Consider the following 115,343-nt stretch of genomic DNA (forward strand, 5'->3'; position numbering starts at 1 on the left):
GATCATCGGTATCAAACTGCTACCGACCACCGTACTGCATCATAAATATACCGGTGAGCTTGTGGTCGGCCTACTATTGCTACAGGATGTTATCGCCATTTTAGTGCTGCTATTGCTTAATAGTGGTGATGGTGAAGCGAGCCAGCTATTTACCTTCTTGAAAACCGCCATCGCCCTGCCACTCATTATTGGCGCCGCGCTGCTCTTTGTTCGCTATGTATTACTCCCGCTGATTCAGAAATTTGACCGTTTTCACGAATACATCTTTCTGTTAGCAATCGGCTGGTGTCTCGGCCTAGCCGAACTCGCCCATGCGGTTGGCCTATCTGCAGAGATCGGCGCTTTTATTGCCGGCGTCAGTTTAGCAACCAGCCCTATCGCCCAATACATCGCCACCAGCCTAAAACCGTTGCGGGATTTTTTCCTCATTCTGTTTTTCTTTTCGATCGGTGCCAGTTTCAATCTGGGCTTACTCGGCCAGATTATTGTCCCATCAATCATCTTGGCGCTGCTGGTTCTGGTGATTAAGCCGATCGTATTTCGCTTTTTACTGCACAATATCAGCGACAGCAAACAACTGGCGTGGGAAGTCGGCTTCCGTCTGGGGCAGATCAGTGAGTTTTCTCTACTGATTGCCTATATGGCCACTAGCGCCTCTATGATCGGCCAAGAAGCGTCCCATGTTATTCAGGCAACCGCCATTCTGACCTTTCTGCTATCGACCTATATTGTCATCTTTAACTACCCCAACCCCATTGCGGTATCCGATAAACTCAGACGCGATTAGTAGGCTGCCTCTAATCGCGCAAAGTCACATAATTCATCGTATCAGCGTCATGGCGGGCAAAGTCAGAAGCGCTGTTTGTCTCTTGCCTGCCACATTGCTGCAGCGTGTTCAAAGCAATCAACCTCAGTGGCTTTATTCAGCAGCCTAAGCAACAGCGCCAGGGTTGAGATCACCGCCCCTTCACCATACTCATGTTCTATTTCTCCGCGCCACAACCTTACTAAGTCGGCACTATCAAGCGCCTGCTTAACCAACCGACGAGGATAATAACGCGGCCACTGACTGGCCGAATAGTCGCTCCCGCGAGTCCATTGTAGATCACACTCGGCATCTGGTTTAACTTCTGCTTCGCCGCCATCACCTTTAATCGTCAAGCCATTCTCAACTCCTAACAACTGAGCCGCCTTCTGATGCATCGGACCATATGCCGGGTGAAACACGCCATCCACGGTATGTCGTGCATGCAGCGGATTGATCAACCGACACAGTGTATGAACCGGCGACCTCAGCCCCAACACCGGCCGTAAGTTGATAATCCGGCTCATCGGCGGACTCAGCACATCGATGGACATAAAAGCGAATTGCGTCGCATCTAACGCGGAGGCAACTTCATCCCAGTTACTACAGCCGCGGATACCGAACAGCGCCAAACAATCCTCGGTGTAAATCCGCTCAGGGGTGTGGCCTCTAGCCCCATGCATAAACACCCGAATACCTTGTTCCGCCAATAACAGCGCCGTCAAAATAAACCAAGGCAGTTGACGCTTCTTACCCGCATAGGTAGACCAATCCAAATCGACCTGCAACTGTTCGGGCGCACCACAGCGGCCACGAACCGCCTCAATAAAACCAGCCAACTCTTCTGGTGACTCCTCTTTCACCCGCAGCAACATTAGAAAAGCACCCAGTTGCTCAGGCTCTACCTGGCCCGCTAAAATCATCTCCATTGCTTCACGGGCTTCAATTTGACTAAGAGAGCGCGAACCCTGCTTACCTTTACCTAGAATACGCACAAAGGGAGCGAAAGGATGCTCCGCTGACGGCTGTTTCTGTAACATAGACCTGCTCTGATTTATCATATGAATGTCGTTCGATTTTATACCCTCAAGCCTAACGGCATGAAGCATTTACGCAGATAAAATCTGATAACCACCGATTATGACTCAACCGACCCGACAAAAGATTAAAAAATCCAACCATATGGCCGATCTAAGCCTCATTAGCACCTCGGCGGATGCTTTAATTTGCCGTCACTGGTAGAATCCGCGCTTCGTCAGGAGAAGCCCATGAAACCGAACCGTTCCCGCCCTAAAAATCAGCGCCCGGCCCGCAAGCCAGCCCACCCGCTACCGACCGAAGCGGTCGAGTTGAATATCGAATCCCTGAGCCATGACGGCCGAGGCATCGGACGCTATCAGGGCAAAACAGCGTTTATCGCCAACGCCTTACCCGGAGAACAGGTTCAGGCACGTCTGACAGAGGAGAAAGCAAAATTTTACCTCGGCCATACAGATGCAATCTTGACGCCATCGAGTCACCGCATCGAACCGGTCTGCCCGCACTATCAACAATGCGGCGGATGCGACCTGCAACATCTAGACAACACCGAACAGCTGAGCTTAAAACAATCACTAGTGGTCGAACAACTCGAACGGATAGGCCATACTAAACCGGCAAAAGTTGCCGCCCCGCTGACCGCTGAATCATGGCACTATCGACGCAGCGCACGGATTGGCATTAACCAACTCTCCGATGGCGAGCCCATTGTCGGTTTTCGTCGTCGTGGCAGCCACCTACTCAGCCAAATTGACCGTTGCGTCGTACTGGATGAACGGGTTAGCGATATTTTTAGCCGCGTACGTGAGGCTTTGCGCGACACCGGCGATATAAAACATATCACCCAACTGGATATCGATCTGGGTGATCAGGGCGGATACCTCTCTTTACGCCTGAAAAAACAGCTCAATGAGCAACACCTAGAACGCTTTACCGCACTGGCCGACCACTATGCATTAAGCTTACAACTCAACATTATTGGTACCGAGCTCGATAACAGCCTAGCCGAGCCGGTGAGCTATACGCTTAATCAGTTAACGTTACAGTTTCGACCCGGGGATTTCATTCAGGTTAACGCTGAGATCAACCAAAAAATGGTCGCCACCGCCTGCCAATTACTCGACCTTAAACCAACAGATAAGGTCCTCGATCTGTTCTGCGGTTTAGGCAACTTCTCTCTGCCTGTCGCCCAGTCAGGCGCAGCGGTAACCGGCGTTGAGGGCAGCATGAATATGGTGACCCAGGCGGAACAAAATGCCCAATTGAATCAACTCGACAACTGTCGTTTCTTTTGTGGCAATTTGGCGGATGACTTAACAGGCCTGCAATGGTTTCGCGAGTCTTACAACAAGGTCATTTTAGACCCACCTCGCAGCGGTGCCGCCTCACTGATTCCACAAATTTGCAACCAGCGGCCCGAATTGATTCTGTATATATCCTGCAATCCTGGCGCACTGGCACGCGATAGCGAACTACTAGCAACAGAGGGCTACCAACTACAGCAGTTTCTAGTCATGGATATGTTCCCACAAACCCATCACATAGAATCGATGGCACTTTTTATTCGGGGCAAAAAGAAACAGCAGAAAAAGAAATTATTTGCGGGCAAAGGCATCAATCGCTGACATGATAACCGCGATTGACGAGCAGCACATCCTCTTCGCCGACGATGCGATTGTAGTGGTTAACAAAGCGGCCGACGTACTCTCAGTACCCGGCCGAGGCGAACATAAGCAAGATTGCATTTGGCGACGGGTACAACTGCGCTTCCCAACGGCCAGAATCGTTCACCGGCTTGATTACGCGACATCCGGCATCATGGTGCTGGGGCTCACGGCAGAAAGCCACCGCCACCTGAGTATTCAATTTCAGGACCGCCTAACAGAGAAAAACTACCAAGCAATTATCGCCGGACGACTTGAGCCGGAAAGCGGCACGGTGGATCAGCCTCTGCGTTGTGACTGGGATAACAGACCATTACAGATGATTGATCCCGAACAGGGAAAGTCAGCACAGACCCATTGGCAAGTAATGCAGCACTTAGATAATGCCACACGGGTCAAATTGACGCCTATCACCGGTCGCTCGCATCAACTTCGGGTACACATGCAATATCTTGGGCACCCCATACTCGGCGACCGTTTTTACGCCCAACCCGAGCAACTCGCCCGAGCCGAACGTTTATTACTGCACGCCCAAGCACTTAGCTTTACTCACCCTAGCAGCCAAGAACCGCTATCCTTTAGCACCCCGTGCCCCTTCTAGAAAACGGCAAAAGCACCGTTTAAGTGTCTTCAGCCCATTTAATTAATCACCCGAATAAACTCACCTCGCTTAAAGCCAGCAATGGTTTCGGTCAACTGATCAACAATGCGCTGTCGCGCCTGCACACTCCCCCAAGCACTATGTGGGGTAATAATAAGATTAGGCACATCATCCGCTAACAAAGGATTGCCATGTACCGGTGGCTCTTCACTCAAAACGTCGGTCGCCGCACCGGCTAATTTCCCGCTGCGCAAAGCCTCAGCTAAATCGGCTTCATTCACAATACCGCCACGGGCCGCATTGATAATAAACGCGCCGTTTTTCATCTGCGCGATAGTCTGGGCGTTGATTAAATCACGGGTTTGCGCCGTCAACGGACAATGCAAACTTAACACATCAACCTGCGGTAGCAATTCATCTAGCGCCACGCGACCAGCCACGCTATCGCCACCAATACGCTGCGCAATCAGTACCTGCATACCAAAAGCCTCGGCTAGCTGGGCCACACCTGCACCCAGATTACCATACCCCACAATGCCCAACGTTTTGCCGTTAAGCTCTTGAATAGGATAGTCCAACAGGCAAAACTGCTTCGCTTGAGCCCACTGACCATTACGTGCCGCTTGGTTATAGGCGACCAAGTTCGTATGTAGCGCCAACATCAGCGTCATCACATGCTGCGCCACCGATGCCGTACCATAAGCCTGACAGTTCGACACACTGATACCCTGTTCAGCCGCTGCGACAAGGTCAACATTATTCGTCCCCGTGGCTGCGATACACACATGCTTCAATTGTTTAGCAGTCGCCAAAGTTGGAGCATCCAGCACCACTTTATTGACAATAACGACATCCGCGGCAGCGATTCGCTCAGCGACCTGCTGAGCACTGGTCGCAGGATACGCCGTGAATTCGCTGAACTGAGCCTCCAACTCGGCGAGGTTAAGGTCATTACAATCAAGGCTATTGAGATCAAGAAATACCGCTTTCATCACTATTTTCCATCACGTTTACTATAAAAAAGGGGCCTTCGATTGCGAGGCCCCTTTAACGTTTATCTATTACCTAGCAGAACTAGGTAGCGGCGTTTAACCGATCAGATCTTCTCTTTAATCTGCCAGAGAATCTCATCGGCAACCACAGCCGGTGCTGAATAACCATCAGGTGTTTTGACTGTCAGGAAGACACCATTAGCAGTACGATTCATATGCAGCTTATACTGCCCCACATGCTCATACTTACCAGAGTCATCATTATAGACGCCATCCTGCTCACTCCCGAAGACGTAAAGCACTTCACCGCCAAACCAGATTTTGAAGCCCTTACGATTAGCAGCATCATCTTCATTACCATCGATACTGTAAATCTCTTCTGCCACATCGCCTACATCACCAGCTTGCTCTACACTCGCTTCTGTAGCGTCCTTAGCACTGTAAAAGGGCCCATCGCCTGGGTTTCTATCATCAAAACCAAACGCTCGACCAAAGCTACCGGTATCGAAGGTAATTTTTTTACGGTCGGAGTGCAGCCATTCAAAGAAGCCCATTTTTTCAACATCATCGAATGGCGTTGAAGTGGTGTACGTCATATAGATCACACCCGTTTGCTGGTCACGGGTACCCACATCTAGGTCAGTCTTATCGATGGCCTGATTGATCTGCGCCCAAGCCTGATCAACCGGAACCGTAATCTTCAGTGCCGGGAAGCCATTCGAGTCACGACCCATCTGCGGTAGATTATTCTGCTGGCGACGCAGCTCAAGCATACTCATGCTTTCAGCATTACTGGTCGACTTACTCAGATAGCGCAGCATTTCAAACATCATATCGGTTTTGTAACCAACATCTGCCGCATCTTCAGACCAGCTTACCGGCTGATCTTTTTCATCCTGAGATACCCGTACATGCTGCATAGCGATAGTGGTACGATTAAAGTCATCTGCAACAGGACGCACAGATACCCGCAGCTTATCGCTAACAGGACCTTCAATGTCTTGGAAGGTCAGCCGTTTGATCATGCTATCAACAAAGCTCAGCTCTTCGCCATCGACATCAATCCAATCGGTTTCGATAATCCCTTCCTGAGGCGCTGATTTAGCTAGGGCAACATTATTGAAACGCCAGAAATCCTGCAATTGAACCCAGACATCGCCAATAGGCTCATCAACCACAAGGATTTTATCGCCATCCTGTCGCTTCAGATTAACTGTACCGCTGCCTGCATCCGCATAGAAAAACTCAGGACGAGGCACCTCAAAGGCACTACTACGCTGCGAAGCTGTCTGTCCGGCACTCGGTATATCCAAACTGTCTTGCATCGCTTTAGAACGTGCTTGAATAGAAGGCGGTAACTCGAGCCGTTTAGTTGCCTGCGCCTCTTCGTAGTTTTGGCTGCGATCGTTAATAATTCCGTTCTCACCGTAAATCGGATTTGAGTAGGAACCACATCCAGCAATACTCAACACAGCTGCTGCCAGAGGCAACAAGGCAATTATTCTCATTATGCTCGTCCGTTAGTTTCAGATAATTTCGCAGGCTTTCAGCGCTTCACGCACCTGATTGTGGAATGGCTCAGACAAGACTGTCAGCGGTAAACGAATACCCAGCCCGATCAAGCCCATTTCAGCAACGGCCCACTTCACCGGAATAGGGTTCGACTCAACAAACATCGCTGTATGCAGCGGCATGAGCGCAGTTTGCATAGCACGCGCAGCTTCCGCTTCACCGGCAATCGCTAAGCGACACAGCTCACCCATCTGCGCAGGTGCCACGTTGGCGGTCACGGAGATATTACCATCACCACCAAGTAACATTAGCTCAACGGCGGTGCCGTCATCACCAGAATAGATAGCAAACTCTTTTGGCGCCGCATCAATCAAGGTTTTAGCGCGGTCTAAATCACCCGTCGCTTCTTTAATACCAATAATGTTAGGTATCTCTGCTAAACGTAATACCGTTTCAGGTAACATGTCACAGGCGGTGCGACCCGGCACGTTATAAAGGATTTGTGGAATATCGACGGCTTCGGCAACAGTTTTGAAATGCAAATACAGACCTTCTTGGGTCGGCTTATTGTAATAAGGGGTCACTAACAAACAGGCATCGACACCGACGCTCTTTGCAGCTTCTGTTAGCTCAATCGCTTCTCTGGTGGAGTTCGCACCGGTTCCGGCAATCACAGGAATGGCACCGCTAACACGATCGACCACCCGTTTAATAACCTGACAATGCTCATCACAGCTCAATGTTGCCGATTCGCCACTTGTACCTACAGCGACAATTGAGTCGGTGCCCTTTTCCAGATGAAAATCGACCAGCTTATCCAGTGCGTCCCAATCGACCTCACCGTTTGAATTCATCGGGGTAACAAGAGCAACAATGCTGCCAGTAATCATCATGGTCTCCATCAAGAGGTGTACAGTATGGTCCTATGGTACTTGCCCGCGTTTTGCGGCTCAACCCATTTCAGCTCAAGAAGTTAGCGTAATCTGAATATTCAAAAAACGGTGTCTACAGGGGCTGCCAAAACTGTGTAATCTGTTATCGTATAAAAAGCGTATCATTCTAACTGATCTCTATCCGATAAGCGTAGTATTTAAGCCCGATTTTTAAGGAAAATGCATGAGCCAGCCTACAATTGATCAACCAGTAACCGACTTCACCGCAGCAGCCACTAGCGATACCACTGTGACGCTATCAGAACTCAAAGGTTCCAACGTGGTCATTTATTTCTATCCGAAGGACAGCACCCCCGGCTGCACCACCGAAGGTCAAGATTTCCGTGATATGTTCAGCCAATTCGAAGCGGCCAACACATTGATATTTGGTGTTTCACGGGATGGCATGCGCGCCCATGAAAATTTCAAAGCAAAGCAATCATTCCCTTTTGAGCTGATTAGCGATCCGGACGAAGCATTGTGCAAACTATTCGATGTGATCAAGCTTAAGAAACTGTATGGCAAAGAACATATGGGTATCGAACGCAGCACCTTTTTGATTGATGCCGAAGGGGTATTACGAAAAGAGTGGCGCAAGGTAAAAGTTAAAGAGCATGTCGCCGAAGTACTTGAAGCCGCACAAGCACTTTAATCACTGATCAACTAAAACACCAGCGCAATAAAATTGCGCTGGGTTGATACCGATATTCTTGGTATAAGTTTGAGTATCAAAACAAAACGTTCACTTAAACGAACCTTATGCCTCAAGCCTTATTAAACTTGGCTTTATCTTGGTACATCGACTGATCGGCTCGCTGAAACAGAGCATCCATCGTTTCACCTGTTTGGTATTCAACCACCCCAAAACTGCAACTGAGATCGATATCATTGACGAAGCGTGTTGCGCCTATCACGGCTCTTAATTTCAGCGCCACATTTGAGGCTTGCTCAAGATCAGAGCACGGTAGAAGAATTAAAAATTCATCACCACCCCAACGCGCTAAACAATCAATGCTCTGCAAATTCGCTGCAATCGTTTTAGCAAGAACAACCAACACCTCATCACCGGCATTGTGTCCATGCGTATCATTGATACGCTTGAAATGATTAATATCGAAAAAGATCAATGATAACGGGTGGCTGTAACGCTGCGAACGCGCCACTTCTTTGGCTAACTCGATATTTACTTTTTCACGATTAGCGATTTGCGTTAACACATCGGTGTGGGAGAGTCTTTCAACATTAACCACCTGCGCTTGCAGCTGGTTATTTTTACCTTCTAATTCCTTAGCTTTATGGGCGAGCAGTTTTTCTAAGGTTTTATTACCCTCCTGAAGCAAGCGCATCTGTGTCTGCAATGCTTGTTCGGCGACTTTGCGGGCATGAATATCATGATGGGCGCCCATCAAACGGGTCACTATGCCCTCTTCATTCCGCGTTACGGCTTGCGCTCGATCTTCGATCCACAGATAACTACCATCACTTTTTTTACATCGATATTCAATATGATAGGTGTCACTTTGGCCCCGTATATACTGTTCGATATGCAGCATAACCTGAGGGTATTCATCAGGATGGATGATCTCTTCCCATGTAAACACATCGGCCAGCAATGTCCCGACAGGATAACCGAGCATACGGTACCAACCGGGGCTACGAACCACATAACCGGTCTCCGCGTTCCAATCCCAACTACCCTCGACGATCAGATCAATGATGGTATTCAGCGTCAAATCGGCATCATCTACCGTATCGTGTTCATACGTTTTATAGGGCATATTGGTATCACTTTTCATAACAACAGCATATCAATAATGGCCAGAAGACAACCGAACTACCCCAAGACTATTCACGCGTACCCGCTTAAATCTCATCGCTACCAGCCATAAAGCTACCAACCTCTGATCTTCAATTGACAACATTATGGCTAGACTATGACACATCAAAGCAAAGCTCAAATCACTTGGTCTCAGCACTTTGATCATCTTGGATAAATGCATGACTCTTAGGCCAAGCATTGAGAATCGCTTTAATCAAGGTTGCCAACGGAATCGCAAAAAACACACCCCAGAATCCCCAGATGCTACCAAAAACCAGCACGGCGATGATAATAGATACCGGATGTAAATTGACCGCTTCAGAGAACAATAGCGGCACCAGCACATTACCATCAAGTGCCTGAATAATGCCGTAGGCTAACATCAGATACCAAAATTCATTCGTCCAGCCCCATTGAAAAAATCCAATCAAGGCGACCGGCAAGGTAACCAAGGCCGCACCGATATAAGGAATTAGCACCGACAACCCCACCATAATCGCCAACAAAGCCGCATAATTAATACCCAGCAAAGCAAATGCCGCATAAGTCACCGAGCCGACGATCAAAATCTCAATCACTTTACCCCGAACATAGTTGGCAATTTGCTGATCCATCTCAGTCCAAACTTGAGTCAACATCGCTTTTTTCTGAGGCAGAAAGGAAACCCACCAGCGGACCAAATTGCTGCCATCTTTCAAAAAGAAAAACACCAGAATCGGCACTAAAACAACATAGATCAGCAGCGCGATCAGCCCAGTAATCGAGCTTAGAGAATACGTCACCACCATCTGCCCCAGCTTTCTCAATTCAGCGGTAGCTAGGTCGATTATCTGTGTGATCTGCGTTTCCGAGAACACATCTGGATATTGCTGCGGTAACAACAACAAAACCTCTTTCGCTTGGGTCACCATACCGGGCAGTTCATTAAACAGATTCACTGATTGCTTCCATGCCAACGGCATAATAAACAGTAACAACGACAGTAACGCGCCAATAAATAACGCAAAAACGAGTAACACCGAGGCGAGATGCGGCACCCGGTGCTCTTTTAACCAGACGATCATACCTTGCATCAGAAATGCCAAGATAATACTGGTGAAGACCGGTGTCAGTGCCTGCCCTAGATAGAGAATGACCCCAAGTGCGGAGGCGAGGAGCACCAACAAAAGCAACACCTCTTCATTCGAGAAGTAGTTGTCGATCCACTTATTAAAAATCTTTCTCACGCTGTGCTCCCTTTAGCTGCGCTGGATGATATAGGTATAGCGACCATCTTCGCTGAACGATTCCAACATTTGATGGTCTGACTGATCGATAAAGGCCTTAAAATCCCGCTGTGAACCAGCATCCGTGGCAACCACTTTGAGAATGCTACCCGACTCTAGCTTATGTAACGCTTGCTTGGCTTTCAATAAAGGCAACGGACAATTCAGTCCGCAGGTGTCGAGTTGTTCGTCCCAGTGGGTCTCAGTCATGAAAAAGTTCCAGATACAGATAAGAGGTCAGCAATATATACCAAAAAACGAGGTATTATAAACCACAATTACACTTAACTCTTTCTGTGGCCATAGAAACTCAGCTAAAGGATCATTAATTTGCGTACCGGACTTTCACGATATCTGCTAGCAGGCATCCTATCAATCAGCCCTGTCTCGCTCATTCAGGCTGACGACCTACCCCTAATCGCTAACAGCTCTTCGACCATCTCGCTTGATCAGGAGTATCAGCTCGGTCGAACTTGGGCTCGTATGCTACGTGGTAGTGCCCCTGAATACGGTGACCCTCTGCTGGTCAACTATATCGATGGATTACTGTGGAAAATCGCCGCCAACAGCCAGCTACAGGATCACCGCCTCGACCTAATCGTACTCGACACTCCCGTACTTAACGCGTTCGCGGTTCCCGGAGGCGTTGTCGGCATAAATGCGGGTCTATTTCTTGGCGCCCAAGATGAGCAAGAGTTTGCATCGGTTATTGCCCACGAGCTTGCCCACCTTTCGCAACGCCATTATGCACAGCAGTTAGAAGAGAGCCGTCGCAACACCCCTTTACTCTTAGCGGGTATCTTAGCCAGTATCTTGATTGCCAGCGCCGATTCTCAAGCTGGCATGGCCGGCATCACCTCATCCATGGCGGCAGGACAACAATCAAGCATCAACTTTACCCGTCGTAATGAGCAGGAAGCCGATCGTATTGGCATGTTAAACATGGTCAATTCCGGTTTTGACCCCTATGCGATGCCACGGATGTTCTCCCGGCTACAACGCGCGAGCCGGTTTTTGGGACAAAAGCCTCCCGAGTTTCTGCTGACCCACCCGGTCACCGAATCTCGTATTGCCGATGCGGAAAACCGTGCTGGCCAACTAACAAAACCCGCCTTCAAACAACAAAGTTATGAATATCAGCTGTTAAAGAAACGCGTCGAAGTACATTATTCTAGCGACCTGAACCAGTTGATTAAAGGCTATCAAGTCAGCGCATCAGACGACCAGTTAAGTGCTTACGGACTAGCATTAGCGTTAATTAAAAAAGGCGACTACGACCAAGCAGAGAAGGCTCTGGCTAAACTGCCCGATAACTTACAACGCCACCTTTACATCCGCCTGACCTATGCTGAACTCGCCCTCGCCGCTGGCAAACACCAACAAGCTCTGCAGCAGATGGAGCAATTAATTCAGCTTTATCCAGACAGTTATCCCGTTAGCCAGCGCTATGCAAAAGCACTTAGCGCAAATCGTCAGTACAAAAAAGCGGCTCGCATTCTCAGCGAACTCAGTCAGCGTTTCCCGTCCAATAGCTATATCTGGTATGAACTAGCAGAAGCCTATGGGCTAGCCGGCAATACCCTTGGGGTTCACGAAGCTCGCTCAGAGTACTTTCTACTTACCGGATCAACCGATAAAGCCCTTCGTCAGATAGACTTCGCCCTGCGGGAAAAAAATCTTTCCAGCAGCGATATCGCCAGACTTGAAGAACGTAAACGGGAAGCCGAACGGGTTAGAGAGCAGATAAAAAACTCACTCTAGGCGCTTCCAACAGAATCATCTGGGCACCACAGCGCCCAAATTCCGCTTAAGCGGCATCGGGCAAACCTCCCCAACAAAACTCAGCATGCATACCCATTTTAAGAGGTGCCTTGCTTGTGCTACCACCTAATTACTGCTTTGATTACCTTATTGATACTGTTTAAAGATTGGCGTTACAGCACCGGTTTATCACCGCTGACTGCCCGTCAGTCGGTGATATAGAGCGACAGAGGTGGCTAGCCAAAAACCGATGCCTAGTAATCGAACTCGCTAACCTATCGCTTAACAAGCGATAGAAAAAATAGTCATTATTCATAGCAGTACGGAAAAGACAGATGTACAACGAGGCTAAGCAATGAAATTAACACTTGATGATACGCTGGAATTTGAAGAAATTTCACCGGACTCAGACTCGATACTCGTTTCACGAAAGTCATACCGTATTCCGGTTAAAGACCGCCAAACCTCCTCACTGATCACCAATGGCTCGACCTATCCGCTACTCGATATCAGTGTTGAAGGTGTCTGTATTGGTATCGATGCCACGGCGCCTCTCACCTCTTCTGATATCTCGCCAGAATGCAAAATCGTGCTCGGACAAGAGCAATTTAACGGACTAGTTGGCGAGGTAGTACACTCCTCCCTCGATGAGAACGGTAATTGGATCTGTGGTATTCAGTGGCAGAATATGGATAACGAAACCGTTCAATCCTTAGAACATGCCCTGCTCGGCCTGCGCAAAGAGATCTTCGACGATGCCTGATTATAAGAATCTGGATATTATGGGTTTATTACTCAGCGAAGAGGTCGATGACAATATCGATGAACTTCAACAACTGAATAATTTTATTTTTTGCGATAGCGAAGAGACAGCGACAAAAGCTGCACCTAAAGATCAGGGCGAACTGATTTGGGAAACCGAAAATGATCAGTTTGCGATCCATGCTTGGAAGTTAAAGGGCAAAATCAGCCTTAAGTTTATCACTAAGTCGAAAACTAACGTCTCAGTAGAAAGGCTCGCTAAGGTGGCATTAAATGCCATTTTGGAAGACCTTAAGAAGGCTAACCCATGACCATTATTGTTTGCCCAAACTGTTCGCGTAAGCATCATGCCGATACCAGTCGTTTCGCCGAGAAAAAAAGGTTTGTTGTACGCTGCAAAGCCTGTGAACACAAGTTCATCATTAACCTTGATCATAGCGGTGTTGTCCTACCCGATGCCGAAACCGCCGCGACAGCTAAGCCGACAGCGCCGGTAATCCCCACGGTTAACGCTGCGCCTCAACCGGCGGAAGCGCCTAGCGCTACACCGAGTACGCATAAAACGCCGCGTAAAATCTGTGTCTCTTTGAGTAAAGGCGGCGTGGGCAAAACCACCACTGCGGTTAACCTCAGCGCCGGCTTAGCGATGGCTGGATATAAGGTTTTATTAATCGATACGGATACCCAGGGTCAATCTTCATTTATGTTGGGTAAAAAACCGCCTGCAGGATTAACTGAATTACTCACCGGTGAGCTGACGCCGAAAGAGACCATTGTTCAGGCGAGACCCAACCTCTGGCTACTCGGCGGTGGCCGCTCTTTAGCAGGCGTTAAACGAATTATCGATAAAAAAAGTTTTGGTTCTGAATGGACCCTATCCGAAGCGATGGAAGAGATTGATAATGCCTACGATTTTGTCATTATCGATACCTCACCTGGGTGGGATCAACTGACGGTGAATGTGCTATTTTACGCCACCGAAGTGCTCACACCGGTATCACTCGAAGTCATGTCGCTACATGGCTTGGCCGAATTTACTAAAAATCTCCATGCGATCAAAAAATACAAAGATATCGATCTTAATTATATTTTGCCAACCTTTCTCGACACCCGGGTGGAGCAACCTAAAAACATCTACCGTAAGCTCCAAAGCCTCTATGATGACAAGGTATGCACTCCCATACGCTACGACGAGCAACTGAGCCGCTCACCTTCACACGGTGAAACTATCTTTGAGTTCCTACCCGACGGCGATGGTGCCGCCGATTATGCTGCACTGGTACGTACCATCACTCAAGATAAAACTATTTTACTCGGTGGTATTAAAGGAAAAGGTAAAGATGACACTGTGATTCCATCACTCTAGCCCGCCTAGCAGCGAAGCTTGATTCCAAGCGCGTTCGCAGCGCACTGACCCAAAGAAAGCTCATCCGGTAACAGCAAACCTCAAGCCAAAGAGGTTTGTGTTTTTCCATATACACTCACCACAGACAAAAAAAGCGCTGACGTTAGTCGCCAGCGCTTTTCTATTTAGGCTGCACCTAAGGCAGCAACCCTATCAAACAGTCTCAATACTTAGCTTCATTCAGTGCTGTTACAGCAGCCCCAATGCCAGAACCGGGAATGCAATAATCAATCCCAAGCGCACGATATCGGATAACACAAAGGGGAACACGCCTTTGAAGATTTCCTTCAGCGGTATCTCAGGAGCAACCGATTTTATCACGAACACATTCATCCCAACGGGCGGAGTGATAAGCCCTAACTCCACGGTGATGACCGCAATAATACCAAACCAGATAGGGTCAAAGCCGGACGCTTGAATCAGTGGGTAGACCACCGGTACAGTTAATAGCAGCATAGCAATACTGTCCATTACGCAGCCAAGTACGACAAACAGCAGCAGCACACAGAACAGCACCATATAGGGAGATAGTTGTAAGCTTTCGACCAACTCTACCAGCGAAAACGAAATACGTGATACCGAGAGGAAATAACCAAAGATCTCTGCGCCGATAATCATAAAGAAGATCATTGCTGACATAAATAAGGTTTCTTCTACCGCTTCTTTAAACTGCTGGAACTTCATACCCCGGAAAATAGCGATAAAGAAAGTACCCGCCGCACCGACCGAAGCCGCTTCAGTGGGCGTAAAGAAGCCGGTATAGATGCCACCGATAATCAAGGCAAAAACACCGGTAAAGGGTGCTAGCCCTTTCAAGCCGACAACTTTCTCCATCAAGGTAGTTTTTTTACCCGGTTGAGCTAGGTGTGGAAAAAGAAACACCACAATCGCGATAGTAACACAGTAGAGCGCCAAGCCCAGTAAGCCCGGAATCACACCGGCAATAAACATCTCACCTACAGATTGCTCCGTAATCAGTGCGTAGAGCAGCAGTGCAATCGAGGGCGGAATCATAATACCCAGAGTACCACCGGCGGCCAGTGTGCCTGATGCCAGCGATTTAGCGTAACCATTCTTTTCCATTTCAGGCAGTGCAACGCGTGACATACTTGCCGCCGTGGCCAAAGAGGAACCAGATATCGCCGAGAAAATACCACAGGAGGTCACTGCCGCCAGCGCCATCCCACCACGCCAGCTACCAAACAGTGTGCGCGCACCTTCAAAAAGCTCCTGCGACATCTTTGCTTTTGAGGCAAAAACACCCATCAGGATAAACATAGGAATCGGACTAAAGCTATAGTTCGATAGTGTTTCAAACGGGCCACTATCCAAGATAGATAACGCCGGTTCAAAGGCAACAATCCAACCAAAGCCAATAAAACCGGTCATTGCCATCGCGAGTGCGATGGGCATACGAACGGCAATCATCACCAACATACCGATGATACAGATAAAGCCAATAAGTGATCCGCTCATGACTGATGCCCCTCGTGACGGAAGAAAAACAGACGAAGACTAATCAGCAATGCCGCTAGCGCTAAAAAAGCCGTGGCAAAGGAGGTAATCGCATACAAATAACTCAGAGGAATCAATAGATCCTGAGTTGTTTCACCCGACATCTCAGCCTGTCCTATCGCATGATAGAAACGATAACTCATGCCACCACCGAGCATCACAAAGCCCAGCATGTAAAACCCTTCAAGCCATGCCTTAGCCCGCTCGGAAAAATTTTCAGTAAACAGATCAACGATCACCTGTGAACGTCCCACTGAATACGGCAGAGCAAATACGACCATTAACAACAAGCCATATTTAATCAATTCGACACCACCAATAAAGGTCAGATCAACCGAGCCATCGGTCGCTTTAAACAGCGCCCGGGTCAGCACATCTGCCAAGGTGATAAACATCATAGAGACAAGAATGGCGCCGCTGATCACATGCATTGCATGGGTAATACGATCAAACAGCCGGCTGAATGCCATCATAAACTACTCCATTAACCGGAATAAAAGAGAGGAAGCCCAGTCTAAACACCGACTAGGCCCCTGTCCGACTACCCTATACGAATAGCCGGAACGGAGGTCAAACTTAGTTGCAGCTCGCAGACAACGCTTGAGCGCGGGCATACACCTGACGTGCAGGCAAACCTTTTGCTTCCAAGTCTGCTAGGTAATTTTCAGTCGCAGCATCCAGCACCGGTTTCCACGCAGGGTTTTCACTTCCACCTTCAACGGAGTAGATCTCATGGCCGAGTTCAACCGCCTGAATACGCCCTTTCAAGTCCAGATCATCAAACACTTTAGCGGCAATTTGCGACCATTCAGAACCAGAGTTGTTATCCAGCACCTTTTGCAGATCGGCAGGCATACTGTTATAAACACTTTTATTCATCGTCATGACAAAAGCGGTAGAGTACAAACCACCCACTTCGGTATGCTTCGGCGTCAACTCATTGATACGGAAGACTAGTTGACCTTCCCATGGCAGAGCAACACCGTCGATAACGCCCCGCTGAACCGATTGATACGACTGCGGCGCTGGCATACCCACAGGCTTAGCACCTAAGCCGTCTAACATATTGGCAACGACCGTAGATGGACGGCGAATACGTAAGCCACTCAGATCAGCCGGTTCCTTAACCATTTTCTCCGTGGTATGAATGTGCCCCTGACCATGGGTAAAAAGAAACAGCGGCTTAGTATCTTTAAACTCAGCAGCAATCAGCCCTTCATCATAGAGGCTTTCCAGCACACATGAACCATTGGCAGCGTTCTTAGCAATACCCGGCAGTTCAACCACCTGACTCAGCGGGAAGCGGTTAGCCGTGTATCCCAGTACGGTGAGTGTGACATCAGCAATACGGTTTTTAACCGCATCGTACTGTGCTGGCGGTTTAGCCAGCGTTGATGAAGGATAAACCTCTACGTCGATACGACCATCGGATTCAGCTTCAACTTTATCAGCCCATTTCTGTGCGATATTTTTATGCTGTCCTGAAACCGGTGGAAAAAAATGTGCCAAACGCAATGTGTATTCAGCAGCCTGCGCCGGTGCCTGAACCATCATGGCAGCAGTCAATGCCATTGCAGCCGTAAACATTGGCTTTTTCATGTGAGACTCCTCAGTCTAAATTTGGTAAAACATTCAATTTTTCAGGTCTAATTATTATGGGGTCAAACGAGCAGAGAGCTGTTGGTTAGCAAAACTCTTCAGTATCAATCTCAGCCTGAGTGGCCGGGTTATAACGATGACCAACAACCGTTTGCTGATTGATAAGTTGATCAAGCTGAGCAGATGCCTCAGCACTCAAGGAGCACTCAACGGCGCTGATATTTTCTTTTAAATGATCCAAGTTTGTGGTGCCTGGGATCGGAATAATGTTGTCACCCTGAGCTAACAACCAGGCAAGCGAAAGTTGCGTCAAGGTCATATTTTCGGCCTTAGCCACCTTTTCCACTTGATCAAGCAATTGCAGGTTTTGCGCATAGTTCTCAGGCGAAAAACGCGGCATCCCTCGGCGAATATCTTTCGCTTCTAGCACGCTGACATCCTTCAATTTACCTGTCAGAAAAGCCCGCGCTAATGGACTAAAGGCAACAAAGGATGCGCCCAACTCACGGCACGCCGCCAAGATGGCAATTTCAGGATTACGGGTCCAGAGGGAGTATTCTGTCTGAACAGCGGCAATTGGATGGACTTTATGGGCTTTACGCAGCGTATCCGCCGACACTTCAGATAAACCAATCTCGCGAATTTTTCCGGCCGCCACGAGGTCAGAGAGAGCCCCAACGCTGTCTTCGATCGGCACATTACGATCCCAGCGATGTAAGTAATACAGGTCAATAACATCGGTTTGCAGGCGACGCAGACTGTCTTCACAGGTTTTCGTAATTACCTCAGGACGACCATTTATTTCACGTACACCCGCATCATTCTTGAACATGCCGCATTTACTGGCCAAGACAAATTCATTGCGGCGCCCTTTGAGCACTTTACCAAGCAGAGTCTCATTATTACCGAAGCCATATAGCGCGGCGGTATCCAGCATGCTGTAACCAAGGTCGAGTGCCTGCAGCAAAATTTGCTCAGCCGCCTTTTCAGAAGGCGGCGTGCCATATGCATGTGACAGGCTCATGCAGCCTAAGCCTATCGGCGAACATTCAAACGAGCCTAGTTTGCGGGTATTCATACCACCGTATCTCCTGCTGTGTTGATATTTCGTTAAGCAGCTTACTCGGCTGCTTGCAAACACTTCTCGAGGCTGTCGAGGGTTTCCATCGCGGGGTAGCACTGGCTCAGGCTTGAATTAGGTTCACGCCCTTCACGAATAGCCGCAAAGAATTCGCGGTCCTGCAGCTCAATACCGTTAAACGACACAGCAACACCGGAAAGGTCAACCGGATTACCTTTACCGTCCTCTAAGTCATCATAACGAGCAACATAGGTGCCGTTATCACAGATATAGCGGAAGAATGTGCCGAATGGACCATCATTATTAAAGGACAGTGACAATGTACAGAGCGCACCACTCGGCACTTTCATGCCGATACTCATATCCAGGGCAATCCCTAAATCAGGGTGCACCGGCCCCTGCATGGCTTGCACTTGGTTAGCGGTTTCACCGGTCTGATATTGGAACAGATCAACCGTGTGGCAGGCGTGATGCCATAGTAGGTGATCGGTCCATGAACGAGCTTCACCCTTAGCATTGGTGTTAGTACGACGGAAGAAATAGGTTTGCACATCCATCTGCAAGACCTTCAGCTCACCCGCTTGGACTTTATTATGAATCCACTGATGGCTTGGGTTAAAGCGACGGGTATGCCCCGCCATCGCGACTAATCCAGTTTCTTTCTGCAGCGCAACAATCTCTTTGGCATCGTCAATGTTATCGGCCATAGGGATCTCAGTTTGCACATGCTTACCAGCTTGCAGGCACTGCTTAACCTGCGCTGCATGCATCTGCGTTGGCGTCGCAAGAATAACGCAGTCAACGTCATCACGGGCCAAGCTTTCTGCCAGATCAGTGGTGTAATGAGGGATGTTATGTTCCGCAGCAAAAGCTTTAATTTTCTCTAAATTAGAACTACCAACAACCGAAACAACCTCTGCACCTTCAATTGCACTGATCGCTTCTAAGTGTTTCATGCCAAAGGCGCCTGCAGCACCGGCGATACATACTCTCATTGAATTTTCTCCAATTTGTCTCAACTATCTCTCTGACATAATGTTGTAAGACTACTCATCCATACGAACAAAACGACACGATTAAGGCAGTCGCAATATCATAGGTAATGGCGCAAACATTAGGCACAGAGACATTAATTAACTTATTAACTAACTTTAACTCGTATTATGACAAAACTATCATTGGTCAACCCGACTGGATAATCAATTAACCGAAACAGCTATTCAATTTTTGCATAGAGCTAATATTTTAAAGATCTTCAAGATCAATGCCATGATCTACGGCACTGAGAAGTTTTATGAACGCAGACTGCGTCGCTGTTGGTTTCCAACTGCTTCGAACCGTTAAACCAATGGGCCGATACGCGTGAGAAACCTCATAAGGAACCGCTTTAAAAACCCCCATCGAGAGTTCATGCTGAATCTGATGTTCGGATACCATCGTCAAACGGTCACTGCCGATTAACAACGCACGAATCAGTATCTGAGAACCGGTTTCAACCAACCGAGTGGGTACATCGAGCCCCGCTTCGGTGAAGGTGGATTCAAAAATAGTCCGGGTCGGGGTTCCTTTTCCCGGCACAACCCAAGGATATTGCTGCAAGGTTTTCAAGGTTACCTGCGGATCCCGACATAACGGATGGTCGGGTCTTGCCACGATCTCTACCGGCGAGGAAAACAGCTCTTCTTGCACCACATCATCAGCCGGCACCGGAAACCGCAAGGCGCCTAATAGTAGATCGATATCACCATGACGTAGATGAAACAACAGATCATCATAGGGACCATCATTGACCCGAATGCGAAAATCAGGAAAGCGCCGCGAAAACTCAATAATAGCCTTAGGTAATAAGGAGGTTCGCGCTAGCGGCATACTGCCGATCACCAGTTGACCGATCTCGCGATTATGTAATGCATCGACCTCATCACGCCCCTGACTAATCTCAGAAAACGCCAACTTACTGGCACGCGCCAAAGCCCGGGCCGCTTTACTTGAGCTGATTCCCGTACTAGTTTTCTCAAACAGCACCACCTCCAGCAACGCTTCCAGCTCCCGCGCAGCACGATGCAGGGATGACTGAGAGATACCTAGGTTACGCCCAGCAATACTAAAGTTATGCGCTTCGGAAACAGCGATTAACGCCCTTAACTGGGTGGTGGTTAGCATCTGTAAAAGATGTCCGGGTTGCAGCTTACTTCCCCCTAGCCGCACCGCCCCTTTAAGCCCTTCAAGAATCATATCCAGCGCGCGATTCACCCGCAGCGCAAACACTTCACCAGATTCACTGACGAACATGCCATCACTACGCCGATTAAATAACGAGGTGCCCAAAGCCACCTCAAGTTTAGCGATCGCCTGGGTAATGGCCGGTTGCGAGAGGAACACTCGTTCAGAGGCTTTACTAATACTTTTGCAACTAACAACTTCAAGAAAAACTCTGAGATGCCTTATATTCGGTACTTCAAACACAATTCAGGCCCTTTAAAAATTCACCCTTAAAACATAGCCTATCGCAAAAACTAATACCATCACTTTAAAAACTGAATAGCCACAAAGCAACTCGGTGGCATATCTTTAGGCTAACTTTACGGCTTTAAGTCAACGGGCAGAGTGCTCATAGCACCTATCCAGAAAACCGTGGCCGTACCACAACAACAAGGTATGAGAGAATCGAAGATGATTATCGACTGTCATGGACACTACACAACGACACCTCCCGGCGTTGGTGAATATCGCGAACAGCAAAAAGCAGCGGTTGCCAAAGACCCCTCTTTTAAAGGTGAAAAAGGCAAGGTGATCGTCAGTGATGACGAAATCATCGAAAGCATCGAGAACAACCAGTTACGTCTGCAGCAGGAGCGTGGTACCGATCTGACGATTTTCTCCCCCGTGCGAGCTGGATGGGACACCATATCGGTAATGAATACACCAGCCAGTATTGGACCGAGCATCAGAACGACCTGATTAAACGGGTTTGCGATCTGTATCCTAAAAACTTCGCTCCTGTGGCGCAATTACCGCAATCACCGGGTGTTGATCCCGCTAAATCCGTAGCCGAACTGGTTCGCACCGTTGAACAGATGGGCTTTATCGGCTGCAACCTCAACCCCGACCCATCCGGTGGCCACTGGCAGGATGCTTCTTTATCAGACCGTTCGTTCTACCCGCTCTATGAAAAAATGTGCGAACTGGACGTTCCAGCCATGATTCACGTCAGCGCCTCGTGTAACGATTGTTTCCACACGACCGGCTCGCATTACTTGGGTGCGGATACCACCGGCTTCCAACAGTTAGTGATGTCTGACGTGTTTAAAGATTTTCCCGAGCTGAAGATTATTATTCCTCACGGTGGCGGCGCGGTACCGTATCACTGGGGTCGCTTCCGTGGCTTGATGCAAGATCAAGGCTATGAGCCACTGGAAATCTCCGCACTGAAAAACATCTACTTCGATACCTGCGTTTATCACCAAAAAGGGATCGATCTGTTGCTCGATATCGTACCAACTGAAAACATTCTATTCGCCTCCGAGATGATCGGTGCGGTGCGGGGTATTGACCCAGAAACCGGCCACTATTTCGATGATACCAAGCGCTATATCGACAATAACACGCAGTTGTCAGCCGAGCAGAAGTCGATGATTTTTGAAGGTAACGCACGACGGGTCTTTAGCCGTTTAAAGATTGTTGAATAATACCTGCTATTTGCGCTAGCTGCCCCCCGGCTAGCCGTTTCCCGCTAATGATTCAGGAAAGCCGCTATGCAAGAGAATGTTGTTGTACAAAAGATTGAACGCGCCGACCCGGCCGTCATTGCAGCGTTGGGTAAGTGCGGTGTGGCCACCGTGCACGAAGCACAGGGTCGTCGAGGCTTATTAGCCGATCACCTGCGACCGATTCAGATGGATGTTACCATCGCTGGTTCCGCCATTACGATCTCCGGTGCTGCGGGTGATAACTGGATGATGCACGTCGCTATCGAACAGTGCCAAGCAGGTGACATCATGGTGTTTGCACCGACTTCACCCTCTAACTTTGGCTTCTTTGGTGATCTACTGGCAACCTCAGCGCAGTCTCGTGGCGTTGCCGGTTTGATTATTGATGCGGGCGTGCGAGATACCCGTGACCTGCGCAAGATGAACTTCCCTGTTTGGGCAAAACATATCTTCTCACAGGGCACCATCAAAGAGACCTTAGGATCGGTCAACATCCCGATGGCATGTGCGGACCAGATCATCAATCCCGGCGATATTATCATTGCCGACGATGATGGCGTGGTGGTAGTTCGTCGTGAAGAAGCCGAAGAAGTCCTTAGCGAAGCGCTGGCCCGTGAAGCACGGGAAGAAGACAAACGTGTACGCATGGCTAACGGTGAACTGGGGCTAGATATCTACAACATGCGCCCTCGCCTAAAAGAGAAAGGTCTAAAGTATGTCTAACTCTGTACGCTGTATGTGGATGCGAGGGGGCACCTCAAAAGGGGCTTACTTCCTCGCTGAAGATCTGCCTGCAGATACCGCCACCCGCGACCGCTTTTTACTACGCATCATGGGCTCACCCGATCCCCGTCAAATTGACGGCATCGGTGGCGCAGATCCACTCACCTCAAAGGTTGCCGTGGTTAAACGTTCGACACGGCCAGGTGTTGATGTTGACTACCTTTTTCTGCAGGTATTTGTCGATCAAGCAACCGTTACGGATGCACAAAACTGCGGCAACATCCTCGCAGGTGTTGGCCCTTTTGCCATCGAGCGCGGTCTTGTTACTGCGACTGAAAGTGAAACAGCGGTCGCCATTTATATGGAAAACACCGGCCAAACTGCGATTGAGCGGGTCGCTACCCCGAATGGCAAGGTTTGCTATACCGGCGACGCCCGTATTGATGGAGTACCGGGCACCGCGAGTGCCATTCCGGTAACGTTTCAAGATACCGCCGGATCAAGCTGCGGCGCGCTACTGCCTACGGGCAATCAGGTTGATATCATCGATGGTGTTCCCCTCACCTGTATCGATAACGGTATGCCTGTTGTGGTGATGCGTGCTGAAGACCTCGGCATTACTGGCACTGAAACACGGGAGCAGTTAGAACAGAACGAGGCACTAAAATCGCGCCTCGAAGGGATACGCTTGCAAGCGGGACCGATGATGAATTTAGGTGATGTGACCCATAAATCGGTGCCTAAAATGAGCATGGTCAGCCGGGCAACCCAAGGCGGTTCAATTTCGACCCGCACCTTTATTCCCCATCGTTGCCACGCATCGATCGGTGTTTTAGGTGCCGTCAGCGTCGCCACAGCCTGTATTCTGCCAGACTCGCCAGCTCACACGCTGGCAAGTATTCCGCCTGGATCCAGTAAAACCATGCCGGTCGAGCACCCCATCGGTGAGATGACTGTCATTCTTGAAATGAATGACCAGGGTGACACAGAAAGTGCTGCAATTCTGCGTACCGCCCGTAAACTATTTGATGGCGAAGTGTTTGCCGATTAAAACGCCATTAACACGGCCTTTGCCAACTAAAACAACAGGAATAAACAATGGACGCTGATTACCTTCCATTTCATGCAAGCCCAAGCAAGCCAACATTCACCGCCCCAGCCGGTGCGGTAGATGCTCATTGTCACGTATTTGGTCCGGCGGATAAATTCCCCTACCATCCAAAACGTAAATACACCCCTTGCGACGCCTCTAAAGAACAGTTATTCGCGTTGCGTGATTTCCTTGGCTTTGAGCGCAACGTTATCGTTCAGGCTTCCTGTCACGGCACTGATAACGCAGCCCTGCTCGATGCACTCAATACCGCGGGTGAACGTGCCCGTGGTGTGGCTGTAGTCGACCCAGCCATCAGTATGGAAGAGCTCGAAGCGATGCATCAAGCGGGCGTGCGCGCAGTACGCTTTAACTTTGTTAAACGCTTAGTCGACAGTACACCTAAAGAAGTGTTCCTCAGCGTAGCTGAAAAAATCAAACAGCTAGACTGGCATATTGTTGTCTATTTTGAAGCACCGGATCTGGAAGAGCTCATTCCTTTCCTTAAACAACTGGACACCACCATCGTGGTTGACCATATGGGTCGTCCCGATGTCGCTAACGGTGTCGATCATGAAGATTTCCAACGCTTTGTTAGTCTGATGGCTGACAACCCCAATATCTGGACGAAGGTAAGCTGCCCTGAGCGGCTGACACAACAAGCACCCGATTATAGCGATGTGGTTCCTTTTGCCCGCACCTTGGTTGAAAAATTCCCCGACCGCGTTCTCTGGGGCACCGACTGGCCACACCCTAATATGAAGTCCCACGTACCGGATGACGGTAAGTTAGTCGATGTAATCCCACACATTGCACCTACAGCAGCACTGCAACAGGCATTGCTGATAGACAACCCAATGCGCCTTTATTGGCAAAAATAAACCTCACCGATAACCATTGGTGCCGGTTTATACTGACGGTGTCCCTCACTGATACAGGCATTTGTATCAGTGTCAAAGGTCTCGCTTTTGAGGCCTTTTTTTATCTTCTCAGCTACAGTGGTTCGCGCCATCAAACAGCTTCAAAAACGGCAAGATCACGTCCAAGACCAAGGCTGATAAAAGATAGCCAACAATACCCTAGCATTTAAGTCGGGTATTTAATTTATCGGTTAATAATGTTACCGTTTTAACCATTACTTTCGATAATTTCCGGAGTTCCAATGGCCAAACCAATGCCTCGTCCGTTCACCGTTACATCAACGCACCTAATCAGCCCTAATATGCGGCGCATACGCTTATCGGGTGAGGCTATTGCCAACTACCCGGACGATGCTGAAGGCTGCTACGTTAAGTTAGTATTTCCTCAGGACGGCGAATCAAAACCGCTGTTACGCACCTATACCATCCGCCAGATCGATTATGCCGCTCAGTGGATGGATCTTGATTTTGTTATCCATGCGGATGGAGGTCCTGCGTCCTGCTGGGCAGACAGTGCTAAAGCCGGTGATACACTCCATATCGGTGGCCCAGGCCCCGCTAAACGGATCAGTCTGCCGGCCGATTGGTTTCTGCTCGCAGGTGATATGACCGCGCTGCCAGCGATTGACAATAATCTTAAGCGCTTACCTGAAGATGCCCGCGGTTATCTGCTATTAGAAATCATTACTGAAGCCGATAAACAAGCCATAGACATCGAGACGATTCCAGCAGGACTTGAGGTCATCTGGATCCTCAACCCTCACCCAGGAGATCTGAAAAAATTTAGTGATGCGATATGCCAACTGCCTTGGCTTGAGGGGCAACCCTCTATCTGGGTTGCCGCCGAGTTAGATGAGGTCCTAAAGGCTCGCCGCCATATTAAAGCACAGCCGGCGATTGAAACAGGTAGCCTGTATATCAGCAGTTACTGGCAACATGGCATGACCGAAGATCGTCATAAAGTGGCCAAAAGAGAAAGCCTATAAGCCATACGACTCGTCACCCCGCCAGCGCTATTAATCCACCCCGGATGATTGAGTTGATTGGCGGGTTTCAGCTACCGCTTTCACCACAAAAGCCCCGCCAATCAGTCCTAGCAATCCAATACTGTAAGTCGCCATCATTAAACCCGACACCTTAACCATTAAACCAATAATCAAAGGCCCTGAGGTCGATCCCACATCCGATAGCAGCCGCCAGATGCCGATAAAGCCACCCCGATTTAACCGCGGGGCTAGATCAGAACCAACCGTCATAATCACGCCGGCGGACACCCCGTTCCCCAACCCCATCAATGCAGCGATCAACACTAAACTCCATAATCCTTGGGCCCAAGGCAATAAACTAATACTCAACCCAAGCAGGGTTAAACTCGCAATAAACATGGGTTTACGACCGACCCGGTCCATCAAGCTACCGGCAGGGTAAAACAGCAGTGTATCAACCACCGCACCAATAGAGATCGCCATACCGATGCTGGTTTCATCCAGCATCAACGCCGCCCCAGTCAATGGTAATAATAACGCTCGTGATGCCCGCACCAGCATCAGAGCCAGTGACGCTACGCCTGCTGTTAACAGCACCTGACGGTTATCCACCAATGCATCCCGCAAGGCCATGACACTATGATTATCTTGCCCATGGGGTTTGGTATAAACCACCCACATGGCCACAAAGAGCACCGCCAATAAGGAACTCAGTGCGAACACACCCAACGTCACCTGATAACCCTGAGCCGCAATTAACAATCCCGCCAACAACGGCCCAATCACATTGCCCAAACGGATAGTGCCGGCCGACAAAGACATCACCCGGCCACGCTCACCCGGTGCCGCCGCATCGGTAACATAGGAGATTCGCCCCACCAGCCAACCACCGTGAGCCAAGCCTAATAATAATGCCGCCGCTGTTAACACTGGCAGCGTTGGGAAAAGAGCCATTAACGCGAGAGATAAAGAAGAGATAACCGCGGCTGTCAGCATCAAACGCTTATCGCCAAAACGAGCCAACAATAGACCCGCCGGCAGGTCACCAAGCATCATACCGATGCCTTTAAAACCAATAATCATAGCTGATTCAGCCAATGTGCCACCAATGGATAAGACATACAGTGGTAACACCACCAATAACGCCTGCTGAATCGTTGACACAATGGCCGAGGGACAGATCACCGGCAGAAAAAATTTACGGAGTAGATTAGACACTCAATTTAGCCTGTAAGGAAAAGAAAACAGTTGATAACGAAGCGCTATTATAGAGTGGCACAAGCGGCTAAACGACATCGATATATACTTTTTGCTATCGATTTATGAGATGACCAACCTCATCCCGAGGCCCAGTTTACGCGAGATTAAAAGCAGGAAGTCTTAAACGCCAATGGTGAATTTTTCTAACCTTTTATACAAAAATTACTCGTTTGTTCCACTTGCGACTAAGGTCTAACATTACTCCTATCTTAAACACGCAAAGGAAAAAACCATGACCCCATATAACTACGACGCTGATACCATCAACCTTGATCTCAATGTGGTCGTTGCACAAGCTAATGAAGCACGCGCGGCTTATCTCAAAGAAATCCTGTCTAATGCGGCTAAAAAAGTAGTCAACCTGTTCTCTGCTGAACTGCCTGCATTCATCTCAGGTCCACTGGCTCACCGCTAAGCGAGCCAGTTGTTCTACCGATCAATCTTTATCAGCTTAATAACCTGCTCCACTTGTTGCGCGAGAGTCTCATCAGAGGCCAAGGTTATATAGTTCACCTTTAGATTTGCCAATGATGAAAGACAACGATCATCTGGCTGCCATCCCGCTCCCTCGAATTTAATCACCGCCACGACCCGATTTTTGTCAGCCAAGGCTAATAACTCACTCGGGTAATGAATGTTTGCACCATTCATCTGTGTCAAATGACTCCAAGGCTCTTCATCAATATACGCAACAATCTTATATTGACCGATCTCCAGCAACGCCTGTGAGAGTTGATGACTTGGGTAGCCGATATCTATTAAGATCAGCGGCTTATACGCTGCTGTTCGAAAACGCTTAAACCAACTCAACACACGCCCATCCGTTTTAAGCCAAATCGTTCAACGTCTGCAAGGCCGCTTCAGCACAAACGATATCTTCAACGACTTTACCACCGGAAACACCCACAGCACCGACTACAACCCCATCAACCACGGCCGGCAAGCCACCGCCAAACAACGCGACTTTTTCATGTTGTGCCAGACCGTTCGCCAGCACCGCTTGTCCCTCAAGCGCCTCGGCCCACTTATCAGTAGGCCGTTTAAAATGCACCGCGGTATAGGCCTTTTTCTCGGCATAATCCATCGACGGCATAGGCGCACCGGGCTCGCGTAGAGACACCAACCGATGGCCGGCAGTATCAACCACGGCAACATTAATCTTAATACCTAGCTGATGACCTTTATCAATCGCCGCTTTAGCCATCACTAACGCAGCATCGAGGGTAAGTGAAGCCTGCACATGGGTTTTATTCATCTATCTATCGTCCTTTTATCGACTATTGGTAGCTAGGCTCATTGTACTTAAGAACAGGCTAAGTGAAACTCAGAAAGCCCTCCCCTCCGATCTTATTTGCTCACAGACTATTCAGTTTTTCGATAACAATTGCTTCTACAAATCGCTTTACTCTATGATCTAAGCGTCCCAAGAAAACAGGAAACATTATGACTCAGGCCGCTTCAGAAATTTTAGCCTACCACGCCCATGTTTACTTCGATGCCAAGAGCCTTCTACAAGCCGAAGAACTGTGCGAACAAGCCCGTTATACATTAGGTGTAGCCATGGGTCGGATGCATCAGAAATGCGTTGGCCCACATCCAGAATGGAGCTGCCAACTGTCATTCAGTGCCGAACAACTGGGGGATGTACTCCCGTGGCTGATCCTCAACCGTAATGGCCTGACTATTTTTATCCACCCGGTCACCGGCAATGATCTTGATGATCACACTAAATATATTATGTGGCTTGGCGACAGTAAGTCGCTCAATACAGCACAGTTTCAATAACACCCGCTCCCGACCTTCGCGCTGTCGTGCAGTCATATTCACGATCGTGCGAAGCACCTCCGCTGCCCTTCATTGTCCACCCTAGGTTAGTGTCATTCCATTGACGAAAATCTAAAGATAACGACAACATCGTGGATTATTAATTTAGCTATTGCTAATATAAAGATCTTAAGTGACAACTCGAGCTAATCGAAAGGAGTCAACGATGGATTTTCTGGGTAGATGGCGGCTAGCGTTAGTCATACTCTCATGCCTAACGACAGATGTTTCAGCGGCGACCACTAACGGCAAGTTGAACCACATGGTCTCTACCGCCGACCACGCCGCATTCGCCGAATTGCAGCAGCCTTTTCAAAGCGGTCCAGAGGTCACTAAGACCTGCCTGAAATGTCACACCGAAGCCGCTAAACAGGTACAACAAAGCCTCCATTGGACGTGGGAGTATGTGCAACCAAAAACCTTCCAGACATTGGGCAAGCGTCATGTCATTAACAGTTTTTGTGGTTCGGTCACCTCCAACGAGCCGCGCTGTACGAGCTGTCACGCCGGCTACGGTTGGACCGATATGCAACAACCGCCACCCAGCGATGAAACCAGCGTTGATTGCTTAGTCTGCCACGATACCACCGGCGAATACATTAAACTGCCCGCGGCCGCTGGCCACCCTGCCTATAAGCCGATGGAGTCTCCTGCGGGTAGTGGCCATATGCAAGCACCACCTGACCTGACGGCTATTGCTCAGAATGTCGGCCATAGCCAACCCGCCAACTGCGGCTCCTGCCATTTTTATGGTGGTGGCGGTGATGGTGTTAAACATGGTGATCTCGACTCATCCTTGGTCAATCCACCTAAATCATTGGATGTTCACCTCTCACACGACGGCGCCAACTTAACCTGTTCGGATTGTCATACCACCACCGGCCATATCACCGCCGGTAGCCGCTACCAAGGGAACGCTCACGACACCTTGGGTATTGATGTCCCAGGCCATACCGATATGAGTCGCGCCTCTTGTGAGTCCTGTCATGGCAGTGCGCCACACGATAAAGCCAAACTCAACGAACATGTTGACCGTGTTGCCTGTCAAAGCTGCCATATTCCTACCTTTGCTCGGGGTGGCGTGGCCACAAAAACTTGGTGGGATTGGTCAACAGCAGGTCGATTGGATGAAAACAATAAACCGATGACCCTTTATGATGAAAACGGTCATCTCAGTTATCTGAGTACCAAAGGTGACTTTCATTATGCCGAAAATGTTACCCCCGACTATCGCTGGTTTAACGGCACCGTTCACTACACCTTGCAAACCGACACGATCGATAGTGATAATCCACCGGTGCAAGTTAACTGGATAGAAGGCAGCGCTGACGATCCTGATTCACGGATCTGGCCATTCAAAATCATGCACGGCAAACAGCCGTTCGATACGGTCAACAAAACATTGCTAATCAATCACGTTTACAGCCCGACCGATGATAGTGCCCTATGGACCAATTTTGACTGGGCCAAAGCGCTACAAGCCGGTACCACCATTGCTGGGCAGCCCTACAGCGGTCAGTTCGATTTCATCGAAACCGAGATGTACTGGCCTATCAGCCATATGGTCGGGTCTGCAGACAGTGCCGTTAGATGCAGTAGCTGTCATGCCGCTAATAGCCGATTAAACGGCGTAGCCGATATCTATATTCCGGCACGGGATCACAGTTCACTGCTCGATAAGGTCGGTTGGGGTACTGCCCTGCTGATGCTTATCGGTAGTGCCGCTCATGCGGGTGGGCGTGGTATTGCCGCCCTACGCAGAAGGAGGAAAAAATAATGAGCAGCGTCATGGTATTCAAACGTTTTGAACGATTTTGGCATTGGTCTCAAGCCGCGTTAATCTTTTTCCTGCTATTCACCGGCTTCGAAGTGCATGGCAGCTACAGCGTGCTGGGGTTTGGTAAAGCCGTTCAACTACACTCAACCGCCGCGTGGGCACTTATTACCCTATGGGTGTTTGCTATCTTTTGGCACTTCACCACCGGCGAATGGCGTCAATATATACCGGTTAAAGATAAACTCGGCGCGGTTATTTATTACTATGCCGTGGGTACCTTTACCGGCGCCTCACATCCATTCAAGAAAACTAGTTTGGCAAAACACAACCCATTACAACGGCTGGCCTACCTGTGGCTCAAACTGATGATCTCACCCCTTATCTGGGTTTCTGGTTTACTCTATCTATTTTATAACCAGTTGGATCAAGTCGGCCTTGGCAACCTACCACTCGAATGGATCGCTCTGACACATACCGCTGCAGCCTTTCTCATGCTTATCTTTATCATTGCGCATGTGTATATGGCGACGATGGGTAAAACCCCGCTCAGCCTGATTAAACCGATGATTACCGGTTACGAGTCTGAACAGGAAGACGCCGTTACACCTAAAGAACACAACGAGGAGAGACCCTCATGAAAATCGCCGTCACCAGTCAAAACCGTAAAACAGTGACGCCCCACGCGGGCGTCTGCCGGAATTTCTGGATTTACACTGTAGAGTATCAACAGATTACCGATAAACAGTTGCTTGAACTGAGTAAAGAGCAATCCTTTCATAACAGCAAAACAGCGGGGCCGCTTGTGGAGATGATTGATGTACTGCTGACAGCCGGTATGGGCAAAGGGTTGCCGCAACGGTTAGCACGCTACGGCGTTGAAGCCTTGGTTACCGATGAGACCGACCCCACTGCAGCGGTTAACCATTACCTTGAGTCCAGCAAGCAAACGCAAGAGCACGCTTAAGCGTCGCGAACCTCGCCGCAATATCAGCTTAAATAATCAGTCAACGACAGCGATAAAAAAGCCTGCGCGAAGGCAGGCTTTTTACAGCACAATAAGAATTTAGCTAAGTGGTGATGATCAACCTATGCAATAGCCCATCCTTGAGGATTAGCCAGTAACGTAGCCCATAAAGTTAGCCTATTATGTTAGCCCAGCTCGTTATCAAGATCTTCAGGCATCGGGTGAGCATCAATCTGCTCAGTAATCCGCTCAACCTGTTTTTCCGCCGCTAGGCTACTCTCTTCAAAACGCGCTAGGTGATACAGAGCGTCCCCCTCATTCACCACCGGAATATTATTTTGGCCAATAATAATGCCCGAATTAGGTGCCACCACCTCCTCTTCTTGGGTACCGAAAGGCGACGCGACTATACCCATCGACTGCCCTTTACTCACCCGCTGCCCCACCGACACCACGGATCGAAACACACCGTCAGAGTTAGTTCTAATCCAAGAAGAAGAGTTGGCAACAACCGAGGTTAACTCTTTTTTCGAGCGCTTCAGGGCCGGTAACATCTTCAGGTAGCGCACCACATTCATGACGCCACGAATACCCCCACGAATAGCACTATCATCAAACCGTAGCGCTTCGCCCGCTTCATACAAAATCAACGAGATACCGGCTTCATCGGCACACTGACGCAGCGATCCATCACGCAACTTTGAATCGATAATGACCGGTGCACCAAAAGCATTCGCCATCTCTCTGGCAATCGGGTTATCCAAATTGGCTCTAATTTGCGGCATATTGCTGCGGTGGATAGCCCCGGTATGTAGATCCAAAACATGGGTGCAATGACTCAGAATCTGAGTACGAAAGATATAAGCAATCCGACTCGCCAGAGAACCCTTTTCGCTACCCGGAAAACAACGGTTGAGATCACGTCTATCGGGTAGATAACGGCTTTGCTGAATAAAGCCAAAGATATTCACCACTGGCACAATAATCAACGTCCCGGTAATTCGGTGCAACGATTTATGCTTTAACAACTGACGACAAATCTCGACGCCGTTAAGTTCATCCCCATGAATCGCGGCACACACCATTAAGGTCGGTCCAGCACGTCGTCCATGAATCACCTCAATATCCAAATCCAGATGGGTATTGGTATACAGACGCGCTAGATCAACATGGATCGTTTTTCTTTCGCCGGGCTGTACGGTGCAGCCGGCAATCTCTATTGGCTGATTCAGTTTAGACATGATGGATTAACCTTTGCCACGGGTACGGGTTGAAACTTTTTTCGCTTCCATGCTTTTTTCGATAAAGCTGATAATGCTGGCTGCCACATCTTTGCCGGTTGCCCGCTCAACCCCTTCAAGACCTGGGCTGGAGTTTACTTCCATTACCAAAGGACCGCGCTCGGAACGTAACAAATCAACCCCAGCAACATTCAAGCCCATAGTTTTAGCGGCTAACACTGCGGTAGCGCGCTCTTTAGGGGTGATACGCACCAATGAAGCTGAACCACCACGGTGCAAGTTAGAACGGAACTCGCCCTCTTTACCTTGACGTTTCATGGCGGCAACCACCTTATCACCGATCACCAAGCAACGAATGTCGGCACCGCCGGCCTCTTTAATAAATTCCTGCACCATGATGTTGGTCTTCATGCCCATAAAGGCTTCCAACACACTTTCGGCTGCCTTACGGGTTTCGGCCAATACCACGCCAATACCCTGAGTACCTTCCAATAATTTCAAAACGACGGGGGCGCCACCAACCATATCCAGCAAATCGGGAATATCGCCTGGTTTACTGGCAAACCCAGTGATCGGCATACCCACCTTCTTACGGGATAACAGCTGCATCGAACGTAACTTATCACGCGAACGACTGATCGCCACCGACTCATTAAGGGGGTAAACCCCCATCATTTCCAACTGACGCAACACCGCCGTACCATAGAAGGTCACCGAGGCACCGATACGGGGAATCACCGCATCAAAGCTGCCTAAATCTTCCCCTTTAAAGTGGATACTCGGTTCTTCAGAGTTGATATTCATGTAACAACGTAAGACATCTAAGACCTTAACTTCATGGCCTGCCGCCTCAGCCGCTTCGATCAAGCGACGGGTGGAATATAACGATGGGTTTCGCGACAATATTGCAATTTTCATATAAATCCTTTTGACTCATGACTCAGGCTGATGAATGCCTTGTGAAATTAAATACGCACCTGCAGGGTCGATAACGAAGCGGCCATTCATCGCCGTTCTTCCCAGTAACATCCGAAAGCGCATGGTGTCTCGACTGGTTAATGTCAGTTCGATCGGGTATTGCTGATCACCAATCACCACATTGGTTTCTATCACATAGCGTTCACTCTGATGCCCACCAGAATCCGTTACTGTACGAATATCTTTAACCGGCATTTCACAGCGAACCACCTCTTCAACATCATGCTGACGAGGGTGAACATCAAAACTGACCCAGTTTTTTCCGTCTCGTTGAAACGGCTCAACCCTAAAGGCATGCAGCGCCGAGGTACGTGCGCCAGAATCAACTTTGACCTTCATCTGTTCAATGCCAAGTTCTGGAAGTGACACCCACTCCCGCCAACCGATTACTTTTTTTGTTCGTTGCTCAAGACAACTCCTCCGCTCACCCAACTGAGCTTTGTAAGAAGACAGGACAAACCCAGAACACGCACCAACCGTCGTGTTAGAGACTTTGCTAATGACGATATACATCATTATTGATCCAACGGATAGTAAAGAGATTCACTTGCGCAAAATAATTACACTGCCGGCTCCAATTAACCGACATTGGCGTTATGAGCATGATCCGAACAGGCTGATTAAAACATCCCCCATAACCACCAACTAAGCCGACATCAGGCCCGCTTTCTCGACTGATGCAACGGATGAATACCCGCTAATAAATCAGTCTAACGGGCTACAGAGTTAATCCACCAATGCGGCTCCACCACTCGCTAACCTAATGTGCTATAACACCTTCAAGCTAATTGATTATAGTATTAAAAACGCCATGAGCCGGTATAATTACGGTATCTGTTGACCCTATGCCATAGAAACCGAATGATGACTCTGACACGCCTAATATTCCTGCTACTGCTGAGCAGTACCTCATTGCATCTAATGGCTGGCACACTGTCGATAACCCTCGAGGGGGTCAACACAGAACAGTCTCTTAATATCCGCAGTTTTCTCAGTATAGAAGCCCTAGAAGGCAAGCCTATAACCAACCCGAGCCGCTTGCGCTATCTACACAACCTTACCGACGCAGAGATTAAAACCGCGCTCCAGCCACTCGGCTTCTATCGTCCCACCATTGACAGCTCATTGACTAAAAACGGTGAGGATTGGCAGGCCCGCTATCATATTAAACCCGGCACGCCCCTTCCCATCGCAACACTGGAGATCCAATTATCCGGTGCGGCACAAGACGATATTGCCTTTCAGCAACTGGTTGCCAAAACATCCCTGCGGGTGGGTCAAACCTTAATTCACAGCCAATACGAACAATTCAAAAAACAACTGAATTCGCTAGCCGTTGAACGAGGTTACTATCAGGCGGATCTGACGCAACATCGCGTGGAGGTGGATCTAACGAATTACAGTGCCGCCATCACCCTTCACATGGCAAGTGGGCCACGGTTTAGTGTCGGTGACATTACCTTTGCTCCCAACCCTATTGATGATGCCTTTCTAAAGTCTTATGCCTCCTTCAACAGCGGCGATCCGATCCAAAACAGCAGTTTAATCGATCTGCAGTCCGCGCTGATCGATAGCGATTATTTTCAGCGGGTCGAAGTCAGGCCTTTATGGAATCAAATGAGCGACACCGAGGTTCCCATCTTTGTTGACCTCGACGCCAATAAGAAAACCAAATACCACGCTGGACTAGGTTATGGCACCGATACCGGCGCACGCACCAAACTCGGTATGACTAAGCGCTGGGTGAATAGCCGTGGCCATCAGTTCAATACTCAGTTACTCGCCTCGGAAATCATCACCAACCTATCCGCCGAATATTCAATACCCGGCTTAAATCCCCGTGAAGACCGTTATGCTGTTCAGCTAAGTCTACTGGATGAGAATTCGGATAACATCGATACCCGTAACTACTCGATTGGGGTGTCAAAGCAGCAACAGCGCGGCCGTTGGCAACAGGTGTTGGCGCTAAATTACCAGCAAGAGGAATCAACCTTTAGCGGCGAAACCGAAACATCCTATTTCCTCATCCCACAGATTAACTACAATACCTTCTCCACCAAGGACCGCTTACGGGTTAAAAACGGCTATAGCCTGTCGTCACAACTGCGAGGCAGTAGTAAAGCGGTCATCTCCACCGAAGATTTCGTCCAAACCCGCATCAGCGGCAAAGGCATCTACAGCATAACCAATAAATTTAGGGTCCTCGGGCGTGCAGAATTAGGCACCACTTGGGTAAATGATTTCGATGCTTTGCCTGCTAGTCTGCGTTTCTTTGCCGGGGGGGATAACAGTGTTCGGGGTTATGACTATAAAAGCCTCGGGCCACGCGATGACAGTGATGATGTAGTCGGCGGTCGCAACCTCTTGGTCGGCAGTATTGAGGTCGATTACCGCTTGGTTGAAAACTGGGGCGTCGCTGCCTTTATCGATACAGGCAACGCCTTTGATGATATGGATCTCAGTCTACACACCGGTATTGGTGTCGGACTCCGCTGGTTCTCTCCGGTTGGTCCCGTCCGTTTTGATCTAGCCGTACCGCAAGATGACGGCGATGATAATAGTATCCACCTGCATTTCAATCTAGGAGCCGATCTGTGAGCAGCGCTGACACCCCAACGCCACGCACCTCTCGGATTAAACGGTTCGTTAAAGCCGCTCTGTCATTGGCGGCGCTAATGTGTCTCCTCTTAATCGCTGCCAGCTATTATCTACTCGGCACGAGCAGTGGCTTGCATCGACTCATCAATCTCAGTCAAGCGTGGCTCCCCGGTGAGTTACAGATTGAGCAGATCGACGGCTCACTGTTCGGTGTGCTGACACTCGGGCAAATTCGTTATACCCAGCCGGAATTAACGTTAGCCGTCGACAACCTGCAATTGGACTGGCAACCCGCCGCACTGTTATCCGGGCGGCTGCACATTACTCAGCTCTTGGTTGACCGGCCGATTATCACCCTTACGAATAACACCGCCAGCGAGCCTGAAACACCGACTGAACCATTGGAGTTGACCGATATTATCCTGCCATTACAACTGCAGCTCGATCAAATACAGGTCCGCCAGCTCACTTTGAATCAACCACCCCAAGCGGGCGAAGAGATAGCGACAGCAACCGAAATATCAGCTCTGCAACTATCACTACACACCGATGGACAAACACTGATATTAAGGCGGTTAAGTATCGCAGCTCCTCAAGCGACACTAGCGCTAAGTGGTCAACTAACACCCAGTGGCCAATTTCCACTTAAGCTCGACACACAATGGTCCGTCACCCTAGCCGAACAGCAACCTCTGTCTGGCGAAGGTTCCATTGAAGGAACCTTAAAGGGAGAGCAAAATAGCTTAACCGTACAACAGCGGCTCAGTGGCTTAATCAATACCGCACTCTCGGCATCAGTGCAAAACCTGCTCGAGAAACCATCTGGCCAGCTAAAGCTCAACGATGTCAAAACCGAACTCGAACAGTTCACCCCGTTACTCGCAGGGAGCAACCTACAGGGCTCAGCCAAGGCCAGCGGTGATGCGGACCAGCTACAACTCGACAGTCTGTGGCAAACAAGTCTACCGGATATCGGCTCTACCCAATTGACACTGAAGCTCCATTTAGCCGGTCGTCAGTTAAAAGTAGATCAGCTGAAACTGACACAACTGTCATCCTCGCCAGGGCAAAAGCCGATAAAACCATTAACACTGGCATTGCAGGGCACCCTTGATCTCGCCAGTACCCCCCTTAGCTTTGCCATCCAAGGCCAGTGGCATAATCTGCGCTACCCTTTTAACGGCACCGCCAGCTATCTCAGTCCAGCCGGTCAGTTACAGCTTAACGGCGATTTACAACACTACGATCTCAAGCTCAGCGCCGCGGTCGCCGGTGCCAATATACCGGCCGGCCAATGGACGCTAACCGGTAGCGGCAACCAACAGGCATTAGACACACTCTCCCTCACCGGTAAAACCCTCGAGGGCAGTATACAGCTCACCGGTGGGGTCAGTTGGCAGCCAAGCGTGAGCTGGACATTGAACCTCGCCGGACAGCAATTAAACCCCGCTAGTCACTGGCCCGAATGGCCGGGTAAATTAAATCTCAAGGCTGCAATTAACGGCAGTCTGCCGACAGACCAACCACTAAAGTTACAGGTAAAGTTAACCTCACTGAACGGGGTGCTGCGTGATGAACCTATTAACGGACACGCCACCCTCAACATTAACGGCCAGAGCGTCGCCGTGCCGCAGCTACGATTAAACGTTGCCAACACCGAAATCGAATCCCATGGTAAATTAGATGACACTCTGGATCTCAGCTGGGCCATCCGCTCTCCGGACCTCAGTCAATTGATGCCTGAGTTACAAGGCGTTCTCAACGGCTCGGGTTCATTAACCGGCAGCCAAAGCGCACCCCACCTCATCGCTAAGATCGATGGCCAAAACCTGCAATTTAATCAATACCGTAGTGATACGTTATCCGCCGATCTCGATGTTAACCTCAGTGCCAACAAACAATCCCATATTGAGCTAAACGCTTCACAGCTCTCGCTGGCGGGACAACGGTGGCAACAGCTAGCCCTAACCGGACAAGGTAGCGCCGCACAGCATCAATTAACACTGACAACCTCTCAGGGCCCTGTCGATATCGATGTAAACTTAAATGGCCGTTGGGAAAACAGTCAATGGCGCGGCCTCATTCGCCAACTCGATCTCACCCAAGCCGACCTCGGCACATGGCAGATACAACGCCCAGCCCCTCTGCAACTGAGCAGTGATGCAGCCGTCTTAACAGACCTCTGCCTACGTCCCCTTAACTACAACGGCTCCCTATGTTTAGGCGGCGACTGGTCCACAAAAGGTGGATTGGCGGGTAGCCTCAAGACACAACAACTATCCCTCAAGCACGTGCAGCGCTGGATTCCAAGCCAAGCGGTCTTAGCGGGTGAACTTGAGGCGGATATCCGTTTCTCACAAGCGCCCGAAAAAACACCATTAGTGACAGGCTTTGCCCGAATCAATGGGGCAGAGCTACAGCTAGAAGAGGAAGATTTACAGGTCATTGCCGGTGATATCACCTTGGATCTCAATGGCCAGAACAATCAACTCGATGCAGCCCTTTCGATTCCCTTACAACAACCTACTGGACAGCTAACAGCCCGCATTAAAGTGGCAGACATCAATGCGAGCCAAAGACTCAATGCCGAGCTTGATCTCGCCTTGAGTGACCTTAAGTTTATCTCGCTGTTTACCCCTCAACTCCAAGCCATCACCGGGCAGGTCAATGCCGATATGACTTTAACTGGCAGTGTTGATAACCCCCTTGTCGAGGGACACCTAACACTCAGTGATGCCTCTACCGACCTACCAGCTCTTGGTATCAAACTGGAAAAAATCAACCTCGCGGTGACCGGCGAACCCGGTAATAACAACTTGCAACTGAAAGGCTCGCTGGAGTCAGGCAAAGGCACGATCAAGATCGATGGCCAATACAATCCGGTCACCGACACCGGCGATATTGCCTTACTGGGCGATCATTTTAAAGCTATCGCGACTGAAGAGATTCAAGCCTGGATCTCACCGGCCATCACCCTCAACATCACCCCTAAACTGATCACCTTGCGAGGTGAATTAACCATTCCAGAAGCCAATATCCAACCACCTAGCATCGATGCCAGTTCGCCCCTATCAGACGATGTGGTTATTCTTGACCCTGCCGACAGCGAATCCAACCCACTCGCGCAAGGCAACCCAAAACGCTTACTCGATGCCCAATTACGTATTACTCTCGGAGATAAAGTCTATTTAGAAGCGCTCGGCTTCGAGGGTCGGTTATTAGGCAGTATTTTGGTGGAAGATAATGGCCGGCAAGTGACCCGCGCCACCGGCATTATGCAGGTAGCCAGTGGTCAATACCGCCTCTATGGGCAGGATCTTGATATCGATCGAGGCAGCTTAATCTACAGTGGCGGCCCGATCGACAACCCCGGTTTAGATCTGCGCGTTTCACGCACCATTGATGAGGTCACTGCCGGAGCCAAAGTATCCGGCACCCTCAGTGACCCTCGGCTATCGCTGTTTTCTGATCCCGTGATGCCTGAAAGCAGTCAACTCTCTTATCTGATGTTTGGTCATGCACCAGGTGCGGGGGGCAACTCGCTATCCGAACAGGAGCTACTGTTTAAAGCGGCCTCAGCCCTAACCTTGAAAGGTGGCAACACCATTGCAGAGCAGATATCAGAAACCTTTAACATTGATGATCTTGGTGTCGCGGGCGGCGATACATCCACCGATACCTCGCTCTATATCGGAAAATACCTCTCGCCCCGTCTCTATGTTAAATACGGCGTGGGGCTATTAGAGCCAACCCATACCTTTTTTATGCGGTATAAACTGAATGAATCTTGGAGTGTTGAGACGCAAACCGCCAGTGAACATAACGGCGGGGACATTTTCTATACCTTGGAACGCTAGGCTAACCGACCGACAGCCGCTACTATGGCCGCCAATGATTTGGCCCTAGCAACCGCATCTGATGTTGAATCCACTGAACACGTTGCCAAACATACTCGCTAGGCTGCGCCGCACTTAACCGATAAGGGTTTGGTAACACCGCGGCTAACCGCGCCGCTTCCGTTGCCGAAAGCCGTTTAGCGGATTTATGAAAGTAAGCCTGACTGGCTGCTTCCACGCCATAGATCCCCGGGCCAAACTCAACAATATTCAGATAAACTTCAAGAATGCGTGGCTTATTCCACAACCCCTCCATCAACAACGCCAACCCGGCTTCAAACCCTTTACGCAGGTAGCTTTTAGCAGGCCAGAGAAATACGTTTTTAGCCGTCTGCTGCGTTAATGTACTGGCTCCTCGGACTCTCCCGCCGTTTTGATTAGCGTTAAACGCATCAAGGATCGAGTTTAAATCCAGCCCCCAGTGCGACGGGAAAGTTTGATCTTCCGAGGCGATCACCGCCAACTGCATTGCCGGTGATATCTGCTCCAGCGGCACCCAGTCATGCTGGCTTTGGGCAGGGTAACCGGCAGGGGGATTGATATCCCGCTGTAGTTGCCACATCCAGACACTCGGGTCGACGAACCGTAATAATAGTACCAACAACACCGGCACCAGAATCAGGATCAATAAGGTGCGCACTAACCACTTTCGAAAAACCCGAAAAACACTCAATGTAGACAATCCTATACATGATGAGGCCGCATAATACCTAATACTGGTGTTTTTATGAACAATTGTTTCGAGTGAATCATCCGCTACACTGTGTTTAACTAGCCTAACCTAAACCGATAGAATACGTTTAATTTCCGTCATAGGATGGCTCAAAGATGACATTTGATCTTAATGAGGTGCTAGTCATCGGTGTTTCCAGCCGAGCACTGTTTGATCTTGAACACGAAAACAGCATTTATCAGCAACAAGACGTTGAGGCATATCGCCGTTATCAGTATGAACACGAAAATACCCTGCTCGGTAAAGGCACCGCTTTCCACCTCGTGAAAGCCCTCCTAAGTCTTAACAAACTATCGGATGAGCGGCTCGTCGAAGTAGTGGTCATGTCAAAAAACAGCCCCGACACCGGCTTGAGAATACTCAAATCCATTCAGCATTATGACCTCGACATCACCCGCTCTGCGTTTACCGGCGGCGATCCCCTGAGTCCATTTTTGCAGGCTTACAGTGTTGATTTACTGCTCACTCGGCACTCCGATGATGCACAGGTCGCCATCGATACACAGGATTGTGCCGCCGCACTGATCTATGATCCACCGGAAAGCTACCAGCCCGATCATGATAAAATTCGTATCGCGTTTGATGCCGATGCAGTGCTGTTCTCAGATGAATCTGAATATATCTATAAAACCGAAGGGCTCGAACGATTTCAACAAAATGAATCAGACAAAGAAGATATCGCCCTACCCGATGGCCCCTTTGCCAAACTGGTTCGGGTTTTATCACGACTCAACCGTAAACTCGGAGCCGACCGCTCCCCACTGAGACTGTCCATTGTCACCGCTCGCAATGGCCCCGCTCACCTTCGTGTCATTAAAACCTTACGAGCATGGGATGTGAATGTCGATCAAGCGTTTTTTCTCGGTGGCATGAGCAAAGAGCCAGTATTAAGCGCTCTGCGCCCACATATCTTTTTTGATGATCAACCGGCGCATCTAATTCAGGCATCAAAGCATGTGCCCAGCAGCCAAGTGCCCTATCGCAGCGACTCACAAATTCAATCGCTATCACCGATAACGATAGACTCAAAGTCTAGTTCAGAACAAGCAGCGCTAGCCGCCGCACCCGTTCGCGAATCTAGCTAACCCTTCAAATGCATGCTAGCTGACAGCAGGGTCGGTGACGACCTTCCGCTTGCCTAGCATCGCCACCATTCCGGCACAGCTAACCAGTAGGATCCCAAACAAAGTATGCCAACCCAAGATCTCACCCCAAACCCACCAGCCGAGTACCGCCGCCATCGCGACCGAGCCATAGGTAAAGGGTGCGAGCTGCCCCGCCGGCGCCATGCCATAAGCTTTGCTCAACAATAATTGTGCAATGGTTGAGGTCGCGGCCAACACAATCAGCCAGCAAAACTGAGCGAGCGTTAGGCCTGCACCGGTCAGCCATGCGGGAACAGCCGATAAAATAGCGCTAAAAAAAGCAAAGTAAAACACGATCAGCTGAGGTGATTCGGTCTCCCGCATCCGTCTCACCGTAACTTTAGCCAAGGCTCCCAGACAGGCACCCAACAGCGCAATAATGATACCGAAATTCACCGCAGCTTCCTGCGGGTTTAGAATCAGTGCCACACCCACAAAGCCCACCAGAATAGCTAACTTAACCCGCAGGGTAATACGCTCACCCAACCACCAAAAAGCAATTAAAGGCATAAAGAAAGGGGCGGTCTGTTTTAATAATGCCGCCTGGGCCAAGGGCAGATGCCCCCAGGTATAAAACAGACAGGTCATCGCCGTCACGCCCACCGCCGCCCGCATAAAATGAAAACGTAAGGTGCTAGTACGCAACACGCCGGTGCCTTTACGCATTAACCAAGGCATAAACAGCGCCAAACCGAGAAAGTTGCGAAAAAACACGATCATTTCTGTTGGCAGATCCCCAGAAAGTTGCTTAATCACCATGCCGGATAACACCAAAAACATCTCAGATAGCAGTATCAGGACAGCACCCACAAGAAGATGATTACTTTTCATAAATAACAAAAGCCCTTCTGCCAATGACAGAAGGGCTTAGAGAGCTCCCACGATAACTTAAATAGCGATAATATCGAACTGATCGTTCAACCCGGCGGCTGCAGTAGGGCTGGTCACCACGGCAACACTGGCAAGCTCAGGTTTAAAGTAATCTCCTGCTACCCGCTTAAGGTCCTCTAACGTGACCGTTAGTATCCGTTGCCGGAACCCTTCACGCTGCTCAGGGGTCCGGCCAAACAGTGCACTATGGTAGGCCTGTTTCGCTTCACCGGCGGGTGAGCCTGGTTTATCAATACTACTGACAATACCCAAGATCGCCTCTTCCAGTTGTTGCGGCTCCAGTTCACTATTCAGCACCCAAGCAATCGACGCATCAAAGTCATCCAGCGTCTCAGTTAAGCGAGGATCACGGTAGGAGAAGAAACGGAACACTGCATCAGCAGAATCCTGACCCGCGCCGCCGCCATAAGCACCGCCTTGCTCCCGCACCACCCGATGTAGAAAGCCATTACGTAGGAAGTCGCCCAAGACCGTCAGTGCCGCCGCATCTGGATGCTCCACGGGCACTGTTGGATACGCTTTAGCACAGAAGTTAACCTGTGTACTGGTCGTCCAAGCCTGCTGAACCGCCTCACGAGTCGATGGCAAAGATAAAGCCTCAAACTCACCCTTATTATCGACACTCGGCCAACGGGCCGCCATGGATTCAGCCAATTGCTGCTGATGTTCCGCTTCAGTGACGATGAGGAAGCGCCTTGGTGCGCTGAGCATTTTTTGATGTAACTGTTGTAGATCAGCGGCCAGTTGTTTCAGGTTAGCCTCATCACGCAATGCTTCATCCAATGTCTTAATCGCCCGAATACTTTGCAGCCCCCGCAGATTATGTGCCAACTGTCCCGCCGGGGATAATTGGCTGACCGCCGCCATGATCGCAAGGCTATGACCCTGACCGGTGACGCTCTGTTCTTTGCGGGTACGTTGCTGTGACACCAATTCACGAATGCGGCTTAACTCATCAAAGCGTACGGTTGCCAATGTTTTATACATGAGATCGGTCAACTGCGACTGCTTATCCAACAGGGCTTTACCTGACAGTGTCAGATAACCGCTGACCTGCTGTTCATTATTAATATCGGCCCGTACCGACGAGTAAGCGTGAATACCACCACACACTTGTGACTGAAGTGCTTGAGTATCCTGATAGCTCATACCATCACAGCCAAGCTCGGTTAGACAGTTACTATAGAGTGGTAACATCTGCCGCTCTGCCTCACTCAACGCGGGCAGATCCATAATCACCTGCTGATAGACTAAGCCGTTAGTTCCCTGCGGATAGAAGTGATAATGAAAACCCTTAAACAGGTTTTCAGACCCCTGAGGGATATGCATCTTCGCAGGAACATCAGTGATGGTTACTTTAGGCAGTACCGACTCATCATCAACCTGATTCTGACGCTGTTCAAGCGCCTTCGCCTGGTCGATGATCGCTTGTTTCTGTGTATCATCCAACTGTTGTCGAATCGCTTCTAGCTTAGCCGCTTCCGCCGCATCACGACGTTCTGCCAACTTAGCATCCGGCCTCAGTGTTAAGCGAACCCGGTGAGGATTATCTAATAGCTCTCGCACCATTGCCGGAATAAAGTCGGGATCTTTAATCGCTTCACGCAGCTTTGCCAAAACCGGATCAAGGTTTAACAAGGCGATAGGATCACCCCGGTGAATAGCGGATGACAGGGATGCCAAAATCAGGCTCATACCATAAGGGTAGCCATCGCCACTGATTTCACGCTGACTCAGCTCCAACTGATGTAACGCTGCTTCAAGATGTTCTTGCGGTACACCGTTTTCAGCCACATTCGCCAAGGTATCGAGTACCAACTGCTCAAACTCGACAGCGTTCTCCGGCTCACTGCCCTCGATACCACACATCAGGGCCATCTCACGATTAGAGTCTTCCAAGCCGCACAGCGGTGAAGGTGACGCCCCAAGGTCGGTTGATTCCAACGCATAGCGCAGTGGAGATGAACTGTTATCCAACAACACTCGGGATAACAGATGGGCTTTTAGCTGTTGTTCTAAATCAATGCTAGGGCCTAACAACCACGCCAGAACATGGTGGGTTTTAGCGCTGCAATCGTCCTCGTCCAGCGCATAAGCCTCTTCAACTTTGATCGGCGAGAAATAACGTTTTTCATCCTCTACCGTAATCTCATCACTGAGTTTGTCAAAATTAACCAACGCTTGGTCTTCAATGCGCTGCTGCAACTCCTCCACTGGAATATCACCAAAGGTCATAAACACTGCGTTAGAGGGATGGTAATGGGTCTTATAAAAATGAAGCAACTGTTCATAAGTAAGATCGGGAATCGCTTCTGGATCACCACCGGAGTTGTAATGGTAGGTTGTGGAGGGAAACAGATGACGAGTCAATGTCTGCCACAGTGTCGACACTGGCGAACTCATCGCCCCTTTCATCTCATTATAGACCACACCTTTATAGACCAACGGGCTATCGGTATTGTCCGGCTCGCTGAACTCGATACGATGACCTTCTTGCGCAAAATCGAGCGGATCCAGACGGGAGAAAAACGTCGCATCGAGATAAACATCAAGCAGGTTAAAATAATCTTTAGGATTCTGACTGGCAAACGGATAGGCGGTCCAATCACTACTGGTAAAGGCGTTCATAAAGGTATTCAGAGAGCGGCGGCTCATCATGAAGAACGGATCTCGCACCGGATATTTGGCGCTGCCACACAGAGCGGTGTGCTCTAAAATATGAGCGACGCCGCAGTTATCTTCCGGCACGGTACGAAATGCCACTAGAAATACATTTTCCTGATTATCGGCGGCGATATGATAATGCAAAGCGCCGGTACGGGAATGCACATATTCTTGTACATCGATGCCCAGTGACTCAATGGTTTCCGTGCGTTTAAGTTGAAAAGCCGGTTGGCGGGTCATGGCGTTATCCAATGTCTGTGATCTCAATCTCTAGATATTGAGATCATTGTAACTAAATCAACACCTTTTCGCCTGCCCACATCAAAGAAATGCCACATTCATCTTACAGCCGTAAATAACTGAGCTACAGTTACAAGCTGAAAGACCTTAAACAGTACCTATATCCAACAAATGTCATGTTTATTTCATTAATGACCTTTAGGGTAGTACTACCGGGAACTTCTGCTAAACAGTTGTGTTCTTTTATAAAATGCCGCTTTGCTGCACCGCAACAATTTAATTGACTTTATTGTGACTGCCTAATATAGTGAGTAAAATTGCTGCAACGCACAAAGATTGAAACTCTTGCGATCACAGGTGAACAAACATGTACGAAGAAATGATGAAAGACGTTCAGGAAAATATGAAGCCCGTTGTTGATATGGCTGAAATCAACAAAAAAGCGGTTGAGAAACTGATTGAACTGCAATCCGGTTATGTATCTGACTTTGTTAACGCCACCATGGCGCAAATGCAGGCTCTGTCTTCTATCAAAGACCCTAAAGAAGCGATTGAACTTCAGGTTGACTATGTTAAGCAACTTGAAACAAAACTCAGCAACGTAGCTGAAGAAGAAATGGCGGCCCTCAATTCAGCTAAAGATGAGTTAACCGCTATTATCGAAAAAAGCTTTGCGGGCCTCGGTCTGAAAGATATGAATTACTTTGAAGACCTGAGCAAGTTCATGACACCTGTTGCGCCTGAAGCCGCTGCTAAACCAGCCGCTAAGCCTGCTCCCGCGAAAAAAGCAGCTGCACCAAAAGCAGCGCCTAAGCCTGCAGCAGCCAAAAAAGCTGCCGCGCCTGCCGCTAAGAAACCTGCTGCTCCTGCTAAGAAAGCCGCTACATCGGCAAAAAAAGCAGCGCCAGCAACCCCAGCAGCAACGACACCTGCACCCGCCGCTAAAGCACCTGTCGCGCCTGTCGCTAAAGCCGCTGCTCCTGCCGCTAAAAAAGCAGACGCGCCTAAGTAAGTATTTCTAAGCAAAAAAACGGAGCCTCGCGCTCCGTTTTTTTGTCGATCACTTCTGTCAGGTTACGCCCATCAGCTTACACCGCCGAGTTGATAGACTCACGCATCATTAAAGCTCAACAGTCCAGTTGCTCGCCGCGGGCCAACGCCGGTAAACGACCTTCCAACCCCATCGCAAAGCGCATCACTCGGTTCTTAGCCGGGGTTAATCGTTCTGCGGCACCAAGCCCTAAGTTTCTTAACAACTTGAGCGGCAATAAGTCATTGGAAAACACCCGATAAAATCCATCCATCAACTGCATCATCATCAGGTTATGATTACGCCGCTGCTGCTCATAACGTTGTAACAACGACAGATCACTGATATCTAACCCTTCACGATGTCCATCGAGTATCACCTCAGCTAAGGTCGCCGCATCCAATAAGCCAATATTCACGCCCTGACCGGCCAATGGATTGATCATATGCGCCGCATCGCCTGCCAGCGCTACTCCCTCTTTAACATATTGGCTTGCATGTTGCCGGCGCAGTGGAAATGCACCTCGCTCAAGTAATCCTTCGATCGACCCAAGCCGATCTGGAAAGGTAGTTTCAACCGCTTGAATAAAGGCGTCGCTGTCTAACGCTAGCAACCGCCTTACCTCAGCCGGGCGGTTATACCACACCAGTGAACCGCGTTGCCCAGTCAATGGCAGGAAGGCCAGCGGTCCACTCGGGGTGAACTGTTGCCAAGTAATATCTTGCTGTGGCAGTGACGTAACAATCGAGGCTACCAGCGCATGTTGATCATAATCCCAACTATGCACGCCAATGCCCGACGCCATTCGTACCCGAGACCCGCCCCCATCAGCAGCAACCATTAATTTACCGATGAGTTCACGGCCATCAGACAACTGAACGACACTGCAACCGGGTGAGTAATCGATATCACTAATCTCTGCCGGACAGATGAGATCAACATTATCTAACTGCCCTAATCGTTCAAGCAGTGCCAATTGAATCACTCTATTTTCAACAATGAAGCCCAAATGATCGGCACCGATATCCTGACTGACAAACTCCGTAGCGGCACGCTGCTCGTCACTTTCCCACACTTTCATGCGCTGATAAGGGCAAGCACGGCGATTCATGATGCCATCCCAGACACCCAGCGTTCTAAAAATATTTTCTGAAGCGATACTCAACGCCGACACTCGAAGGTCATGCTCAGCCCCAGCCACGAAAGACTGCGGATATGCCTGATCGACAACGGCGATACTCAGATCGGTATTACCTAAAGCAGCCGCAATAGTGGCCCCGACCATACCGCCGCCAACGATTAACAGATCATACCTATTTTTCATTCTCTCTCCGTTATCGCTATTTTATCGGGCTATGTGAATACAAGGGTATCGTTAAGCACCTTGATTAAGCGTCTTCATTAAGTGCGGGAAATTGTACCGTTGCGTGACCGCAAGCTAAAGACATTTAGCCTGCGTAATAAGAATGTCCTAGCGCTAATCGTCTAGGGGATGATGTGCAGGGGATATAGTCTAGCGACAATGAAGCTCATCTAAACAGGCAACCAACTGATCATCAGTATCCCGCAGACGGCGGCTTAGATCCCGAGCCATGTTCATAAAAATGAGCACATACTGTTCAGGATCGGCCTGATAGACCGAGAACAGTTGATCCGCCTTGATTTCAACCACACGACAAGGCTCCAACGCTTGAACCACGCCACTGCGAGGATAAACCCCGAGCAGCGCCATTGCGCCAAAACACTCACCCGGTAAAAAAGAACGGATCTGATGCGGCTGCCCGGATGCCCCTACTTTGATCAGAGCAGCGCTGCCCGTCTCAATGATATAGGAGGAATCACCTCGTTCGCCCTCAAGAAAGAACGGTTCACCGGCTTCACGCACAACATAATGACTACCATCAAGAATCAACTTAATGATATCTTCACGCAACCCACCAAATACCGGCATATCTTTAAGCCGATGGATCGGAATATTTTCTGGCACAGTACTACCCGTTATCTCTTTAAGATTTTATTTTAAACCAAGAATGCCCTCGCGATAACCTTTGTCTATCTAAAACATTAAAAAAGGCAATTAGCCTCAGGCTTGGTAAACTGTTCCAATACATTCAAACAGATTTAAGGAGACCACACTATGCAACGAATTACTATATTTGGCCGTAAAGGCTGCGGCTTTTGTACCCGTGCAAAACAACTATGTGAAATGAAAGGTTTGGATCATCGTTATATCGATATCCATGAAGAAGGCATCACCAAAGAAGATCTAGAAAAAACCGTGGGCAAGCCTGTCGACACCGTTCCTCAGATCTTTCACGGTAAGGACCACATCGGTGGCTATACCGAGTTTGCAGCCTTCGTTGATGCCCAAGAAGCCGAAGCTAAAGCCTAATCTTCTTACCGCGCACTAGGAAGTTCCGCTCGAATGCCATAAGCGCCAGCTTAACCCGCTGGCTCTTTCTGTTCGGCGGTGACTTCCTGTTTTCAACGCCTGTACAGTGGCATGCAAGACAAAACGCTGTTTCGCCCGGGTGATACCTGTGTAGATCAGCTCCCGCGTCAGTAATGGGCTATCGTCCGCTGGCAAGATCATCACTACTTTATCAAACTCAGATCCCTGGCTTTTATGCACCGTCATGGCATAAACGGTCTCATGTTCCGGCAGCCGTCCGGGCAATACCCCTTTCATCTCGCCATCGGGCAGCTCAAACCAGACACGCAGCTTACCATCGGCATCCGCGACCGTGATACCAATATCACCGTTATACAGTCCCAATTGATAATCGTTGCGGGTGATCATTATCGGACGGCCACTATACCAAGCCCCCGTCAGCTTGATTAACCGCTGTCGTTGCAACTGTGTTTCAATCGCCAGATTTAGCCCCTCAACACCGTACACACCTTGACGCACCACGGCTAACAATTGAATCCGATTAAACGCTGCTAACAACTGCTTAGGCTCGCCACCGTCACGCATTAACTGAAGGTAACCGGCATAATCAGCCGCCACTTCGACAACCATCTGCTGATAGCCATGCTCGGATAGAGGTACAAAATGGATATCGCGCCAGTCCTGTTGCAGCAAAGCAATCGCCCGTTCGCCATCCCCGAGGTTAACCGCCCTGGCCAAATGACCGATACCGCTATCCGCATCGAAGCGAAAACTTTTGCGCAACAGAGCTAAGGCATCGGCAACCGGATTTTCTCCCGGTAACGAAGCCGGTGCAGGGAGGTCACATACCTGCTGCAGATAATCCAACTGGGCTGGACGATAGCAAAGCTCACCAGAATGCTCCTGTTGCTGCCAGGCGCAGATATCCCCTAGGACGCTGCCCGCTTCAACCGAAGCTAACTGATCTCGATCACCAATCATGACTAACTGGGCGTGGGCGGGCAGTGCATCCAGCAAACGAAAGATCATCGGCAAATCGATCATCGATGCTTCATCGACCACCAATAAATCCAGATGTAATGGATTATCCCGGTGATGACGGAAGTTTTTACTGTCCGGGCGAGGCCCCAACAAACGATGTAGAGTCACCGCCTGCTCGGGAATCATGCCCTGAACCGCGACTGACGTGGCTAATGTCTGTTGCGCCTTAGCTAAAGATTCACTCAGCCTTGCCGCTGCTTTACCGGTAGGGGCGGCTAATCGAATAACCGGCGGACGTTGCACCCGCTGGCTGAAGAGTTCGGCATAGAGACTCAACAATCGCGCCACTGTGGTGGTTTTACCCGTACCCGGGCCGCCACTAATAACCGAAAAACGTCGACTCAACGCAATCGCCACCGCCACTTGCTGCCAATCAGTCTCATCAGCAGCAGGAGCCGTAAAGAGTCGCTTTAAACCCGCTTTGATGACATTAGGGTCAAGCTCAATAGGCGTAGTAAGCCTTTCAATGGTATTAGCCACCTGGGTTTCATAGTACCAATAACGATAAAGGTATAGACGGCCGTTACTGCACACCAGCGGTGTTTCTTGCTGACCATCGCAGATCACTGTAAAGGCTAGCAACGCCTCCTCCGTTAACCCATTAAGCAACCGCCGAGCGGACTCTCTCAACCGGATCGGCCAATGCTCAATAATGGCGTCATAACGATCAAGTGGCAGACAAACTTCACCTTTACCCAGTTGCAGACTTACTAGGGCAGCGATTAATGCCAATGGCCCATCGTTTGCGGATTCATCACCATCGCGAACAGCCTCGTCGCGGACAAACCGAGCAAACTGAAGATCCAGTGGGCGAATAAGTTGTAACTGACGTAATGCTTGCAGTAACTCCATTACTGTCCCTCCCGGAACAACCGATCAAGTTGCTCGACTAACTGACGATCGGGACGGCAATGAAAAACACCACTGCCAGGTAAGTTCGGCCTCATCCCGCGTAAAAAAAGATAGAACACCCCTCCGACATGCCGTTCATAGTCATAATCGGGCAGGCGCATCTTCAGTAACCGGTGTAGAGCCAGAGTATACAGCTGATATTGCAGATCATAGCGGTGCTCAATCATTGCTTGCTCTAACGCCGCCCCCGCATACAGTTCGGGCTGATGCCCAAGATGATTGGATTTATAATCAAGAATGTAATAACGGCCCTGATATTCAAACACCAGATCGATAAAGCCTTTCAACATCCCTTTAAGCGTATCAAAGGCTAACACACCCGCCTGCTGGGATAATGGGTCATACTCGGCAATGATTTGATTCAATCGGCTGGCATTTAAACCCGCTGAGGGCAACATAAACTCCATCTCCACCAGCCGCTGCCGAGGACTGATATCGGCTAACCGGGGTGACGGTAAACGCTCGTCACTAGACCCGAGTGGCGTAAAGAGCACATCATTCAAGAGCTGTTGTAACACAGGTATCCAGCGTGGCTCATAGCCTGCGATCTGACATTTCTGCTCTAACATCGCCTCTAAGCCCGGCTCGTGGTCGGTAAAATCGATAACCTCAAACAATTCGTGCAAAAAAGTACCCGCCTGAGCACCTTTTGGAAAACTGAAGATATCATCCACGGCATCAACCTGTAGCTCATCCGGTGCATCTTTCTCATCCATCACCTCAAGATCTAAACCCGGTAAAGGAGCACTCGTATGATGACTAACTAACGCAGAATAACTGGAGATACGCCAATCACGGCGCAAGCGGCGATTGAATTGGCGCGCTTCACAACGGGGCAAAGGTGTCTCGGGCAGATCGAATAGTCCTCGCTGTTGATCGCCACTGGGAGGCTGACTGCAGGCAATCGATGAACCAGTACAGAGGGCCTCTAATCGTACTTGCAGATCAGCATCATCCCCGCCCCCTGCAATAATAGATAGCCGAGGGCGGTACGATGTAAACCACTCTTTTTTGCCCGGCCGTCAGCAATGCCCGCTAAGCCAATATAGCAGCCATACACCGAACGGGTCAGTGCCACATACAGCAACCGTAAATCTTCCGCCAAACGCTCCCGTTCGGCCAGTGCTAAGCTATCTTCATCTTTCGCGTCGAGGTGAAAGCAGAGCCCGTCCTGTTCGTCATGAAACAGCGGGGTACTGGCTTTTCTAAACGTGCAGGCAAACGGCAGAAACACCAGCGGATATTCTAACCCTTTACTTTTGTGCACCGTGATCACCGTTACCAAACCAGCATCACTTTCGAGCCGTAGACGCTGTTCATCGCTCTCGCCATTAGGGTTCATCAGCTGATCGTTATACCACCGCAAAAGCGCCGCGATGCCTTCCTGCTCCATACTGGCACGCTGTAATATTTCACCGAGGTGCAGTAGGTCCGTCAACCGCCGTTCCCCCTGAGGCAGCTGCTGTAAGGTTTCCGCTAACTGCCGTTGCCGCATCAGGCGGCGCAACATCGGCAATACCCCAAGCTGTAACCATTTCTCACGGTAATCGGTAAACTCAGCGACCAACTGCTCCCATAATTGCTCATCATGACTCAGCCGATCTAACCAGCTCGCAGGATAATTCAGTAACGAACTGGCCAGCGCCGCCCGCAGCCGACTTTCATCTTGTGGCTCGGCCACGGCTAACAACAATAGTTTCAAGTCGAATGCTTCGCGACTATTAAACACGCTGTCTCGACCACTTAGGTAGACACTCGGAATACCACGATCAGCGAGTGCTGCCATCACGGCGGCCGCTTCGCTCCGATTACGCACCAATATCGCGATATCTTTAGCTTGCAGAGACTGTTCACCGATTAACGCCTGCCCTTCGGCCGCGGCCCGTAACTTAATATCGATATCACAGGCGCAGGCCAGTGCCATCTGCTCCAGATAATCCTGTTTACTGACGAACGGCTCGCCGTCGAACCAAAATTGCAGCGCAGCCGGTGTGCGGCCATACAGGGTAAAGGGCGTTTTATCCGCCTTACCCGCCCCTTTCACCGGTAAAAACGGAATATCATCGTTATAAATAAAGGGCGATGGGCTGTTGGCAAATAATGCGTTAACCCCCTGTATCATCTGCTTAGATGAACGCCAGTTGGTTTCCAGGGTGTAATGATCGGCCACCTCACGGCGCGCCTTGATATAGGTAAAAATATCTGCACCGCGAAAACCATAGATCGCCTGTTTAGGATCACCGATCATAAACAACCCCCGCTCCGGATTATCGGGGTAGAGACGACTAAAAATTCGATATTGCAGTAGATCGGTATCCTGAAACTCATCGATCATCGCAACCGGATACTGTTTACCTATCGCTGATGCAAGCAAGCCGCTATGATCTTGCCGTAACGCCGCATCGAGCTGACTGAGCAGATCATCAAATGAGAGTAATCGATAATCCTGCTTGAGCTTGGCAAAACGCTGCTCTACCCGCTGACGCAGCATTGTTAGCAACAGTTCACGCAGCGGTAAACGGGAGACCAAATACTCATCACACAACTGAAACAAATAGTGTTCGGGCACGGTTTTACCGGCGGGTGTTTTTTCTGCTAACCGAGACTGACAGAGCTTTTCTAACGCCTCTTCAGGAAAAACGGAGCTCTCGCCCAAAACATAGGCATAAATCGCCGCCAACCACTTTGCTACTGAGGTTTTGCGATAGCTGTTTTTATTCACCCCCGACGCCTGAATAAGCTCGGCAAGATCTTCATCTGACTGCTCTAAGTGATCCCGCCATTGCTGACAAAAGACCTCTCGTTCTTGCTGACTGACTTGCCACTTCTGTTCCAGGCAGGTCGTGTCCAACGCCGGAATCAATGTTAGGTCCGGCTTACCTAACATAGGCTTAAGGTCAGCCTGCAGTTTATCGGGGCTCGACCAAATCTGCTGAATGGCTTCACTCAGATCACTGGCCGCTGGATAGATCAATTCACGCCAGCAATCCAATAATGCCTGCCGTTGTAGCGGCGCAATATCAGCGACTAGTTGGGTTTCAAATAAGCTGCCACTTTCAAAGGCGTGCTGGCGTAGCATTCGTTGACAAAAACTGTGAATGGTAAAGATTGCCGCTTCATCCATCTGCCGACCGGCATACTCAAGTATTCGCGCCGAACGCTGCAGGTCCTCCTGCTGATCACGCAGGTCCAATAAGAATGGATCGCTAGTTTCAGCTCCCCGGAACACCATAAAGGCATCCTGAATACGGCTACGGATTCGATCCCGCAACTCTTCAGTTGCCGCTTCGGTGAATGTCACCACCAAAATCTGATCGACTCGCAACGCCGATGACAGCCCTTGTGGGCCGAGCAGTAAACGCAGATAGAGGGCGGTAATGGTATAGGTTTTACCGGTGCCGGCGCTGGCCTCGATAAGACGTCTGCCTGACAGTGGGAAGTGCAGCGGGTCCAGAATCTGTACATTACTCATGACGGCTCCTCTTCACTGTCCGCATCACCGGTTTCAAGTGCTTCGGCGATGGGCCAATACAACAATTCGGCTAATTCGCTAAAGCGCGGGCCTAGAGCGGCATAGTCGGGGTAGACCCGACTGATGTATAGATCGCGGGATTCACCCAACTGCGTAAAAGGATCAACACTAAAGCACTTGATAGCCTCCATTTCGCCGCGATCTTGGCCTTTTTCTAAGGTCTTCGAAGCGAGCACCCAGGCGGTATCGGCGGGCAATGGCAATGGCTCGCACATCCCCTGTCGATAAGCATTAAGCCACTCTTGCAGATAGTTAAACGCCTTGCCCTGCGCCAACGGCTCAAACCAATGTCGCCCGTTAAGGCCAAAAAAGTAAGCTCGCAACGAATAGCCGCTGGCGCACAGTACCAGATGTTCCAGCCACAACTGGACCACATCTCGTCCTTTTGCATTGGCCGCTCGATAGCGCACTAGACCTTCCCTATGCAAACCCGTCAGCCAGCCACTGAGCTGTATCCCGGAGACATCCAACTGACATTCCACCCGGCTCGGTTGATCAAGATGGTGGCGAATCTTATCCGCCATGTTTTGACTGTCATCCCGTGCCTTACGCGTTTGTAACTGTGCAGCGATGCCCACCGGTAAGAGACCCGATGCGACCAGCCGCTCAAAGCATTCAGGCTGCTGCTCATGAATAGCGGCGTCTAATAACCGCTCTTTAAGCTGATACCCCGTCAGGCCATCGAGCTGAAAGGGTTCCTCATCCTGCAGTTCCAGTGCACTGTTATTGAAGTAAACTTTCAGACGACGTTGAAAAAAGTGTTTAATCGGATTGCGGGCGAAGCTGAGCAGATCTGACAGTTCTAATTCCTCAAGCACTTCTGGCACTAACGGCTTACTCATGAAACTCTGCTCAATAGACCCTTCTTTGCGCAGTAACGGCAACCACTCTTCGGCATAACTGAATAACGGCGAATCAGCTGAGAAATAACGCTCGCTAAAGGGCTGTAGCGGGTGCTCAATCAGCAAATACTGTAGCAGTGATGCTTCACCCTCAAAGCGATAGTTTTGCTGGCAGTATTCCATCAACTCAGTCACTAGCACGGAAGGCACTTTAGGACTGTTGTCCTGTACGCTACGGCCAATATAACTGATATACAGAGTCTCGCGGGCCGATAGCAGTGCTTCGAGAAAGAGGTAGCGGTCATCATCACGGCGGGATCGATCTCCCCGTTGCGGTGACTCAGCCATCAAATCGAAGCCCATTGGCGGAATCGAACGGGGGTAAACACCATCGTTCATACCGAGCAAACACACCACTTTGAAAGGGATCGAACGCATCGGCATCAAGGTACAGAAATTAACCGCACCGATCATGAAACGTTGGCTAGCGCGGCTATTACCCAGCTCATTGGTCAGATAATCGCGCATAATGGCCCAACTCAGTGGCGTCTGATAACCACTGTCACTCAGTTGTTGCTGCAACCGTTCAAGCACTTGACGAACCTGACTGAGAAGGATTTCATCTTGTTCATCCGGCTGATAAGCACGTTGCAGAATATCATTGATAACATCAAACCATTCGGCGACCGGTTTATCTTGCGCTAAACGCTCACAACAGAACTCCAATAACTCGACAAATTCTGCCAGCTGACCGAGGTCTTCCGCCTCTAAGCCCTCAATTTCAGCATAGGGGTCGATGCCATGCCACAAGGATTCACTAGGCCCCATCGCGAAACCAGCCAACATGCGGCGCAAGCCAAACCGCCAGCTATTTTGCTCAAAAGCCGGCACCCCTTGATGGCTACGCTGCTCAGCATCGATACCCCAGCGTATCTGACAGGCTTCGATCCAGCGACAGATCCGTTCAAACCGGTCACCGTCCAAATTAAACTGGCGTAACACCGCCGGAACCTCAAGAATATCTAACACTTCTGACACGGTCACACGACTTTCCGGTAACCCCAATAAGCGCAAAAAACTCAGCAGTAACGGACTCTCCTGCTGCAATGTTCTATCAGAGATAGAAAACGGGATATAGCGTTCAAAGGGCGCATTACCAAAAACCGCTTCGATATAGGGAGCATAAGATGCCACATCGGGCATCATGATGATGATATCGCGCGGCGACAGCTCGGGTTGTTGATCCAGCATCGCCAACAACTGATCATAAAGCACCTCGACTTCCCGCAATGGGCTGTGAGCACTGTGAAGCTGTAAAGAACGGTCGACCAACGCTAACCTGTGTTTCTGTTCGGCATCAAGCACAGCGTCCGCCGATGGATCTTCCAATTCTAAAATATCCTGCTGTACCGATTGCAGCAGGGATGCCCGGCCACAGGGCTCAAACAATTCCATCTCTGGCGCGGCTAAATCTTGTATTTGAAACAGGTAATCTCGTCCAAGCTTACCCATGGATGAAAGTATGGGATTACCATGACTGTAATAATTATCCGCCAGTGTCTCAGGACTCATACCCGGCTTGGATAACCAGCGCTGATTCAATCGTGCAAGGTATTTAGGGTCGACAATATCACCCCAATAATACTGACAGGGATTACACACCATTAGATGAACGTCAATACGCTGACCGAGCGCTTGCAACGCTTCGACAAAGTTTTGTGGCAATGCCGAGATACCAAAAACAAACAGCCGGGCCGGTAACCGTGATAGATCAAACTGGCCTTTGCTGAGCGCCTCAACGAAGCCATTAAACATATTGCCTCGATGCCAGTGTGATAATCCAAGCCCGAGAATATGTTGCTGCAGAATACGCCAAAGAATCGGCTGCCAAGGCTGGGAATGACTTATCTCTGGTAGGTCATCGCCGTTTTCCCAACTGGCGATCCAATCAGGCCGGTAAACCAAGTACTGATCAAAGATATCAGCCACCTTACCGCAGAGCTGATACAACTTGTACTGTCCCTCATCTTGCTCGAGATAGCGTTGTAATGGCGCAAACTCATCACGACTAAGCTGCAGAGGCAACAGTTCCATCAATGCCCAAGTTAGCGCCTCTTTATTAAACGCTGAACGCTCGGGCACATCCTTTAACACTAATGAGAAACTGCTCCAGAGAAAACTCGCGGGTAAAGGAAAATCAATATTCGCGGCGATCTCAAGCTTATCGGCCAACTCCAGCTTCAGCCACTGTGCCATGCCCGGGCTTTGCACTAAAATGGTTTCTGGCTGGAAGGGATCGGCAAGCGGCTGTCGGCTGATCAGCTTTACCAACAAGTCCTTTTGTAGATCAAGCTTATTAGAATGGTAAATCTGAAACATTCAGACCCCTCGTTCATCCTTTGATTATACGGACTGGAAATCATCGCACTGCTTTAGCATTTAATCCGCTCAGCCAAATAGATCTGCCGAGTCAGCATTGAGTGTATCCGTGGCCGCGACATTGCCTTTATCAGCCGCCACAACAGCGGAAGATTCTGAAGCGGTTGCTATTTGCGCCACGTCCTTTTGCGGAGCTTCGGGCCGTTGCCATACCTGCTCGGCCGACTCAATTTTCACAACCCCATCGAAACGCTTACACAGGTATGCAACAGCCGTGTCAAAGTCATTAATGTCACACAGCATCACGCCGCCGCGGTCCGTTTCAGTTGTAAACAGGTAACTTTTCATCAACTCATTCCACATCGGTTAACGTGCAGCATTGCACTATAATTTATTGGCTGGCACAAGCCCCACAGCCATCCGCCGTTGCAAATCCTGATAAATTTTCTTGACGGATTTCAGATCCCGACCAATACTAAAACTCCCTGCAGCTAAAGCACGTAGAAACAGAAAGGGTCGGTTAAGCCCATGTTGACTAGGTAAATGCCAATTAAACGGGCATTTGATGTCCCTCTAAGCAGCGCTGATAAACTGACGCCAAACAGCCTCTTTTAGTAGAGACTGAATTGCTTTAAACCAGGGTCTCCCCTTAAAGTAAGACCTAAAGCAAAACCTAAAGTAAGGATTAAAGTAAGGCTTAATGCCGTTTCATCAACCGCTTTAATCATCAAGGCCACGGACGTTTGTCTGTGGCCTTTTTTAGGCGTAACGACTAATGCCGAGTCACTGCCGATGGTAGTGCAAGGTGACGCTCAACGGCTTTGCGGAAGACCATAATCACCAGCACCGCCCAAGCCAACACCGGTATCATTAGGGTATTCAACATCTGCCACCCCAATACTGACTCAAGCCAACCAGAGCTAAAAGCGGAGATCGTCACCACGCCAAATACTAAAAACTCATTCGCCGCCTGACTTTTAGATTTTTCAGCAGGTTTATAGGTCGAGGTCACCAACTGCGTGGCGCTAATGAACATAAAATTCCAACCGACACCGAGTAGCAGCAAAGCCCCCCAAAAATGCCATTCACTGACACCATGAAGATTTAACAAAATGCACAGCAGCATTAACACTGCCCCAAGCAGCATCACCGATAACAAACCTAACCGGCTAATCAATCTTGGCGTGATAAAAGAGGGCAAAAACATACCCAATACATGCCATTCGATCACCCAAGCCGCAGTGCTAAATTCAAAACCGCAGCGCGCCATGGCCACCGGAGTCACCGTCATAATCAGATTCATCACGGCATAACCAACCATGCCAACCGTTACGGCAACAATAAACACCGGCTGAAGTACAATCTCGCTAATAGGACGGCTTGGCTTTACCTCATGAGTACTGCCGTCGCCGTTTGCTAGACGCACAAAACTCAGCAACACCAGCGCCACAACATACAACAGCAATAAACCGATAAAAGCGCCACTAAAGACGCTATCATCTAACCAACTACGACTGCTAATGGCTAAGTTAGGCCCTAACACCGCAGCAATCACCCCACCGGCCATGACCAATGAAATGGCTCGACTTTTATGCTCAGCCGCACAGGCTTCAACCGCCGCAAAACGATATAGTGTGCCAAAACCAATACCAATACCCAATAAAAAGGTACCACCGCAAAACAGAAAAAAACTGCCGAGCTGCAGGGCTAAAATACAACATAGAGCACCGGCGATACCGATACTGTTACCGAGGTAAAAGCCATTTTTTCGCCCCACTCTCGCCATGATTAATGACGCAGGTATTGTGGCGCACATTAAGCCGACAAATTGCATCGCAATTGGCAGGGTAATCAATTCAGGTGAGGGCGAAAGCTGCTGACCAATCAACGCATTAACTGAGATTAATAACACATTACCGGTAGTCAATAATGCCTGACACAGGGACAACAAAACCACGGTCATATTCATAACTACACAGCCCTCACTGGCCCATCAAGATCAATAATGTCAGTACTAGATAGTACCCTGAAGTACCGTCTTATCGATATAGATACCGCCATCAGCATCTAATACACCACTCTGAATCAATAGGTGACGAATACCCTCATGTTGCAATGCGGGGTCTAGTGGGTCAAAAAAACGCCCTACAAAAGGCAATGACGCCAGTCGACTGCGCTGCCACCGACCTTGATCCGACATCAGCCAAGCAATACCGCTCAGGCTCAAAATCAGATTATCGAGGTAGGCCTGTTCATCACCCGTCATCCAGAGAGCAGTGGCATCGAGATAAAGATATTCATCCGCATTGTATTCTAGATATTGGTGCCAGTAATCGAAGTACGTATCGCAACGATTTCCCAGTAAAGATTTAAAGCGTTCAGCCACTAACGAATAACGGGATAACCCTGCACTTTTGGCGCAGATCAAGGTGGTATATTCGCAAGTCTGCACGCCATCATTGCTATAGACCTGCTGCACCTGAAGATCAGTTTCTTGAAACAGCATCAGCCAACAAAGCGGCAACTGATAACCAGAGTTGGCTAACTGGCGATGATCATCATCGCTATTGATCTGTGATGGTAACGTTTTATGACTATGGAGACTGGTGCGTTGAAACATAAAAATCCCTGTAATACTCATCATGCAGCTGAATATAGTGTAAATGAAGTTCAGCGTTGAGGGGTGATTAACTCAGAATAAATGGGAAAAATAACACAATATACTTAAGCCCAGCTTAGCGCGCCGACATTATAGCGACTCAAGGCATAAAAACACCAACTAGATCAATCCGTTAACGGCTCAATCTGGAGACGGTCCTGCGCGCCTATGCGAATAATTTGGCCCGTAGTGGTGGTAAAACTACGTTCCTGCAACGCCGACTTATGCACCTGATAATACAGAGGCTCGCTGCTCTGAGGCGATACCAACGTAACATTAAGTAGTTGATGGCCATCATACCAACGATATGCAAAAAAACTTAGGCTTAGCACAAAGGACACCAACACAAACAAGGCTGCAATCAACTTAATAGGCTCATGCTTCTTTATTGAACCCACTAACCCGCTCTCAGGCTTAACCGGCCGTTCAGTAGACACCCGCCGGCGAGTGGATTTTGCTGCTAACGCCCGACGCTGTAAATACACATAGGCGATCAATAGTACCAACAGGGTCAGAAATATCTTAGTTACCATAACGTGCTACACCCCTGCACTCGATTGAGTAGCTCATTGTCCATAGCCCCACTAAAACTGCAACACAAAAGAGTCGCTGACCACCGCTATTCAACATTCTCTCATAAATCCAGCATAGCCTTAATGCGACGCCCTTATATCAACGATAACAGCGAGCACTGTCCCGCTAAAATGCTACAATAATACCGCATTGCAACAAAAAGTATTTTGACTAAACAAGATACCCACAGAGCGCATTGAAAGCGCTGTCCGACTAGGTTAGGTTTAACACTAAACAGATAGACCCAGTCGCAGTATTACTAAATAATTATCAGCCACAGCCAATCGCTGATAGAAGTTGCTCGTAAGAGCGCATAGTCATAAAGAGGAATTAACAATGGATGAGCTGCACGGTTATTACTTGGAAGATCTGGAAGTTGGCATGAGCGCCTCTTACGCAAAAACGATCGCCGAATCCGATGTCTATATGTTTGCAGGCATATCCGGTGATAACAACCCAATCCATGTAAACAGTGAATATGCGGCAACGACCCAGTTCAAGAAGCGCATCGTTCATGGAATGTTCTCAGCAGCGCTGATTTCTACCGTTGCCGGCACCCGCTTACCTGGACCCGGTGCGATTTACATCGACCAAACCATCAAATTCAAAGCCCCGGTATATATGGGTGACACCGCTAAAGCAACCGGCACCATTGAAGAGATCGATGAGAAGCGCCGCCGTGTTAAAATGCGCACCGATGTGCATGTGGGTGACAAACTGGTAGCCACAGGCTACGGCACGTTCATGGTTGACCGTCGCGAAGCCTAACCGCTAACCGCCCAAGATAAAAAACAAAAAAGCCTGCAGTTGCAGGCTTTTTAGTCAGTACGAATCACTCAGCCATTTTGAGCTGAAAAATCTAACATCCGCTGTAACGGACGACGAGCGTCATCAATTAACGCCTCATCGACAACAATTTCATCAGTACCATGCTCAAGGGCATGCAGCACATTCTCAAGCCCATTCATCGCCATCCAAGGACAGTGAGCACAGCTGCGACAGGTTGCACCTGAGCCACCGGTCGGCGCTTCGATAAACTGCTTATCCGGTGCCGCTTGGCGCATCTTGTAAAAAATGGCACGATCAGTCGCGACAATAAACTGCTGGTTAGGCAACTCACGGGCCGCGTTAATAATTTGAGTTGTTGATCCGACCACATCGGCGAGTTCGACCACCGCATCCGGAGATTCGGGATGCACCAACACGGCGGCCTCAGGATAAACCTGCTTTAAATCTAATAATCGTTGCGCTTTAAACTCTTCATGGACGATACAGGCGGCATCCCACATCAACATCTCGATGCCTGTTTGCTTCTGCACATATTCGCCCAAATGCTTATCGGGGGCCCAGATGATTTTTTTACCTTGGTCGGCCAGATGCTCTACCACTTTTAGCGCAATACCCGAGGTCACAACCCAGTCGGCACGCGCTTTAACGGCAGCAGAGGTGTTCGCATAAACGACTACTTCATGGTCAGGATGAGCATCACAAAATGCGGTGAATTCGTCCGCAGGACAACCCAAATCAAGAGAACAGGTTGCTTCCAGCGTTGGCATCAAAACCCGTTTTTCAGGGTTCAATATCTTGGCGGTTTCGCCCATAAACTTAACACCGGCAACAATCAACGTTTTAGCCGGGTGATTATTTCCGAAGCGAGCCATTTCAAGCGAATCAGATACGCAGCCACCGGTTTCATCAGCCAGTTGCTGAAGCACTTCATCGGTATAATAATGCGCCACGAGACAGGCATCCTTCTCAATAAGAAGTTGCTTAATACGGGCCTTGTACTCTTCCTGCTGCTGTAGATCTAGCTCGCCTGGAAGGTGCTCTTTAGCAAAATATTCCTGAACTAGGATACGATCTGAAAGCTCTTCTTTATTCAACATCGACAAATTTTCTTAATCGGGTAATGTAACGGTAACTGACTTTAAACAGAAGCGATATTATACCACCCCTGTCCATCAGAGCATGTTAATTCTATGTAAAGTGTCAACATAAATAGCAAAAAAGGAGCCTTTTATGGCTCCTCTTAAGATTTTTTAGCGATTATTGTCTAATCACCCTCATTAATATCATATACCAGCGATATAGCGTGTAGGGTCAGCCACTCCGGCATCCTCAAACCCTTTAGCCCTTAATCGACAACTATCGCAAACGCCACAGGCCCTACCATCATCATCGGCCTGATAGCAGGAAACCGTCAAACCATAATTAACCCCTAAACGGGTACCTTCCTGTATGATTTGTGCCTTCGTCAAATCAATCAACGGGGTTTCAATCGTCAGACGCTCACCTTCAACGCCGGTTTTCGTCGCCAGATTAGCCATATTCTCAAAGGCCGCGATATATTCAGGTCGGCAATCAGGGTAACCCGAGTAATCAACTGCATTAACACCGATGAAAATATGTTGCGCATGCAACACTTCAGCCCACGCCAATGCCAGTGACATAAAGACAGTATTGCGCGCAGGAACATAAGTGACCGGAATACCCTCTTCTTCGTGATCGGGCACATCAATGCTGTTATCGGTCAGGGCTGAACCGCCAAAATCTTCTAGATTTAAACGCACCACGCGATGCTCTTTTACATCCAGATTAGCCGTAATTTTTTTAGCTGCCGTCAGTTCTGTTTGTGAACGTTGCCCATAATCAAAACTCAACACATAACAGTTAAAACCGCATTCAACGGCCATTGCGAGTGCCGTAGCCGAATCAAGGCCACCCGATAACAATACAACAGCATTGTTGGAAGAAGTACTCATTGAAAAACCTTAAAGAATTGAGTGGTTATCGTTGCAGGTAGTCACGTGCCAAATTGGCGGCTGAACTATCAGGATAACGGGAGATGGTTTTGTTAAACATATCTTTCGCTTTTGCCTGATCACCCATCTGATGATAGATCACGCCGAGCTTATAAGAGGCATCAGCAGCTTTCCGATGTTCAGGAAAAGCATTTAATACCTGCTCAAAAGCTGCCTTAGCCGGCGCTAACTTCTGCTCAGCCAAGTTAACCTCACCTACCCAATAATAGGCATTGGGCAATCTCGCACTATCAGGATAGCGCTCAATAAACAGGTCAAAGGCATCAAGGGCAGCAGGAAAGTCTTTCGAGCGCACTAGCCCGAAAGCTTGCTGATAAGCTTGGGCATCCGTCGGGGTACTATCAGCAGCAGGCAAAGCGACTGATGAAGCGCTTGAAGGACTCAGCACAGCACTCGAAGCCGACGAACTCGATGGTTGCGGCGCAGCCTGCCCGGTCGATAAACGACGATCTAAATCACGGTAGCGATCCCGCTGCTGTTGCTCCATCTGCCGTAGCTGATATTGCTGCTGCTCGACCATGCCGCGCAATGTGCGTACTTCATCCTGCAGCTGTTGCAACACCATCGCAGTGTCATTACGGCCATTGAACTGTGCACCGCCACTATTCACCGTAGAACGGTTAGCAGAGCCTTCATCAATTTTTAATTCGATCACCTGAATGGGATCAGCAGCAATAGCACCGGTGCTGAATAGCACCAGTGCCGCCGCTAAGCTATATGCTTTTCGCATAGAGAGCAAAACCCGCGATTAATATTTCAGTTCAACGCGACGGTTTTGAGCCCATGAGCTTGGGTTGTGACCCATCACTACAGGCTTCTCTTCGCCAAAGCTAACCAATTCAATCTGACTGCTTGAAACGCCATTAACCGTTAATACACGGGCAATCGCTTGAGCACGACGCTCTCCCAGTGCCATGTTGTACTCACGGGTACCACGCTCATCAGCATGACCTTCCAGAACAACTGTCGCGGAAGGGTTTGCAACCAAGTATTTAGCGTGACCGCGCAATGCCTGAACCGCTTCAGCTTTAACTTGAGTTTGATCGAAGTCAAAATAGAAAACAGTTGCCAGATTCTTAACATCACTCATAGAGGTGCCAGACATAGAAGAGTCTGAAACAGCCTGAGTAGTCGTTACAGGTGCAGTATCACCGCCACCCATAGTATCGGTATCTGTCGTCTTTGTAGTACTACAACCCGCCGCCCAAACAACTGTCAGCGCCAAAGCAGTAGCTTTACCAATATTCATAGCACGCATGAAATACTCCTAATAATTAGCCAATCATATGCGAAACAACCTTAATCCTGCCTAAAGTAAAGGTTGCTACGTCTGAATGCAATAGCCGCAATACAATCGATCAGCTTTTCTAACTAATTGATTTAACTTTGTAGGCTTACGCAGTCATCTTGTCACTTTACACCGTCACTTCGGCTCAAATAGACGTTACTAAACACTTATCTAGAAAGGAGACCAAGCGGGTTCACGAACATCGCCATCTGTTGACGGCAAACGAAACTTAACTCGCCCATCAAGGGATACCGCTGCCAATACGCCTCGAATACCTTCCTGGGTGGCATAAAGAATAATACTACCGTTGGGAGCAATCGTCGGAGACTCATCCATAAAGGTTTCCGTTAACAGATCCACCCGGCCAGTCCGCAGATCTTGCACGGCAATATGGTATGCCCCATTATTCTGATGCACCATGGCCAAAAAACGCCCGTCCTGAGTCAAACGACCGCGCGCATTAGACTGCCCGTCAAAGGTCAGGCGGGTCACATCACGGCTCGGCAGATAGATAGAATAGATCTGCGGCTGACCACCACGATCAGAGGTAAAGATCAGTGACTGACCATCTGGTGACCAAGAAGGCTCTGTATCAATACCAAAATGGTGGGTGATCCGGGTTAGGCGACGCTGCTGCAGATCCAGCACATAAACTTCCGGGTTACCATCTTTAGACAGCACCAAAGCCAGCTGTTTACCATCGGGAGACCACGCAGGGGCGCCATTCAAACCGCGGAATGACTGAACCTTTTCTCGCTTGCCCGTTGCTAAGTACTGTATATAGACGGCTGGACGTCCCGACTCAAAAGACACATACGCCAGTTTAGAGGCATCCTGCGACCAAGCCGGAGATAAGATAGGCTCTCTGGATTCCAGAATGGTTCGTGGATTATGGCCATCGGCATCCGCCAGCATCAAACGATAACGATATTTCGACGGTGCCAATTGCTTAGCCGTCACATAAACGATACGCGTCGAGAAAGCGCCGCGCACACCGGTTAACGCCTCAAACACTTTGTCGCTGATATAGTGGCCCACGGCGCGTAAATTATCACGACTCGCCTTGATATCCTCACCGAGAATGCGCTCTTCCTTAAGAATGTCATATAATTCAAAGGCTACATTCAATTGCCCTTCAGATTCACTGATACGACCGATAACAATAAAATCACTACCGCTGATACGCCAATCACGAAAATAGAGCGAATTACGATCCGACGGGAAGCTCAGCATATTTTCCCGCGGCATGACCTTGAACATACCACTACGATACAGATCATCACCCACCACCTTAGCGATATCATCCGGCAGCGCCTGATTGCCACTCCAGGCAAATGGCACCACCGCTATCGGCGTTGGCTCATCGACCCCTTGAGTAATTTCAACGGTCAACTCAGCCCGCGCTAGCAAACTGAACAAGCAAAAGAATAGACATATAAAACTACGCTGCATCACGGATTACCTGCGAAGATCTGATGGATTATATTCAAGTGTTAACTTCCTAAAATTTCTATCAAACAGTATTGGGTCCATGTTTTGTAATTCACTGAATCGTCCAACCCGTTTCACTGCTCGGATAGCGCTTTCATCAAAATGGCTATCGCCGCTACTTTTTACGACATAAACATTATCTACTTCGCCGGTAGGCAGTAGATGCAATGACAACACCACTTTCATGCCGTTGCGTGCACTCGGTGGACGACGCCAGTTACTTTCAATCTCAGCAGCAATGTATTCGAGATAACCCGCCGTTGCCTGCTGATCTTGCAATGCTTGCATCTCCTGTTCTTCGGCGGCAAGCGCCGCCGCTAACTCGGCATCTCGACGCTGCTGAGCTTGCTGTTCACGCTCAACACGCTGCTGCTCGGCGCGCTTACGTTCGGCATCTTTTTTAGCTTCAGCCTGACGACGCGCTTCGTCCTGTTGCTTTTTCTTAGCCGCTTGAGCCGCCTGCTCTTTTTTCAGCGCCTCTGATTTTTTACGTGCGGCCTCTTGCTTGAGAGCTTCAGCTTTCTTCTTAGCGTCGGCCTGCTTTAAAGCCTGGGCTTTTTCACGGGCCTGTTGCTCTTTCTTAGCGACCTCTTGCTTGCGTTGCTTCTGCTTAAGAGCCTCTTGCTTTTGCTGCTCTTTTTTCAACGCTTCTTTTTTACGCGCATCCGCTAGCTTGCGTGCATCGGCTTTCTTTTTCGCCTCCGCCTGCTGGTCGCGCTGCCGTGCCTGCAGTTGTGATTTAATATCCACTATCTGGGCTTTGACATGCCGAGGCGTAAGATGTTTCTCATCTTCAGCATAACCTAGCCAGCTATAAAATAGCGCACTAAGTATCACGCCATGCAGAATCAGGGCTAATAGTGCGGGGAATAAGTAACTTCGTAAATTCACAATCAAATTACTCTGTTACCAAGCCGACACTTTCTGCACCCGCCTGCTGCAAAAGAGTCATTAGCTGAATAACATGATCATAATCGACACCTTTATCACCACGCACCAGCAACAGTTTCTTCGGATTGTTACTCAACACTTTAGCAACCCGCTCTTCGACCATCTCACCACTAATAGGCTTGAGCGGATCGCCGCCCACATCGATATAGTAACGCCCTTCTTTATCGACGGTCACAATCAATGGCTCATTATCTTGAGTATCAACCGGGTCTGAGCCAGCTTTAGGTAGCTGTACATCAACGCCCTGCGTCAACATAGGCGCGGTAATCATAAAGATAACCAGCAACACCATCATCACATCGATGTATGGCACCACATTGATATCAGCGTTTAGCTTACGTTTCTTTCTTACTCTGCGAATCATAGTAGCGGCCTGTTACAGATCAGTTTGAAGCGTGCACTCGGCGGTGCAAAACACTTGAAAATTCATCCGCAAAGGTTTCATAACTATTCATCAGCGTTTCCGTTTTAGCCGAGAAACGGTTATAGGCAATAACCGCGGGAATAGCTGCAAACAGTCCGATCGCGGTGGCAATCAAGGCCTCTGAGATACCCGGCGCTACCGATGCCAGCGTCGCCTGATGAACATTCGCCAGGCCTCGAAATGAATTCATAATCCCCCACACGGTGCCAAACAATCCGACATAAGGGCTGGTTGACCCCACGGTGGCCAAAAATGGCAAATGCATCTCAAGCTTTTCCTCTTCGCGGGCTAAGGCCACCCGCATACTGCGCTGCGCCCCTTCCATAATCGCATCACGATCGGCGCCTGACTGCTGACTCAGTCGGCTGAACTCTTTCAGCCCTGCCCGAAAAATATTTTCAGCGCCATTATCACTATCCGGATCAGCATTCACTTCACGGAATAGCTGGCTCAGGTCAACCCCGGACCAGAAGCGGTCTTCAAATGCCCGCAATTTACGCTGTGCCTGTCGCAACACAAAGTGGCGTTGGAAAATCATAATCCAAGACAGCACTGACGCCAGCAACAACAACAACATAACTATCTGAACAACAAAACTGGCATTAGCCACCAAGCTCCAGATCGACATTTTATCCGGCACGTTTATAACCCCTTGTGATGAAATCTGAAAAACTGGTTCTGATAGTAGCGAGATCAGCGGGCAAAATCTGCCCCTTTTCTGACAAAAAATCAGATTTACGTCGATTAAACAATTTTGCAGCACGCTTTATCCATTAGCGACTCAACTGTTCGGCGATTGGAGCGAGCAAGCGTTCGAAAGTTCAAACAAAATGAACAACCCAACATAAAAAAGCCGCCCAAGAAGGCGGCTAATAAACACCAATAAGCTTATACAGAGACTAAGTGGCCATTACGGCGGTGCTCATCTTTCGATTGACAGGCGACACATAAAACGGCTGTCGGATTAGCCATAAGGCGATTCAGTTCTATCTCTTCGCCGCAACTCTGACAATAACCATACTGACCCGCTTCAACCCGCAACAGTGCATTTTGGCACTCACGAATCTCTTCTTCCAACTGCGTTATATGTGACAGACTCGTTTGCTGAAGACCAACAACGGCTGATGCCTCGGCGCGATCGAGCACCTCGGTGCAACTTAATTGACCCATCTCAGCCTGCTGATCTGACCGTTCAGCTTTAAGATCGGTCTGCAACTGCTGCAATAAAATCTGCAGTTCACGCTTCAGATGTTTAAGTTGCGCCACATTGATGCAACCGAGTTTCATAGTGTTCATACCTTAACGCCCTAAACATTATTTTTTATGTTCATAAGCTAAAAGTTAAACCCTTAGTCGCAACTCTGCGTTGACTTAAATCAGTTATCTTCAGCTGATGCCGGTTCTATTGATCCCGGTCAGGCAATTCAAGACCAAAGTGACGATAGGCATTGTCTGTCACCACCCGCCCACGCGGTGTACGCATCATAAAGCCTTGTTGTATCAAGTAAGGCTCGAGTACATCTTCAATGGTATCTCGCTCTTCACTAATCGCCGCAGCTAAGCTATCGACCCCGACCGGGCCACCGCCAAACTTCTCAATCATGGCCAATAATAAGCGTCGATCCATATGATCAAAACCATGCTCATCGACATTTAGCATATTCAACGCAAGATCAGCCATCTCTAATGAGATCCGACCATCGCCCTTAACTTCCGCGTAATCTCTGGCGCGTCGCAACAAGCGGTTAGCGATCCGTGGCGTACCTCGCGCACGACGAGCAATTTCAATCGCCCCTTCACGGTCAACGCCACTACCCGACAGACGTGCAGAACGTTCAACGATGGAGGTCAAATCATCAATATTATAAAATTCGAGTCGCTGCACAATACCAAAGCGATCCCTCAGCGGCGACGTTAACAATCCTGCTCGAGTGGTCGCCCCCACTAAAGTAAACGGCGGCAATTCCAACTTAATTGAACGAGCTGCCGGCCCTTCACCGATCATAATATCCAGCTGATAATCTTCCATCGCAGGGTATAGCACCTCTTCAACCGAAGCACTTAAACGGTGTATTTCATCAATAAAGAGCACATCACCCGGCTCAAGATTGGTCAGCATCGCCGCAAGATCACCGGCTTTTTCTAACACCGGCCCCGAGGTGGATTTAATATTACATTCCATTTCATTGGCGATAATGTTCGCCAAGGTGGTTTTACCCAGCCCCGGCGGTCCAAAAATAAGCGTATGATCGAGCGCTTCTTGACGCTTGCGCGCAGCACCGATAAAGATCTCCATCTGCTCTTTGACCACTGGCTGGCCAACATAGTCCTGCAACGCTTTCGGACGAATCGCCCGATCCTGAACTTCCTCTTGTGGCGCGGTAACCACAGGAGTAACAAAGCGATCCGCTTCGATCATGATTAATACCCTATCACTAACATTGCGTTACTAACCCTGCACCATACTCTTCAAGGCCGCACGAATAAGCTCTTCACAGGAGGCGCCGGGTATCAACTTTTCAGCCTGAGCAATCGATTTAGTCGCCTGCACCGGCTTATAGCCCAACGCAACCAAAGCACTTTCAGCCTCAGCCCTATTATCACTTTGTACAGCAGGTGCCGGTCCGCCTAAACCATCAGTTAAGGTGAACTCATCGACATCGTTAAAGACAAAATCCTTCAGCTTATCCTGCATCTCGACAATAAGGCGTTCAGCAGTCTTTTTACCAACCCCGGGTAACCTCACTAAAGCGGCTGTATCCTGATGCTGCACCGACAAAACAAACTCATTCACACTGATACCCGACAGAATCGTTAATGCGAGCTTAGGCCCCACACCATTTACTTTAATCAAAGTGCGGAACAGCGAGCGCTCGGTGCGCTCATAAAATCCGTACAACAGCTGAGCATCTTCCCTAACCACCATATGGGTAAACAAGGTTATCTGTCGCCCTACTTCCGGTAGTTGGTAAAAAGTATTCATTGAGGCATCGACTTCATAGCCAACCCCATTCACATCAATAACCAGTTGCGGCGGGTGCTTTTCTAACAATTCACCTTTCAATCGTCCTATCACGGCGCTTTTCTCTCCAACTCGCCCCACTGACAGGGCTTAATTTTTAGGCTACTCATAACTAATGTAACACTGCGTTCATCGCAGACGGCCACCTCGGCTACTTTTGGCACCCGCCATCATAATCAAACTACTACGGGTATGTGCATGACACAGAGCAATAGCCAACGCATCGGCGGCGTCTGCCTGCGGCAGCCCCGGCAGTTTCAAAATAGATTTGACCATATGCTGAACTTGGGATTTATCTGCAGAGCCGTTACCGACCACCGCCTGCTTAACTTTACGGGCTGCATATTCAGCCACCTCTAAACCTTGGTTTGCACCCGCCACAATAGCCACGCCACGGGCCTGGCCTAGCTTCAACGCAGAATCAGGGTTTCGGGCCATAAAGACCTGCTCTATCGCCATCTCTTGCGGACAAAACTGCTCAATCAGCTGGGTCACACCCGCATATATCTGCGTCAACCGCACAGCTAACTCATCACCCTTAAGACGAATACAGCCACTGGCAACATATTCATTCTTCGCCCCCACTGTATTGATAATACCGTATCCGGTAATCCGTGAGCCCGGATCTATCCCTAAAATCAACATAACTGCATTATCAACTCAAAGTACTGGTTATTTATACAGATAACAATACCCTAGATACGGACATAAAAAAAGCCGTGCAGTGCACGGCTTTATCATTAAACGCCCACTATCTTAAGGCGTTTTACGCAATTTGATATTCAATTCACGTAGCTGAGCCGCACTCACTTCACCCGGTGCCTGCGTCATCATACAAGCAGAGCTCTGGGTTTTAGGGAAGGCGATCACTTCACGAATAGAGTCGGTACCGGTCATTAACATAATCAGACGATCCAAACCGAAGGCCAAACCACCGTGCGGTGGCGCACCATATTTCAGCGCATTCAACAGGAAGCCAAATTTATCATCGGCTTCCTCTTCAGAAATACCGAGAATATCTAATACAGATGCCTGCATAGCCTGATCATGGATACGGATTGAACCACCACCTAGCTCGCAACCATTCAAGACCATATCATACGCACGGGACAAGGCTGACAGCGGATCCGCTTTAAGCTCTTCCGGGCTGCAGCTAGGTGCAGTGAACGGATGATGTAGTGCCGTCAGACCACCGTTATCGGTTTCTTCAAACATTGGGAAGTCGACAACCCACATAGGCGCCCACTCACACTGCGCCATATTCAGATCTTCACCGGCCTTGATACGCAATGCGCCCAACGCTTCAGATACGATTTTTTCTTTATCTGCACCAAAGAAAACGATGTCGCCATTTTCCGCCCCCAGACGCTCCATGATGGCCATCGCCACATCAGCCCCCAAGAACTTAACGATTGGCGACTGCAGACCTTCAACGCCTTTTTCGAGCTCGTTGACTTTAATCCACGCCAAACCTTTAGCACCATAGATGCTAACAAACTTGGTGTATTCATCGATAATCTTACGGGTCAATTTAGCGCCGCCAGGCACTTTCAATGCAGCAACACGACCCTTAGGATCTTTCGCTGGCCCAGCAAATACTTTAAATTCGATCTCAGCCATCAGGTCAGCAACATCGACCAGTTCCATCGGGTAACGTAGGTCAGGCTTATCAGAACCATAACGCTGCATAGCCTCAGAATAAGGCATCCGTGGGAAATCACCCAGATCAACCCCTTTCAACTCAAGGAACAACTTACGGATCATTGTCTCAGCAATTGACATGATCTCCTGCTCATCAAGAAATGACGCTTCAATATCGATCTGAGTAAACTCAGGCTGACGATCCGCCCGCAAGTCTTCATCACGGAAGCATTTAGCAACTTGATAATAACGATCGAAGCCAGCCACCATCAGCAACTGTTTGAATAGCTGAGGGGATTGTGGCAACGCAAAGAAATGTCCTTCATGAACCCGGCTTGGTACCAGATAATCACGAGCACCTTCAGGGGTCGCACGGTTTAAGATTGGGGTTTCGATATCCAGGAAGCCATGCTCATCTAGATAGTTACGAATCGCCATGGTCACTTTCGAACGGAAACGCATTTTTTCTTGCATTTCTGGACGACGCAGATCGATATAACGATGACGCAGACGCACTTCTTCGCCAACCTGCTGGTGTTCATCCAACTGGAACGGCGGGGTTTCTGACTTATTTAAAACAATCAGTTCTTTACCCAGCACTTCGATCTCACCGGTTGGCATATCCGAATTAATAGTGCCGTCTGGACGACCACGAACAGTCCCCTTAACCTCGACGACATATTCATTCCGGCAGCTATCGGCCAGCGCGAAGCTCTCTTCACGATCAGGGTCGAATACCACCTGGGTGAGACCTTCACGGTCACGAAGATCCAGAAAAATAACCCCACCGTGGTCGCGACGACGGTGAATCCACCCCGTCAGAGTAATGTCTTCGCCGATATGCTCTTTTCTGAGATCGCCGCAATAATGACTGCGCATAGTTAAATGTTCCTGTTACTTAGCAAGCTGAATCAGTGTTTATTCAGACAATTAAAAATCAGTTACCGGAGTCGCTCTGGCTACCCGCCAGATTCTTTTTCTTTCCGGTTTTAAAATCAGTTTCATACCAGCCGGTACCGGATAGCCTGAAACCTGACGCGGATACTTTTTTAATCACGTCTGCAGACTCACAGACAGCGCACTCAGGCGCAGGTGCATCAGATTTCAGCACCAGCTTTTCAAATTCATGACCACAATGACGGCATGCGAAATCAAAGATCGGCATCGTTAGCAGTTTTTCCTATGAAATAGAGACACACCACAAAGCGACTGCCTGTATTTCAGCCTGTTCGATAACTAAATCACCGGTTAACGAACACCGACTAACAGCCGCCTTGCCCAGAAAAGGGCGAATTATACCTGAAATATTGGCCGCTGACAGGGCCATTTAAGGCTTTTAAATGAGAAATCAGTCGATCAGACCCCGCGCCACAAAATTAACCTCTTGCGGCATCATTAGCTGTAACTTTTGACGAATTCCCTCAACCTGAGCTGCGCTATAAGGCGTTGCAGGGCAGACACCCCAAATAGGTACTGGCCAAGCGGCATCCCCTTCATAGCGCACAACATGATGTATATGCAGCTGATTCACCACATTACCCAGTGCAGCGATATTGATTTTATCCGCATCAAAAACATCGTGCAGATTTTCTGCTAAAAATGAAGACTCATGCAGAAACTGCGCCTGATCAGCGTGGGACAGATGATAGATTTCACTCACGTCGGCCCGCCGAGGAACCAAAATAAACCAAGGATAATGCGCATCATTCATGAGTAACAAGCGAGATAATGGAAAGTCCCCTAAGGTGATGCAATCATTATTCAGGCGAGCATCCAGTTCAAATTCCAGCTCTAGCTCATCCATTGTTTTTCTCCTAGCTTAAAGGCCGCTGCAAACATACTATATTGACAAAGCACAATCCCATGCGAGCACTAGATAGTCTACCGTCAGTATCATTCGCTTAAAATTTAATGCTTTATTATCGGGTAGTTAGATAATAAATACGCGATCTGAACAGTATAGGACAATATGCCACAATTCAATTTTTATAGCGCCATTGACCAGATCGGCTCAGAACGCTGGAACAGCCTGTGCCAAAGCGATTATCCATTTTTACGCTACGAATACCTACACGCACTGGAACAATCCGGCAGCGTCTCGGCGGACACCGGCTGGCAGCCTTGTCATTTAGTAGTAAGCGAAAATGAACGCGCCATCGCTATCATGCCCCTCTATCTAAAAAGCCACTCCTATGGCGAATATGTCTTCGACTGGAGCTGGGCTGATGCCTATCAACGTAACGGCTTAGACTACTACCCAAAACTGGTTACCGCGATCCCATTTACACCCTGCTATGGCCCGAGACTTATGCTCCACAGCGACCTTAGCGAACCAGAACAGCAATCACTGACAAAGGACATATTATCTGCCATCATGCAGCTAGCATCCCAGTATCAAGCCACGGGCTGGCACGGACTCTTTATCACCGAAACGCTGCGCAATAAAGATCAATACCCGCAACTGAATTACCGCCTAGGCACTCAATACCACTGGTTTAACCGAGATTATCTGTGCTTTGATGATTTTCTTGACACCTTTAGCTCACGCAAACGCAAAAACCTCCGCAAGGAACGCGAGAAAATCACTCAACACGGAATTCAACACCGCATTGTCAGCGGCGCTCAACTCACCGACGCCATGCTTAAGCAGTTCTATCAGTTTTACCAAATCACTTATTTAAAACGTGGCCGTCGCGGCTATCTAAACGAAGCCTTTTTTCATCAGCTACGCGATAGTCTCGCCGACCAATTGCATATCTGCTTTGCTTACGACCCGCAGCACAGTCATACCGAGGCTGTTGCCGGCGCTCTGTTTTTTCAAGACAGTGATACCCTGTACGGTCGCTACTGGGGGGCTTTAGCCGAATATGACAGCTTACATTTTGAGACCTGCTACTATCAAGGCATTGAGCACTGCATTCGTCATCAACTTCAACGCTTTGATCCTGGCGCACAAGGCGAGCATAAAATTCAACGAGGCTTCGAGCCCATTGAAACTTGGTCAGCCCACTGGCTGGCCCATCCAGGATTCCAGCAAGCGGTACAACAATTTACCGAGGAAGAGGAATCTCTTTTGCGCCAAGAAATGGCAACCCTGCGCGAGCGCCTACCTTTTAAAAAGACCTGAGGCAATCTACCGGGCCCGTTGGAGCCCGGCAGCCGTACCTACTGTCAAGCACATTTATTGCGTCAACCAAAACCTCTTAGTACCGAAATACCTAGCCTCTAGACCCAATAAATATGAGCCATATCAATTAAACATCACTCATTGCACGAATTCCCTTTTAAACGGCCGATTAAACTCGTTATCTAGCCATCTGTTGCTAGAATGAATATCAGGCGGCAGTACATATTTATCAACGTATGAGCCTTTGCTCTTTCAGACGAATCAGCAGCACCAAAACAATAAGGGGGTTACACAATGTTAACCTATGACGAATGCCTCCATCTGAGTGATCTCACGCAAGATGAAGTCGAGGCTATAGCGGAGCATGAGCATACCGACCCAATCATCGCGATGGCCATGGGACATTACCTATGCTGTCATCAGGGTGAAAGCAAAGTAAAACGAATAATCCTAGATGATATTGCCAAGGCTCAACGCAAAGGCGATACAGAACACGAAAGGGTTCTGCGTCATGTGCTCAAACACTTTGTTAAAACGCACCCTAACTACCAGGGTCGCATGGACAAGGTAGGCTAAACATCCCAAAAACCACTGCCTATCATGGGTGGTGGTTTTTCTATTACTATCTAGCTCTGCTCATCAACAGCGAAGCCTCGCTGCCTCAGCCTAACGCCCAATCAGTATTTTTTTACAATTATTGACGACTTCCCCTTTATTGTTAGCGCTTGTTGCCGATAACGCTTTCATTACAGGCGCAAAACAGGCGTTTTATGGAATCGCTCGAAAAAGAGAACACAGATCTAAGAAGATCACTGCGACGACTGACAACGAAGGTAGAGCAAAACGAAGGCGTCTTGCGCTCATTCTTCGATATGGAAATTCGCCTATTCAGCTGCAGCACGCTAGCCGAACTGCTAGAACTAATTTTAATCGAATTCCGAGATCACTTTCATCTCTCCGCCGTTAACCTGATTCTGTTCGACCCTGAAAATGCTGCCCGCGACCTACTCGATGAGTACATACCGCCCCAACCTGATCACTGCCTTCGTTTTGTCGATAACCAGCAGTTACTTAAAAGCCTATTCCCGACGCAAAAGCTCAGAATTGGCGAGCTTAGCCCACCCTTAAAAAGCATCGCGTTCCCCCGCTCACCCTATATATTCAGCAGCGCCTTATTACCGCTTATTCGCCATAACTGTCTCATTGGTAGTCTACATTTAGGCAGCAACGACCCGGCACGGTACAACGAACGCTTAGATTGTGACTATATCGATCACCTATCCTCAGTTATCGCCGTCTGTATTGAAAACTGTATCAATCAGCAGAACCTTAAACGGCTGAGCATTATCGACATGCTAACTAAGGTGTATAACCGCCGCGCGTTTGATCAGGAGATCATCAAAGAACTCTCTAGAGCGAGTCGCCATGAAACCCCCTTAAGCTGTTTATTTATAGACTTAGATTATTTTAAACTCGTTAATGATAGCTTTGGCCACCAGATAGGCGACAAAGTGCTGCGGGCAATAGGTGTACTGCTCAAACAGAATTTGCGTAAGACTGACTTTATTTCCCGCTATGGGGGTGAAGAGTTTGCGATACTACTGCCTAATTGCGAGAGCGAAAAAGCCATTCAAATCAGCGAGCAGTTACGCAAGAAAATTGCGCATATGGTTGTCCATGACAATAATAATGCCCCCTTTAGAATCAGCGCCTCCATCGGCGTCACCCACTGCACCTCGCATAGCTTTCATGTTAATGATCTGCACGCACAAGCCCATGCACTATTAAAAGCAGCAGATGACGCGGTCTATCGGGCAAAAGAAAAAGGCAGGAACCGGATAGAATACCGAGCCCTGCCAGCTATAACAGCCGAGCTACTCAGCCAACCGAACAGTAAGCTCAGACCTTAACAAAGCGAAAACTAGTGCATATCCCTAAGTAATTCGCTGTAAAGATCAATATAACGCTGCTTCTGTTTCTCGCCGAACAATGGATCATCCATTTTTGGCAGGCCTGACTCGAGTGCCCGCCACTGCTCATCCGTTGCCACCTCATCTAACAGAGGGAAAAGCGTCCCCTCTTCAAGGTTAAGGTGCTCTATCTGCTCATCCAGGAAACGCTCCAATTTAGCGGCAAACTGATCCATAGGCACCACCGCATCGCTCAATATGCAATCCACTGCCTCAATAATATCGTGACTGCTTTGTTTTAGAAGCTTATGCTCATCGACACAGCGAACAATCGCTTCATCTAACTCTTGGCAGCCCGAATTTTTAAACGCTTCATACATTTGATCTTCAAGTGGATGATGATAGGCATCGGCATAGCTGGTGATGTAATCCACCGCATCGCTTAATAAAACAAAGTTAGGCATCTCACCCTGCTTCAGCTCTTCAAGCTTATGATCTAACACCGCCAGCAACTTATTCAGGTTAACATGATCCTGATGTAAATCGTTCAATACTGTCATAACGACCTCCTCTGAGACATACACACTATACCTCAGCTTTAGGATGCGATCTTGACGGGTATCAACAGAAGCGTTTCAGACAATTAACAATTGATGTAATTGCGCGAGGGTGTTAACTTTGAGATCCGTTAATGCTGGCCACTCGCGGTCAGCACGCTGATCCACATGAATAGTTGCCACCCCTGCCGCACGCCCCACTTCAAGGTCGAAACGAAAATCCCCCACCATAACCGCTTGAGCAGCACCTGCGTGCCATTGATCAAGTAAAAAATGAATACCCTGTGGATCCGGTTTTGCTAATGCATCATCACGCCCCAATACAGCCGCCGTATCAAACAACGAGCCGACGCCAATCACCTCTAAGCAACGCAATGCAACTTCGCGCTTGTTACGCGTCAAAATACCTAAATTACAATCACGCTCTGCCAGCCAAGTAAGAAACTCATTCACCCCTACCGCAGGCTGAACCATATCCGCGTAGAAATACTCCCACTCATCAAGCTGTTGATTCAAGCCCTGCTGCTCCGCTTCGGGACGCGCGGCAATGGTCGCCAAAATATCACAACCCGCGGGCAAACCAAGCTCGGCACGGATCCGCTCAAAATCATGAACTGGCTGCGTCAGCGTACCATCGAGATCAAAAATCCAGTGATCAACTTGACGGATACGCTCAATCATTGTCTTCATCATTTGGAGTTAAATTGTCCGTTAACTGATCTAACCGGGTTCGAATATCTCGCATAATATCCAATCGACCGGCAGGATTACCGTTTTGTGCAATGAGCATCGCCTCTAAGCCGGCAATACTCTCTTGTGAGTCACGCAGCGCTTGCAGCATCGTTCGTGAACGCTTTTTCGCGCTATCAGTCATCTGATCCACCCGCGTCAGTGTGCGGCGGACCTGATTATCGAGATCATCTAAATGATTAACCAACTGCTCCATACCCGAGCCAAACGCGTGATCCATCTGCCCTAAACGTTGCTCTAATTGCCCCACCGCTTCGCGAAAACGGTTGAGAAACAGCGTCCCTTCGCGGTCCATAAACATCGCTAATAATTCTTCAGGATAGAGCGCCCTAGAACGGGCATCGGCGCGAATGGCATATTCACCGCGCTGCGTGCAATAAGGTCGTTTATTGCCGGAGGCTATTTCCAGACGGAAAAAGGGTTTGTTGCTAATGTTCTCAACCACCAACTCTAAATCGACGATTGGATAACAATCGGTGGCTTTATTTATCAGGCTAAGCCGGGCACCATCATCAACATCACAGCCGACAATACGCCCCCGTTGAAGGCCATCGGGGCTGGTATATTCATCAACCCCAACTAAAATCGCGCCGCCGTGCGGAGAGTTCGCAAAGGAGACTAAATCGCGGCTTTTTATACCATTGATTTCGCGCTTGAAATCGACATCAATACCTTCAGGGTTTGCCAGCAGGCGTTTAGCCCGCTGACTGATACCCCGGTATTCACGCTTGACCGGCATGTCAGGCCTCACACCTTAGGCGTAGCTTTCATCAGCAAAAGGGTCGACCGGCTGCGCTAACACAACATCATCACGGAAATAGAGAATACGGCCTTCGAACGTTAGCCCCTTAGATGAAAACCAACGCACCACCTCTTCTCGCCCTTCATCGATTTGAAAGCTCTTATACCAAGCAGAGCCGATACGATAGAAATACAGGCCGAACAGACCTGCAGCAACACCAAAGAAAAACTCAGACCCTAAGCCAAACAACAATGTGACCACACCAGCAATCCACACTCGACTCGCCCGGGACTGCTTTAGTGCATTGAAGGCATCATCGTATTGATCCTGATATTTCAGGTAGCGACGATAGTTCTGTTGTAGTTCGAATTTATCCTGCTCTGGGATAGTTCTGTCCATTTTATTACCCTTTCTTTACAGGCCTCAACCAGCCAGACTTTTACTTAAAACTTCAAAAACATCACGGGACAGATCACCACTATTGTTGATCCGCTGTAACTCAGCTTTCATCAATCCACTGCGCGCTGCTGGATATTTCTTCCACCGAGTTAACGGCGTCAACAACCGGGAAGCGATTTGTGGATTCTTCTTATTTAATACAATAATCTGATCTGCAAGAAAACGGTAGCCACTGCCATCAGAATTATGGAAATTAAGCATATTCTGCGCACAAAACACCGAAACCAGTGAACGTATCTTGTTTGGGTTTGATGCATCATAGGCGGCATGCTGCTGCAAAGCCTTAACTCGCTCTAACGCACCTAATTTTGGATCACTCGCCTGCACCGCCAACCACTGATTTACCACCAATGATTCGGCCTGCCAACGCTGATAAAAACTGGCCAGCACTTCTGCCGCTTCAGCGTCGAAACCTGAATGCGCAATCAGTGTCAGCGCCGCCTGACTATCCGTCATATTATCCGCCTGCTGGTACTGCTGTAGCGCTAACTCAAGATAGGCTGGCTGCTCAGTCGCCATCAGATAGGACAGCGCCAGATTTTTAAGACTGCGGCGTGCCACCGAGACAGCATCCGGCTGATAACTTTCCGCCGTGTTATTGGTTTGGTAAACCTGCAGGAACAGTGGTGCTAACTCAGTAGCAATTGAATCTCGAACAAAGCGGCGTACTTGATAGATAGCATCGACATCAATCTCGTCGGCTAATTCACACAGATAAGCCTCAGAAGGCAGTGTTAGCACTTTTGCCACCATCGCTTTATCCAGGCTCGTATCACTCAATACCTGCCGATAAGCGTTAATCAAAGCAGGATCCAGCACTAACTCACGCCCTTGCTGCTGATCGATAATCAGCTCGCTCATGACACCCACCGCCAACTGCTGCGCCGCATCCCAACGATTAAAGCCATCACTGTCATGCTGCATCAAAAAGATCAGTTGATCACGACCATAAGGGAATTTCAGTTTTACCGGCGCAGAGAAATCACGCAAGAGTGATGGTGTCGGCTCGACGGGTATATTATCAAAAACAAAGCTCTGCTCAGTAGCCACAAACTCCAGCACTTCGGTGGTATTGCCATCATTTAGAGGAATATCATTACCTTGGGCGTCCAGCAGGCCCACCGCAACCGGAATCAAAAACGGCTGCTTCTGTGGCCATATCGGCCGTTGCCGGACACCGCTGATGCATGTGCAATGTATAACGCTGATTGGCCGCATCGTATTCACCGGTAACCGACACCTGAGGCGTACCTGATTGGCTATACCAAAGCTTGAAGCGGCTCAGATCTCGACCTGACACATCCGCCATCGCTTGTACGAAGTCATCCGTGGTCACCGCCTGACCATCATGGCGATCAAAATAGAGATCGGAACCTTTACGGAAAGTCTCGGCGCCCAGCAGCGTATGTAACATCCGCACCACTTCACAACCTTTTTCATAAACCGTCAGGGTGTAAAAATTAGAAATTTCAATAAAGGAAGCCGGCCGTACCGGGTGAGCCATTGGGCCCGCATCTTCTGCAAATTGCGCAGTGCGCAGCAGAGTAACATCTTCGATGCGCTTAACCGTGCGAGAGTTCATATCCGCTGAAAATTGTGAATCACGGAAGACGGTAAAGCCCTCTTTAAGGCTCAATTGGAACCAATCGCGACACGTTACACGGTTGCCTGACCAGTTATGGAAGTATTCATGAGCAACAACAGCTTCAACCCGCTGAAAGCCCGCATCAACGGTGGTTTCAGGATGCGCTAGGACACAGGATGTATTAAATATATTCAGACCTTTATTTTCCATCGCGCCCATATTAAAGAAGTCAACGGCCACGATCATAAAGATATCTAGATCGTATTCACGACCATACACCTCTTCGTCCCATTTCATCGACTGCTTCAGCGAGGTCATCGCATAATCTAACTTATCGAGATCTTTAGATTCAGCAAATATTTTTAATGACACATGCCGTCCGGACGCCGTTGTAAAACGATCCTCAATGCACTCTAGATCACCCGCAACCAAGGCAAACAGATAAGCTGGCTTAGGGAACGGATCCTGCCATTTAACCCAATGACGCCCGTCGTCCTCATCGCCCGCGTCAACCATATTACCATTGGACAGTAGCACCGGATAACGCTGCTTATCTGCCACCACTGTAGTCTCAAACAGCGCCATTACATCGGGACGATCCTGATAGAAGGTTATCCGCCGAAAGCCCTCAGCTTCGCACTGAGTACAAAACATACCATCGGATTTATACAGACCCTCTAAGGCGGTGTTATTGTGCGGTTCAATGCGAGTGATACATTCTAGAGTAAAATGATCCGGTAGATTAGCAATGCTCAACTGCTCACCGACACGACGAAAGTCTTTATCACTCAGCACTTCACCATCGATACTCAGTCGCTGCAGTTCGAGCGATTCATGTCCATCTAACAACAGCGGGTGTTGTCGATTTGAACAGTCAGGGTTGCGGGCATAACGCACTTGAGAGCGAACCAGGGTCTGATCCTCTTCAAGCTCAAAGCGCAACTCTGTCTGCTCGACTAGAAAGGCTGGCACCTCATAGTCCTTTAAATAGATAACACTGGGTTGTTCGATAACGGACTGACTCATTCACTCACCTTGTAATAACATTCACACGATTAACAACACACGCTTTCGACCCGGATAACGCTCGGGCGGTCATGCGACCCTAAAAGCTATACCTACCTCAGGCACTAAATTCAATCTGATACGCGGTAAATTTCCTGAGGTTAATGACACCACTGTCGAGCAACAAATACTGCCCTTTAATGCCTTGCAACACCCCTTCAACGATGGGGTTTTTATCAAAATTCAAACTGGTTATTTTACTGGGAAAATTCAACACCGGAAAATCTAGCGCTAACATCTCAGCATCGGGTAAACGCTGTATAGCCTGTAAACCATAACGGTTTTCAAGCTCACTTAGCCCGTCATGACACAACTGCATCAATCGATCCCGCTCAGCATAGAGGTCGATTGGATCAACCTGCCCTTTCAGCATCGCTCGCCAGTTGGTTTTATCAGTCACATGCTCAGCGAAGATGCGCTCCACAAGGCCCGACTGAAAACGCGTCTCAACTCTCAAGATAGGCAATGCCTGAATCGCCCCCTGATCGATCCAACGGGTCGGAATCTGGGTGCCACGAGTAATACCTACTTTAACACCCGATGAGTTAGCCAGGTAAACATAATGGCTCTGAAAACAAAACTGTTCACCCCAAGCCGGGTCGCGACAGGTGCCCTGATCATAATGACACTTTTCTGGACTCATAATACACAGGTCACACTGGGGAAGCTTTTTAAAGCAGGGGTAGCAGTGCCCCTGAGCAAAACTCTTATTGGTTTTACGACCACAGTGGGTGCAGTTTATCTGCCCCACATAGGTCAGTTTTATAGGCTTACCGAGATAGCTGTTTAGATCAATTAACTGATCATCTAACTTTAACTGGTAACTGACTTGAGGGCCCACTTGCGCTGGCATTTTCACCAGCGCCCCCTGCGCAATAACGTCCATCAATGATCGTTCAATATTTTCAGAACCTGAGGCTCTAGCGGATCGGAACCGTGCTGACTACCATCAGTTTTAGTACGGTTAATAAAGCCAGTACGCTCATGTTCAGGCAGCTTGGTTTGATCATAGGCAATCACCGCCCGTAAGCTGGTTTGCCGCTGCTCATCCGTCAATCGATCGCCATTTGGCCATTTACCTAATTCAACTGCCCGCTTCAAGCTTTGATAAACCTCAGGGGTCATCGCCTCAATCATCTTTTCAAAATTCATTCATTATCTCCACAATGGGGCGCCATAATATCACAGCCGTAATCGGCATCCAGACAGCCAAATCAACAGACCGTTTAATACTTTAACAGCCTGACAACAGGGACCAGCGCAAGCCCCGCAATCAACCCAGCCAAATGAGCTGTATTAGCAATAGAGCCTAACCCTAAACTTTCTAGCGCACCGGTAAAACCCAGCACCAACCAAAACATCATAAACCCCATCAGAGCTGGCGGCATTCCGACCCGTTTACTCGGTTTTAGCCGATCCCACAGCCAAGCAAAGCCTAACAAAGCAAACACAAATCCCGACATGCCACCAAACATCGGTCCACTAATCCAAAATTGTGCTAGGTTGGCAATGACCGCTGAAAACACAAACAAACCTAATAACACCGGCCACCCCAGCAATAGCTCAATACGTCGACCAACCACCCAAACCCAGAGTAAATTAAAGAGGATATGAGGCAGATTAAAATGCATAAACGCGGGCGTCAGCAAACGCCAAACCTGACCATCCGATAGCATCGATAGCACATCGGAGTAATAGATTTTATTACCCTGCACCTGAAACTCGACAATGGTAAACCAACCCATCATCTGAGTATTTTCACCCAGCGAAACCATCAATGTAATAATCACACTCAACGCAATCAACAGTAGCGTTAAGCCACTGCGCAAAAGATTGAGCGGCTGATCGCCACTGCGCTGAACTTGCAAGCCGGACAGGTCTTCCCCCTGTTGCCATAGCTCAAACAGATGTGCGATCTGTTCAGTGTCAACATTATAGGGTACTAATAAGCGCTGCTCGCCCTCCTGCTCTAACACTCGGTGAGGAATTTTATGTTGCCAGAGTATGGCGGTAAAACCAGACAGGTCTTGATCGAGAGAAACCCGGAACACTTCATTCATAATAGATAGCTGCGCCATACGAACTCAGGGTGCATCATTAATCTCCTTCAATACATCGACCCAAATAAATTTAGCTGGATCAATGGTTGTCTCTTGATCCAAACGGTAAGCCACCAATTTACCAAACTTCACCGCACTGTAATCAATGCACGCGACATTACGAGCTAACGGCTTTGGTTCACCATCACACCAATAATGGCCAATAAACAGCAATGTTTCATCCGCACCGTAATAAAGCAGATCTTGATAATCCTGCTTATTCAATCTCATCCGCGCCACATGTTCCGGCAGAGGGTCAGGCTGAAACACGACATCAATATAATACTGGGGATTCTCCGCCCAAAACTTCGTACGGAAGAAGCGGCGTTTATAGCCATCTTTACTTACCATCATCTCCTCGTTGGGGAGTTTAAGGTGAGTACCTCGCAACAAACGATCCATGGTTTCCCACTCAATCGAACCTTCATGAGCCGAACGATGGAGATAAGCATCATCGATCCGATTACCGCCCTGGGTTTGCAGAAAGCGATTAATATGCAGTGAAGACCAACAAGCATGGACTACACGAAACTGTTCATAATCCAAAAACAGCGGCATCTCTTTTATCCATTGAAGAAACTCTTTCTGCTCTTGCGGATAATTAGCAAACTGCTCGAGGGTTTCATTTAAGATGCGCAGATGTCGCCGATTATGAGTTCTTAAATACTCCATGCCAGACCCAGGCAACCCCGGTGTCAGATATGACAGATAATTAAACTCATGGTTCCCCATCACTATCTGGGCATACCCGGCATCCACCATATCGCGGACGATATGCAGTGCGTCTCGGATACGCGGCCCCCGATCAACAATATCGCCTAAAAAGACCGCCTGACGCTGTGGATGCTGATAAATACCTTTCTTGCGACTGTAACCTAGTTTTTTCAACAATAGCTCGAGCGACTGCCCGCAACCATGGACATCACCAATGAGATCGTAGCCTTGATAAGTACGTTCCATAGGCACTCCGGTTATTCACCCAACCTTGTGGCCCAACCAAGCTTTTCTCGACAGGTCTGATAGAAATTATGGCTCAGGGGGTGCAAAAGCTTTAATTTATGAGGCTTTTTGTGAATCGTAATGGTATCTCCAGGGGCACAGTTAATATGCTTTTGCCCGTCACAACTAACCGTAGGATAAGTCTCGTTATTATCACTAATCACTAACTTAAGCTCACTGTTCCCATCGACAACGATCGGCCGGCTAGAGAGCGTATGCGGGAACATCGGCACCAACACTAACGCATCCAACCGAGGGTGCATAATGGGCCCCCCACCTGATAACGCGTAAGCCGTAGATCCAGTAGGCGTTGCCACAATCAACCCATCTGAACGCTGGGTATAGACAAATTGACCTTCAATATAAAGCTCAAATTGGATCATCCGTGCCGACTTACCCGGGTGCAAGACGCAATCATTCAGTCCGGTCGATTCGCCGATCGGCTCACCATTTCGCTTCACTAGCACATCAATCAGAAAGCGTCGGTCGACCGTATACTGACCATTCAACACCTCACCGACCTTTTCTTCGATCTCAGCCGGCGAGATATCAGTTAGAAACCCAAGGTTACCCCGGTTAACCCCAAGCACCGGCACATTGGATTGCGCCAAGTTGCGAGCCGCACCGAGCAGACTCCCATCCCCCCGACAACAATAACCAGATCACATATCTCACCCATTAATCGAGGCGAACTGGTTTGCTGTCCATGACCCGGCATCACCGCGGCAATTTTCTGATCTAAAATAGGGGTCAGCCCCTGCTCATCAAGAAACCGAATGAGGTGTTTCAGGGTATCGAGAACCTTGGTGCTACCTAGGCGCCCTATCAAACCAATATTACGAAAGTTATCCATTGCCACTCCACTGAAACCTTATGATTGCACTGCAACCATGCCTATCCGATTGTTTTTAAACATTATACTCATATTTATAATGATTTAGCTGCACCCGCATGCTAACTCGGCTCTGCCTTAGGCCTGAGCGACGATGATAACTTACGTAATAGTGTCTCTTTCATGCCTCTTAACCCCTGCATTCCGCCGGTATGGATCAACATCACTCGATCACCTGGAGCAAACTCACCCTGCTCCAACTTTTGCAACAACGCGAGCAAAGCCTTACCGGTATATACCGGCTCTAACTCAACCCCAGAGCATTGACTAAACCGCTGCATAGCGACTGCTAGCCGAGCTGATACCTTGGCATATCCCCCCTCATGACAATCAAGCTGTAACGACCAACCCTCCGGATCAACAATACCCGCCCTAGCCAGCAACCCACGGATATCATGATACAAAAACTGACCACCTTTCAGGGCCGACACACCGAGCAAGGACACCCCAGCAGGTTTGCCTGCAATAAGACCTGCCAAGGTTCCCCCGGTACCACAAGGACAACAAATCAAATCATAATTAGCCGCATCAAATAGACTGATAATTTCTCGACAACCGGCAATAACCCACTCCCCCGAGCCACCTTCAGGCAAGCAGTGAAATTCACCATACTTTTCTGCTAACCGGGACAAGAACACCGCGTTATCTTTATCTCGGTATTCCAGCCGAGACACAAATACCAACTGCATCCCCCAACGCTCAGCATCGATCAGCGTTTGCGACAAGACTGCCGGGCGTTCACCACGAATAACGCCCACCGTTTCAATACCCTGCTCAAACCCTGCATAGGCCAATGCATGAATATGATTAGACCAAGCACCGCCGAAGCTAAGAACACGCTGACAAGCCGACGATTTAACCGCCTGCAAAGCATATTTAAGCTTAAACCATTTATTGCCACTAATAAGCGGGTGCACAAGGTCAAGACGCAACAGATCTAACTGCACACCTGCCTGCTTAAATTCAGGCAACTCGATAGTCTCAACGGGAATAGTCGGAGGCGCGGCGACAGATGAAAGGACATTCATAACGTAGTCATAATCCTGTTATTTTTTCTTCATCAAGATGCCAGACAATAGCGACGTCAAAATAAAGGAGAATATAATGGAAGACTACACAGAAGAGCGACTACTGGAAAGCCTCAACGAAGAGTTTGAGGACGATATTGAATATGACGACGGGGAGGAGATGTAACACAGGAAAACGCAACTAAATCAAATCAAATCAAATCAAATCAAATCAACACGGATTGACCGAAAACTGATTGATGCAGTTACCGCCAGCTTCTTTAGCGCTATACATCGCCATATCCGCTTTCTGCACAAAATAATCAACCGGTTCGGCTTCAGAACATGACACAACCCCTAGACTCATCGATACCTTAACACCGGTATTATTCAACGAATCAGGTGAATAACTACACTCCAGATTAAACGACTCGCGTATTCTTCCGGCAAGCTGACAAGCATCCTTCAGTGAAGTATTGGGCAGCATCAGCATAAACTCATCGCCACCATAGCGAAATGCCTGATCGGAACCTCTTAAGCCATCGCGCAGGACGCGACCAATCTGGCGAATAATTTGGTCACCCTCAAGGTGCCCTAACCTATCATTGACCTGTTTGAACCCATCAAGGTCGATACACACGAGGCTCAACTCGCCGCCATAGCGCTTAACCCGCATCATCTCACTGGCCACTTGAACATAAAAGTGACGCTGATTATAAAGACCACTGAGATCATCTGTTATTGATTGCTTTAACAGCGATGTTTCCAGTGCTTTTTGGCGAGTCATATCATGAAAAAAGCCAACGCTACCACGATATTGCCCAGCCTTCATCAACACTGCTGCCGAAAGCCGGATCGGTACTCGCTCCCTGCGATTATTAAGGACATAGGTTTCATAGCCCTCTATTCGGCCCGCACCATACAACTCATCGTCAATCATCAACCGCATAATTTTTCGTGCTTCAACATCGCTAGGATAGATCTGACGAATATTCATTTTGCCGATAACCTGATCCGCCTGATAGCCAAGCAAGCTTTCAGCTGATCGATTAAACACAGAAATAACGCCGCGACGATTAATCGCAATAACCGGGTCCGGACAAATTGAGACTAACTCAGCCTGATTAATATTCAAATGCATTTGATTAGATACGTATCCACAGGGATTACCAACAAAATAGAGCAAGGACATAAAATTGTCGGGTATTTATAACACGTAAATCACCCATAGACCTGTATTAATTACTCAAAATGACAGACTGATCAAACAATTTTAACAGTAACAAGGCCTAAAATTCAGCAAGATAACCCAATAGATAGAACAACCTATCTAGACAGTCATTCCAGCAAATCCACAAAGAATGGATAATACATAAACGCTTTTTACTGCAAGCAATCGCCATTGTAGCAACACCATAATCAAAGCTATAAACCGCGAGCCGTTACACTAAAAGATGTCAGACAGGTATTGTAACTTGAAAGAAGCAGCTAAATGGACGATTCAAAGCTGCGAACGATTACACCGAAAAATGACACACAGGTATTCCGACTTGAAAGAAGTGGCGAATAAAAAACTCAGAACCGCAGACCGTAACAATGAAAATGACAAGTAGGTTATAACTTAGAAGAAGTGGCGGAATGGACGGGACTCGAACCCGCGACCCCCTGCGTGACAGGCAGGTATTCTAACCAACTGAACTACCACTCCGCAGTGGTTTAAGCAAGACTTAAGCTTAGTGGTGGGCGTGGAGAGGCTCGAACTCCCGACATTCGCCTTGTAAGGGCGACGCTCTCCCAACTGAGCTACACGCCCACTAAGCAGATGGCTTATCGTTTTACTTCCTTGCCTAGCACTTTAGGCTTTAGAAGCACTCATCCGATTATTCAATCGAATCAGCTTAAAAGTGGCGGAATGGACGGGACTCGAACCCGCGACCCCCTGCGTGACAGGCAGGTATTCTAACCAACTGAACTACCACTCCGCATTGTACGGGACTCGAACCCGCGACCACCATTCCACACATCAGTGACAAACTGGCAATCAAACCAACGAAACTCACGCTCCGCATTGTACGGGACTCGAACCCGCGACCACCATCCCACACATCAGTGACAGACTGGTAATCAATCAAATGAACTACCACTTCGCAGTGGTTTAAGCTTAGTGGTGGGCGTGGAGAGGCTCGAACTCCCGACATTCGCCTTGTAAGGGCGACGCTCTCCCAACTGAGCTACACGCCCACTAAGCAGATGGCTTATCGTTTTACTTCCTTGCCTAGCACTTTAGGCTTTAGAAGCACTCATCCGATTATTCAATCGAATCAGCTTAAAAGTGGCGGAATGGACGGGACTCGAACCCGCGACCCCCTGCGTGACAGGCAGGTATTCTAACCAACTGAACTACCACTCCGCATTGTACGGGACTCGAACCCGCGACCACCATCCCACACATCAGTGACAGACTGGTAATCAATCAAACTTACAACCACTCCGCAGTGGTTTAAGCAAGACTTAAGCTTAGTGGTGGGCGTGGAGAGGCTCGAACTCCCGACATTCGCCTTGTAAGGGCGACGCTCTCCCAACTGAGCTACACGCCCACTAAGCAGATGGCTTATCATTTTACTTCCTCACCCGGCACTTTAGGCTTTAGAAGCACTCACCCGACTATTCAATCGAATCAGCTTAAAAGTGGCGGAATGGACGGGACTCGAACCCGCGACCCCCTGCGTGACAGGCAGGTATTCTAACCAACTGAACTACCACTCCGCATTGTACGGGACTCGAACCCGCGACCACCATCCCACACATCAGTGACAGACTAGCAATCAATCAAACTACCACTTCGCAGTGGCTTAAGCTTAGTGGTGGGCGTGGAGAGGCTCGAACTCCCGACATTCGCCTTGTAAGGGCGACGCTCTCCCAACTGAGCTACACGCCCACTAAGCAGATGGCTTATCGTTTTACTTCCTCACCCGGCACTTTAGGCTTTAGAAGCACCAATCAAGCGATTAAACTTAATTGATCAAATAGTGGCGGAATGGACGGGACTCGAACCCGCGACCCCCTGCGTGACAGGCAGGTATTCTAACCAACTGAACTACCACTCCGCATTGTACGGGACTCTAACCCGCGACCACCATTCCCACCTCAGTGACAGACTGGTAATCTAACAACCGAAACTCGCGCTTCGCATGGTACGGGATTCAAACCCGCGACCGCCATTTTGCACATAAAAAACAATTTGGCAAGTCATTCGACTTGGTGGGCGTGGAGAGGCTCGAACTCCCGACATTCGCCTTGTAAGGGCGACGCTCTCCCAACTGAGCTACACGCCCCTTAAATCGAGAGCCGAATTCTAATGATTTTGCTTGGCATGTCAAACGTTTATCCTAAAATAATTCATTCTCAAAGCGACAATCCCCTTTTGACGGTTAACCATAATCGCCTGAAGTTTTACAACGATCGACCGTTACTCTGGTAAACTCACCACAGGACAGCCTGACGGCTACACCCACCTATATCCAGACGTATCGGACCCCATAAATATGTCCCAAACTCTTATTGCTAAAATTGACGCCTTTATAGAGCTAGCGGTTGAGCAGCAGCTTGACCATACAGGCCGCCAACCATTAACTATTTATGATCCTGAATGGCCATCTGAATGCCTGCAATCATCAGTCGAGGCTGGTCAATCTGTTAGCTGGATACCGGTACGCCAACCTGATAGCCCTAATAGCGCGGATGATATGTTCGATCGCTTAGAGCAAGCGCTGGGTTACAGCATCCATGCGGATCTACGCACATGGTATCGCCGCTACTGGTCAGAGCCGCTCCCGGCAACCTCCAACTGGGGCGATCTTAGCTTACTCTTTCTTTGGAGCGATAAAGATTGTGAGCGCCTTCGTGGGAACCTGGTCGGCCATTTACTGACTAAGCAAAAACAAAAACGGCCACCCACCCTGTTTTTTGCCTGCACAGAACCCGATGGCGAAAAGTTTTTATCAATCGACAACCAAACCGGGGAAGTATGGCTGGAACAACCGGGTAAGAAGCCTATTATGAAGTTAGCGGACTCACTGGCACTATTTTTAGATAAGCTAACCCCGAAACCGATCCCCGATCTGGAGTAATACCCTATGCGCAAAGCATTACTATCGATTATCACTGGGGCAATCCTACTATCAGGATGCAGCACCTTTAAACCTCACCAGGTATCCATCGAACCACTGCACCCCACTGTTAGCGCTCAAGCCTCTCTACCAAGCGATCTTCAAATCGAAGTCCACAGTCAAGATATGCGTAACAGCGATACTATCGGTTACCGCATCAGTCGCCTGAGTGATCGCGCGCCTGTCAATCTACCAACCCCAGCCACTGAAGCACTACAACAGGGAGCTAAAATCGCAGTGGTCAGACTTGGGGCTGCACCGGCACCATCATCTGACACACGCCTCACGGTTCAATTACAAAACCTTGAATACAGCGCCACTCAAAAGACACTGCAATCAGTCAAGCTGAACGCCACTATTAACGTGGTTGCGCAAAAGCATGGTGAGTTCCTTAGCGGCAATTACAGCACAGAGAAGGAATATCAGTATGCGACAACCCCTTCACTGGCGGATAACCAGAAGATGGTCAACGAAATCCTGCTCATGACCATCAACCGAGCATTCAACGATACTAAACTGATCAACTTTTTGGCTCGCTAACAACACTTACCAACCAACGGTATACGACAACAGCCGGCTGATATGAGCCATTGGCCGGCCCGATTCCTGTTGCCATTGATTAAAACAATCCTGCACCCGTTGCAAATCGCGCTTAGATGTCGGTGCTTTATCAATAATATCCTGTGCTTTTAATGCGGCTACCACATCATCCGTAAGCACAAAGGTATCCTTACCGACCTGACGCAAGAAATAAGCACCGGATTTACCCCCTAACTGCTGCCCCTGTTTTTTCAATAAGGCCCAAAGACCGATAATATCCGTTACCGGCCAATCCGCGATAAAATTAGCAAAACTCCCGTGCTGTGCGGCCAACTCAGTGATCATCGACGCATTGGTGCGTACCGATTTAATCTTCCCCCAATGCCGAATAATCTGATCATTCTGCATCAGATTCTCTAATTGATCATCGCTCATTAAAATGATTTTTTCAGGCTCAAAGCCATAAAACGCCAACTCGAATGCTGGCCATTTAGCATCCACAACCGCATGCCTAATACCGGCTCGAAACACCCGCAAACTCATCTCCGATAAAAAGCGATCATCACCAATCGCTTTCAACTCATCGATTGACTTCACCTGAGGTAGCAATGCCTCAACATCCTGCCCCGCCTTGTGGGCTTCAACATGCTCATAGATCCAGTTAAACGACTTCACCGCTTAATTCTCCTCCGCGCTGAAATCAATGGATACCGAGTTGATACAGTAACGCATCCCCGTATCCGTCGGACCATCAGGAAACAGATGCCCCAAATGAGCACCACAGCCACTACACACCACTTCGGTGCGAATCATACCGTGAGAGCTATCATGATTTTCGGTAATATTGTCTGCCACCGCCGGGGCATCAAAACTCGGCCAGCCACAGCCCGCATCAAATTTACTTTGGCTATCAAACAGTTTTTCGCCGCAAGCGACACAATGATACTCACCTTCTTTAAAAAACTGATCATACTGACCCGTGCCTGGCCGCTCAGTGCCCTTCTCTCGGCAGACGTAATATTGCTCTGGTGTCAGCTCTTCACGCCACTGCGCTTCAGTTTTTTTCACTTTAAAATCATGACTTGCCATAAAAAACTCCAATACAGATAACGAAAACGAAAAGATCAATCTGTTACTGTCCAACATCCGCTAAAAAGCGTATTATTTCGATCCTTCGGTAAGCAGCTACCCTTCTCACCTCTATGTTTACTTACCGATCATAGAATATTACAGGACACCACTACAGGATTAATCCATGTCCGTTATCAGAAAATCGAATAAGCTGATCAACGTCTGTTATGACATCCGTGGTCCCGTCCTTCAGGAAGCTAAGCGTCTTGAAGAAGAGGGCCAACGCATTATTAAACTGAATATCGGTAATCCAGCCCCGTTTGGCTTTGAGGCGCCGGAAGAGATCGTTCAGGACGTTATCTACAACCTCCCCTCTGCGCAGGGTTACTGCGATTCAAAAGGCCTGTTTTCTGCCCGCAAGGCGGTGATGCAGGAAAGCCAAAAGAAAGGTATCAAAAACGTCACCATCGAAGATATCTATCTTGGCAATGGCGTCAGCGAACTGATCGTGATGGCGACTCAAGGTCTACTGAATGACAATGATGAACTCCTCATCCCTGCGCCAGACTATCCACTCTGGACGGCGGCAGCAAGCCTCGCCGGCGGCAACCCTATCCACTACCATTGCGATGAGCAAAAGGACTGGGCGCCCGATATCGATGATATCCGTAGCAAGATCACCGAACGCACCAAGGGCATCGTGGTCATCAACCCTAACAACCCAACCGGTGCGGTCTACTCAGAAGCTATCCTACGGCAGATTATTGCTCTTGCTGAAGAGTTTGGGCTAATTGTCTTTGCCGACGAAATTTACGATAAGATCACCTACGATGATGCCCAGCACATTCCGTTGGCCTCACTCAGTGATGATATCCTCTGCATCACCTTCAACGGTTTGTCCAAAGCCTATCGCGCCGCAGGCTTCCGTTCTGGCTGGATGATTTTAACCGGGCCAAAGCACCAAGCCCGCGATTACATTGAAGGTTTGGATATGCTCGCCAGTATGCGTCTCTGCGCGAACGTTCCAGCGCAGCATGCTATTCAAACCGCTTTGGGTGGTTATCAAAGCATTAACGAGCTGACAGCCCCAGGCGGGCGCTTATATGACCAATGTAATATTGCTTGGCGCAAACTCAATCAAATACCCGGCGTATCTTGCGTTAAACCTAGAGGCGCCCTATATCTATTCGTTAGACTGGATCCCGAAGTCTACCCAATCAAAAACGACGAAAAGATGGCCTTAGACTTACTTCAACAGCAGAAAGTACTGATTGTTCAAGGAAGCGGCTTCAATGTGCCCGACACTCAGCACTTCCGCCTAGTCTGCCTACCCCGTGAAGATGAGCTAATTGAAGCCATCGATCGAATCGGTTTATTCCTGAAAAACTACTCTCAGGACTAACATTTTTACCAAGCGATCGAAAGATCGCTTTTTTATTTCTCTCATCAGGCTCTATACTTAGTCATATTTCTGTTATAAAACAGACATATAATCTGGCCACATAAAAGCGGCTCAGAGCCAAGGAAGTACAGCTATCATGCGGCTATTGCTTAGCGTTGTTAAGCAGCACAACAGCCCTATTGAGCAGCGCAGCCTCCTTAACAATTAACTTACTCTCGCGGAATCAGTATGTTTATTAAGATCAAGAAAAATTGCGGTATCTACATGGAACACAACGGCATGGAAAAAAACCATATCCTGCCGGTCACCAGTAACTTTCTGATCAACCTAGGTCATGCAGCCGAGATCTCTTTCTATACCATTAAAGAGGCCAAGACACGTTACGATCTCGAAGGCCATCAGATCACCGTACCACCGCACACACGCGTTATTCATCTGCAAATGGCTTATCGCTATTCCAGTACCAAAGAAAAGATCGGCGACACCAAAGGCAGCATCGTTGAACGTAACTTCTATAAGTTCTACTTTAAACCAGAAGAGATGGGCCAGTACGAAGACCTGCGTACTCATATCGAAAAACACGTATTGAATCTCTGATTCACCAGTAACCTAGCCACTTAAAGCCCGTGAAATCAAGACACAAAAGGCAGCTCTAAAGCTGCCTTTTTACGTTGTGGAGATCACCTGAAACATCGACACAAACGATGCTCGCACCGGCAATGTTAACTAAGCCTCTCGTTCAGACCAAACGCTCTGCACCGCCTCAATGATATGGTCGACATCACTCATGGCCCGATGCTGGCGCATCTGCCCCTTACAAACGAGCTGAAACTGATTCAACTCATGCGGGTTCAGCAACGCAGGAAGGGCGATCAAACGAAACCCCATGGTCTGCTCTGCCGCCTCAAACAAGCGGCTTAGCCAGAAAGCATCAAATTCCCAAGCATCACTGAGTACATCCTGCCCTTGCAACTGCTGATTCAAGCGCTCACACGCAGCAACCGCCGAGATCCCTTTTTCTCGCAACTCGCTTCGACAGAGGTTATGCAGCTCCTCAGCGTACTCATCCCAGAAATCCCAACCCACCACCGTGTCCGGATTAATTAAAAAATTATCGCTTTCACCGGTGACACTTTTCCAAGCGACTTCGATCGGGTAAGAGTGAGGCCCCAAGCCACTGGCTTCCAGATCCAGGCAGATCAAATTCATAACAATCCTGATTTATTAATACTTTATGTTGTAGCGACTCAAACAGTCTTATTGAACAATAACACTTTAAGTGCCTGCTCAGGGTCCTGGTCCGGAAAGTCCTCCGGATGAGCAATACGCTGAGAAAAACTAAATTCAGGACAGCACTCCTCCACCAGCTGCAGAAGAAAATCACTCCCAAGTGCAGGTGAATTAAGACACAGTAGTACCTGCCCGTCTTGCGTGGTTAACTCAGGCAGACGCCGCAGTACCTTACGATAATCTTGAGTGGCAACAAAGCTGCCCCGCTGAAAGCTCGGTGGATCGATAATCACCAAATCATAGGGCCCTTCCCGTTTGAGCTTACCCCATGAGCGAAACAGGTCATGACCTAAAAACTTCACATGATCTGTCGGCAATTGATTAATACGATGATTTTCCCGGCCGGTATTTAGCGCACCCCGGCTCATATCTAGATTCACAACCCGATCGGCACCACCGGCAACCGCCGCCACCGAAAAACCACAGGTATAAGCAAACAGGTTGAGTATATTTTTACCCTGACTGTTTTGCCGCACCCAGCGCCGCCCTTCGCGCATATCCAGAAACAAACCACTATTCTGATTTTTTAATGGCCTGACGCTATATTTCAAACCCAACTCAGTCACTTGCAGCAGCTGTTCAGGATCGACCTCACCATGATTCCACAGCACCTCGACGGCATTTTCACGCCGATAGCGGTGTTGCACAACCAGCGCGTCCGGTTTGATAGTGGCATCAAGTTGCTGAAAAAACTGATCGAGCTGTTCGATCAATTCAGGCGGATGCTCTTCAAACAAACGAATTATCACCAAAGGCGGTAACAGGTCGATGATCAATTGCTCGTAGCCAGAAAAGCATCTTCCTCGACCATGAAACAACCGCCGAACGTCACCCTGAGACAAGCCAAGCTGGGTAGAAATAGAATCAAAAATCGCTTGCATAATAAGGTTCCACTCAGGCCTGTATCAGGATAAAAAGCCGCGATTATAGTAACCCACCCGGCATTGGGCTAGTTTTTTATCATCATAAACGAAAAAGCAGTTGAAACTTATTCGCATCGCCTATATCTATAACATCAACTTCATTACAAAGAGCTACCCTATCATGATGCGAATCGGTCTTTTCCTATTAACCAACATTGCCGTTATTGCCTTAGCCAGCATAACGCTGAGCCTGTTTGGTGTAGGTTCAATCCTACAAGCCAACGGTGTCGATATGGATCTCGGCAACCTGCTCGCCTTCTGTGCGGTATTTGGTTTCGCGGGTTCCTTTGTATCACTATTTCTATCTAAATTTCTCGCCAAACGCAGTAGCGGCACGGAGATCATTACTCAAGCTCGAACAGCGGACGAACAATGGCTACTCGACACCGTGAAAGAACTGGCTGATAAAGCGAAGATAGGCATGCCTGAAGTCGGTATTTTCCCAGCTCAACAAGCTAACGCCTTCGCTACCGGCTGGAATAAAAATAACGCCTTAGTCGCCGTTAGCTTAGGTTTACTGCAGCGTTTTCGTAAAGAAGAGATCCGCGCAGTACTGGCTCACGAAATCGGCCACGTCGCCAATGGTGACATGGTGACGCTGACCCTGATTCAAGGGGTAGTAAACACCTTCGTTATGTTCTTCGCCCGTATCATCGGCCACTTTGTTGACCGAGCAATACTGAAAAACGAGCAAGGTCATGGTATCGGCTACTTCATTACCACCATCGTCGCTGAAATCGTGCTTGGCATTCTGGCCTCGACCATTGTGGCATGGTTTAGCCGCCGTCGAGAGTTCAAAGCCGACGAAGCCGGAGCAACACTAGCGTCACCACACGCTATGATCGGAGCCTTACAGCGTCTAAAAGCAGAATATAATGTGCCAGATCAGATGCCTGAAACGCTGACAGCATTCGGTATCAGTAGCCATATGAAACAAGGCTTTATGGCACTTCTGTCCACTCACCCTCCACTTGATGATCGAATTGCAGCACTGCAAAAATACTAATCACCCAACACTGAAACGCCTCACTCGAGGCGTTTTTTTTTGCTCCCATACCCCTTCGACACGCTTAATTGATACAACCTCCATTTATCCCTAGCATGAATACACGGCATTTTTTCGTAGCATTATTTCCATTTTTTACCAGCTATTTACACCTTTAAATATTTCATGAAAAAAAATATTCAATTTAGAAAAATTCATTTTACGCCCATCATTTTTACCTCATAATCGAAATTGACGCGAACCTGCAAGGCAAGTGGGTTTGATCATGTGATCTATAAGTATTGGCGCATCTCGAACAGAGATAGCCAAATTCATGTGAAGAGCGAAGCCATGACAAAAAAAGAAGAAATTACCGATGATCTCGATATCGTCGATGACATAATCGATGAAGATATCGACATAGAAATCGACGCTAAAGAAAAGAAGTTCTGCTGTGATGCCGAAAAAAGAAGACGCATTGAGTTATTGATTGAACAGCGTCGCCTAGAACAGGAATTACGAGAATTCTACGACTAAAGGCAGCGCTTGCTGCCTTTTCTTTATCTTTTCAACACCCTTTGAATGTCTGTTAATGAGCAGCATAGGGCTTCTGCGCGCCTATCCATCAGCCCACCATTAACTCTCACCACTTTGTTACCAAAGCTTCATATCGGTGTCACACAAGCGTCATCCCCAGAGGGTTTTATTAACACATCACCTATAACAAAACTCTGGTAAGTATTTATGAGCAACAAAATTCGTCTGGATGATCTGTCCACTGAAAACCTAGATGAGATGGACAATGATTTCTTCATCAATCCTACGCCTGGCAGACAGAAAAAAATCGACAAGAAAACCCGCAAACGTAAGATGATTGAAGATTATATGGAGGAACGTTCGCTCAAACAGCACCTGACAGAGTCATACGACCTTTATTGAACGAACGGTTGAACGAGCAGCGCACTGTTATCAGTGCTGCTGCTTCTTAATACTACTTTGCCCTTTACGCTTTTTAGCTGACCGAGAAGCACCCGCCTTCTTACCTTTCACTACCGGCCTAGCCACTACCCGCGCCCCAGCTGTACGGACACCCGCCTGACTATTGTCACGACGTTTAGGTGCCTCTTCAGGCGTCACCAGGTGGCTAGGCTTAGTGCCGATAAGATCTTCTCGCCCCATCTCCTTTAACTTAACCCGCAAATCGGACCAGTTTTCAGGATCATGATAACGCAATAAGGTTTTGTGGGATTTTCGCTGCGCTTTATCCTTTGGAATATAAAGCGTCTCACTCTTATAGGTAATCTGCTTTAGCGGATTTTTTTCCGAATGATACATGGCCGTTGCCAGAGACATCGGTGACGGGTAAAAATTCTGCACCTGATCGACTTTAACATCGTTCTGTTTCAGCCAGAGAGACAAGCTCAGCATATCCTCATCATCACAGCCTGGGTGGGCCGCAATGAAATAGGGAATCAAATACTGTTTCTTGCCCGCTTCCGCCGAGAATTGATCGAACATGTTCTTGAAGTCGTAATAGGTATCCATACCCGGCTTCATCATTTTACTGAGGGTGTTTTGCTCACTGTGCTCCGGCGCGATCTTAAGATAGCCCCCCACATGATAAGTCACCAGCTCACGGACATATTCAGGATCTTTCACGGCAAGGTCATAACGCAGCCCCGAAGCAATGGCAATATTGTGAATTCCCTCCATTTTACGGGCCTTACGATACAGCTCAGTGGTCTGACTATGATCGGTCACGAGATTGCTACAGATAGTCGGATAAACGCAGGAAAGCTTACGGCAATTCGACTGAATATCATCATCATTACAGTTAAGGAAATACATATTCGAGGTCGGGCCGCCTAGATCAGAGATAGACCCAGTAAAACCCGGTACTTTATCGCGGATTTCAGCCATCTCATTCAAGATCGATTCGTGTGAACGACTTTGAATGATGCGCCCTTCATGCTCGGTAATCGAACAAAAAGTACAGCCACCGAAGCAACCGCGCATAATATTAATCGAGAAGCGGATCATATCGTAGGCAGGAATTTTATTATTCCCATACGATGGGTGTGGCACCCGCTGGTAGGGCAAGCCAAACACGCCATCCATCTCGGGGGTTTCTAAGGGAATCGGCGGTGGATTCACCCACAGCTCCCGGTTGCCATGTTTCTGGATCAACGCTCGGGCATTATGAGGATTAGATTCCTGATGCAACACCCGCGAGGTATGAGCATAGAGCGCCGAGTCCTTAGCAACCTTGTCAAAAGAGGGAAGACGAATATAAGTCGTCTCAGGATTCAACTTTTCTTTACGCTTCAACGGCATAGGAATAATACGAATTGGCGCCACATGCTCATCCGTCGCTGACTCGACTGGCGCAACAGAACTATCCGCCCCGCAGCGTTTAGTTGCGGGGTCGATTAATTTATCCGCACCGCTTTGATCAGTGCCGAAATCGTAAGGATTCGGTAGCTTATCAATATTACCCGGCCAATCGATCCGGCTCGAATCAAGTTCAACATAGCCCGCAGGAGGCGTCTGCCGCATATGGACGGTACCGCGAATATTCCATAGTTCATCAATGGTTTTACCCGCTGCTAGGCCATGACTCAACTCAACAATCGCCCGTTCGGCATTGCCATACAACAGAATATCAGCGGTCGCATCTAGCAAGACTGAACGGCGAACCTTATTACTCCAATAATCATATTGCGCGATCCGGCGCAGACTCGCCTCAATGCCACCCAAGACCACCGGCACATCATTCCACGCTTCTTTGCAGCGCTGACTATAAACAATCACCGCGCGGTCAGGTCGCTTGCCGCCCTTACCACCTGCGGTATAAGCATCATCATGACGTAACCGCAGATCAGCTGTATAGCGATTGATCATTGAATCCATATTGCCCGCGGTCACACCAAAATAGAGATTTGGCTTCCCCAAACTCATGAAAGCATCAGCACTACGCCAATCTGGCTGCGCGATAATACCGACACGAAACCCTTGGGCTTCAAGCAAACGGCCCATCACCGCCATACCAAAGCTAGGATGATCGACATAGGCGTCACCGGTCACGATGATGATATCGCAGCTATCCCAGCCTAGTTGATCCATCTCCTCTCGAGTGGTCGGTAAAAAAGGCGCAATGCCATAGCATTCAGCCCAATAACGGGGATAGGAAAACAGGTCTGGGGCAGTTTTTTTCATGGATATATCAGTGAGACAACTATTTATGGGGGATAGTAATTGTCGCAGAAACCACCGCCGACAGATAGTAAAAACCGGTTTGATTCTTACGTTTACTGGGCCTGCGGGTATAGACATAGTAAAATAGTCGGAATTAAACGCAATAGATTAACAACGATGACGAGAGAAAAACCCACTCCACCCGGCAATTACGAATGCTGTGAAAGCGGCTGCTCTCCTTGCGTCTGGGACACCTATTACGAACAACTCAACGCGTGGAATGCCGAACAAAAAGCAGCGATAAACGCGGCCAAAGACGCCAAGCCGCAAATGCCTGAAACACAACCCAGCGAATAAGGATTAATACCGATGTCTGATACTGCCGCAGTTATCTACCGCACCCACATCAAACCTGAGTGGCTTGATTATAACAACCATATGAATGTCGCCTATTATGTCCTCATTTTTGATCTAGCAGGTAGTGAACTCGTCGGCCAATTAGGTCTGAGTGAAGCGGTTACTAAGGCCACCGATATCTCCTGGATGGTACTGGAAAACCACATCACCTATAACAACGAAGTGGTTCTTGATCAGCCCGTCGAGGTTCGCTGCCAGCTGCTTGATCATGACAGCAAACGGCTACACCTTTATTTTGAAATGATCGCCAAAAATCCAGATGGCACTGACTACCTTGCCTCAACACTCGAGCAGATGGCGATGTGTGTCGATCTAAGCAGCCGCAGTAGCTGCGCGTTTCCCGATACCGTGGCTCAGAAAATCGAACTCATGGCTAAACAGCAAGCCAGCCTTGTAACACCGAGCGGTATCGGACGTACCATTGGTATTCGCCGCCGCTAAGCATTCCTTTAACGAAACCCGATACGCTACGGCTATTACTCATCACTAGGAAAGACTGTGGACAGAGAGACATTAGAAAGGGCCGCACAACGGGGCATCATCTCGCAACAGCAGCTGCAGCAACTGATTCTGTTCAGTCGTGCTGAACAACAGGATGAAGATGTGGGCGAAGAGCAGCTTCGATTTGTACGCAACTTCGGCGATATTTTCATCACCCTAGGGGTCTTATTTGTTGCATTTTCTGTGGCCGCCATGCACCTCAGTCAATTTGAATGGCTGGTGCCCGCCCTATTATTTCTCGGGGCGGCCGAATGGCTGGTACGCATCCGCAGGCTAGCCCTACCCGGCATCGCCATCTTAATTTCGACGCTTTACTTTCTCGGCAAAGCACTGGGTATTGCCGAATTTGAAACGGCAACCCTGCAATTTCTAACCCTCAGTGGCGCCTCATTACTGTTCTACTTACGTTACCGCATGCCGTTCAGCTTATTGCCCGTTGCCGCCGGTCTCATCGCGGCGGTTATCAGCAGCCTCGGAGTTGATATACTCAAGCACCAGATACTCTTTTCAATACTCGGCTTTAGTGTCTTTATCGCCGCAATGAGCTTCGATGCCCGCGATCGCAAGCGTCAACTGCGCGCCAGTGATTGTGGTTTCTGGTTACACCTACTGGCATCACCGCTGATTGTGCATGGCATGATGACCACTTTATTGTTTAATGATAGCGGCCTCTTAGCATCAGGCAGCAACCGTGAAATTGCCCTACTGCTATTTTTCGTGGTCTTTTTATTAATCGCTCTGTTTGTGGATCGTCGCGCCATGTTGGTATCGAGCTTGTCATACGCCATCTATGCGATTTTCAAAGTTGTCAGCAGCAACCTACTCGATAGCAACAATCTGCCCTTGATGGTGTTTATCGGTTTTGGTGTCTTTATCGTTCTATTCGGGACCTACTGGTATAAACTTAGACGTCTAATCTTTGGCCCGTTGCGGGGTCGCTGGGCCGCCCGTTTTGTACCCGAGCTATAATTCTCTCGAATGAACACGATGCAGCCACAAAGCATCATAGTAAACAGGGATAAGGTCTATACTTGGTGCTTTACGTCAGACCTTATCCCGTTACAAAGTGTATCCTCGCTGAATAAAGCCACCTTTCAAACTGAAAAATCATCCGCTAGATGGACCACACTCAGCTACGCTTTTGCACTAAAATTTAACCTTATACAGAGGTTAAATTATGGCTTACTTAAAATATCTACTCACACCACTGATCACCATGCTACTGCTGCTTTCATTTAACAGCTACGCGGATGGTCATACCCGTATTCATAGTGGTATCTCAATCGATAGCGGCAATCTTCGACTGCATATCAGCGACCGCTTAGTTAGCGGCCACATTTACACCCACCGCGCCACCGAGCATTACCACGACAGCAATCGAAGGCTATTCCTCTCAGCCCCCGGCTCGATCTCCAGACACTATTCACGAGGCTATATAAACCGCCAACCAACCCACTCACACCACATGATCAACCGAGACTCACCGCGAAGCTACTATCGCCACCCCCCGTACCAGCAATCCACGCATCACCCATACCATCAATCTCAACATCAAGGTTCAGATCGTCGTATAGATCAACATAGGGTCATTATTCACGATAGCCGTTCACACCGACGAGCACATCGCAACGAAGACCATAATCGTCAATCTTTTTCTCAACCTAGCTTACGTGACCCACGCGAATCAAGACAGGCTCGACGTTCACAATGGGATTAACCTTCAACTCATTCCGCCGGTCATAACACAGATAAAACCCTTCTGCCTCTCCACGGCGAAGCCTCTAACAGGTACAATGCCTCTCGTCTGTTATCAATCGAGCGAAACTGTCTTTGCAAAATCTATACGCATACACCAAAGAGGCCTTCTTAACCGCCGACCCGGATCAGAAAATCGAACTGACCCGGCAAACCGTTAGCCGCTGGAATGCTGGAGAGCTGGAATGGCTGGAAGGCGACGCACCCGAGTGGCTCCTGCAGCCAGGACAGTTAGACAAACCCGAAATAGTCCCTCCGTCTCAAGTTAACGAACGAAAATTCGGTAAAGAAGAGGGTCGCGCTGCGCTTATTCATGCCCTCGCCCATATCGAGTTAACCGCCGTCAATCTAGCACTGGATTCTGTCTATCGTTATCGCGGTATGCCGCAAGAATTTTATGCTGATTGGATTCAGTGTGCAGGTGAAGAGGCCAATCATTTTATGGCACTACGTGGCCGTCTTCGAGAAATGGGTTATGACTATGGTAGCTTTAAGGCCCATGGCGAACTCTGGAGCATGGCCATCGACACAGCTGATGATATGTTAGAACGAATGGGCATGGTGCACCGCGTACTTGAAGCCCGCGCGCTGGATGTCGTTCCCAAAGCGATTCAGCGGTTTGACCAAGCCGGTGATAAAAAGATGATCGATATCCTTACCATGATCGGTAATGAAGAGATCGGCCACGTCAGTTCAGGCACCCGCTGGTATCATTATCAATGCCAACAACGTCAACTCGACCCTAATCAAACCTTTATCGACCTGCTCTGGAAATATATAAAAGAGCCGTTAAAGGGCCCTTTTAATCACGAAGCTCGACTAAAAGCAGGATTTTCTGAGCAAGAAATGAAGATGATCGAGATGATGGGGAAAACTGCTCCGGCCAAACAACCGTAGATAGTTGCCACTTAAACTTACGCTATAACCATGCCAGTATTAGGGGCTATAGCCTTATTAACTACCCAGATTGGGTAAAACCTCGATTGGCGTTGCAGCAGATGAATTGCACCTCCCGTAAAAGGGTATAAACTGTGCCTTATCCGGGCCCTTCTCTGACCGACGCAAGGTTCTTTCCAGCAGAACCTACCCTTGCAGTGGGGCCCGGGTCTTTTCCAACAACAACAGCAACAATCAATACTTCCTTTCGTTAACGCTCAATATCCCTTTATGCACCTGCATCTAAACGATTAACCTGTAAAGTCAGGTGATGCTCGTTATCACTCAAAAACAGCTCACCCTCGCTAATCGTCAGTGACAACTGCATGCTGCGGCTAACAAACATATCCAGCTGTGCAACATCACTATCGTGAAAGCGCCAAACACTGACTTTAGGCAACTCTCCAAGCGCTTGCCCCTGTTTATCCCACCAGACATCAACTTCACGTCCGTAGGCATACAGAGAGATCTTAGGTGCCCGGCTAACCGCTTTACGTAATCGATCAGGCGATGCCTGTCCCAACTCGATCCAGTGTTCGACTGTCCCATCAGGGCCGACCTGCCAGAGTTCCGGTTCATCGGTACTGGACAACCCCCGGGTAAAACTCAAATCCTGATGATAATTAATACCGTAAACCAGCAACCGAACCATCATCCGCTGCAACGTTTCCGATGGATGCTGCGCTAAGGTGAGATGACAGGTTTCATAACAGTGACGATCCGTATCACTCAACTGTAGTTCGATTTTATAGATTGTTGGCTTCAGCGCCATAGGAATTAACCTTATATTGAGGGCATTTATTAGACTAAATACGCTATTATAGCGGTTTACTCCCTGGATCATATTCCTGAATGAAATGCCGACCTCAGTGTGGCGCCTGCTGTATTGCCCCACAGATAAGTAGCGCGATCCCCAATATGCCGAACGGCAAACCTGCCGGCGTTCCCTGCGTCAATTTAGATGATGCCTTTAACTGCACCATCTGGAACACCCCTGACTTCCCACCGCTGTGTCATGCATTCCAAGCACAAGCTGAACATTGCGGCGAAACGCAACAACAAGCCTTAATCATACTCGCCCGTCTAGAGCGGGAAACCGCCCCGGATATTTAACCCGACGGGCCAATCCGCTACACTATAGGCCTAGCTTGCGAACCCTCGCCCAAAGTAAAAGCACCGGAAACCGCCTTAATGGACCTTAAATTTCTCGCCATTCGTGAACTGATTAAAGAAGCCGACGACAGTATTGCCACCATCAGCGATAAAGGGGGTGCAATCGATGTCTCCGATCCAATGGCACAGCAACTGTTTAACGCTCTGGTATCTGCCTACGGCCGACGCTCGGCACTAACCCACGGCTCATTTAATGATGAAAATAGTGAAGGCTACCCATTTATTTCCGGCTTTAAGACGTTTATCAACAGTACGCCTGATGACGGTACCTTTTTGTCGCTCTGTGATCAGGCACTGGCACAGTTAGCCGCATCGCTGCAGCAACCTTCAGCCCGTTCGGCCACCGGCGGCTATGTGATCTTTATGTACTACTCCTCAGATGTATTCGACTACCTCCTGATTGGATTGGTACGTGATAAATCGGGGGTGGCCTTCGATCAGGACTTAAACCCCACCAAAGTCATTGAAGTTGACTTAGAAAAGTTACATCAAGCCGCCAAGATCAATATCACCACCTATAAAGAGGGCAGCGATAGCTACCTAAGCTTTATCGGCACCCGTCGTAAAGGTGATATAACCCACTACTTTTCTAATGCTTTGGGTTGTACCGATGTAGTCCCATCAAAAAAATCGACCTCCGACCTTATCCGAGCCAGCGAAGATTTCTGTCGCCATTATCATCTTGAAGAAAAGCAGGAGGAAATTGTCGAAGATGTTGTCAGCTACCTGTCTCGACAACGTGACGACCGACAATCAGCTTACCTTCCCGATGTAGAACAAATATTTGATAATCACCTGCCGCCCGAGCAGGCGGAACAAGCAAGTGGAACCTTCAGTAAGTTCGCCAACTCTGAGAACTATCAGGTAAGCCAAGAGTTTCAACCACACACCAGCACTATCAACTCGTACACAAAAGTAAAAGCGAAAATGGACAACTGGCAACTCGACTTTGCCAAACGCTCGCTTGGTCAGCCCAATAGTAATAGTGAGATTGAGTTCGACCCACAAACCAACTCATTGCGGATCAACCGCCTATCCACTAAAGTGATTGAGCAGCTAAAACAAGCCCTCCACACAGAAGACGAATAACCCGCTCTCCTCGATACGACGGCGCACCGTAAGCCGACGATTAAACGCTAAACACTGCTTCATCGGTGCGTCGCTAAGTTGTCACTGTTGCGTCATATTGCACTGCTAACCTGAGTGTGAAAATATTTTATTGTGCGTCGCACAAAGTACTTGACCAAGCACTTTTTTCAACTAAAATAGTTTTCATTGTGCAGTGCATCATAACTTTATGGAGAATACCATGATCAACACAACTTTCGATTTAAAAAAACCTTTCGAATCTGCTCAAACGCTGATGGGCCTGCAAACAACGGCTGTAACTAAGACGGTTGAACTGCAGAAGAAAGCTGCTGAAGAGCTGACTGAATTCTTCAAAGCTGAAGCTGAAAAAGCGAAAGAACTTAAAACACCACAAGACTTTATTACATTCAACCTCGAATCTAACAAAGCACTGTTCGAATTGATGAAAGCACAGGGCGAGGCATTCAGCGCGCTGGCTAAAGAATCCAGTGAAGAAACTATTGCAGAAATTACCAAACTGGCTAGCTAAGCTACCCTAGTTTCAAGAAGCCCGATAGTGAAAGCTATCGGGCTTTTTTTATAGGCTAAAATGACGGTGTCAGAATCAAGTTAAGCGGCTCTATGTTATTTTTGTGCAGTGCACAAAAATAACCGTTGACTTCCCGACAAGGATCGCTAAAATAGACTCCATTGTGCACTGCAACATACTATTACCGGAGAACGACCATGACTAACCCTATCGATTTCACTAAATCTTTTGAGTCTGTAAAAACCCTTATGGAAATGCAGGCTGAAACTATCAGCAAATCTGTTGAACTGCAGAAGCAAGCTGGCGAACAACTGGCTGCTTTCTTCAAAACTGAAGCTGAAAAAGCTAAGACACTGAAAACGCCAGAAGACGTTGTTAAATTCAACGTTGAAGCTAACACTTCACTGTTCGAAATGCTGAAAGCACAAGGTGAAGCATTCACTGAACTGGCTAAAACAGCTGGCGAAAATGCTATGGCTGAAGTAACAAAATTAACTAAGTAAATTTCACTTAGTTCCCTTTAAAGCCCTGCTTATGCAGGGCTTTTTTTATTTCTAGCCTTCTATACTGTTATTCTCCTCAGCCCTCTATGACGCCTTTGTCAATATCCACTCCGAGTATAACAACCTCTCTACTCTACGTGACCAATACGCTTGATGTCACATCGCTGATATCGACATTTAATGAAAACACCATCACAGCCGTTATCATGCCAAACCAGATACGAAAATAAATCGATCCTATTGACTGAGCAAGGGGCCGATACGTAACAGAAGCACTCACTAAAAACCGTGGATGCCCGCGCAATAAACATACGTTAAATATTAGAATGGAGACGATCAATGCAGAAGTAAGAAAGAGAATCATCGCAACAAGGCTCACTCCAACTGCGAGAAGAGCCCTGCTCATTGGGGTATTTCAGGGCGACGAATATACCGCCATCAATGGACAGTATTAATGTTTATCGGTGTTTTGTACAACCGTTGCTCGCTCGAGTTGATAACGCTCTAACTTTGAACGCAACCCCACCCGGGACAGACCTAACTCACGAGACGCTTGGCTTTTGTTCCAACGATGACGGATCAATGTTTCCCTCAATATCCGTTTTTCCAAGGTTTCTATGCGATCCTTTAAGCTACCATCCAAGCGGGCTAACAATTCCATTTCACCATTTTCATCCTGTGGCGCCGCACGTAATACCCGAGGAGACAATAGATCGGCACCTAGATAGTCATCATCGGCCAGCACCAACATACGCCGCACCTCATTTTGCAGCTCTCGGACATTGCCCGGCCAGCAGTAGGACTGCATACAGGCCAGTGCTTCATCGGTAAAACCTTTAACGGGCTTATCGAACTCCACCATCGACTTATCTAGAAACCCCTGTGCTAACAGTGGAATATCGACTTTTCGTTGTGCTAACTCAGGCAGCGTCAAAGTGACCTCCGCTAAACGGAAATACAGATCCTGGCGAAAACGACCTTCACGCACCTCCTCTTCTAAATCCCGGTTAGTCGAGGCGATTACCCGAACATCCACCTTACGGCGCTGAAAATCACCTAGTGGCCTGACTTCCCGTTCCTGTAGAACCCGTAATAACTTAATCTGAAACGCAGGCGTAATCTCCCCAATCTCATCAAGAAAAATAGTACCGCCATCCGCCTGTTCAAACATGCCCATATGATCTGAGATCGCCCCGGTGAATGAGCCTTTCTTATGACCAAACAACTCCGAAGCCAGTAACTCATCCGGCATCGCGCCGCAGTTTTCCACCACAAAGGGCTTGTCCGCACGTAAACTATTGTAGTGCAGTGCCCGAGCAAATAACTCTTTACCCGTACCCGAAGGACCGGTAATCAAAACAGAAACATCAAAGGGTGAGAAACGGGCCGCCTGCTGGCATTGCTCATTTAACGGACTCTCTTCACTGCGGCGAATTTCATCCATCGTAAAGCTGGATTTTAGCAAAGCCTTCTTATCGGTAATATTTCGCTCAACCTGCTTTGCGGTCAGCCGCATCTCCATGCTGAGCTGATCATTTTCATTCTGCAACTGACATAATTTACACGCATTGCGCACCACCATTAACAGATTATCAGGGTGCCAAGGCTTAGTGATATATTGATAAATGCCAGCGTCATTAAGCCCGCGAATAATATCTTCTGAGTCGGTGTAACCCGACAAAATCAACCGTGCAGGTTCAGGCCAGCGCTGTCTCACTTCGGTGAGAAATTCAACACCGGTAACCTCAGGCATACGTTGATCGCAGATAATCGCCTCAACCTGTTTGGTCTCAAGAATAGCCATCGCTGCGGCGGCACTGTTGGCCGTCAATACATCGAACTCTTCATCAAGGGTGCGCTCCAGGGTTTCCAGTGAGCGAACTTCATCATCGACACATAATACCGTTGGGCGTTTATACTGCATCCTTACACCATCTCCTGAAGTAGAGCGACCTGATGATTTAACTGCTCAATGCGTTGATGAATTCTAGCCACCCGATGTTGCTCTATCCAGTTCAACCATTCGCTCATGCCCTCTCCTGAACGGGCGGAGACCTGAATCACTTCAATATCAGGATTCACCTGTTTAGCCGCCGCAATACATTGCTCAACATCAAAATCGAGATAGGGCAACAGATCGGTCTTATTCAGTAACATCAGATCAGCGGCATAAAACATATCCGGGTATTTCAAAGGTTTATCTTCCCCTTCCGTCACCGACAGAATCGCAACCTTATGAGCCTCGCCGAGGTCAAAGGCCGCAGGGCAGACTAAGTTACCAACATTTTCAATAAACAAGATACCGCCGGTCAAATCTTCAAAACGAGCCATTGCATGACCCACCATATGAGCATCCAGATGACAGCCTTTCCCGGTGTTTACCTGTACCGCTTGAACCCCGGTGGCGCGGATCCGCTCGGCATCGTTTGCCGTTTGTTGATCCCCTTCAATAACCGCCACCAGACAGCGTTTAAGCTGTTCAATACTGGCCGTTAAGAGTGTCGTTTTACCAGACCCGGGACTGGAGACAAGATTCAGTGCAAACAAGTTCATCGCCTCAAAGCGTTGGCGGTTCTGCCCGGCATAGCGATCATTTTTGCCAAGAATATCCTGTTCAATCTGCACCATCCGCCCCTGACTTAAACCCGGTGCGTGTGCATGAGCAGGGCCCTGACCAAAATGCAGATTGTCACCTTCGCTCACCATTACACTGGCACTGTCAGCCACGTGCTCCGCCTCATGTTGATGGCTATGTGAATGTCCATGATGATGGTGATGCCCTTCAATAGAAACCTCACCTTCACTACAACCGCAAACTGTACACATGCTTATTCCACCTCTAACTCTTTTATTCTTAGTTCGTCACCCTGAGTCACCTGCAACTGAAAGCTGCCACACTCACAACAGGCGTCATAACGCTTACTGATACTGACCGTTTTGGCGCACTGCAGGCACCAGGCTTGCCCGGGTAACTCAATAATTTCGAGCCGTGCGCCCTGCGCCAAACTATTAAGGGTGACCGCCTCAAAACAGAAACGCAGAGCATCAATCTCAACCATCGCTAACGGGCCAATTTCAAGCCAAACGGTTTTAACTCGCTGATAGTGCTGACTGGCGGCCTGCTCCTCCAACACCTGAATAATTCCCTCACAGATCGACATTTCGTGCATTCAGATAGCGTCCTCTGTTTTTAACTTAAGATCAAATTCAACACAGGGATCCGCCAATAGCAGCATGGTTCGGCTCAAGGCCAATGCTTCAGATACGGTCGCTGTCGCAACACCTTGTAACTTACTTGGCACAAGCCCTTGAGGATGTAGGTTCCACTCGGTAGGCGCCACTATGTCATAACAACGAATCTGTTCGGCATCTAGCACCAGTCGGTGTAACAGCTGACCTCTGGCGGTATCGACGACAGCCAAACCAACCTCCGCTGCAATATTCGAACTAACCATTTGAATACTCTCTGTTGCCAATAGCCTCTTCGGAATATCACTGAGTTGCAACAAAATAGCGCCATAGCGACAACAAAGTTCATGCCAGCCCTGCTGCCTCATTCCTTGTAATTCCGTTCGATAACGCACGTAACTACCGGTTTCACAACAGTGTTCTTGCCACCGAGGCGTCGCGCAAAACAGCGTTTGCTGCAGTTTCGCATCTTTTGATCCCAGTATCTGCCGCTGCTGTCTTTGTTGCAAGTCAGGCAGCTCGGCCAGATCAGGGCCTAAACAAAGGCCAGCAAAGCGCTGCTGTAAACTCGTCAGTGGCTGCAACAATATCCCAGCCGCTATGGTTGTCGGTGCTGCTTGCTGTAACCACGATGCTAAGCACTCAAGTGGCATGCCCAATAATGGCTCTAATATTTGTCTCAACTGCCTAACAACATCCTGTTGATCCCGCTTAAGCGCCTCCCGATCTAAGCGATGCGTCGCCCCTGACAATGTTGGCGCAACAGGCGTTAGCAAGAAACCCCAGCGTTGCTCCATAGTGCTGATCAGTCGCTGCAACGGTTGTAATAGCTGCAATTGCTTGGGCGTTGAAGGCAACCAATACTGCACTAGGCGAAATAACAGCTCACGGCCGTTTTCCAGCTGTAATAACACTTGCCGGGCCACCGCAACATCATCACTAATAACGATACCTCGACATTGCTCTACGGCTCGCGCAAAGGCCAATCGTTGCCCTACGGTACAGGCTGAAAAGAGCAACGGTAACATTCTGGCCACCTCATCAACCCTGCGGCCATAAAATAATCGCCCGAGCTGTGCTGGCCGACTCGAGTTTAAATTCAAGCCGACAATCTGTCCCTGCTGCCAATCCAGTTCAGCGGCAATGCGTCCTGCGAGTTCAGCCATGCTCGCCACCGTCTTTGGTGCGAATCCGTCCCTGTAAAAACTGCCGACGACTTACAACCGCACTGTGTTGGTTATCGGTTGCAACGCCGCTATCGACTTTCGGATCATTCGTTATAACCGAACGGGTGTGATCGGATACATTAGCCACCTGACCAGCCGTCAGGCTATCATCACGATCAGTATCACGCTGCTGCAACTCTGCTGCCGCTAAGCGCTGCTTTTGCTGTTCCCGCTGGCGATCCGTCGGGGCAAAATATTCACTTTCAAATAATGCCTTCATCACTTCACGGGCCGTCGCCAGCGCCGCGGCCTGATCGACAAAGTCAAACATCGGGGAAAACAATGCGCACATAGCGCACCCCTCAAGAGCGTCATCCCAACCGAGAATAAATTCATAAACACCCGAAGGAAATGTGCGCACTACCTTACGACCGACATCATTCTCCGTCCATTCGCCCGGCGCCTCAGGCAGCAACATCAAACTCATAAACCAAGGGGTTATCAGTACCCCAAGTTGCTCGTTACCGAAGGCTTGAAAGCCTACCGCTTTAACCTGTAATTTGTGATTAAGTACCGCCACCCCCTCCATTTTGGTATGGAGAATATCGTTATAGCGGGACTCAATCAGCGCCGTCTCAATCATCAGTTATCCAACACCATAAACTGATCTCTATCGCCATCGCACTCCGGGCAACGCCAATGTTCTGGTAGTTGGCTAAATGGCGTACCCACCGCAATTTGCCAAACGTCATCGCCCTGAGATGGATCATAAACATACCAGCAGATCTTACACTCCAAGCGAGTATTGTCGCTCAGTTGATCATTCTGCCCCAGATAACTGCCCTCAAATCGTTGCCCCGGTTCACTGCTCATCACACTAAAACCTCTCTGATCTCTTTGAGTCGTAACGCGCTGTCTTGCAAGTCTTCTGGGGCGGCGCACACCACTGCAGGCATATCTACCACTTCAAGGGTATCCAGAATCAGGTGGTCAGTTGAATTAAAATACTGCACCCGCCAGATCGGCTTGATCGCGGTGCTGCTAATGCGGCAATTACCATAGCCCCTGGATAGCACTACCAATGACCCCTGACCTAAATACTCTTCGAGCAACTGATGATCCGCCGGTGAGAATGGCAGTAACGACAGATTGATCACATGGGGTTCATCGCCGACCTGATAACGATCACTCTTATGCTGCAACTCAATTAACACCGGCGGAGCATTCAAAACACCTACCGGCCATGCTGCCTGCTCAACCGCCAATGGCTGTGCTTGGGAAAAGGCATACTCGCGAGCTACGGTGGGCACATCGGCAATCTCAAGGGTTTCCCGCAACTGCCGACCATCAGCATCCATATAACGCAAACGCCATACACCAGCTAACACCGTCTCCTGCGCCCTCACCTCTCCACCGCTATGATCTTGGGTTTTACAGATCAAACTCACCTCGCCTTCACCAAGGATTTGATTGATCAACTCGAGTCCATCGGCAGAGAGTTTATTCAGGTCGAGACTGATCACCGGTTGCTCAGGAGTATAGCTATCTAATTGCTGTTGCAGATGCTCCAGTAACGCCAGTGTTTCAGGGCAACTTTCTAACTGCTCCGTATCCGGCAACATCGGAATATCATAGGTATGCATCTCCTTGGGCATCGGCATATAGTCGAGCACAGCATCATCATCGCTGGCGCGTTGGCTACCGGGGCCTACGGGCATATTGATCAGTGGAATATCAGCCTGGTTCATCTTCTCAGTCCTGTCGTTGTGAGTCTTATTGTTCACGCGAGTACATCAACCGCACGGCGAATGCGATGAAGGATTAACCACCACCGGAATACCAATACCGGGATTACGGGTTGGCTCTCGCTGCAGTAACGATTCGATATCCCTCAGGTAAAGATCCCAGTCCTGCACTTTACTGATCGC

General features: G+C 48.8%; 115 protein-coding genes, 10 tRNA genes and 2 pseudogenes (2 of these 127 only partly in view). 44 read left to right on the plus strand and 83 right to left on the minus strand.

Going from position 1 to position 115,343, the window contains the following annotated elements; genetic code table 11:
• On the plus strand, positions 1-787 hold the 3' portion of the coding sequence (locus AC0L4K_RS10320) for a cation:proton antiporter domain-containing protein (protein WP_473269181.1). Its footprint begins 383 nt before the window's first position; 787 of the gene's 1,170 nt are visible here — the last part of the coding sequence; its start codon lies beyond the left edge, outside the window; it ends in the stop codon at positions 785-787.
• A gap of 62 nt (positions 788-849) precedes the next feature.
• On the opposite strand, the gene AC0L4K_RS10325 is transcribed toward AC0L4K_RS10320, so the two are convergent.
• Positions 850-1,845: a glycosyl transferase family protein gene (locus tag AC0L4K_RS10325; protein ID WP_417222699.1), complete on the minus strand. Its 996-nt coding sequence runs from the start codon at positions 1,843-1,845 to the stop codon at positions 850-852.
• 228 nt (positions 1,846-2,073) lie between these two features.
• Here AC0L4K_RS10325 and rlmD point away from each other — a divergent pair, with 228 nt between their 5' ends.
• Both rlmD and AC0L4K_RS10335 read left to right on the plus strand, forming a co-directional pair.
• Positions 2,074-3,468, plus strand: a complete 1,395-nt coding sequence (gene rlmD, locus AC0L4K_RS10330; RefSeq protein ID WP_417222697.1) for a 23S rRNA (uracil(1939)-C(5))-methyltransferase RlmD — start codon at positions 2,074-2,076, stop codon at positions 3,466-3,468.
• 1 nt (position 3,469) lies between these two features.
• A complete protein-coding gene (locus AC0L4K_RS10335; protein WP_417222694.1) occupies positions 3,470-4,108 on the plus strand; it encodes an RluA family pseudouridine synthase in 639 nt (212 codons plus the stop codon).
• 38 nt (positions 4,109-4,146) lie between these two features.
• On the opposite strand, the gene AC0L4K_RS10340 is transcribed toward AC0L4K_RS10335, so the two are convergent.
• From AC0L4K_RS10340 to dapA, 3 genes are all read right to left on the minus strand, one after another.
• Complete coding sequence (locus AC0L4K_RS10340; protein WP_473269182.1) at positions 4,147-5,100, minus strand: 2-hydroxyacid dehydrogenase; 954 nt, start codon at positions 5,098-5,100, stop codon at positions 4,147-4,149.
• A 104-nt stretch (positions 5,101-5,204) separates the two neighbouring features.
• The gene (gene bamC / locus AC0L4K_RS10345) at positions 5,205-6,608 is read right to left on the minus strand and encodes an outer membrane protein assembly factor BamC (RefSeq protein WP_417222690.1); all 1,404 of its coding nucleotides are present in this window, start codon (positions 6,606-6,608) and stop codon (positions 5,205-5,207) included.
• Between the two features lie 18 nt (positions 6,609-6,626).
• Positions 6,627-7,502, minus strand: a complete 876-nt coding sequence (gene dapA, locus AC0L4K_RS10350; RefSeq protein ID WP_417222687.1) for a 4-hydroxy-tetrahydrodipicolinate synthase — start codon at positions 7,500-7,502, stop codon at positions 6,627-6,629.
• A gap of 226 nt (positions 7,503-7,728) precedes the next feature.
• Between dapA and AC0L4K_RS10355 the strand changes: the two genes are divergently transcribed.
• Positions 7,729-8,196: a peroxiredoxin gene (locus tag AC0L4K_RS10355; RefSeq protein WP_417222686.1), complete on the plus strand. Its 468-nt coding sequence runs from the start codon at positions 7,729-7,731 to the stop codon at positions 8,194-8,196.
• 112 nt (positions 8,197-8,308) lie between these two features.
• On the opposite strand, the gene AC0L4K_RS10360 is transcribed toward AC0L4K_RS10355, so the two are convergent.
• From AC0L4K_RS10360 to AC0L4K_RS10370, 3 genes are all read right to left on the minus strand, one after another.
• Positions 8,309-9,340, minus strand: a complete 1,032-nt coding sequence (locus AC0L4K_RS10360) for a sensor domain-containing diguanylate cyclase (RefSeq protein ID WP_473265988.1) — start codon at positions 9,338-9,340, stop codon at positions 8,309-8,311.
• 163 nt (positions 9,341-9,503) lie between these two features.
• On the minus strand, positions 9,504-10,589 hold the full coding sequence (locus AC0L4K_RS10365) for an AI-2E family transporter (RefSeq protein ID WP_417222681.1): 1,086 nt from the start codon (positions 10,587-10,589) through the stop codon (positions 9,504-9,506).
• A 12-nt stretch (positions 10,590-10,601) separates the two neighbouring features.
• Positions 10,602-10,838: a sulfurtransferase TusA family protein gene (locus AC0L4K_RS10370; protein ID WP_417222679.1), complete on the minus strand. Its 237-nt coding sequence runs from the start codon at positions 10,836-10,838 to the stop codon at positions 10,602-10,604.
• A 120-nt stretch (positions 10,839-10,958) separates the two neighbouring features.
• Between AC0L4K_RS10370 and AC0L4K_RS10375 the strand changes: the two genes are divergently transcribed.
• The 4 genes from AC0L4K_RS10375 (at position 10,959) to AC0L4K_RS10390 (ending at position 14,517) form a co-directional block, all read left to right on the plus strand.
• Positions 10,959-12,389 (plus strand): M48 family metalloprotease, encoded by a 1,431-nt coding sequence (locus tag AC0L4K_RS10375; protein ID WP_473265991.1) that lies wholly within the window; start codon positions 10,959-10,961, stop codon positions 12,387-12,389.
• Positions 12,390-12,744: 355 nt separating this feature from the next.
• Complete coding sequence (locus AC0L4K_RS10380) at positions 12,745-13,152, plus strand: PilZ domain-containing protein (protein ID WP_473265992.1); 408 nt, start codon at positions 12,745-12,747, stop codon at positions 13,150-13,152.
• Complete coding sequence (locus tag AC0L4K_RS10385) at positions 13,145-13,462, plus strand: hypothetical protein (protein WP_417222672.1); 318 nt, start codon at positions 13,145-13,147, stop codon at positions 13,460-13,462. Before AC0L4K_RS10380 ends, AC0L4K_RS10385 begins: the two co-directional genes overlap by 8 nt.
• Positions 13,459-14,517 (plus strand): AAA family ATPase, encoded by a 1,059-nt coding sequence (locus AC0L4K_RS10390; protein WP_473265994.1) that lies wholly within the window; start codon positions 13,459-13,461, stop codon positions 14,515-14,517. Before AC0L4K_RS10385 ends, AC0L4K_RS10390 begins: the two co-directional genes overlap by 4 nt.
• A gap of 228 nt (positions 14,518-14,745) precedes the next feature.
• Here AC0L4K_RS10390 and AC0L4K_RS10395 read toward each other — a convergent pair whose 3' ends face one another.
• The 6 genes from AC0L4K_RS10395 to AC0L4K_RS10420 all read right to left on the minus strand — a co-directional run bounded on the left by AC0L4K_RS10395 (position 14,746) and on the right by AC0L4K_RS10420 (position 21,217).
• Entirely contained in the window at positions 14,746-16,032 is a 1,287-nt protein-coding gene (locus AC0L4K_RS10395; protein WP_417222667.1) for a TRAP transporter large permease, read from the minus strand.
• A complete protein-coding gene (locus AC0L4K_RS10400; protein WP_417222664.1) occupies positions 16,029-16,544 on the minus strand; it encodes a TRAP transporter small permease in 516 nt (171 codons plus the stop codon). The genes AC0L4K_RS10395 and AC0L4K_RS10400 overlap by 4 nt, the downstream gene beginning before the upstream one ends.
• Before the next feature lie 103 nt (positions 16,545-16,647).
• Complete coding sequence (locus tag AC0L4K_RS10405) at positions 16,648-17,670, minus strand: TRAP transporter substrate-binding protein (protein ID WP_473265995.1); 1,023 nt, start codon at positions 17,668-17,670, stop codon at positions 16,648-16,650.
• A gap of 85 nt (positions 17,671-17,755) precedes the next feature.
• Positions 17,756-18,748 carry an aldo/keto reductase gene (locus AC0L4K_RS10410; RefSeq protein WP_473265997.1) on the minus strand — a complete coding sequence of 331 codons (993 nt, stop codon included), beginning with the start codon at positions 18,746-18,748 and terminating at the stop codon, positions 17,756-17,758.
• Between the two features lie 41 nt (positions 18,749-18,789).
• On the minus strand, positions 18,790-19,746 hold the full coding sequence (locus AC0L4K_RS10415; RefSeq protein ID WP_473265999.1) for a Gfo/Idh/MocA family oxidoreductase: 957 nt from the start codon (positions 19,744-19,746) through the stop codon (positions 18,790-18,792).
• Between the two features lie 250 nt (positions 19,747-19,996).
• The gene (locus AC0L4K_RS10420; RefSeq protein ID WP_417222658.1) at positions 19,997-21,217 is read right to left on the minus strand and encodes a LysR family transcriptional regulator; all 1,221 of its coding nucleotides are present in this window, start codon (positions 21,215-21,217) and stop codon (positions 19,997-19,999) included.
• 141 nt (positions 21,218-21,358) lie between these two features.
• Between AC0L4K_RS10420 and AC0L4K_RS10425 the strand changes: the two genes are divergently transcribed.
• From AC0L4K_RS10425 to AC0L4K_RS10450, 6 genes are all read left to right on the plus strand, one after another.
• A complete protein-coding gene (locus tag AC0L4K_RS10425) occupies positions 21,359-21,712 on the plus strand; it encodes a hypothetical protein (protein WP_473266001.1) in 354 nt (117 codons plus the stop codon).
• Positions 21,649-22,440 carry an amidohydrolase family protein gene (locus AC0L4K_RS10430; protein WP_473266002.1) on the plus strand — a complete coding sequence of 264 codons (792 nt, stop codon included), beginning with the start codon at positions 21,649-21,651 and terminating at the stop codon, positions 22,438-22,440. Before AC0L4K_RS10425 ends, AC0L4K_RS10430 begins: the two co-directional genes overlap by 64 nt.
• 66 nt (positions 22,441-22,506) lie before the next feature.
• Positions 22,507-23,184 carry a 4-carboxy-4-hydroxy-2-oxoadipate aldolase/oxaloacetate decarboxylase gene (locus AC0L4K_RS10435; RefSeq protein WP_417222655.1) on the plus strand — a complete coding sequence of 226 codons (678 nt, stop codon included), beginning with the start codon at positions 22,507-22,509 and terminating at the stop codon, positions 23,182-23,184.
• A complete protein-coding gene (locus AC0L4K_RS10440) occupies positions 23,177-24,235 on the plus strand; it encodes a 4-oxalomesaconate tautomerase (RefSeq protein ID WP_417222653.1) in 1,059 nt (352 codons plus the stop codon). Before AC0L4K_RS10435 ends, AC0L4K_RS10440 begins: the two co-directional genes overlap by 8 nt.
• 47 nt (positions 24,236-24,282) lie before the next feature.
• Positions 24,283-25,155, plus strand: a complete 873-nt coding sequence (locus AC0L4K_RS10445; protein WP_417222651.1) for an amidohydrolase family protein — start codon at positions 24,283-24,285, stop codon at positions 25,153-25,155.
• A gap of 281 nt (positions 25,156-25,436) precedes the next feature.
• Complete coding sequence (locus tag AC0L4K_RS10450; protein ID WP_473266004.1) at positions 25,437-26,180, plus strand: siderophore-interacting protein; 744 nt, start codon at positions 25,437-25,439, stop codon at positions 26,178-26,180.
• A 30-nt stretch (positions 26,181-26,210) separates the two neighbouring features.
• On the opposite strand, the gene AC0L4K_RS10455 is transcribed toward AC0L4K_RS10450, so the two are convergent.
• Positions 26,211-27,398, minus strand: a complete 1,188-nt coding sequence (locus AC0L4K_RS10455) for an MFS transporter (protein WP_473266006.1) — start codon at positions 27,396-27,398, stop codon at positions 26,211-26,213.
• 274 nt (positions 27,399-27,672) lie between these two features.
• Here AC0L4K_RS10455 and AC0L4K_RS10460 point away from each other — a divergent pair, with 274 nt between their 5' ends.
• Positions 27,673-27,855 (plus strand): hypothetical protein, encoded by a 183-nt coding sequence (locus AC0L4K_RS10460; protein ID WP_473266008.1) that lies wholly within the window; start codon positions 27,673-27,675, stop codon positions 27,853-27,855.
• Positions 27,856-27,869: 14 nt separating this feature from the next.
• On the opposite strand, the gene AC0L4K_RS10465 is transcribed toward AC0L4K_RS10460, so the two are convergent.
• On the minus strand, positions 27,870-28,253 hold the full coding sequence (locus tag AC0L4K_RS10465) for a hypothetical protein (protein ID WP_473266010.1): 384 nt from the start codon (positions 28,251-28,253) through the stop codon (positions 27,870-27,872).
• Positions 28,254-28,266: 13 nt separating this feature from the next.
• Positions 28,267-28,695 (minus strand): GlcG/HbpS family heme-binding protein, encoded by a 429-nt coding sequence (locus AC0L4K_RS10470; protein ID WP_417222640.1) that lies wholly within the window; start codon positions 28,693-28,695, stop codon positions 28,267-28,269.
• 188 nt (positions 28,696-28,883) lie between these two features.
• Between AC0L4K_RS10470 and AC0L4K_RS10475 the strand changes: the two genes are divergently transcribed.
• The 4 genes from AC0L4K_RS10475 (at position 28,884) to AC0L4K_RS10490 (ending at position 32,005) form a co-directional block, all read left to right on the plus strand.
• Entirely contained in the window at positions 28,884-29,225 is a 342-nt protein-coding gene (locus AC0L4K_RS10475) for a DOPA 4,5-dioxygenase family protein (protein WP_417222638.1), read from the plus strand.
• A 205-nt stretch (positions 29,226-29,430) separates the two neighbouring features.
• Positions 29,431-31,041: a tetrathionate reductase family octaheme c-type cytochrome gene (locus AC0L4K_RS10480; RefSeq protein ID WP_473266012.1), complete on the plus strand. Its 1,611-nt coding sequence runs from the start codon at positions 29,431-29,433 to the stop codon at positions 31,039-31,041.
• Positions 31,041-31,679, plus strand: coding sequence for a cytochrome b/b6 domain-containing protein (locus AC0L4K_RS10485; protein WP_417222634.1), 639 nt, complete (start codon positions 31,041-31,043; stop codon positions 31,677-31,679). The genes AC0L4K_RS10480 and AC0L4K_RS10485 overlap by 1 nt, the downstream gene beginning before the upstream one ends.
• A complete protein-coding gene (locus tag AC0L4K_RS10490) occupies positions 31,676-32,005 on the plus strand; it encodes a NifB/NifX family molybdenum-iron cluster-binding protein (protein WP_417222632.1) in 330 nt (109 codons plus the stop codon). Before AC0L4K_RS10485 ends, AC0L4K_RS10490 begins: the two co-directional genes overlap by 4 nt.
• 185 nt (positions 32,006-32,190) lie before the next feature.
• Here AC0L4K_RS10490 and AC0L4K_RS10495 read toward each other — a convergent pair whose 3' ends face one another.
• Genes AC0L4K_RS10495 through AC0L4K_RS10505 form a run of 3 tightly spaced genes read right to left on the minus strand, consistent with a single transcriptional unit; the run spans position 32,191 to position 34,740 of the window.
• The gene (locus tag AC0L4K_RS10495) at positions 32,191-33,246 is read right to left on the minus strand and encodes a succinylglutamate desuccinylase/aspartoacylase family protein (RefSeq protein ID WP_417222630.1); all 1,056 of its coding nucleotides are present in this window, start codon (positions 33,244-33,246) and stop codon (positions 32,191-32,193) included.
• A 6-nt stretch (positions 33,247-33,252) separates the two neighbouring features.
• On the minus strand, positions 33,253-34,164 hold the full coding sequence (gene rimK, locus AC0L4K_RS10500) for a 30S ribosomal protein S6--L-glutamate ligase (protein ID WP_417222629.1): 912 nt from the start codon (positions 34,162-34,164) through the stop codon (positions 33,253-33,255).
• A gap of 15 nt (positions 34,165-34,179) precedes the next feature.
• Entirely contained in the window at positions 34,180-34,740 is a 561-nt protein-coding gene (locus AC0L4K_RS10505) for an ATP-dependent zinc protease family protein (RefSeq protein WP_473266015.1), read from the minus strand.
• A gap of 345 nt (positions 34,741-35,085) precedes the next feature.
• Here AC0L4K_RS10505 and AC0L4K_RS10510 point away from each other — a divergent pair, with 345 nt between their 5' ends.
• Together AC0L4K_RS10510 and AC0L4K_RS10515 are read left to right on the plus strand one after the other, a co-directional pair.
• On the plus strand, positions 35,086-36,822 hold the full coding sequence (locus AC0L4K_RS10510) for an autotransporter assembly complex protein TamA (protein ID WP_473266016.1): 1,737 nt from the start codon (positions 35,086-35,088) through the stop codon (positions 36,820-36,822).
• A complete protein-coding gene (locus AC0L4K_RS10515; RefSeq protein ID WP_473266018.1) occupies positions 36,819-40,679 on the plus strand; it encodes a translocation/assembly module TamB domain-containing protein in 3,861 nt (1,286 codons plus the stop codon). Before AC0L4K_RS10510 ends, AC0L4K_RS10515 begins: the two co-directional genes overlap by 4 nt.
• Before the next feature lie 22 nt (positions 40,680-40,701).
• On the opposite strand, the gene mtgA is transcribed toward AC0L4K_RS10515, so the two are convergent.
• Entirely contained in the window at positions 40,702-41,391 is a 690-nt protein-coding gene (gene mtgA, locus AC0L4K_RS10520) for a monofunctional biosynthetic peptidoglycan transglycosylase (protein ID WP_473266020.1), read from the minus strand.
• 155 nt (positions 41,392-41,546) lie between these two features.
• On the opposite strand from mtgA, the gene AC0L4K_RS10525 reads away from it, so the two are divergent.
• The gene (locus tag AC0L4K_RS10525) at positions 41,547-42,536 is read left to right on the plus strand and encodes a 5'-nucleotidase (protein ID WP_473266022.1); all 990 of its coding nucleotides are present in this window, start codon (positions 41,547-41,549) and stop codon (positions 42,534-42,536) included.
• Positions 42,537-42,551: 15 nt separating this feature from the next.
• Here AC0L4K_RS10525 and AC0L4K_RS10530 read toward each other — a convergent pair whose 3' ends face one another.
• Both AC0L4K_RS10530 and AC0L4K_RS10535 read right to left on the minus strand, forming a co-directional pair.
• Positions 42,552-43,427: a DMT family transporter gene (locus AC0L4K_RS10530; protein WP_473266023.1), complete on the minus strand. Its 876-nt coding sequence runs from the start codon at positions 43,425-43,427 to the stop codon at positions 42,552-42,554.
• A 57-nt stretch (positions 43,428-43,484) separates the two neighbouring features.
• Positions 43,485-46,391 (minus strand): insulinase family protein, encoded by a 2,907-nt coding sequence (locus tag AC0L4K_RS10535; protein ID WP_473266024.1) that lies wholly within the window; start codon positions 46,389-46,391, stop codon positions 43,485-43,487.
• Between the two features lie 367 nt (positions 46,392-46,758).
• Between AC0L4K_RS10535 and AC0L4K_RS10540 the strand changes: the two genes are divergently transcribed.
• On the plus strand, positions 46,759-47,403 hold the full coding sequence (locus AC0L4K_RS10540) for a phasin family protein (RefSeq protein WP_473266026.1): 645 nt from the start codon (positions 46,759-46,761) through the stop codon (positions 47,401-47,403).
• A 115-nt stretch (positions 47,404-47,518) separates the two neighbouring features.
• Here AC0L4K_RS10540 and AC0L4K_RS10545 read toward each other — a convergent pair whose 3' ends face one another.
• A complete protein-coding gene (locus tag AC0L4K_RS10545) occupies positions 47,519-48,745 on the minus strand; it encodes a UbiH/UbiF/VisC/COQ6 family ubiquinone biosynthesis hydroxylase (protein WP_417222608.1) in 1,227 nt (408 codons plus the stop codon).
• Between the two features lie 189 nt (positions 48,746-48,934).
• Positions 48,935-49,408 carry a Crp/Fnr family transcriptional regulator gene (locus AC0L4K_RS10550; protein ID WP_473266028.1) on the minus strand — a complete coding sequence of 158 codons (474 nt, stop codon included), beginning with the start codon at positions 49,406-49,408 and terminating at the stop codon, positions 48,935-48,937.
• Positions 49,409-49,558: 150 nt separating this feature from the next.
• Between AC0L4K_RS10550 and AC0L4K_RS10555 the strand changes: the two genes are divergently transcribed.
• Entirely contained in the window at positions 49,559-49,813 is a 255-nt protein-coding gene (locus tag AC0L4K_RS10555; protein ID WP_417222604.1) for a GrxA family glutaredoxin, read from the plus strand.
• Positions 49,814-49,828: 15 nt separating this feature from the next.
• Here the strand turns inward: AC0L4K_RS10555 and recD are convergent, their stop codons facing one another.
• From recD to AC0L4K_RS10595, 8 genes are all read right to left on the minus strand, one after another.
• Entirely contained in the window at positions 49,829-51,706 is a 1,878-nt protein-coding gene (gene recD / locus AC0L4K_RS10560) for an exodeoxyribonuclease V subunit alpha (RefSeq protein WP_417222603.1), read from the minus strand.
• Positions 51,706-52,605: a PD-(D/E)XK nuclease family protein gene (locus AC0L4K_RS10565; RefSeq protein WP_473266029.1), complete on the minus strand. Its 900-nt coding sequence runs from the start codon at positions 52,603-52,605 to the stop codon at positions 51,706-51,708. The genes recD and AC0L4K_RS10565 overlap by 1 nt, the downstream gene beginning before the upstream one ends.
• An 89-nt stretch (positions 52,606-52,694) precedes the next feature.
• The gene (recB, locus tag AC0L4K_RS10570) at positions 52,695-55,238 is read right to left on the minus strand and encodes an exodeoxyribonuclease V subunit beta (RefSeq protein ID WP_473266031.1); all 2,544 of its coding nucleotides are present in this window, start codon (positions 55,236-55,238) and stop codon (positions 52,695-52,697) included.
• Positions 55,235-58,519: an exodeoxyribonuclease V subunit gamma gene (recC, locus tag AC0L4K_RS10575; protein WP_473266032.1), complete on the minus strand. Its 3,285-nt coding sequence runs from the start codon at positions 58,517-58,519 to the stop codon at positions 55,235-55,237. The genes recB and recC overlap by 4 nt, the downstream gene beginning before the upstream one ends.
• Before the next feature lie 69 nt (positions 58,520-58,588).
• Positions 58,589-58,867: a hypothetical protein gene (locus AC0L4K_RS10580; protein WP_473266034.1), complete on the minus strand. Its 279-nt coding sequence runs from the start codon at positions 58,865-58,867 to the stop codon at positions 58,589-58,591.
• A gap of 424 nt (positions 58,868-59,291) precedes the next feature.
• The gene (locus AC0L4K_RS10585) at positions 59,292-60,488 is read right to left on the minus strand and encodes an MFS transporter (RefSeq protein WP_473266036.1); all 1,197 of its coding nucleotides are present in this window, start codon (positions 60,486-60,488) and stop codon (positions 59,292-59,294) included.
• 45 nt (positions 60,489-60,533) lie between these two features.
• Positions 60,534-61,139 carry a hypothetical protein gene (locus AC0L4K_RS10590; RefSeq protein WP_417222591.1) on the minus strand — a complete coding sequence of 202 codons (606 nt, stop codon included), beginning with the start codon at positions 61,137-61,139 and terminating at the stop codon, positions 60,534-60,536.
• A gap of 164 nt (positions 61,140-61,303) precedes the next feature.
• Positions 61,304-61,711, minus strand: a complete 408-nt coding sequence (locus tag AC0L4K_RS10595) for a hypothetical protein (protein WP_473266038.1) — start codon at positions 61,709-61,711, stop codon at positions 61,304-61,306.
• Between the two features lie 376 nt (positions 61,712-62,087).
• Here AC0L4K_RS10595 and AC0L4K_RS10600 point away from each other — a divergent pair, with 376 nt between their 5' ends.
• Entirely contained in the window at positions 62,088-62,519 is a 432-nt protein-coding gene (locus AC0L4K_RS10600) for a MaoC family dehydratase (protein ID WP_417222586.1), read from the plus strand.
• Positions 62,520-62,587: 68 nt separating this feature from the next.
• Here AC0L4K_RS10600 and nadA read toward each other — a convergent pair whose 3' ends face one another.
• The 15 genes from nadA to AC0L4K_RS10675 form a co-directional block, all read right to left on the minus strand.
• Positions 62,588-63,637, minus strand: a complete 1,050-nt coding sequence (gene nadA / locus AC0L4K_RS10605; protein ID WP_417222584.1) for a quinolinate synthase NadA — start codon at positions 63,635-63,637, stop codon at positions 62,588-62,590.
• 186 nt (positions 63,638-63,823) lie between these two features.
• Positions 63,824-64,513, minus strand: a complete 690-nt coding sequence (gene queC, locus AC0L4K_RS10610) for a 7-cyano-7-deazaguanine synthase QueC (RefSeq protein ID WP_473266040.1) — start codon at positions 64,511-64,513, stop codon at positions 63,824-63,826.
• Positions 64,514-64,538: 25 nt separating this feature from the next.
• Positions 64,539-65,303, minus strand: coding sequence for a tol-pal system protein YbgF (gene ybgF, locus AC0L4K_RS10615; RefSeq protein ID WP_473266043.1), 765 nt, complete (start codon positions 65,301-65,303; stop codon positions 64,539-64,541).
• An 18-nt stretch (positions 65,304-65,321) separates the two neighbouring features.
• Positions 65,322-65,831, minus strand: a complete 510-nt coding sequence (gene pal, locus AC0L4K_RS10620) for a peptidoglycan-associated lipoprotein Pal (RefSeq protein ID WP_473266045.1) — start codon at positions 65,829-65,831, stop codon at positions 65,322-65,324.
• Between the two features lie 201 nt (positions 65,832-66,032).
• The gene (tolB, locus tag AC0L4K_RS10625; RefSeq protein ID WP_417222573.1) at positions 66,033-67,313 is read right to left on the minus strand and encodes a Tol-Pal system beta propeller repeat protein TolB; all 1,281 of its coding nucleotides are present in this window, start codon (positions 67,311-67,313) and stop codon (positions 66,033-66,035) included.
• A gap of 6 nt (positions 67,314-67,319) precedes the next feature.
• Complete coding sequence (gene tolA / locus AC0L4K_RS10630; protein WP_473266047.1) at positions 67,320-68,243, minus strand: cell envelope integrity protein TolA; 924 nt, start codon at positions 68,241-68,243, stop codon at positions 67,320-67,322.
• 7 nt (positions 68,244-68,250) lie between these two features.
• A complete protein-coding gene (gene tolR / locus AC0L4K_RS10635) occupies positions 68,251-68,667 on the minus strand; it encodes a protein TolR (protein WP_473266048.1) in 417 nt (138 codons plus the stop codon).
• A 19-nt stretch (positions 68,668-68,686) separates the two neighbouring features.
• Positions 68,687-69,367, minus strand: coding sequence for a protein TolQ (gene tolQ, locus AC0L4K_RS10640; RefSeq protein ID WP_473266049.1), 681 nt, complete (start codon positions 69,365-69,367; stop codon positions 68,687-68,689).
• A gap of 248 nt (positions 69,368-69,615) precedes the next feature.
• On the minus strand, positions 69,616-70,023 hold the full coding sequence (locus tag AC0L4K_RS10645; RefSeq protein ID WP_417222565.1) for a TraR/DksA family transcriptional regulator: 408 nt from the start codon (positions 70,021-70,023) through the stop codon (positions 69,616-69,618).
• A gap of 106 nt (positions 70,024-70,129) precedes the next feature.
• On the minus strand, positions 70,130-71,146 hold the full coding sequence (gene ruvB / locus AC0L4K_RS10650) for a Holliday junction branch migration DNA helicase RuvB (protein ID WP_417222562.1): 1,017 nt from the start codon (positions 71,144-71,146) through the stop codon (positions 70,130-70,132).
• Between the two features lie 30 nt (positions 71,147-71,176).
• Complete coding sequence (gene ruvA / locus AC0L4K_RS10655) at positions 71,177-71,803, minus strand: Holliday junction branch migration protein RuvA (protein ID WP_473266051.1); 627 nt, start codon at positions 71,801-71,803, stop codon at positions 71,177-71,179.
• Between the two features lie 75 nt (positions 71,804-71,878).
• Positions 71,879-72,394 carry a crossover junction endodeoxyribonuclease RuvC gene (ruvC, locus tag AC0L4K_RS10660; protein ID WP_417222558.1) on the minus strand — a complete coding sequence of 172 codons (516 nt, stop codon included), beginning with the start codon at positions 72,392-72,394 and terminating at the stop codon, positions 71,879-71,881.
• A gap of 111 nt (positions 72,395-72,505) precedes the next feature.
• Positions 72,506-74,269 carry an aspartate--tRNA ligase gene (gene aspS / locus AC0L4K_RS10665; RefSeq protein WP_473266052.1) on the minus strand — a complete coding sequence of 588 codons (1,764 nt, stop codon included), beginning with the start codon at positions 74,267-74,269 and terminating at the stop codon, positions 72,506-72,508.
• Positions 74,270-74,327: 58 nt separating this feature from the next.
• On the minus strand, positions 74,328-74,555 hold the full coding sequence (locus AC0L4K_RS10670; protein ID WP_417222553.1) for an FmdB family zinc ribbon protein: 228 nt from the start codon (positions 74,553-74,555) through the stop codon (positions 74,328-74,330).
• A gap of 183 nt (positions 74,556-74,738) precedes the next feature.
• A complete protein-coding gene (locus tag AC0L4K_RS10675; protein WP_473266054.1) occupies positions 74,739-75,194 on the minus strand; it encodes an HIT domain-containing protein in 456 nt (151 codons plus the stop codon).
• 165 nt (positions 75,195-75,359) lie between these two features.
• Here AC0L4K_RS10675 and AC0L4K_RS10680 point away from each other — a divergent pair, with 165 nt between their 5' ends.
• The 3 genes from AC0L4K_RS10680 (at position 75,360) to AC0L4K_RS10690 (ending at position 78,427) form a co-directional block, all read left to right on the plus strand.
• Positions 75,360-76,517, plus strand: coding sequence for a GNAT family N-acetyltransferase (locus AC0L4K_RS10680; RefSeq protein ID WP_473266056.1), 1,158 nt, complete (start codon positions 75,360-75,362; stop codon positions 76,515-76,517).
• A gap of 294 nt (positions 76,518-76,811) precedes the next feature.
• On the plus strand, positions 76,812-77,093 hold the full coding sequence (locus AC0L4K_RS10685; RefSeq protein WP_417222546.1) for a hypothetical protein: 282 nt from the start codon (positions 76,812-76,814) through the stop codon (positions 77,091-77,093).
• Between the two features lie 194 nt (positions 77,094-77,287).
• Positions 77,288-78,427, plus strand: coding sequence for a sensor domain-containing diguanylate cyclase (locus AC0L4K_RS10690; RefSeq protein WP_473266058.1), 1,140 nt, complete (start codon positions 77,288-77,290; stop codon positions 78,425-78,427).
• An 11-nt stretch (positions 78,428-78,438) separates the two neighbouring features.
• On the opposite strand, the gene AC0L4K_RS10695 is transcribed toward AC0L4K_RS10690, so the two are convergent.
• The 22 genes and pseudogenes from AC0L4K_RS10695 to AC0L4K_RS10800 all read right to left on the minus strand — a co-directional run bounded on the left by AC0L4K_RS10695 (position 78,439) and on the right by AC0L4K_RS10800 (position 91,917).
• A complete protein-coding gene (locus tag AC0L4K_RS10695; protein WP_417222541.1) occupies positions 78,439-78,987 on the minus strand; it encodes a hemerythrin domain-containing protein in 549 nt (182 codons plus the stop codon).
• Positions 78,988-79,062: 75 nt separating this feature from the next.
• Positions 79,063-79,665, minus strand: coding sequence for an HAD family hydrolase (locus AC0L4K_RS10700; protein WP_473266059.1), 603 nt, complete (start codon positions 79,663-79,665; stop codon positions 79,063-79,065).
• Positions 79,658-80,473: an AlbA family DNA-binding domain-containing protein gene (locus AC0L4K_RS10705; RefSeq protein WP_473266061.1), complete on the minus strand. Its 816-nt coding sequence runs from the start codon at positions 80,471-80,473 to the stop codon at positions 79,658-79,660. The genes AC0L4K_RS10700 and AC0L4K_RS10705 overlap by 8 nt, the downstream gene beginning before the upstream one ends.
• Before the next feature lie 15 nt (positions 80,474-80,488).
• On the minus strand, positions 80,489-80,875 hold the full coding sequence (locus tag AC0L4K_RS10710) for a hypothetical protein (RefSeq protein WP_417222535.1): 387 nt from the start codon (positions 80,873-80,875) through the stop codon (positions 80,489-80,491).
• A 24-nt stretch (positions 80,876-80,899) separates the two neighbouring features.
• Positions 80,900-83,546, minus strand: a pseudogene (pepN, locus tag AC0L4K_RS10715) (aminopeptidase N).
• Positions 83,547-83,643: 97 nt separating this feature from the next.
• Positions 83,644-84,471 carry a DUF2797 domain-containing protein gene (locus AC0L4K_RS10720; protein WP_473266063.1) on the minus strand — a complete coding sequence of 276 codons (828 nt, stop codon included), beginning with the start codon at positions 84,469-84,471 and terminating at the stop codon, positions 83,644-83,646.
• Positions 84,471-84,737, minus strand: a complete 267-nt coding sequence (locus AC0L4K_RS10725) for a YeaC family protein (protein ID WP_417222530.1) — start codon at positions 84,735-84,737, stop codon at positions 84,471-84,473. Before AC0L4K_RS10725 ends, AC0L4K_RS10720 begins: the two co-directional genes overlap by 1 nt.
• Positions 84,738-84,811: 74 nt before the next feature.
• Positions 84,812-85,663 carry a rhomboid family intramembrane serine protease gene (locus AC0L4K_RS10730; RefSeq protein WP_473266064.1) on the minus strand — a complete coding sequence of 284 codons (852 nt, stop codon included), beginning with the start codon at positions 85,661-85,663 and terminating at the stop codon, positions 84,812-84,814.
• Between the two features lie 6 nt (positions 85,664-85,669).
• Positions 85,670-86,644: a metallophosphoesterase gene (locus AC0L4K_RS10735; protein ID WP_473266066.1), complete on the minus strand. Its 975-nt coding sequence runs from the start codon at positions 86,642-86,644 to the stop codon at positions 85,670-85,672.
• Between the two features lie 11 nt (positions 86,645-86,655).
• Positions 86,656-87,536: pseudogene (locus AC0L4K_RS10740) on the minus strand (NAD(+) kinase).
• Between the two features lie 101 nt (positions 87,537-87,637).
• Complete coding sequence (locus AC0L4K_RS10745; protein WP_473266068.1) at positions 87,638-88,603, minus strand: 1-aminocyclopropane-1-carboxylate deaminase/D-cysteine desulfhydrase; 966 nt, start codon at positions 88,601-88,603, stop codon at positions 87,638-87,640.
• Positions 88,604-88,814: 211 nt separating this feature from the next.
• Entirely contained in the window at positions 88,815-89,723 is a 909-nt protein-coding gene (locus AC0L4K_RS10750) for a GGDEF domain-containing protein (RefSeq protein WP_417222517.1), read from the minus strand.
• Positions 89,724-90,213: 490 nt separating this feature from the next.
• Positions 90,214-90,290: transfer RNA gene (locus tag AC0L4K_RS10755), tRNA-Asp, on the minus strand.
• Positions 90,291-90,319: 29 nt separating this feature from the next.
• A tRNA-Val gene (locus AC0L4K_RS10760) sits at positions 90,320-90,395 on the minus strand.
• A 92-nt stretch (positions 90,396-90,487) separates the two neighbouring features.
• Positions 90,488-90,564 (minus strand) — tRNA-Asp (locus AC0L4K_RS10765).
• A gap of 183 nt (positions 90,565-90,747) precedes the next feature.
• Positions 90,748-90,823: transfer RNA gene (locus tag AC0L4K_RS10770), tRNA-Val, on the minus strand.
• Positions 90,824-90,915: 92 nt separating this feature from the next.
• Positions 90,916-90,992 (minus strand) — tRNA-Asp (locus tag AC0L4K_RS10775).
• 111 nt (positions 90,993-91,103) lie between these two features.
• Positions 91,104-91,179 (minus strand) — tRNA-Val (locus tag AC0L4K_RS10780).
• Between the two features lie 92 nt (positions 91,180-91,271).
• Positions 91,272-91,348 (minus strand) — tRNA-Asp (locus AC0L4K_RS10785).
• Between the two features lie 96 nt (positions 91,349-91,444).
• Positions 91,445-91,520 (minus strand) — tRNA-Val (locus AC0L4K_RS10790).
• Between the two features lie 92 nt (positions 91,521-91,612).
• Positions 91,613-91,689 (minus strand) — tRNA-Asp (locus tag AC0L4K_RS10795).
• A gap of 152 nt (positions 91,690-91,841) precedes the next feature.
• Positions 91,842-91,917: transfer RNA gene (locus AC0L4K_RS10800), tRNA-Val, on the minus strand.
• Positions 91,918-92,127: 210 nt separating this feature from the next.
• Here AC0L4K_RS10800 and syd point away from each other — a divergent pair.
• Entirely contained in the window at positions 92,128-92,712 is a 585-nt protein-coding gene (gene syd / locus AC0L4K_RS10805; protein ID WP_417222515.1) for a SecY-interacting protein, read from the plus strand.
• Between the two features lie 6 nt (positions 92,713-92,718).
• The gene (locus AC0L4K_RS10810) at positions 92,719-93,291 is read left to right on the plus strand and encodes a YajG family lipoprotein (protein ID WP_417222513.1); all 573 of its coding nucleotides are present in this window, start codon (positions 92,719-92,721) and stop codon (positions 93,289-93,291) included.
• A 6-nt stretch (positions 93,292-93,297) separates the two neighbouring features.
• Here AC0L4K_RS10810 and AC0L4K_RS10815 read toward each other — a convergent pair whose 3' ends face one another.
• Positions 93,298-93,966: a DNA-3-methyladenine glycosylase I gene (locus AC0L4K_RS10815; protein ID WP_473266072.1), complete on the minus strand. Its 669-nt coding sequence runs from the start codon at positions 93,964-93,966 to the stop codon at positions 93,298-93,300.
• A 3-nt stretch (positions 93,967-93,969) separates the two neighbouring features.
• The gene (msrB, locus tag AC0L4K_RS10820; protein ID WP_473266074.1) at positions 93,970-94,380 is read right to left on the minus strand and encodes a peptide-methionine (R)-S-oxide reductase MsrB; all 411 of its coding nucleotides are present in this window, start codon (positions 94,378-94,380) and stop codon (positions 93,970-93,972) included.
• A 166-nt stretch (positions 94,381-94,546) separates the two neighbouring features.
• Between msrB and AC0L4K_RS10825 the strand changes: the two genes are divergently transcribed.
• Both AC0L4K_RS10825 and AC0L4K_RS10830 read left to right on the plus strand, forming a co-directional pair.
• The gene (locus AC0L4K_RS10825; protein ID WP_417222505.1) at positions 94,547-95,764 is read left to right on the plus strand and encodes a pyridoxal phosphate-dependent aminotransferase; all 1,218 of its coding nucleotides are present in this window, start codon (positions 94,547-94,549) and stop codon (positions 95,762-95,764) included.
• Between the two features lie 228 nt (positions 95,765-95,992).
• Positions 95,993-96,361, plus strand: a complete 369-nt coding sequence (locus AC0L4K_RS10830; RefSeq protein ID WP_417222503.1) for a hypothetical protein — start codon at positions 95,993-95,995, stop codon at positions 96,359-96,361.
• Positions 96,362-96,490: 129 nt separating this feature from the next.
• Here the strand turns inward: AC0L4K_RS10830 and AC0L4K_RS10835 are convergent, their stop codons facing one another.
• Both AC0L4K_RS10835 and AC0L4K_RS10840 read right to left on the minus strand, forming a co-directional pair.
• Positions 96,491-96,973, minus strand: coding sequence for a hypothetical protein (locus AC0L4K_RS10835; RefSeq protein ID WP_417222501.1), 483 nt, complete (start codon positions 96,971-96,973; stop codon positions 96,491-96,493).
• A 38-nt stretch (positions 96,974-97,011) separates the two neighbouring features.
• Positions 97,012-97,935, minus strand: a complete 924-nt coding sequence (locus AC0L4K_RS10840) for a class I SAM-dependent methyltransferase (protein WP_473266076.1) — start codon at positions 97,933-97,935, stop codon at positions 97,012-97,014.
• A 163-nt stretch (positions 97,936-98,098) separates the two neighbouring features.
• Between AC0L4K_RS10840 and htpX the strand changes: the two genes are divergently transcribed.
• From htpX to AC0L4K_RS10855, 3 genes are all read left to right on the plus strand, one after another.
• Positions 98,099-98,983, plus strand: a complete 885-nt coding sequence (gene htpX / locus AC0L4K_RS10845; protein ID WP_417222495.1) for a protease HtpX — start codon at positions 98,099-98,101, stop codon at positions 98,981-98,983.
• Positions 98,984-99,313: 330 nt separating this feature from the next.
• Positions 99,314-99,499 (plus strand): PA3496 family putative envelope integrity protein, encoded by a 186-nt coding sequence (locus AC0L4K_RS10850; protein WP_215952831.1) that lies wholly within the window; start codon positions 99,314-99,316, stop codon positions 99,497-99,499.
• A 207-nt stretch (positions 99,500-99,706) separates the two neighbouring features.
• Positions 99,707-99,901: a PA3496 family putative envelope integrity protein gene (locus AC0L4K_RS10855; RefSeq protein WP_417222493.1), complete on the plus strand. Its 195-nt coding sequence runs from the start codon at positions 99,707-99,709 to the stop codon at positions 99,899-99,901.
• Positions 99,902-99,931: 30 nt separating this feature from the next.
• On the opposite strand, the gene AC0L4K_RS10860 is transcribed toward AC0L4K_RS10855, so the two are convergent.
• Positions 99,932-102,178: a YgiQ family radical SAM protein gene (locus AC0L4K_RS10860; RefSeq protein WP_473266079.1), complete on the minus strand. Its 2,247-nt coding sequence runs from the start codon at positions 102,176-102,178 to the stop codon at positions 99,932-99,934.
• A gap of 156 nt (positions 102,179-102,334) precedes the next feature.
• Between AC0L4K_RS10860 and AC0L4K_RS10865 the strand changes: the two genes are divergently transcribed.
• The 5 genes from AC0L4K_RS10865 (at position 102,335) to AC0L4K_RS10885 (ending at position 105,727) form a co-directional block, all read left to right on the plus strand.
• Positions 102,335-102,514: an oxidoreductase-like domain-containing protein gene (locus AC0L4K_RS10865; RefSeq protein ID WP_417222488.1), complete on the plus strand. Its 180-nt coding sequence runs from the start codon at positions 102,335-102,337 to the stop codon at positions 102,512-102,514.
• A 12-nt stretch (positions 102,515-102,526) separates the two neighbouring features.
• A complete protein-coding gene (locus AC0L4K_RS10870; protein WP_417222486.1) occupies positions 102,527-103,015 on the plus strand; it encodes a thioesterase family protein in 489 nt (162 codons plus the stop codon).
• 57 nt (positions 103,016-103,072) lie between these two features.
• Positions 103,073-104,044 carry a hypothetical protein gene (locus tag AC0L4K_RS10875; RefSeq protein WP_473266081.1) on the plus strand — a complete coding sequence of 324 codons (972 nt, stop codon included), beginning with the start codon at positions 103,073-103,075 and terminating at the stop codon, positions 104,042-104,044.
• A 208-nt stretch (positions 104,045-104,252) separates the two neighbouring features.
• Positions 104,253-104,792, plus strand: a complete 540-nt coding sequence (locus tag AC0L4K_RS10880; protein WP_473266083.1) for a hypothetical protein — start codon at positions 104,253-104,255, stop codon at positions 104,790-104,792.
• Positions 104,793-104,905: 113 nt separating this feature from the next.
• The gene (locus AC0L4K_RS10885; protein ID WP_417222478.1) at positions 104,906-105,727 is read left to right on the plus strand and encodes a ferritin-like domain-containing protein; all 822 of its coding nucleotides are present in this window, start codon (positions 104,906-104,908) and stop codon (positions 105,725-105,727) included.
• A 268-nt stretch (positions 105,728-105,995) separates the two neighbouring features.
• Here AC0L4K_RS10885 and AC0L4K_RS10890 read toward each other — a convergent pair whose 3' ends face one another.
• Positions 105,996-106,538 carry a YaeQ family protein gene (locus tag AC0L4K_RS10890; RefSeq protein ID WP_417222475.1) on the minus strand — a complete coding sequence of 181 codons (543 nt, stop codon included), beginning with the start codon at positions 106,536-106,538 and terminating at the stop codon, positions 105,996-105,998.
• An 80-nt stretch (positions 106,539-106,618) separates the two neighbouring features.
• On the opposite strand from AC0L4K_RS10890, the gene AC0L4K_RS10895 reads away from it, so the two are divergent.
• The 4 genes from AC0L4K_RS10895 (at position 106,619) to AC0L4K_RS10910 (ending at position 109,060) form a co-directional block, all read left to right on the plus strand.
• Positions 106,619-106,879 carry a YkgJ family cysteine cluster protein gene (locus AC0L4K_RS10895; protein ID WP_417222473.1) on the plus strand — a complete coding sequence of 87 codons (261 nt, stop codon included), beginning with the start codon at positions 106,619-106,621 and terminating at the stop codon, positions 106,877-106,879.
• 78 nt (positions 106,880-106,957) lie between these two features.
• Positions 106,958-108,028, plus strand: a complete 1,071-nt coding sequence (locus tag AC0L4K_RS10900; RefSeq protein ID WP_417222471.1) for a nucleoid-associated protein — start codon at positions 106,958-106,960, stop codon at positions 108,026-108,028.
• 220 nt (positions 108,029-108,248) lie between these two features.
• Complete coding sequence (locus AC0L4K_RS10905) at positions 108,249-108,557, plus strand: hypothetical protein (RefSeq protein WP_417222470.1); 309 nt, start codon at positions 108,249-108,251, stop codon at positions 108,555-108,557.
• Between the two features lie 197 nt (positions 108,558-108,754).
• A complete protein-coding gene (locus AC0L4K_RS10910; protein WP_417222468.1) occupies positions 108,755-109,060 on the plus strand; it encodes a hypothetical protein in 306 nt (101 codons plus the stop codon).
• Between the two features lie 451 nt (positions 109,061-109,511).
• On the opposite strand, the gene AC0L4K_RS10915 is transcribed toward AC0L4K_RS10910, so the two are convergent.
• The 8 genes in view from AC0L4K_RS10915 to AC0L4K_RS10950 are tightly spaced (at most 45 nt apart) and all read right to left on the minus strand, a layout consistent with a single transcriptional unit that may run on beyond the window.
• Positions 109,512-110,984 carry a sigma-54-dependent transcriptional regulator gene (locus AC0L4K_RS10915; RefSeq protein ID WP_417222466.1) on the minus strand — a complete coding sequence of 491 codons (1,473 nt, stop codon included), beginning with the start codon at positions 110,982-110,984 and terminating at the stop codon, positions 109,512-109,514.
• A gap of 2 nt (positions 110,985-110,986) precedes the next feature.
• Positions 110,987-111,886, minus strand: a complete 900-nt coding sequence (gene hypB / locus AC0L4K_RS10920; RefSeq protein ID WP_473266087.1) for a hydrogenase nickel incorporation protein HypB — start codon at positions 111,884-111,886, stop codon at positions 110,987-110,989.
• 2 nt (positions 111,887-111,888) lie between these two features.
• Positions 111,889-112,230, minus strand: a complete 342-nt coding sequence (hypA, locus tag AC0L4K_RS10925; protein ID WP_417222462.1) for a hydrogenase maturation nickel metallochaperone HypA — start codon at positions 112,228-112,230, stop codon at positions 111,889-111,891.
• On the minus strand, positions 112,231-113,415 hold the full coding sequence (locus tag AC0L4K_RS10930) for a hypothetical protein (RefSeq protein WP_473266090.1): 1,185 nt from the start codon (positions 113,413-113,415) through the stop codon (positions 112,231-112,233).
• The gene (gene hybE, locus AC0L4K_RS10935; RefSeq protein ID WP_473266092.1) at positions 113,408-114,058 is read right to left on the minus strand and encodes a [NiFe]-hydrogenase assembly chaperone HybE; all 651 of its coding nucleotides are present in this window, start codon (positions 114,056-114,058) and stop codon (positions 113,408-113,410) included. Before hybE ends, AC0L4K_RS10930 begins: the two co-directional genes overlap by 8 nt.
• Positions 114,058-114,288 (minus strand): rubredoxin, encoded by a 231-nt coding sequence (locus AC0L4K_RS10940; protein ID WP_473266095.1) that lies wholly within the window; start codon positions 114,286-114,288, stop codon positions 114,058-114,060. Before AC0L4K_RS10940 ends, hybE begins: the two co-directional genes overlap by 1 nt.
• Positions 114,288-115,163 (minus strand): hydrogenase expression/formation protein, encoded by an 876-nt coding sequence (locus AC0L4K_RS10945; RefSeq protein ID WP_473266097.1) that lies wholly within the window; start codon positions 115,161-115,163, stop codon positions 114,288-114,290. The genes AC0L4K_RS10940 and AC0L4K_RS10945 overlap by 1 nt, the downstream gene beginning before the upstream one ends.
• Positions 115,164-115,208: 45 nt before the next feature.
• Positions 115,209-115,343, minus strand: partial view of a thioredoxin domain-containing protein gene (locus AC0L4K_RS10950; RefSeq protein WP_417222451.1) — the end only. The gene runs 294 nt beyond the window's last position; the window shows 135 of its 429 coding nt (coding positions 295-429); the start codon falls outside the window, past its right edge; the stop codon is at positions 115,209-115,211.

This window comes from Amphritea sp. GJ51-11 (assembly GCF_055808735.1).

Coding starts and splice junctions, on each gene's coding strand:
- AC0L4K_RS10325 (WP_417222699.1), bottom strand. CDS start 1,845: ATGTTACAGAAACAGCCGTCAGCGGAGCATCCTTTCGCTCCCTTTGTG.
- rlmD (WP_417222697.1), top strand. CDS start 2,074: ATGAAACCGAACCGTTCCCGCCCTAAAAATCAGCGCCCGGCCCGCAAG.
- AC0L4K_RS10335 (WP_417222694.1), top strand. CDS start 3,470: ATGATAACCGCGATTGACGAGCAGCACATCCTCTTCGCCGACGATGCG.
- AC0L4K_RS10340 (WP_473269182.1), bottom strand. CDS start 5,100: ATGAAAGCGGTATTTCTTGATCTCAATAGCCTTGATTGTAATGACCTT.
- bamC (WP_417222690.1), bottom strand. CDS start 6,608: ATGAGAATAATTGCCTTGTTGCCTCTGGCAGCAGCTGTGTTGAGTATT.
- dapA (WP_417222687.1), bottom strand. CDS start 7,502: ATGATTACTGGCAGCATTGTTGCTCTTGTTACCCCGATGAATTCAAAC.
- AC0L4K_RS10355 (WP_417222686.1), top strand. CDS start 7,729: ATGAGCCAGCCTACAATTGATCAACCAGTAACCGACTTCACCGCAGCA.
- AC0L4K_RS10360 (WP_473265988.1), bottom strand. CDS start 9,340: ATGAAAAGTGATACCAATATGCCCTATAAAACGTATGAACACGATACG.
- AC0L4K_RS10370 (WP_417222679.1), bottom strand. CDS start 10,838: ATGACTGAGACCCACTGGGACGAACAACTCGACACCTGCGGACTGAAT.
- AC0L4K_RS10380 (WP_473265992.1), top strand. CDS start 12,745: ATGAAATTAACACTTGATGATACGCTGGAATTTGAAGAAATTTCACCG.
- AC0L4K_RS10385 (WP_417222672.1), top strand. CDS start 13,145: ATGCCTGATTATAAGAATCTGGATATTATGGGTTTATTACTCAGCGAA.
- AC0L4K_RS10390 (WP_473265994.1), top strand. CDS start 13,459: ATGACCATTATTGTTTGCCCAAACTGTTCGCGTAAGCATCATGCCGAT.
- AC0L4K_RS10395 (WP_417222667.1), bottom strand. CDS start 16,032: ATGAGCGGATCACTTATTGGCTTTATCTGTATCATCGGTATGTTGGTG.
- AC0L4K_RS10400 (WP_417222664.1), bottom strand. CDS start 16,544: ATGATGGCATTCAGCCGGCTGTTTGATCGTATTACCCATGCAATGCAT.
- AC0L4K_RS10405 (WP_473265995.1), bottom strand. CDS start 17,670: ATGAAAAAGCCAATGTTTACGGCTGCAATGGCATTGACTGCTGCCATG.
- AC0L4K_RS10410 (WP_473265997.1), bottom strand. CDS start 18,748: ATGAATACCCGCAAACTAGGCTCGTTTGAATGTTCGCCGATAGGCTTA.
- AC0L4K_RS10415 (WP_473265999.1), bottom strand. CDS start 19,746: ATGAGAGTATGTATCGCCGGTGCTGCAGGCGCCTTTGGCATGAAACAC.
- AC0L4K_RS10430 (WP_473266002.1), top strand. CDS start 21,649: ATGGGACACCATATCGGTAATGAATACACCAGCCAGTATTGGACCGAG.
- AC0L4K_RS10435 (WP_417222655.1), top strand. CDS start 22,507: ATGCAAGAGAATGTTGTTGTACAAAAGATTGAACGCGCCGACCCGGCC.
- AC0L4K_RS10440 (WP_417222653.1), top strand. CDS start 23,177: ATGTCTAACTCTGTACGCTGTATGTGGATGCGAGGGGGCACCTCAAAA.
- AC0L4K_RS10445 (WP_417222651.1), top strand. CDS start 24,283: ATGGACGCTGATTACCTTCCATTTCATGCAAGCCCAAGCAAGCCAACA.
- AC0L4K_RS10450 (WP_473266004.1), top strand. CDS start 25,437: ATGGCCAAACCAATGCCTCGTCCGTTCACCGTTACATCAACGCACCTA.
- AC0L4K_RS10460 (WP_473266008.1), top strand. CDS start 27,673: ATGACCCCATATAACTACGACGCTGATACCATCAACCTTGATCTCAAT.
- AC0L4K_RS10470 (WP_417222640.1), bottom strand. CDS start 28,695: ATGAATAAAACCCATGTGCAGGCTTCACTTACCCTCGATGCTGCGTTA.
- AC0L4K_RS10475 (WP_417222638.1), top strand. CDS start 28,884: ATGACTCAGGCCGCTTCAGAAATTTTAGCCTACCACGCCCATGTTTAC.
- AC0L4K_RS10480 (WP_473266012.1), top strand. CDS start 29,431: ATGGATTTTCTGGGTAGATGGCGGCTAGCGTTAGTCATACTCTCATGC.
- AC0L4K_RS10485 (WP_417222634.1), top strand. CDS start 31,041: ATGAGCAGCGTCATGGTATTCAAACGTTTTGAACGATTTTGGCATTGG.
- AC0L4K_RS10490 (WP_417222632.1), top strand. CDS start 31,676: ATGAAAATCGCCGTCACCAGTCAAAACCGTAAAACAGTGACGCCCCAC.
- AC0L4K_RS10495 (WP_417222630.1), bottom strand. CDS start 33,246: ATGTCTAAACTGAATCAGCCAATAGAGATTGCCGGCTGCACCGTACAG.
- rimK (WP_417222629.1), bottom strand. CDS start 34,164: ATGAAAATTGCAATATTGTCGCGAAACCCATCGTTATATTCCACCCGT.
- AC0L4K_RS10505 (WP_473266015.1), bottom strand. CDS start 34,740: ATGATGTATATCGTCATTAGCAAAGTCTCTAACACGACGGTTGGTGCG.
- AC0L4K_RS10510 (WP_473266016.1), top strand. CDS start 35,086: ATGATGACTCTGACACGCCTAATATTCCTGCTACTGCTGAGCAGTACC.
- AC0L4K_RS10525 (WP_473266022.1), top strand. CDS start 41,547: ATGACATTTGATCTTAATGAGGTGCTAGTCATCGGTGTTTCCAGCCGA.
- AC0L4K_RS10530 (WP_473266023.1), bottom strand. CDS start 43,427: ATGAAAAGTAATCATCTTCTTGTGGGTGCTGTCCTGATACTGCTATCT.
- AC0L4K_RS10535 (WP_473266024.1), bottom strand. CDS start 46,391: ATGACCCGCCAACCGGCTTTTCAACTTAAACGCACGGAAACCATTGAG.
- AC0L4K_RS10540 (WP_473266026.1), top strand. CDS start 46,759: ATGTACGAAGAAATGATGAAAGACGTTCAGGAAAATATGAAGCCCGTT.
- AC0L4K_RS10545 (WP_417222608.1), bottom strand. CDS start 48,745: ATGAAAAATAGGTATGATCTGTTAATCGTTGGCGGCGGTATGGTCGGG.
- AC0L4K_RS10555 (WP_417222604.1), top strand. CDS start 49,559: ATGCAACGAATTACTATATTTGGCCGTAAAGGCTGCGGCTTTTGTACC.
- recD (WP_417222603.1), bottom strand. CDS start 51,706: ATGGAGTTACTGCAAGCATTACGTCAGTTACAACTTATTCGCCCACTG.
- recB (WP_473266031.1), bottom strand. CDS start 55,238: ATGAGTAATGTACAGATTCTGGACCCGCTGCACTTCCCACTGTCAGGC.
- recC (WP_473266032.1), bottom strand. CDS start 58,519: ATGTTTCAGATTTACCATTCTAATAAGCTTGATCTACAAAAGGACTTG.
- AC0L4K_RS10580 (WP_473266034.1), bottom strand. CDS start 58,867: ATGAAAAGTTACCTGTTTACAACTGAAACGGACCGCGGCGGCGTGATG.
- AC0L4K_RS10585 (WP_473266036.1), bottom strand. CDS start 60,488: ATGAATATGACCGTGGTTTTGTTGTCCCTGTGTCAGGCATTATTGACT.
- AC0L4K_RS10590 (WP_417222591.1), bottom strand. CDS start 61,139: ATGTTTCAACGCACCAGTCTCCATAGTCATAAAACGTTACCATCACAG.
- AC0L4K_RS10595 (WP_473266038.1), bottom strand. CDS start 61,711: ATGGTAACTAAGATATTTCTGACCCTGTTGGTACTATTGATCGCCTAT.
- AC0L4K_RS10600 (WP_417222586.1), top strand. CDS start 62,088: ATGGATGAGCTGCACGGTTATTACTTGGAAGATCTGGAAGTTGGCATG.
- nadA (WP_417222584.1), bottom strand. CDS start 63,637: ATGTTGAATAAAGAAGAGCTTTCAGATCGTATCCTAGTTCAGGAATAT.
- queC (WP_473266040.1), bottom strand. CDS start 64,513: ATGAGTACTTCTTCCAACAATGCTGTTGTATTGTTATCGGGTGGCCTT.
- ybgF (WP_473266043.1), bottom strand. CDS start 65,303: ATGCGAAAAGCATATAGCTTAGCGGCGGCACTGGTGCTATTCAGCACC.
- pal (WP_473266045.1), bottom strand. CDS start 65,831: ATGCGTGCTATGAATATTGGTAAAGCTACTGCTTTGGCGCTGACAGTT.
- tolB (WP_417222573.1), bottom strand. CDS start 67,313: ATGCAGCGTAGTTTTATATGTCTATTCTTTTGCTTGTTCAGTTTGCTA.
- tolR (WP_473266048.1), bottom strand. CDS start 68,667: ATGATTCGCAGAGTAAGAAAGAAACGTAAGCTAAACGCTGATATCAAT.
- AC0L4K_RS10645 (WP_417222565.1), bottom strand. CDS start 70,023: ATGAACACTATGAAACTCGGTTGCATCAATGTGGCGCAACTTAAACAT.
- ruvB (WP_417222562.1), bottom strand. CDS start 71,146: ATGATCGAAGCGGATCGCTTTGTTACTCCTGTGGTTACCGCGCCACAA.
- ruvC (WP_417222558.1), bottom strand. CDS start 72,394: ATGTTGATTTTAGGGATAGATCCGGGCTCACGGATTACCGGATACGGT.
- aspS (WP_473266052.1), bottom strand. CDS start 74,269: ATGCGCAGTCATTATTGCGGCGATCTCAGAAAAGAGCATATCGGCGAA.
- AC0L4K_RS10670 (WP_417222553.1), bottom strand. CDS start 74,555: ATGCCGATCTTTGATTTCGCATGCCGTCATTGTGGTCATGAATTTGAA.
- AC0L4K_RS10675 (WP_473266054.1), bottom strand. CDS start 75,194: ATGGATGAGCTAGAGCTGGAATTTGAACTGGATGCTCGCCTGAATAAT.
- AC0L4K_RS10680 (WP_473266056.1), top strand. CDS start 75,360: ATGCCACAATTCAATTTTTATAGCGCCATTGACCAGATCGGCTCAGAA.
- AC0L4K_RS10685 (WP_417222546.1), top strand. CDS start 76,812: ATGTTAACCTATGACGAATGCCTCCATCTGAGTGATCTCACGCAAGAT.
- AC0L4K_RS10690 (WP_473266058.1), top strand. CDS start 77,288: ATGGAATCGCTCGAAAAAGAGAACACAGATCTAAGAAGATCACTGCGA.
- AC0L4K_RS10695 (WP_417222541.1), bottom strand. CDS start 78,987: ATGACAGTATTGAACGATTTACATCAGGATCATGTTAACCTGAATAAG.
- AC0L4K_RS10700 (WP_473266059.1), bottom strand. CDS start 79,665: ATGATTGAGCGTATCCGTCAAGTTGATCACTGGATTTTTGATCTCGAT.
- AC0L4K_RS10705 (WP_473266061.1), bottom strand. CDS start 80,473: ATGCCGGTCAAGCGTGAATACCGGGGTATCAGTCAGCGGGCTAAACGC.
- AC0L4K_RS10710 (WP_417222535.1), bottom strand. CDS start 80,875: ATGGACAGAACTATCCCAGAGCAGGATAAATTCGAACTACAACAGAAC.
- AC0L4K_RS10720 (WP_473266063.1), bottom strand. CDS start 84,471: ATGGACGTTATTGCGCAGGGGGCGCTGGTGAAAATGCCAGCGCAAGTG.
- AC0L4K_RS10725 (WP_417222530.1), bottom strand. CDS start 84,737: ATGAATTTTGAAAAGATGATTGAGGCGATGACCCCTGAGGTTTATCAA.
- AC0L4K_RS10730 (WP_473266064.1), bottom strand. CDS start 85,663: ATGGCGCAGCTATCTATTATGAATGAAGTGTTCCGGGTTTCTCTCGAT.
- AC0L4K_RS10735 (WP_473266066.1), bottom strand. CDS start 86,644: ATGGAACGTACTTATCAAGGCTACGATCTCATTGGTGATGTCCATGGT.
- AC0L4K_RS10745 (WP_473266068.1), bottom strand. CDS start 88,603: ATGAATGTCCTTTCATCTGTCGCCGCGCCTCCGACTATTCCCGTTGAG.
- AC0L4K_RS10750 (WP_417222517.1), bottom strand. CDS start 89,723: ATGCATTTGAATATTAATCAGGCTGAGTTAGTCTCAATTTGTCCGGAC.
- syd (WP_417222515.1), top strand. CDS start 92,128: ATGTCCCAAACTCTTATTGCTAAAATTGACGCCTTTATAGAGCTAGCG.
- AC0L4K_RS10810 (WP_417222513.1), top strand. CDS start 92,719: ATGCGCAAAGCATTACTATCGATTATCACTGGGGCAATCCTACTATCA.
- msrB (WP_473266074.1), bottom strand. CDS start 94,380: ATGGCAAGTCATGATTTTAAAGTGAAAAAAACTGAAGCGCAGTGGCGT.
- AC0L4K_RS10825 (WP_417222505.1), top strand. CDS start 94,547: ATGTCCGTTATCAGAAAATCGAATAAGCTGATCAACGTCTGTTATGAC.
- AC0L4K_RS10830 (WP_417222503.1), top strand. CDS start 95,993: ATGTTTATTAAGATCAAGAAAAATTGCGGTATCTACATGGAACACAAC.
- AC0L4K_RS10835 (WP_417222501.1), bottom strand. CDS start 96,973: ATGAATTTGATCTGCCTGGATCTGGAAGCCAGTGGCTTGGGGCCTCAC.
- AC0L4K_RS10840 (WP_473266076.1), bottom strand. CDS start 97,935: ATGCAAGCGATTTTTGATTCTATTTCTACCCAGCTTGGCTTGTCTCAG.
- htpX (WP_417222495.1), top strand. CDS start 98,099: ATGATGCGAATCGGTCTTTTCCTATTAACCAACATTGCCGTTATTGCC.
- AC0L4K_RS10850 (WP_215952831.1), top strand. CDS start 99,314: ATGACAAAAAAAGAAGAAATTACCGATGATCTCGATATCGTCGATGAC.
- AC0L4K_RS10855 (WP_417222493.1), top strand. CDS start 99,707: ATGAGCAACAAAATTCGTCTGGATGATCTGTCCACTGAAAACCTAGAT.
- AC0L4K_RS10860 (WP_473266079.1), bottom strand. CDS start 102,178: ATGAAAAAAACTGCCCCAGACCTGTTTTCCTATCCCCGTTATTGGGCT.
- AC0L4K_RS10865 (WP_417222488.1), top strand. CDS start 102,335: ATGACGAGAGAAAAACCCACTCCACCCGGCAATTACGAATGCTGTGAA.
- AC0L4K_RS10870 (WP_417222486.1), top strand. CDS start 102,527: ATGTCTGATACTGCCGCAGTTATCTACCGCACCCACATCAAACCTGAG.
- AC0L4K_RS10880 (WP_473266083.1), top strand. CDS start 104,253: ATGGCTTACTTAAAATATCTACTCACACCACTGATCACCATGCTACTG.
- AC0L4K_RS10890 (WP_417222475.1), bottom strand. CDS start 106,538: ATGGCGCTGAAGCCAACAATCTATAAAATCGAACTACAGTTGAGTGAT.
- AC0L4K_RS10895 (WP_417222473.1), top strand. CDS start 106,619: ATGAAATGCCGACCTCAGTGTGGCGCCTGCTGTATTGCCCCACAGATA.
- AC0L4K_RS10900 (WP_417222471.1), top strand. CDS start 106,958: ATGGACCTTAAATTTCTCGCCATTCGTGAACTGATTAAAGAAGCCGAC.
- AC0L4K_RS10905 (WP_417222470.1), top strand. CDS start 108,249: ATGATCAACACAACTTTCGATTTAAAAAAACCTTTCGAATCTGCTCAA.
- AC0L4K_RS10910 (WP_417222468.1), top strand. CDS start 108,755: ATGACTAACCCTATCGATTTCACTAAATCTTTTGAGTCTGTAAAAACC.
- AC0L4K_RS10915 (WP_417222466.1), bottom strand. CDS start 110,984: ATGCAGTATAAACGCCCAACGGTATTATGTGTCGATGATGAAGTTCGC.
- hypB (WP_473266087.1), bottom strand. CDS start 111,886: ATGTGTACAGTTTGCGGTTGTAGTGAAGGTGAGGTTTCTATTGAAGGG.
- hypA (WP_417222462.1), bottom strand. CDS start 112,230: ATGCACGAAATGTCGATCTGTGAGGGAATTATTCAGGTGTTGGAGGAG.
- AC0L4K_RS10930 (WP_473266090.1), bottom strand. CDS start 113,415: ATGGCTGAACTCGCAGGACGCATTGCCGCTGAACTGGATTGGCAGCAG.
- hybE (WP_473266092.1), bottom strand. CDS start 114,058: ATGATTGAGACGGCGCTGATTGAGTCCCGCTATAACGATATTCTCCAT.
- AC0L4K_RS10940 (WP_473266095.1), bottom strand. CDS start 114,288: ATGAGCAGTGAACCGGGGCAACGATTTGAGGGCAGTTATCTGGGGCAG.
- AC0L4K_RS10945 (WP_473266097.1), bottom strand. CDS start 115,163: ATGAACCAGGCTGATATTCCACTGATCAATATGCCCGTAGGCCCCGGT.